The following is a 115343-nucleotide window of genomic DNA, read 5'->3' as shown; positions in this document are numbered from 1 at the left end:
CAATGGGTGCCAAGGTTAACGGGCGGATGGTGTCGCTTGAAACGGTGCTTAAAACCGGTGATGTCGTGCAGATTCTCACCTCAAAAGACCCTAACGCCGGGCCAAAACAAGGGTGGCTGGATTTTGTTAAGAGCAAGCGTGCTCAAAACAAGATCAGGCAGCACTTCACAAAAGAGCGTCGAGCGGACGCGGCCGAGCACGGCAAAGAGTGTATTGTGCGCGAAATCCGCAAACGCAATCTGCCAATACAGCGGATGATTCAGCTCGAAGCGCTGCAGCAGATAGCACTGCAGCTGCACTTTGCCGATATTGAGAAACTCTATGTCGCTATTGGTGAGGGGCAAATCTCGGCTAAATCTGTTGTTGAGAAAACAGAATCGCTGCTCGAGGGTGATAACGTCAGCGATGTTAGTACGGTTGATTTTTCTATCCCCCCGGCAAAACGGAATAATACTCCGGCTGCAGCCGACGGCACCGTGATCGTTGAGGGTGTTAGCGATGTGCTCGTTAAGCTTGCAAAGTGCTGTACCCCTGTTCCGAGCGATGAGATAGGCGGATACGTAACGCTCGGCTTTGGGGTTTCTGTGCACCGCACAGACTGCCCAAACTTTATTGTGCTGCAGCAAAACGCCGGACGCATAACTTCCGTCTCCTGGAGTAAAACCGTTTCTAACAGTGTGTTTACGGTAAATATCAAAATTGAAGCGCTCGACAGGTCGCGCCTGCTGTTTGATATTGCAAACACCCTTTCGGAGCATCATGTAAACATCCTCAACGCTTCGCTTAACACCTCTAACGAGCGCGTTGCAAAAATCCGCTTCACCTTTGAAATGGCCAATCTAACGCATCTAGAACAGGTGCTAAAAGCCGTGCGTAAGGTGAGCGGTGTTTACGACGTTTACAGGGTATAAAGCTCAGCCAGTATTGCTCAGCGCCAGTGCCTTATTGGAAGAGCCGTGGGTAAAAATCCCCAGCTCAGTTCCAAACCAGGTCAATATTACTCAACGCCCGCACCTTATTAGGATGGCGCTTGCTCGCGCACAGCACTCTAACATCCGCGCCGCTCAACCCAAGCTGCAGCGTCAGCATCCGGCAGGCGCGCCGCAGCTTGGGGGTAAACTCAACGGTTAGGGTGTTAAACAGTATGTCGTACAGCGTGCGCATCTGAGTTGTGACTCTAAACCCACCAAAGCTCACAATTTCAGGTGTGCTAAGCCTTGTATGCTTCAGTTCAAACAGGTGCTGCTCACCAAGAGGGGCTAGCTTTTCAGTTTTAATCCGACTCGCCCCGGGCATTGGATTAAGATATATTTTCTGGGGGCAAGTGTTTAACGCACCCCATACCCAGGCTGCCGACTGTGAACAAACAACAACACTGTGCGACAAGTATTTCCCGTAACTGAGCAGGCGTGCAGCGGGACTGATCGGCTCGCTGCTTAACACATACCCAAAACCGCACCTAACAAGTTCACCGCGCCGATGGTGCGCATCCAAAGCGGTCTGTTTGAGCATGTATATTTCCGGCGGGATACTTTTTGCGCCCTGCATTAATGGTTGCTGATTCATGCTACTATCATGCACCATACTGCGGATAATCCGCTACCGGATAAAAATATCTGTGGATAACTTCCTAAAGCTAAGGGACGGTGCAAAACACACCGCCCCTGCTTAATAGCCTACCCGTGATCAATTACCGAGTAATAGCCGCCAACCACTCGCGCTGAGTTTTAAGCTTCTCTTCAAGAGCCGCTTTTTTATTGGTCGGCGCGTTCACAAGCTCAGCTTCAAGCTGAGCTATTGACTCGCTCAGCTGTTTGCTCAGCCCCTCTGTGCGGGCAGCCGGCTCAGGATCTGTTGCCTGCCAGTAATCATCCTCAAGTTTTTTCACGTGAGCTTCGATTTTACGCATCCGCGCCTCAACCTCACGCACCTGATCCCGCGGCACACGACCAATTTCATCCCATTTCATCTGGTATTCGCTCAGAGCCTTACGCGCCTTCTTGTGGTTTGACTCACTGAGCAAGGTTTCCGCTTCCGCCAGCAACTCTTCTTTGCACACAAGATTCTGCTTGAACTCTTCGTCAGTAACAGCCATCTCTTCTTTTAAAGCGTTGTAAACAATGTCACCGGCCGCTTTGAACTTAGCCCACAGCTTGTCTTCGTATTTACGACCCGCGCTGCCTACTTTTTTCCACTCATCAAGCAGTACACGGTACTTTTTAACCCCGTCACCTCCGCTGCCAGCAAGCGCTGCAGCCTGTTTAACCAGGTTCTCTTTGGCTTCACGAGCGAGCTTAAACTTTGCTTCTGTTTTTGCAAAATACTCGCTCTTAGCTTTGTCAAAAACTTTTCTAGCGTCGCGGAAGCGCTTCCAAAGCTGATCAGCCTGCGACTTCGGCAGGTGTGCGCTAGTGCTCTGGTGCGTCTGCCACTTTTCAAACAGCCCCTGCATAATCTTAGAAGTGTCGTTCCACTGCAGCTTCTCGCCGTTATTAACGCGCTGTGCAATCTGCTCCGCTGCCACAACAATTGCCTCACGCTCCTGGAACGCAACCGCCCGCTCCTGCTCGCGTTTCTCACGCTGTTTCGTGGCAAACTCCTGAGCCTTTTCAGACAGCGCATGAACCCGCTTGCGCAGCGCTTCAAGATCACCAACAGCGTGCGGCGCAACAAGCTTCCCGGCTAGTTTCTCAACCGTTTTCGCCACCTGCGCATCCGCTGTTCCCTTCGCAATACGAGCTTCGAGCAGGGTCACCTCGCCCTGCAAATCCGCATAGCGACGCTCGTACAACGCAAGCGCTTCTTCGGGAGTGCCATCTGAAAACTGGCCAACTTCACGCTCTTCACCGTTGTCTTTCACATAAACTGTGCCGTCTGCGTCTACACGACCCCAACGACCCTGGTTAGTTTCAGTCAATTTCGCTCTTTCCATAAATGAGTTGCGCTAGTAACACTGCGTTCTTAACAGTTACAAGTAATTATAACAGCCTGACAGCAAAGCCACCGCTATTATTGTTTTAATGAACACAGCAGCGCTTAGCACACTCGCCACAGCTCCTCTCGCCGTGCGGATGCGCCCGCGATCGCTCGACGAGATTGTGGGCCAGCAGCACCTTCTGCGACCGGGAAGTCCGCTCCGCCAGCTGGAAGCGGATACATCCCGCGCAGTATCTGTTATTCTCTGGGGTCCGCCGGGCACCGGCAAAACCACAATCGCGCAGGCTCTCACGCAATCCAGCGGTCGTAAGTTTGTTGAGCTCTCGGCCGTTACTGCGGGCATCAAAGATGTCCGCGATGTAATGCAAACAGCGCTTACCGAGCGGGATATGTTCAGCGTGCAAACGGTGCTGTTTTTAGACGAAATTCACCGCTTCTCCAAGTCGCAGCAAGATGCCCTTTTGCCCGGAGTCGAAAACGGCTGGGTGACGCTAATTGCCGCAACAACAGAAAACCCCTCTTTTGCTGTTATTGGTCCGCTGCTCTCGCGATCGCTGCAGCTCACACTACAACCGCTCACCGACACTGATTTAGCAACCCTCATTAACCGCGCTGTGAGCTCACCTACCGGGCTCGCTGACAGCGTGCGACTGACGCCTGAGGCGCTCGCCGCAATTGTGCAGCTGTCAGCTGGTGACGCACGCCGCGCGCTAACCTCTCTTGAGGCGGTGAGCAACACCGTACTGGCCAGCGCCGATAGCACGCTAGCGGACGATAACCCTGCAACAACCACCGGCGACCCAGCAACGCGGACAAATAAATCCGCAACAATAACAGCAGAGCACGTCAGTTCCGTGGTTGACCGCGCGCTGCTGCGATACGACAAAAACGGCGACCAGCACTACGATGTGATAAGCGCTTTTATTAAGTCGATTCGCGGCTCCAATCCGGATGCCGCGCTGCACTATCTGGCCCGCATGATAGTTGCGGGCGAAGATCCGCGCTTTATCGCACGGCGCTTGATTGTGCACGCGGCAGAAGATATTGGTATGGCGGATCCGCAAGCCCTCCTAATTGCAAGCGCAGCAGCAGAGGCGGCGCAGCTAATCGGGCTGCCCGAAGCGCGGATCCCGCTCGCCGAAGCGACCATCTATCTTGCTCTCGCGCCCAAATCGAACGCGGTAATCAGCGCGATTGACACGGCAATAGCGGATGTTAAAAGCGGCAGGACCGGGCAGATACCCGCGCATTTGCGTGACGGGCACTATCCCGGCGCGCGCAAGCTCGGTCACGCTGTTGGGTACAGGTATCCGCACGCCAATAGGAGCGCGATTGTGAGGCAGCAGTATTTACCAGATACTCTGCGCGGCATACACTACTACGCGCCCACGCCGCACGGTAATGAGGCGGAGGTTATGGCGCGGTTGCGCAGGATTCGCGAAATTATCGGAGATTAACAACTTGCTGCTAATTTTTTAGCCGCTCTGTGGTAAAGTTTTTAATTGGTCTATTAGTAACTTGCGGTTGTTAATGAATACAAACTTTTAGTTTGCAGGGCAGAGAAGATTATTTTCTGCGCTGGTCGTTTTCTTACAGCTCATGCTGTAAGCAATGTCGCGTGCACACTGCATTAATGTTTTGTGCGGGCATTGCACAGGCCGAGAAAACATTTTGCGCTCCGCGCAAAGCAAAATGCAGAAGATGAATCGAAAGGAATTACGATATGTCAAAAATAACTCGTAGCCGCGCTAAAGTGCGCCAGTCCCGCGCGCTCGGTATTGCGCTAACCCCAAAAGCAGCTCGCTATCTCGAGAAGCGTCCTTACGCTCCGGGTCAGCACGGTCGCACAAAACGTAAAAGTGACAGCGACTATGCTGTACGCTTGCGCGAGAAGCAGCGTCTACGCGCGCAGTATGGCATTCGCGAGAAGCAGCTGCGCATTGTATTCAACGAGGCGCGTCGCCAGCAGGGTCTAACCGGTGAAAACCTGGTTGAGCTGCTCGAAATGCGCCTTGACGCGCTAGTTTTGCGGGCAGGCTTTGCACGCACTCAGGCGCAGGCTCGCCAGATCGTTGTGCACCGTCACATCCTAGTTGACGGCAAAATTGTGGATCGTCCATCGTACCGTGTAAAACCGGGTCAGCTTATCCATGTTAAAGAGCGTTCAGAAGCGCTGGAGCCTTTCCAGGTTGCAGCCGTTGGGGGACACGTTGATGTTTTGCCAGCCGTTCCTGCATACCTTGATGTAACCCTTGACAAGCTAGAAGCTAAACTGGTGCGTCGCCCAATGCGTATTGAGGTGCCAATCACCTGCGAAGAGCAGCTGGTTGTTGAGTACTACTCAGGTCGCTAAATAAAAACTTTAAGCGGGGCGGAAATTATTCTCCGCCCCGCTTTTTATATCCGCTTTTAAACCGCGTTACGCGCTACAAACTTGCGCAGCTCTTTAGAATCCGAATCCATCTCAACAGTGTGCTGCTCCGCCTGCATCATTTCAAGCATTTCAAAGCTGAGCTTAGCGGCAAAACCGAGCGCCTCGTATACTGTGGTTTCAAACTTTTGCGGCTTCGCTGTCTCCATAACGTACATAATCTCACCGCTCTCTTGTACCTCCTGCGCAACTTTTACGCCGTCAGCCGTGTGCGGATCAATTATCACCTTGTAGTCGTTAAATATCTGGCGTATTGTTGTGATTCTATTAGCGTGCCGTGAAACACCGCTCGCAAGCTGATACTCGCCGACAAACTTTGGCAGGTGCGCGCGCAAATCAAGCTCGCCCCTGCGATCAAGCTCCGCAAAAGCCGCAACCAGTTTGGCGGGATCACGGCCGAGCAACTCGTAAATAAACCGCTCAATATTAGATGCTTTAGAAATATCCATAGACGGGCTCGAGGTTATAAAGGTGTCCGCACTTTTGCGAGGTTTATAAACCCCGGTTGTAAACAGTTCGTGCAGCACATCATTTTCATTGGTGGCAATAACCAGCCGATAAACAGGCAGACCGAGACCTTTTGCGAGCATTCCAGAAAACAGATTGCCAAAATTCCCGCTGGGCACGGTGAAAGAAATTTTCGCGCGCTCTTTCTGCGCAGCAGACATCTTGTCAGTAATGCGCAGCCATGCCCAGAAATAGTAAACACACTGCGCGGCCAGACGCACAAAGTTGATAGAGTTCACAACGCCGAGAGAGTACTTCTGTTTGTACTCAAGATCACCGTTTAGCTCTTTAACAAGATTCTGACAGTCGTCAAAAGCCCCGTCAATAACCACATTGTGAATATTTTTAACGTCCAGTGTGTACATTTGCGCGCGCTGAAACGCGCTCATTCGACCCTTGGGGGAGAGCATCACAACGCTCGTGCGGGGCTTGTTTTTGAAAGCGTATTCGGCAGCGGATCCGGTATCGCCGCTCGTAGCCCCGATAATGTTCAGTTTTCCACCGCGCTGTTTGAGCACGTAAGGAATAGCTTCGCCTAGAAACTGCATCGCCATATCTTTAAAAGCGAGAGTTGGTCCCTCTGACAGACCAACTAACCCAAAATTAACTGTAAAAGGCTTAATCGGCACAGTTTCTGCCGCCGCAAACTGCTCCCCGTAGGCGTTTTTTGCGAGTTCTGTCAGATCCGCTTCTGAAATATCATCCCAAAAAATTCCGATCACCTTTGCCGCCAGCTGCGGATAGCTGAGTCCGCGCCAGCTCTCAATAGTTGGTATCGAGAGCTGCGGGAGCTGCTCAGGCACGGTTAATCCACCGTCCGGGGCAAGCCCTTCAATTAGAATGTCACTAAAGTTTGCCTGCCGCAGCCAACCGCGAGTGGATAAAAATTTCATATCTTATATATTGCCACAGCGAGATTGCAGCGGAGCGGATTTCAGCCGACACAGCTCACAGATAGTTCAACATTGTTTACGCAGGTGTGCCCTGTATCATTGCTTTTGTTCTGTACACTTTTAAGAAAGGAAAACAAAAATGCGCAAATTATTTACACTAGCTATAGGTTTCGGAATTGGTTACGTGGTATCACGTTTCACAAAGCGCAACGAGAGCAAAAACAACGCCGGCGAAAACGTAATTGACCGGGTTGTGCAGGCGTACAGCGAGATTCGCGACGCGGTTGTAAACGGCTATTCGGGGGAAGATAAAGACGAAAACGATTTTGGTGTCGATGAAAACACCAAAGCAGCGGATAAATCCGATACCGAGAAATAAGCAAAATCCTTACTCGTTAAGGAGTAAATAACATAAGTAACCGAAAGAAAAGCAGATTTAAGATGCAGACCGCAGAAATACACAAACGCTGGCTTGATTTTTACGACCGTAAAAAACATACCGTTGTGCCATCTGCGCCACTTGTTAGCGACGATCCAACGCTAATGTTTGTTGTTGCTGGAATGGTGCCGTTCGTGCCGTATCTTACGGGCGTTGTGCCGGCGCCGTTTCCGCGTGCAACGAGTGTGCAAAAGTGCATCCGCACAAACGATATTGAAGAGGTTGGGCGCACTCCGCGTCACGGTACTTTTTTTCAAATGTGTGGCAACTTTTCTTTCGGCGACTACTTTAAGCGCGAAGCCATCAGCTTTGCCTGGGAGTTTCTAACGACCACAGAGTCTGCTGGCGGGCTTGGCTTTAGCAGCACAGATCTGTGGGTTACCGTTTACAAAGAAGATAACGAGGCTTATAACCTCTGGATCGAAATTTCAGATCTTCCGGCGGAGCGAATCCAGCGGCTCGACAAAGATACCAACTTCTGGTCAACGGGTCAGCCCGGGCCGGCAGGACCGTCGTCAGAGATTTTCTTTGATCGTGGACCAGCTTACGGTGTTGACGGAGGGCCGGCAACCGACGATGATCGCTACGTCGAAATCTGGAATCTTGTTTTTATGCAGTATCAGATCACCGAGGTTAAGAGCAAAACTGAGTTCACAATTCTCAGCGAGCTGCCGCACAAAAACATTGACACCGGCTTAGGGCTCGAGCGCGTAGCCTTTATTAAGCAGGGCGTTGACAATATGTACGAGATCGACCAGGTGCGTCCTGTGCTAGATCGTGCGGCCGAGATTGCCGGGGTTACATACGGGCAAAACAGCGCCGCTGACGTGCGCTTGCGCGTAATAGCCGACCACGTACGTTCAGGTTTAATGCTCATTGCAGACGGCGTAACCCCGGGAAAAGACGGGCGCGGTTACATTTTGCGCCGACTTTTGCGGCGGATCGTGCTGTCAATGCGCCTGCTCGGAGTTACAAAACCTATTTTCCCAGAGCTCTTCCCGATTTCCCGTGACGCAATGAGCAGCGCATACCCCGAAGTGGCTGAAAAATTTGAGTTTATATCGCGCACAGCTTATGCGGAAGAACAAACATTTTTACGCACGCTCAGCTCAGGACTGCAGCTGCTCTCTAACGCTGTTACAACCGCAACAGACAAAAACAGCAGCTTAATTTCAGGTGACGCTGCATTTTTGTTGCACGACACCCACGGTTTCCCAATCGAGCTAACAAGCGAAATTGCCGCCGAAGCAGGGCTTGAAGTAGACCGACAGGTTTTTGAGACGCTGCTAACTGCACAGCGCGATCGCGCAAAAGCAGACGCCAAAGCTAAAAAGAACCAAAAGGCTGATATCTCTGTTTATCAGTCACTGCGCGCAATGGGTGAAACCGTTTTCCTCGGTTACGAGCAGCTGGAAACCAAAAGTAAAATCCTCGGTATCCTAGTTGACGGTCAGCCCGCTAATTCCGCTACTGCGGGCAGCAGCGCAGAGCTGGTTTTACAGGAAACAACCCTCTGGGCAGAAGCTGGTGGGCAGGCCGCAGATCGCGGCAAAATATACGGCGATTCATTCACCGCAGAGGTGCTCGACGTGCAAAAAACAGTGCCGGGTCTCATCGTGCACACGGTTAAAATCACCGACGGTACGGTCGCCGTTGCAGATAGCGCTTACAGCAGCGTCGACCCCGCGCACCGTTTCGCCGCAGAGCAGGCGCACTCGGCTACCCATATTGTGCACGCAGCACTGCGCGAAGTGCTGGGAGAGCAGGCTCACCAGAGCGGATCTTTCAACAAATCCGGATATATGCGCCTGGATTTCGCGCACAACGAAGCCCTCAGCCTGGACACCCGCACCGAAATTGAAGATATTTCAAACACCGCAATTAACAAGTCTTTTGAAGTAGTAACTCGCGTGCTGCCGCTTAATGAAGCAAAGGCTATGGGCGCAATGTCGCTGTTCAGTGAAAAATACGGCGATACCGTGCGCATGGTCGATATTGGCGGATCGTGGTCGCGCGAGCTGTGCGCGGGCACGCACGTTAAAAACTCGGCTCAGATAGGGCTCATTAATCTCCTTTCCGAAAGCTCTGTAGGGTCGGCAAACAGGCGAGTTGAGGCGCTTGTTGGTTTTGATGCATTTAAGCAGTTTGCAGCAGAACGCGCCCTGGTTACAGAGCTCTCCTCGAGCCTCAAAGCTCCTCGCGCAGCAGTGGTTAGCAGGGTTAGCGAGCTCGCAGCTCAGCTTAAAGCGGCGGAGAAAAAAATCGCCAAGCTCGAAGCTGAAAAACTCGGCGCAAAAGTGCGACAGCTGTTAAAAAGCTTGCAAACAGTCGGCGATGTGCGGTTTATTGCCGCTGATATTGGCATCGTGAGCAGCGCTGACGAGCTGCGCGGCATAGTGCAGCAGCTCCGGTTACAACTGGAAGGCAGCAACGCGGTGGTTGTGTGTTGTGCTGTGCTAGAAAGCAAACCGCTAGTTGCTGCGGCAACCACACAACTCGCGCGCGACAAAAAGTTTAACGCCGGGCAGCTCGTGCGACAGGCAGCGAATATTCTCGGCGGCGGCGGCGGCGGCAAGCCAGATATTGCGCAGGGCGGCGGGCAGGATCCGCAGGCCATTGCAGCAGCACTGCAGGGAGTGCGTGCGCAGCTTACAGAGCAGGCGGCAAACTAGCGTGATCGGTGCCAGACTCGGCATAGACGTTGGCAAGGCGCGGATCGGGGTGTCACGGTGCGATCCGCTACAAACTCTTGCTGTGCCGCTGGAAACGGTGCCCCGCACAAGCGGCGCAACCGGCATCGATGACGATATTGCGCGCATCGCAGAGCTTGCCGCGAAATACAGCGTCGTTGATATTGTTGTTGGGCTGCCGCTGAGCATGAGCGGGCAGCAAACTGCGTCCACGCGTGACGCTGAAGAGTTTGCACTCGCGCTCGCACAGCATCTACGAAGTAGTAATGCCAAGATCACGGTGCGTCTTGTTGATGAGCGGCTTTCAACCGTGAGCGCGAGTCGGCAGCTGCAGCAGGCGGGGCTACGCACCAAAAAAACAAGAGGAATTATAGACCAGGCGGCGGCGGTTGTTATTTTGCAACACGCCATCGATATGGATAGGTACGCAACCGCCGCAGTTGGTAGGCTTGTTGGCACTGATATTTAAAGGTTAAAGCATGGTAGAAGAGTATCCGGAAGATAATAACATGGCTTCGCAGCAGAGCTATCGCCCGCGCAGGGCAAGGCAAGAGCCAGCAGCGGAGCAATTTTCTGAGAGCTTAGCGGATCAAACCGCGCTGAAACGTGCCCCTCGCAGGGCTGCCAGCGACGCACCGGGTGCGGCAGATACTCAGCCAGAGCAACCTCTGAACAATGCGCAGCAACCGACAGCATCAGCTTACAATCCGCTACTCTTTCCGGAACCGGCAAAACTTCCTGCACGAAATGCGCAGCTTGCACAATCCCTGAGAGAATCTCAGGATGATTTACCACCGACGGAATATTCACAGCTTAATATGCGGCAAAACAGCACCGCGGAGCGACTGCCGCAGAGCAGTTTTTCTGAGCTGGGTTTGCCAGTTATCGCGCAGAATTCAACAGCGGAAAATAATTTACAACAGGGCAGCAGCACAATAAAAAATAAAAAAAGATTTAGAATTGTAGTTTCGACGATAATTGCGCTGTTGCTTATAGGCGCGCTCGCGTTCACGGGAAAAGCGATTATTGACGGCGTACGTGACAGGTTTGGAATCGGTGTTAGCTTAGATTATGAAGGCGCTGGCGAAGGCGAGGTGTTTGTTACTGTTAAAAGCGGCGACACCGGCAGCGATATTGCCGAGGCACTCGCCGAGGCGAACGTTGTAAAAACGGCGGAGGGATTTGTTAAATACCTGCTCAGAAATCACCCAGAGGCCGTTTTTGACGTTGGCTCGTATAAGCTTAAGCACAAGATGAGTCCAGAGGCCGCTTATACTGCTCTGCAGGATCCTAAAAATAAAGAAGATCTGGTTGTAACGCTTCCCGAGGGAATTAGCGCAGATCAGGCTTTTGAACGTTTTAGCGCTGTTACAGGCATCCCGCTCGAGGATTTTAAGCAGGCGGCAGCCAATTACCAGGCGTTGGGAGTGCCCACAGATTTTCCGAGTATAGAGGGCTTTATATTTCCGGCAACATACGAGCTGAACCCCGATGATACTGCAAGCGATATTCTGCGGAAAACTGTTGACAGAATGTGGCAGGCCTTGCAAGAACACGGTGTTACAGCGTCTGATGCGCACAAAATCTTAACGATGGCGGCGCTAGTGCAGCGCGAAGCGGGTGCGGATAAAAACGATTTCCCAAAAATTGCGCGGGTGTTCTATAACCGTCTCGAAAAAGATATGCACCTTGAGTCTGATGCGACCGTCGCCTACGGCACGGGACGCACGCATACGGTCTGGACGACCGCCGCAGAGCGAGCCGATGCGAGCAACAAATACAACACCTACGCAAACCCCGGCTTGCCAATTGGCCCTATTGGGCTGCCCGGTGACATCGCTATTAAAGCCGCGCTGAAACCCGCAAACGGCAACTGGCTATATTTTGTTCCGATAAACCTGGAAACCGGCGAAACCGCATTCGCTGAAACATTCACAGAGCACGAAAAAAACACGGACCTCCTCGCAGACTGGTGCAATGCGCATCGAGCGGCAGGCGGTACCCGCTGTGACTAGCTTAAAATGAAAGCGGCAGTAAAAAAGTTTGCGGTTTTGGGCAGCCCAGTTGCCCACTCTAAATCACCGCAAATACACACGCGGGCGTATTACGAGCTAGGTTTAAACGGGTGGCAGTATTTGCGGCGCGACACTAAAGAAGCCGATTTTATCGAGTTTATAACAGCTGCCGCACACGAGTACAGCGGGTTTTCCGTTACCATGCCGCTCAAAAAGCTAGCCGCCCAAATCGCAACAGAAAAGTGTGAGTTTGTGCGCGCAACCGGCGTTGCCAACACCCTTGTGAAGATCACCGGCGCAGACTGGCACAGACCACAGTGGAGCGCCTACAATACCGACATTCCAGGGCTGCAAAACGCGCTTGTGCGCAATAATTTCAGCTGCGTAAACGCGCTTATTCTAGGATCCGGGGCAACTGCGCTATCTGCGGCGCTGACCGCGCTGCTGCTGGGAGCGGATTCCCTCGAAATTCGTGCCAGACGACAGACTGCGCTGCAAGAGTTCACGCAGCAGCTACAAACGGCCGTAAAAATGCTCAGTATCACGCAAGATTTTAGGCTTAACACGGCGCTTATCACCGATCCGCCGCGGCTCACCGCACCCGATTTGATTATTAACACGCTTCCAGCGGATGCCGATGTCGAGCTGCCCGCGCAGTTTGCCAGAGCGCAATTTTATGACGTCACCTATTCCGCAAAAATGAGCCTGATCGCGCAGCGTCTAAACCCGGCGCAGCACGCAAACGGCGGCTCAATGCTGTTTGAGCAGGCGCTGCTACAGCTGCGTATTTTCATTAACGGCTCGCCTGCCGCGCCGCTGCCGATTGAAGACACGCTGCGCAACACTTTTCACGGTTTAAGCTCTTAGCGCCAGAAATTAGTAAGATAATAATTATGCTTCGTTGGATTACTGCAGGAGAGTCGCACGGCGCTGAGCTGGTTGCGGTGTTAGAAGGACTGCCGGCGGGAGTGCCGCTCAGCTTAGAAATGCTGCGCGCTGACCTGGCTCGGCGCAAACTCGGTTACGGGCGCGGCTCACGCATGAAGTTTGAGGTGGATGAGCTGAGCTTATCCGGCGGAGTTGTGCACGGGCTCTCAATCGGCAGCCCGGTTGCACTGCGGATCGGCAACACCGAGTGGTCAAAATGGCAAGAGGTTATGAACCCGGAACCAACGGAAATGACCGACAAGTCTCGGGGCAGATCAGCTCCTTTAACCCGCCCACGTCCGGGGCACGCCGACCTTGCGGGAATGCAGAAGTACGGTTTTAAGCAAGCGCGACCCGTGTTAGAGCGCGCCAGCGCTCGTGAAACGGCGGCGCGGGTGGCGCTCGGTGCCGTAGCAAAATCGTTTTTGTTAGAGCTGGGCATTGAGCTGGTGAGCCACACCGTGGCAATTGGCGAGGTAGCAGCTGAAATCGGCGCAATAACACCTCGGCTCACAGATCTTACAAAACTCGATAGCGACCCTGTGCGCTGTTTTGACCCGGAGCTGAGTGCCAAAATGGTTGCGGAGATTGACGACACTAAGAAATCCGGCGACACAGTAGGCGGTGTTGTTGAAGTTCTCGCGTACGGGCTGCCCAGCGGGCTGGGCAGCTACGTGCATTGGGATCGCCGGCTCGACTCTAAAATAGCCGGCGCGCTCATGGGAATCCAGGCGATTAAAGGCGTTGAAATCGGTGACGGTTTTACAACCGCCCGCCGCAGAGGTAGCGTCGCGCACGATCCGCTAACCGTTAACTCCGATTCCGACACGCCGATAGCGCGTGAAACCGGTCGTGCCGGTGGTATCGAGGGCGGTATGACAACAGGGCAGGTGCTGCGCGTGCGCGCCGCTATGAAGCCAATTGCAACCGTGCCCAGGGCCTTGCCAACTGTGAATGTCGCAACCGGCGAAGCTGCCACGGCGCACCACCAGCGCAGCGATGTTTGCGCTGTGCCGGCCGCCGGGGTGGTTGCCGAGGCGATGCTCGCCCTGATTTTAGCGGATGCGGTGCTCGAGAAGTTCGGCGGCGACAGTCTCGCAGAGACAAAGCGCAATATGGCGGCGTATTTGGAGGCGATTCCGCAGCAGCTTCGCACCGAAATTGAGCGTTAGCGATGAATAGCAAAGACTCTAAACCGGGCTTAATTTCTTGGATCGGCGGCAAAAGACCGGTGCCAGCGCCTCCCAAACAGGGATCTAATCTGTCGCAGCTGCCGCAAAAAGCGGTTGTTTTTATAGGCCCTATGGCAGCGGGCAAAACAACCATTGGCAAGACGGTTGCAAAAGAGCTTAAAATCCCTTTTATTGACACGGATGCGCGGATTGTTCACGCGCACGGGCAAATTTCGGACATTTTTGCCAACCAGGGCGAGGCAGAGTTTCGGCGGCTTGAGGCTAGCGTTGTTAAGCGAGAGCTTGCCGAGCCCGGCTGCAGAATTGTGGCGCTCGGCGGCGGCGCGATTCTAAGCTCGCAGACGCGCAAAATTCTAAAAAATCACCCGGTTATTTTGCTGATGACATCGGAACACGCCATCACGCGTGACGGTATTAACCTCAGTAAACGCCCGCTGCTAAAAAAAGATCCGGGGGCGTGGACCAAAATCCTACAGCAGCGCAGCCACCTCTATAAAGAGCTGGCCAGCGTAGAGTTTCGCACGGATATCAACTCGAGCCAGGCGGTTAAAACGGCCGTTATTGAGTGGTTAAAAGCGGGGCGGCCAGATTGGAGCAACAGAAATGAGAAACTATAGTGTCTAAGGTCACAAATATTCACGTTACCGGCGAGGCTGCATCACAAATAACAATCGGGCGCGGGCTGTTTAGCGCGGTTCCTGAAGCTCTCGGTGAGCTAGTAAAAAAAGTTCTGATTATTCACACAGGAAGCGGCGCAAAACAAGCTACTGCACTGCGCGAACAGCTGCAAGAAGCGGGCTACCAGGCACTTTTAGCAGAGGTGCCAGACGCGGAAAACGCAAAGCGTATTGAGGTTGCTGCTTTCTGCTGGCAAATTTTAGGGCAGACCGATTTCACCCGCAGTGACGCGATTATCGGTCTCGGCGGGGGAGCGGTCACCGATCTTGCAGGGTTTGTTGGCGGATGCTGGCTGCGCGGCGTTAAAGTTGTGCTGATTCCCACGAGCGTTTTGGGTATGGTTGACGCGGCAATCGGCGGCAAAACAGGAATTAACTCGGCAGAGGGCAAAAACCTAATCGGTGTGTTCGCGGCTCCGAGCCGAGTGCTGTGCGATTTTGAAACGCTGCAAACGCTGCCACGCAACGAGATTCTCGCCGGTTTTGCAGAGGTTGTAAAGTGCGGATTTATTGCCGAACCTGAGATTCTTGAGATTTTAGAGCGCGATGTGGCAGTCGCAAGCAACCCGAATTCTGCCGAGTTTCAGCGCCTTGTCGAACTCGCCGTGGATGTTAAGGCGCAGGTTGTGAGCGCAGATTTTCGCGACAGCTCGCAGCGCGAGATTCTAAACTACGGGCACACTCTGGGGCACGCAATCGAGCACTCTGAAAGATACCAGTGGCGACACGGAGTTGCCGTTGCTATCGGCATGGTTTACGCGGCAGAACTCGGGCGGCTCGCGGGTAATCTCTCGGAGCGGGTAGTGGATCGACACCGCTCAATTTTAGAATCGCTCGAGTTGCCGCTGAGCTATTCTGCCGCGCGCTGGGAGGGTCTGCTCTCGATTATGCAACGTGATAAAAAAACCCGCGCTGGAATGCTGCGCTTTGTTGTTCTTGACGATATTGCAAAACCGAGAATCTTAGCCGGAGCCGATCACACACTGCTGCGTTTTGCCTACGATGAAATTTCACGTTAGCGTCGCAGCTCAGCGCTGTTCGCGATAACCGGCGCTAAGATAGATAGCGTACACTTTTAGGATACTTAATTTTTAATTAAAAATATTTGTGAGGTTAGCTAGTGGCAACAACAAACGACATTAGAAACGGCACCGTGATTGTAGAAAACGGTCAGCTGTGGAGCGTGCTGGAGTTTCAGCACGTTAAACCCGGTAAGGGCGGCGCTTTTGTGCGCACAAAACAGAGGAACATCAGCACCGGTAAAGTCGTTGACAAAACCTACAACGCCGGCGCAAAAATTGAGACAACAAACGTTGATCGCCGCGACTACCAGTTCTTGTACCGCGACGGCAACGATTTTGTTTTTATGGACACAAGCGAGTACGAGCAGATCACAGTAGAGGGCAGCGTTGTTGGCGACGCGGCTAAATATCTGCTCGAAAATCAGGATGTTACAATTGCGATGCATGATGGCGCAGTGCTGTACGTTGATATGCCAGCAACTGTAACCCTTGAAATAGCCTACACCGAGCCCGGCTTGCAGGGCGATCGCTCAACCGGTGGCACAAAACCGGCAACGGTGGAAACAGGAGCTGAGATTCAGGTGCCGTTATTCCTTGAAACCGGCACGCGCATTAAAATCGACACGCGCACGGGCGAGTACACCGGCCGGGCCAACGGTTAATGAGCGCTCGTAGCAAAGCCCGTAAACGCGCTATGGATATGCTATATGCGGCGGATGTTTTAAGACAGCCGCTGGAGCAGATCCGCGAAACAGAGGTCGCGCGGGCAATTGCAGAGCCGGAGCGTAAAGCGTCCTGGCTGTACGCAAACGAGATCGTGCGCGGGATAATAGCTCACGCGGTAGAAATCGACGAGCGGATCGTTAGTGTTTCAGAAAGCTGGAGCATTGACCGTATGCCCAATGTTGATCGCTCCGTGCTCAGAATTGCCGTGTGGGAAATGTTTTACAACGACGAGGTGCCGACTGAAGTTGTTATCGACGAGGCAATTAACCTCGCCAAAGAATATTCCACAGCGGAATCAGGTTCTTTTGTGCATGGCATTTTAGGAAAGATCGCCGATCTAAAAGCGCTCTAGCCGTAAAAATTGTAACGGGGTTAGCACTCACTTATCCGAGCCCGCTGACCCCGTTTTAATGCCGCTTTAAGCCTTTTTGGAGCGCGTGTTTTGCAGCACGCGCCTGATGATCCACAACAGTACTAAAACGGCAGTTACAAACACGATAACGTACTTAAACCTGTCAATCCAGGCACTTACCAGCTCCCAGTTATCGCCAAGAAAATAGCCCGCAAAAATAAAGGCCGCATTCCAGATCAGCGAGCCTGCGGTTGTGAGCAGCGTGAACGCCAGCAGGTTCATCCGCTCCATTCCCGCGGGAATAGAAATCAGGCTTCTGAATATCGGCAGCATTCTGCCGAAGAAAACGGCTTTGTAGCCGTTTCGCTGAAACCAGGCGACGGTTTTAGTAATGTCAGAGCCTTTTACCAGCGGCAGCCTGTTCGCAATTTTCACGATGCGGTCGTGCCCGATTATAACCCCGATATAGTAGAGTAGCAGCGCTCCCAGAACAGACCCTGCAGTTGCCCACAGGGTTGCAGCTATCGGCCCGAAGTTGGCGCCCGGTCTGGCGGCGGTGAAGCCGGCAAGCGGCAGCAAAACTTCGCTCGGAATGGGCGGGAAGATGTTTTCAATCGCGATACCAAGACCAACCCCGGGGGCGCCGATAATGTTCATCAGCTCGACGATCCACAGCACAAAGCGATCAAGCCAGCTCTCGTTTTGCTGATTTGCAAGAGTAAAGAGCGTAACCGCGAGTGTCTGTGCCATCTTGTTCCTGTTCTGTGTAAAAAAATTGCTGAGAGCTAACTCTCAGCAATTTGCTTGTGCGCGAGGGGGGACTTGAACCCCCACGCCCTAAATGCGGGCACTAGCACCTCAAGCTAGCGCGTCTACCTATTCCGCCACCCGCGCAAATGTTAATTTCACAACTAACGAATACACCCTACCAGAATTAGCGGCTATCCACAAGCAGCGTCGCATTCTAAACGCTTTTATTTTAGTGCGCTAAAGTTACTTGCTAGGTTTTAATTCTCGCACAAAACCACAAAGAGAGCTGATCAATGAACATTTTAGAAGCGATTCTGCTGGGCGCTTTACAGGGGCTAACCGAGTTTCTGCCGGTGTCCTCTAGCGCGCACCTGCGTGTTGCAACAGAACTGCTCGGACTTGGCGATGTTGGATCCGCTTTTACCGCGATAATCCAGCTGGGCACGGAGGCGGCGGTGGTTGTTTTCTTCTGGCGTGATATTGTGCGGATCATTAAAAACTGGTTTGCCTCACTCAGCGGAAGTGTCCCGCGCCAGGATTCCGATGCGCTGCTCGGCTGGTGGATCATTCTCGGCTCGCTCCCAATCGTGATACTCGGGCTGCTGTTTGAAGACCTTATTGACACGTCTTTGCGCTCGCTCTGGTTTGTTGGCGCAAGCCTGATTGTTTTTGGCGTGCTGCTGGGAGTTGCCGACAGCATCGGCAGAAAATACCGCACTCTAAATCAACTGAGCGCAAAACACGGTCTGATCTACGGTCTAGCACAGGCGGCAGCCCTGATTCCGGGTGTTTCCCGCTCTGGCGGCACGATCACGGCCGGGCTGTTAATTGGCTACCAGCGTGAGGCTGCGGCACGTTACAGCTTTTTGCTGGCCATTCCTGCGGTGCTCGGCTCTGGCGGGTACAAACTGGTCAAAACTCTCAACGAACCCGCGCAGGTTGCGGCGCTGCCAACGCTTGTGGCAACCATTGTCGCTTTTACTGTTGCGATTGTGATAATAAAATGGTTTATGCGCTATATTTCTACAAAATCGTTCACCCCCTTTGTGATCTATCGGGTTGTTCTGGGCGTGGTAATTCTTGCGCTCGTAGCAACGGGAGTGCTCGATCCGCACGCCGGTGTTCCGGCTGTCACGCACTAACCGCCTCAAAAGCTAAGGAGCAAAATGTCACACCCCACAAAACCAGCGGCACTGCTCTGGGATATGGACGGCACTATTATCGACTCGCACAGTATTTGGAATACCGCGGCGGATGAAATTCTCGCGCGATACGACGCGCGCTTAACCGAGGCGAGCCGTCGACAACTGGTCGGCGCGACTCTGCTTGAGGGCGCCAAGATTTTTCAAGCGCACGGGGTTGCGCTCCCTACAGAGCAGATTATTGCCGATCAGACCGGGCGAGTAAGTGAGATTTGCGCGCGGGGCGAATTTCCGTGGCGGCCAGGTGCGCGAGAGTTACTCGCCCAGGCAGTTGCTGCGGGTATCCCAAACGTGCTTGTCACAATGGCTTTTCGTAACGTTGTATCAAACGTGCGAAAACTGCTCCCGCTAAATACGTTCACCGAGATTATCTGCGGCGACGACGTGACGCACGGCAAACCACACCCCGAAGCATACCTGGCAGGGGCGGCTAAAATCGGCGTTAGCATCACCAGCTGCGTTGCTTTTGAAGATTCACTACCGGGTATCCACTCTGCAACCGCTGCGGGCGCTGTTACAATAGGTGTCAAATACCTGGCTGATATCACAGCCGCAGGAGCGCACCTGGTCTTGCCGTCGCTGCAAGATTTCACACTCGAGCGCGTGATTACAACCTTCGCAGACACCCGGGCAAATAATTCACCCAGGAGACAAGGAAAACACACCCTATGAGCGCAGCACGCGGTCCTTTTGTTTTTGGCGACAGAGTGCAGCTAACCGGGTCGCGCAACAAGCGGTACACGATCACACTCACCCCGGATGGCGAGTTCCACACACACCGCGGGGTTATTCCACACCACGAAATTGTTGGGCGCAACGACGCTAGCGTACTAACAACCTCGGGCGGGGAAGAGTTTTTGGCGATCCGCCCTCTGCTCGCGGATTTCGTTATGGCAATGCCACGCGGAGCGGCAATTGTGTACCCTAAGGATGCCGCACAGATTGTATCACAGGCGGATATTGCGCCCGGGCTTAACATTGTCGAAGCCGGGGTTGGCTCGGGAGCACTCACCCTGCACCTGTTGCGCGCAGTTAGCTCCGCTGGCACGGTGCACTCAATCGAACGACGCGCGGAGTTTGCTGAAATTGCAAGCGCCAATGTGACCGCATTTTATGGCGGAGCAGCCCCCAACTGGCAGCTGAGCGTGGGCGATTTTCAAGATGTTCTGCCCGCAACTACAGCGCCCGGGTCAGTTGATCGCGTTGTGCTTGATATGCTAGCGCCCTGGGAGTGCGTCGCAGCGGCAGCAACCGCGCTTGTTGCCGGGGGCGTAATTATTAGCTATGTTGCAACCGTTACCCAGCTTTCGCGATTTGTTGAGACAGTGCGAAAAACTGGGCAGTTCACACATCCGCAAGCCTCTGAAACAATGGTGCGCACCTGGCACGTGGAAGGGCTGGCGGTGCGCCCGGATCACAGAATGGTTGGACATACGGGATTTTTGATAACAGCTCGTAAGCTATCGGCCGACACCGTTTTGCCTGAGTTGAAACGGCGCGCCTCAAAATCTGAGTACTCTTCTGAGGATCTGGAAATATGGACTCCTGGAATGGTTAGGGAACTACACAAGAGCGAGAAAGTTTTGCGCAAAAAGGTGCGCGATGCACAGAAATTCGCCGCAGCTAGAACCGCACCCGCCGGATCGTCCAACCACAACCAGTCTGTTTAATGGAGTAGAATATTTACAATCGCTGAAAGGAATCTAATGCGCCACAGGTTAATTGCTCCGCTGTGTGTTGCGGTCACCGTTGCCGCACTGGCGGGCTGTGCTCAGAGTTCAACCGCCGAGTCTGCAGCTGCAGAGTGCGAAAATCCGCTTAGCAGCGGCGCTGTAAGCGATGCCTATGCCGCGAAGGCATCTGTTCCCTTAGGAGACAGCATCAAACCGGCAACCGCGCTGCCCGTGACGGTTGCGCAACGCACCGTTACCACGGCGGATCAGACTGCCGACACTGCAACAATTGCGCGGTCAGTATCCGCGAGCGAAACTGCGCAAGGTAAAGCAGTTGTTGCAGCTCCCGCGATTGTAACGGCGGATATTAATATTTATGACTCGGTAACCGGCGCTCGCGTGTATTCAACATCGAGCAAGAACTCTGCCGCTGATTTTCTTGCGGTTCCTGAAAAGCGCGGCCTTAACGTGCTCAGCGATGCGGCGCTGTGCGCTCTGCCGGGGCAACGGGTGACGGTTGCTATGACACCAAAAGAGGCTGCCGGATTCTTACGCAGCGGGCTGAGCGAGGGCGCGGCGGCTATCGCCTATATTGATGTTAAAAACACCAGCAACTTCAAAGCATCGGGCAAAGAACAGCCCTTGCCTAACGGCTTTCCCGCGGTGACACGCACAGCCGCAGGTGATCCCGGTGTTGTGTTGCCGCCACAGCAGGCGCCTAGCGAGTTGCGCAGCGCGCTGCGCATTAAAGGCGAAGGGCGCAGTGTGCATGCGGGCAGTAACGTTGTTGCGCAGGTTTTATCAGTTAGCTGGGCGGGTAAAGTCACCGCTTCTACCTGGAATGACGGACCAATGATCATCCCGGCAGATGATCCAGCAGTCTCTTGGCGAAATGAGCTTAACGGCGTGCCTGTTGGGTCTCAGGTTGTAATCTTGATGCCCGCTAAGAGCGATGCCAGCCAAGCAACACCCGCGCAAGTTCTTGTTGTGGATGTTCTAGCATCGGAGTAAAGTATGCATGAAAACAGCAAAGCAGCTACGCTTAGACAGTTGAAACTAATGAATATTTTATCTGCAACAGAAATGAGTTTAAGGGAAGACAACAATTTTAAGCATATCCAAGAAATCAAAGAATATAAATCTAAAAACATCAATAGCTCTATCAAAAAATTTCAGCGTGATATAAAAGATCTGGAACAGTGCGGCGTTAAAATCAGTGTGCGGAACTTAATTACGAAAAAAGGTAGCAAAAACCTGTATTCAATAGATACCAAAAGCAGTTTCATCGCCAAAGATTTTCGTCTGGAGTCTGGCGAAAGAATTATTATCCGCGCCGCAATTGATTATCTTTCGCACGGAGCCAGTGATTCCTTAGCGTACACAACATTTCTAAAACTTGCTGGCATAATTAAAGATATTAATTTCTCTAAAATCATAGTGCGCGAGGGGTCTAAGCACTGGGTATGGCAGGTTGATAAAGTACTAGAAGCGATTATTTACAATAAAAATATATCGTTCGAATATAGAAAACCAGATAGTACGGTTAGCGCTCGCACTGTTTCACCACAGCAACTGTATTTTTTTGAAAGCAGGTGGCATCTATTCTGCTATGACTGCGACAAAAAAGAACCCCGCGTGTTTTTACTAAGTCGCTTTGTTGGCAAAATAAAGCTTGCTACAAGATCGAGTGATCATAAGCCTCTGTCTGCGAGCGCACTGCAAGCGCTCGTGGAAGAAATACAAAACAGAGCTTCTCAACAAGAAGTATTTTTTAATGCGCAACTCACCGCTGAAATAATAGATACCTATATCCACGAGGGCAGAAACCCTCCCGAGTTTACAAAATCACTAAAACCTAAAACATTTGACAACGGTGTTTTGCACTATAACACTGCCGACTACGCGGATTTTGCCAGAGAGCTGATCGCATTTAATTTTGCTTCCGCAGTTATTGGTCCTCCTGCAATACTTGAAGAGCTTGCGTCAATATATGGGCGCGCACTGCAATTAAACAATTCTACTGCTAACGAAAGTTTCAAGGTCGATAACGCTGGCGGCTCTAAAGAGTCTAACGGTCGCGAATTATCTGTGCCAAACACCACGGTTCTGGCATATTCCATGGCTCAGATTGGATGGTTTATTAAAAAAAAGTATGGAGAAAAAATAACATTTACAGAACTTGAAACAACCTTTGACTGCAATAGGGAAACATTTACCACTCTTGCAGAGTTGTTTACTAAGTCGCAAGATACTATAAGTTTTGCGGAGTCTCAAGACCAAAGTGGTTTAGAGTTTGACGGCACATTCGATATGCGACCACTGGCTTTTACTGATAGTGAGCTTCAAATGCTAATATCAGTAATTGAAATTGTAACGCACTTATTTGATGGAGAGATGGCTGCAGACGCTAAAAAGACAATCAAAAAATTGCGTGAACTTCAACGAGAAGAGGATAATCGCCCTAGTATTATCGCGCATCAAGAGATCGACTCACCCAGCATAAGCTCGGTCACCTCTAATAACGTAAATATTCTTTACAACGCGCTCACAGAAAATAAAAAGGTTACTTTTGACTACATCTACAGGGATGGTAGGGTCTCAAAAAATCGCGAAGTGTTTCCTCTTAACATAGAGTATCTAAACGGGCAGTGGCGATTATACGCATATTGTTACCAAAAGAAAATTGTGCATAATTTTATATGTGCGGCAATGTCTAATCTGAGTTCTAACAACGATACGGAGGTGCTAGAACAAATAATTTTATTCCAGAAAAAGGCACGAGAAGCTAGAAGAGCTACTAGAAACTCCACTAGCGATAAGGTTGATTTTCTAATTGATAGCGCGCATAAATTCCTAGTCAGTGACTATAAGCCAGAGTTTTCCTACCGTAAAGTGTCTACAAGAGATACGAAGTTTCTGGAACAGAACTTTGCGCATGGGCAATGCGATATCTGGAACGATACTAGCTTTAACCGCTTTTTAAGAGCGGGGTGCGGTCAGCTAGCAATCATAAAGCCAGAGAATAAACGCAGAGCCGCAGCCAAAGCCGCGCAAAATGCTTTAAACCATTTACAAACAAAGCTGTCCAGAGAACAGCAACATATAACCCAACAACCGTGAGCAGAAACAGAAAAAAAGCCAACCCCGAAGCGCGAATGCGTTTAGGGGAGCACTTAATAGAACTGCGCAAAAGGTTTATAGTTTGCCTAATCGCGGTTACTGTGGCGATTATCGGCGGATGGTTTCTGGCGGATTACGTGTGGGAGATTTTACGCGCACCGATTAACGAAATCTCACACGAGGATAACCGCATTGCGCATATCGCGTTCACCGACGTCACAGGTTCTTTCGGGCTAAAACTTAAAATCGCATTTGTTATCGCAATTTTTATTGCTAGCCCAATCTGGCTCTACCAAATATGGGCTTTTTTCATACCCGCGCTTAAAAAACGCGAAAAAATAGCTGCAGCGGTGTTTCTTGGCGCATCTGTGCCCCTCTTTCTGAGCGGCGCGGTTGTTGCGTGGTGGGCGCTGCCCAAAATTGTCCGGATTTTAACAAGCTTCTCCTCCAAGCAGGATGCCCTGCTTTTAACCGCGGGAGACTATCTAAACTTTGCAACAACTTTGACGATCTCCGTCGGCATCGGCTTTGTGCTCCCCGTTTTTATTGTGCTGCTCAATTTCGTCGGTGTGCTGTCGGCAAAGTCAGTTATTAGCAAGTGGCGCATTGCAGTGCTTATAATTTTAGTTTTTGCAGCTTCGGTAACACCTTCGGTTGAAGTTTTTAGTATGTTTTTAATTGCAACCCCGATGATTCTGCTGTACGCTGTTGCGGCTATACTAGCCTACTTCCACGACCGCCGCAAAGCTAGGCAGCAACGCAAAACCTTCGCCGAGTATGATGTTTAACAGTATGAACGATTCTGATGCGCTTGATTTTTTTGAATCCCAGCTAGAATATCCGCTTGATCCCTTCCAAAAAGCAGCCTGCGAAAGACTGCTCTGCGGCAACTCGGTTTTAGTTGCCGCACCAACCGGTTCGGGTAAAACCACGGTCGCCGAATTTGCGATTATGCTCGCTCGCCACGAAAAAAACCAGGATGTTATTTACACCGCGCCGATTAAAGCCCTTTCTAACCAGAAATACGCGGAGCTGTGCAAGCGCTACGGCGCCGATCAGGTAGCTCTTTTAACGGGCGATAACACGATCAATCAGGACGCCCCGATTAAGGTTATGACAACCGAGGTGCTACGCAATATTATCTATGCCGACGTGTCGCGCCTTCATAATCTCGGCTGTGTAATCCTCGACGAGGTGCACTATCTCGGCGATCAGTATCGCGGAGCTGTGTGGGAAGAAATAATTCTGCACATTCCACAGCACGTGCTACTGGTGGGGCTTTCTGCAACCGTTTCCAACGTTGAAGAGCTGGGGGACTGGATCCACACGGTGCACGGCAACACTGAGGTGATCATCTCAGAAAGACGTCCCACACCGCTGTTCCAGCACATTTTAACCCGGGAGCGCATCTATCCACTGCACAAAAACGGTAAACTCAATCCGGATCTAAAATATTTAAAACCGTTAAAGGGCAAGCGCGCAAGGGGTGCGGCGCCGCGCAAAAAATCGCGCGGTAAAATCGCGCACTACGATGTTGTTGAAATGCTCAATAGCAACGATCTTGTGCCAGCCATTGTTTTTATTTTCAGCAGAGCAGGCTGCGATCTGGCGGCGTCACAGTGTTTACGGGCGGGAATTGATTTGAACACGGCGGATGAAAAACGCCAGATTCTCACAATTGCCCAGCTGGCGGTGGCGACTCTCTCTAAAGATGAACACCGGATTTTAAGAATTAACTCCTGGCTGCGTGCGCTCGAGCACGGAATCGCTGCCCACCACGCTGGAATGCTGCCGCAGCTAAAAGCCGTTGTTGAACAGCTCTTTCTGCGCAGGCTTGTGAAAGTTGTTTTTGCAACGGAAACGCTCGCGCTCGGTATCAATATGCCGGCAAAAGCGGTTGTGCTTGAGCAACTGAAAAAGTTCAACGGTGTTGAACGGGTTTACCTTTCAAGCGGCGAATACACGCAGCTAACGGGGCGCGCAGGCAGGCGTGGGCTTGACACCGAGGGGCACGCGGTAATTTTGTGGGAAGATTCGCTCGATCTCGAGGTTGTTGAGTCTCTCGCAGGAGCACGCTCCTATCCTGTTAGGTCAAGCTTCAGACCGACATACAATATGACGGTGAATCTGCTGCGCGAGCGTGAAATATCGCAGGTGCGCAAAACTCTGGAGCGCTCGTTTGCGCAGTTTCAAGCGGATCGTGCGGTCGTCGCGGATGCCACAGAGCTGGCCGCGGCAGAGCGCTCCCTGGCAGCTTACCGCAAAGCGATCACCGACGGCGATGACACGGCGGCTGAAATCTGGCGCGAGCGGGAAAAACCGCTGCGTAAAAAAGTTAGAAGGCTTGCGCAGCGCGTGAAAAGCCAGACCAACAGCATTGCGCGCGAGTTTGAGCGAGTTGCGCAAGTTTTAACAGAGCTTAAATATCTTGTGCCCGCTGACGCAGAAAACACCGCGGGAGATTCTCAAAATCTACGGCCGAGCGTGTGGGGGCTGGCGCTAACCAGGCTCTATGGCGAAAAAGCCCTGCTTACAGTAACCGCGCTTAAGCATAAACTGTGGCACCGGCTCACCCCGCAGGAGTTTGCGGCTTTAATAGCAACCCTCACATATGAACCGCGGCGCAGTGAAACCGCTGCGGGGAGCTATCCGCTAAGCTCCGAGTGGCAGCGGGCAATGGATGAAACAATTAAGCTCTGGGCCGGTCTTGATGCTATTGAGAGGGCGTACAAACTGCCGCCCACGCTCGCTCCTTTCACATATTCTGCCTGGGTTATGGACGCCTGGGCGAACAAAAAATCGCTTACGCAAATCCTTACCGGGAGCGGGCTTAGCGCGGGTGATTTTCTGCGCTGGATCAAACAGACCGCCGATTTGCTGGGGCAAATCGCACAGGCCTGTGAAACCGTTATCAATAGCACTGACGCAGACACGGTAAACACCCTCAACCTGCTGACCGTCGCCAACCTTGCGCGCAGCGCCCGAGGCAAAATAATGTACGGAATTGTTGAGAGTTCAGTAGCCTAAATGGTAAAAAAACGGCTTTTTTTACTGCGGATAGCGGCCGCCTCGGGTGCGGGGCTGATGCTCGATGCCGCCATGCCAGACATTGGCATCTGGTATCTGGGCATTCCCGCGCTAACCATTTTTACCCTTAGCTTCTGGGGGTTAAAACCGGTCGCCGCTGCTTTAATCGGGAGCGTCTTTGGGGCGTCTTTCTGGCTGGCACACATTGAGTGGCTCACTTTCTACTTGGGAATTGTGCCGTGGCTAGCGCTTAGCTCGGTTATGATAGCGTGGACGGTGTTATTCGCCGCCGCTGCCACGTTCACAGTCAACTCGCTGCCCAGAATCTCACTGTTGCACAACCGGCACGCACTAATTTCGGCGCAGACGCTGAGCGTTACCGGGCTGTGGGTGGTGCGCGAAACGCTCGCTTCAAGCATTCCATACGGCGGATTCGCCTGGGCTCGCACAAGCGCGGTACTGCTCGAATCGCCCTTTGCAAAACTGGTTTCTTACCTTGGAATTACCGGGTGCACAGCGCTTGTAACGCTCGTTGCGGTGCTGCCGGTTGCGGCCTGGCACTGCCACCGAAAAGGCGCAGCAAAACGGCGCAGCAGCAGCGCGGCAGTACTTACGGCTTTAACAGCAACGGCCGTTGTGTGCGCAACTCTGCTGCTGCCTAAAATCACACTCCCGCACGTGGGCGAGCCAGTGCGCGCGGGGATTGTGCAGGGCAATGTTGCCGCTGGAATATTCGATAACCGCAAAAACGGCGACATCATAAAAGCCCACCTGCAAGAGGCAAACACTCTGCTTGACAACACTCAGCAGCAGCTTGATATGATTGTTTTTCCCGAAAACGCCGCAGAATATGCGCTCATTGACAACTACCGCAACAGAACGCGTATTACCGAGCTTGCAAAGCGCGCTAAAGCCCCCGTGCTTGCCGGAGCGGTGCTGCCCAACACTGCCGCCAACGGCACAGATTTTTACACCAATTCTGCGCTGCTAATAGCAGAGTCCGGGCAAGTTGTAGAGCGCTACGATAAAAAATACCCGGTGCCTTTTGCTGAGTATATGCCTCACCGTGACTTTTTTACTAAAATTGCGCCCGAGCTGGTGAAATTAATTAACCTCGAATACACTCCTGGGGTTACAGACTCGGTTATGCAAATTGGCAGTTCAACCGCTGGAATTGCGATCTGTTACGATATGATTTACGACAATCACCAACGGTTAATGCTCGCTTCCGGCGCAGAATACGTTATCACCCAGACAAACAATGCGGATTTCGGATCCGCGGATCAGGCTGCGCAACAGTTAGCGCTCGCCAGGCTACAATCTCTGAGTACCGGTCGCTACACGGTTGCCGTTTCCACACGCGGTCCGAGCGGTGTTATAGCGCCGGACACGGGAAAACTCACAGAGCTTATTTTCTGGCACGAGAGCGGCGGGGCAGTGGTCGAGTTGCAGCGCACAACCGGCATAACCCCGGCAGCACAGCTGGGTCACATAATTGCCGGATTCTGGATATGCTCCGGGCTGCTCGGGCTGTTTCTAGCAGGCTGCGCATCTTTTATGCACAGCAGAAAAAATAAATCCACAGCACCATAAATACCGCATTTTTTAGGGTTTTTCCACTAGAGTTATAGCAAAAGATATAGCACAAATTATCTACTAGGAGTTACCACTATGAATCCGCTAAAACCGGGGAGCTTGCGCGGCAAACGAGCACTAGTCACAGGATCATCGCGCGGTGTTGGCGCTGACACTGTAAAATACTTCGCCGCTGCGGGCGCGGATGTTGCAATCAACTACCGCAACAAGGCTGCTCGTGCGGAAAAACTGGCTGCGCAGTTGCGCGCAGAGCATGACTCTAGAGTATTGACAATCGGAGCGGATATAACTGACGATGACTCCGTTGCAGAGCTTGTAAAAATCCTACAAACAGAGTTTGGTGAGCTTGATATTCTTGTTCTTAACGCCTCTGGTGGCATGGAGAGCGGCATGGCAGAAGACTACGCAATGCAGCTCAACCGCGACTCTCAGGTGCGCCTGCTCGAGGCTTTGCAGCCCCTGTTTGCACCGGCAGCTCGCGTTATTTTTGTGACGAGCCACCAGGCTCACTTCATTCACACTAACCCGACAATGCCGGAGTACGAGCCGGTTGCGCTCTCAAAACGCGCTGGCGAAGACGAGCTGCGCAAAAGAATCCCTGCTCTTAAAGCGGTCGGCGTAGAATTCGTTGTTGTGTCAGGCGATATGATAGAGGGCACGGTAACAGCGCTACTACTCGAGCGCGCAAACCCGGGCGCCATAGCAGCGCGGCGCGAAAGCGCTGGCAAGCTCTACAATGTTGCCGAGTTCGCGGCGGAGGTTGCGGCTGCTGCGGTTGAGCCAGTGCCAGCAGATAACACGCGCCTTGTCGGAGACACCTCCGATTTTCAAAAATAGCTCGCGTAAATGCCTTTAAGCCTGTTATCGCAAGCTGCGGTCACTGCCGTAGCGGAGGCTTTAGCGGCGGATCTATCTGCGGCTAATTTCACCGAGCACGCACTTATTAACACGTTCGGTAAAACCGCGTATCAGCAGATTACGCAGGGGTTGCAAGTTCTGGCAAAGTTTGCGCTGGCAGATTCTAACGCGAGCGTGGCGCTTAAGACCATGATCCGCACTTTTCAACTGGGACAGTGTGTGTCAGCAGCAGCTTTGAACAACGCGCTGCCATCACTCGGCCTTGAGAGAGGCTGCGCAACGGGCATTGTTAGCGCCGCCTGGATTGTTGAGCGTGAGCGCCTTGAGCCGGTCGCGTACGCTGCAATGTGGGTGCGTGACGGAGGTGTTCTGCTTAACACCGAGCGGGCAGCGCAGCTAATACGCGCCTATCTTGCCGATTTTAAGAGCCGCAATGTTGTCAGTGTGTCACTGGGAACATTGCGACTACAAAAGAATCTAGCCACAGCAGGCAGTAATGTTGTGCGCGTTGAAGCGATATCCGCGCCGTATCTTCACAACAGCGGTCTGCTCGAGCAGCGCATTCACGAGCCGGGGCATGAATCCGCCAGCCAGCTGAACATGATAGTGCCGACACCTTATCAACGGCATTTACAGGCGAATACGCTAACGCTCGCGCCCCTTGGTGCCTGCGACGAAGAGCTCACAATCGGTCAGATAAGCGACGCGCTCGCACAAATATTTAACGCCGACGCTATAGCAACCCGGCAGCAAATCAGAGAAGCTGTTAGTGAATACGCCTGGCGCGGAGCACTGAGCCTTGCTAGTACCGACACAGACAAGCCCGGAGCCTTAAACCTCACTGGCACCGACACAGACAGATTAGGAAAATAGTATGCAGTGCCCCTTTTGCAGCAGCATAGAATCAAAGGTTATTGACAGCCGCGGCACAGAAGAAAGCCGCGCAATCCGACGTAGGCGGGAATGCCCCGATTGCAAAAAACGTTTTTCTACAACCGAAACCATTGTACTGAACGTTGTGAAACGCGGCGGATTCGTTGAACAGTTTAGCCGTGAGAAAGTTGTTTCAGGTGTGCGCAAAGCCTGCCAGGGACGACCCGTAGGTGACACAGAACTAGCAATACTCGCGCAGCGCGTTGAAGACTCTCTAAAAGCTCTCGGTAACGCGCAGATTGACGCGATCGACGTTGGCAAAGCCGTGCTGCCGTTCTTGAGTAAACTTGACAGGGTTGCATACCTGCGATTTGCGAGCGTGTACGAAAACTTCGACTCCCTGGAAGACTTTGAGGCTGCCATTTTGAAACTCAGAAACGACGATAACGAAGGTAATTAGCGTGTATAAACTACTTTTTAACACGGTTTTGCGCAGGCTCGATCCTGAGTTTGCGCACTTGCTTGCCAGCTCTGTTATTAAAGCTCTGCCACTGGCGGATGCTGCGCTGCGCCCGTTCCTGCGCCCACACAAGAATTTGCGTACCGTTGCGCTGGGGCGTGAGTTTACAACCCCGTTCGGACTCGCTGCGGGGTTTGACAAGAACGCAACGCAGATTACAGGACTCGGGCTGTTAGGTTTTGGGCACGTTGAAATTGGCACGCTCACAATGCACGCACAACCGGGTAACCCAAAACCGCGCCTGTTTCGGCTCGTTAAAGACAGCGCCCTGATCAATAGAATGGGCTTCAATAACAGCGGATCTGCTGCCGCCGTATCGCATATTACAAAAGCAAAAATACGCCCCAACCGCCCCGTAATCGGGGTTAATATCGGCAAAAGTAAAATAACCCCGTTAGCAGACGCAGCTGATGACTATGTTTTTTCCGCAACGCTTTTGACACCTTTTGCCGACTATCTAGTGGTTAACGTGAGCAGCCCCAACACTCCCGGATTACGTGAGCTGCAGCAACTTAACACGCTCGCTAAACTCGTACGGCGCGTGCAAAGCGCGGCTGGCACAACCCCAGTGCTCTTAAAAATAGCGCCCGATCTTAGCGACACGCACATTGAGCAGATTGTGACGCTGGCGCTGGATGCACAGCTGCGGGGCATTATTGTTACCAACACGACCGTTGCACGAGATAACCTAAGCACTGCAGATGCTAAAATTTCAGCGATAGGAGCGGGCGGCTTATCAGGTAAACCGCTCGCCACTAAGGCGCTGCAGGTTTTACGCCGGGTACGCGCGGCAGTTCCCACTGAGAGCGATTTCACTATTATCGCGGCCGGCGGAGTGAGCAGCGCGCAAGATGTTTTAGAGCGCCTTGCTGCGGGAGCACATCTCGTGCAGGGATACAGCGGATTTATCTACAACGGGCCGCTGTGGGCGCATAAAATAAATCGTGAACTGGTGAAACTAGGGTATCGCGGCAACGCAGCCTAGCTCGGCCACTGCCCGTGCTTGACCCGTGGCTTTGGGATCCGCATAACCCGCATCTGCGTCGCGCGAGAAAAAGCGTACCAGCGAAAACCGCGTTGCACCCGCGTTTTGCCGAATTTTTGGCACAGTCTGCGATACAAAAACAGGTTCATAATAATGCTGTCAACAATCACCAACAAAAACAGCAAGATCATTACCAGTGAGCCGTATTTTGCCTCTTTAATCGGTAAAAACGAGATAATCACGGTCACAAATAGGGTCGGCAGCAGCAGCTCTCCAATGCTGAATCTCGCGTCGATCCAGTCGCGGATAAATCTGCGCTGTTCGCCCTTGTCGCGCTCCGGCAGATACCGCTCGTCGCCGTTTGCCATTCCCTCGCGGATCCGCGCCCGCTGCTCTGCTAGTGCGGCACGCTGTGCTTCCTTGGCTTCTTTACTGACAGCGCCCACGATAGGACGCGCATTACGCGCCTGCGCTTGCTTCCTAGTAGGGGTCGGTTTGCCTTTTTTATCCGAGTGATTTTGCGAGTCTGTGGCGCTGGATTGCTGAGTCAAAAAAGCTCCTGGTTTGTGCTAACTAATTACTGTCTTAATTTTAGCGCACCGAGCGCAAACCTGCGGCGGTGTAGAATGGTTTTAACAAGATTTGTTTGGAGATGATTTTATGTCAGACACTTTGCAATCGGCAACACTCCCAGCGCATCAGGTAAAACTATCTGAGCGTGCGCGCGATAAGGTTGCTAGCCTCCTGCAGCAGGAGGGGCGCGAAGATTTAAGACTGCGGATCGCGGTGCAGCCGGGGGGCTGCTCGGGGTTAATCTACCAGCTGTATTTTGACGAGCGCCTGCTCGAAAATGATGCGGTTGTGGAGTTTGACGGGGTAGCAGTTGTCGTTGACCAGATGAGCGTGCCTTATCTTGACGGTGCCTCAATTGATTTTGAAGACACAATTGAAAAGCAGGGCTTCACTATTGACAACCCCAACGCGCAGGGGAGCTGCGCGTGTGGCGATAGTTTCAGCTAATGACTTTTTGCTGTAAAAAACGCCAGTCAGCGCGCCAGTTGCAAAACTCTAATCAAATTCACGGTAAACTATCAGTTAGTAATCAGGATTATCTACCTAATTCACATTTGGAAAGGTATATAGTGCGTTCTAGACGTAGTATGAAAATAGCCGCTGTTTCACTAACAGCCATAGCGGGACTAACTCTGGCAGGTTGCACCCCGGAGCAACAGCGCGGGTTTTTGCCGGAGGGGTCTGAGGGCGCAACTAATCACACTCCAGACATAACAGGTCTCTGGACAACCTCTTGGATCATCCTACTCATAGTTGGTTTGATCGCGTGGGGTCTTGTGGCGTGGGCCGCTGTTGCTTATCGCAGGCGGCGCGGCGAAACCGGCGCGCCGGTGCAACTACGCTACAATATGCCAATTGAGACGCTGTTCACAGTGCTTCCGGTTGTGCTCATCATTGGTTTTTTTGCGTTCACCGCAAAAACCATGAGCGATATTGAGCACCCAATTGCAAACCCTGAAAATAAAGTAGAGGTTATTGCGAAACGCTGGGCGTGGGATTTCAATTACACCAAGGAAAACGTACACTTTTCAGGCGTGCAGGTGCAGACTGACAGCAGCGGATCACCCGTCGCTAAGACTATGCCGGTGCTTTATCTGCCCGTTAACAAAACAACAGAGATAGCTCTTGAGTCTCGCGATGTTATTCACTCGTTCTGGGTTGTTGAATATCTGTACAAAAAAGATATGATTCCGGGCAAAACAAACTATATGTACCTAACACCGACAAAAACTGGCACCTTCACAGGAAAGTGTGCCGAGTTGTGCGGCGAGTACCACTCAAATATGCTTTTCGAGGTGCGTGTGGTTGAGCAGGTAGAATACGATGCTTATATCGCCGGTCTCAAATCCAACCCTGATAACCAAGGTTTGCTAACAACAGACTACAATCCTAACCAAAACTTGCCAGGAAACAGCGTTTCAGAAGACAAAGCCCACGATGAGAGCTCAGAGGGATAAGCAAAATGAGAAAAGGTAATGTAATAGTTTCGTGGCTAACCTCCACGGATCATAAAGTTATCGGATATATGTATCTGATTAGCTCGTTTGTTTACTTCCTAATTGGCGGTCTGATGGCTCTAATTATCCGCGCACAGCTTTTTGCTCCGGGACTTGAGGTTGTGGCAACTCGTGAACAGTTCAACCAGCTCTTCACAATGCACGGCACAATTATGCTGCTGATGTTTGCAACTCCGCTGTTTGCCGGCTTTGCAAACATTCTGCTCCCGCTGCAGATTGGTGCCCCCGACGTTGCTTTTCCGCGCCTCAACGCGTTTGCGTTCTGGCTCTACACTTTCGGCTCACTAATTGCAGTAGGCGGATTTTTAACCCCGCAGGGAGCCGCTTCTTTCGGCTGGTTCGCCTACGCACCGCTCTCTAGCGAGACCTTCTCGCCTGGTATCGGCGGCAACCTCTGGGTGCTGGGTCTTGGAATAGGCGGTTTCGGGACAATTATGGGTGGCGTAAACTTCATTACAACCGTCCTCACAATGCGCGCTCCTGGTATGACAATGTGGCGGATGTCTGTGTTCACCTGGAACACGGTTATCACCTCAATTTTGATTCTACTGATCTTCCCTGTGCTTGCAGCAGCTATGCTGGCACTGGCATCCGATCGTATTTTCGGCTCACACGTTTATGATGTAGCCACTGGCGGACCAATTCTTTGGCAGCACCTGTTCTGGTTCTTCGGACACCCCGAGGTTTACGTTATTGCGCTGCCCTTCTTTGGTATCGTATCCGAGGTTTTTCCGGTGTTTAGCCGGAAGCCTATCTTCGGCTATAAAACGCTTATTTACGCGACAATCTCGATTTCTGCGCTGTCAAGCACTGTGTGGGCGCACCATATGTTTGTAACGGGTTCTGTTCTGCTGCCTTTCTTCGCCCTGATGACAATGCTGATCGCGGTGCCAACCGGTGTTAAAATCTTTAACTGGATTGGCACTATGTGGCGCGGATCGATCACCTTTGAAACCCCGATGCTATGGGCTCTGGGCTTCATTGTAACCTTTATCTTCGGTGGTCTAACCGGTGTTATTCTGGCCTCTCCAACGCTCGACTTCCATCTTTCAGACTCTTACTTCGTGGTTGCTCACTTCCACTACGTTATCTTTGGAACGGTAGTGTTTGCGATGTTCTCTGGCTTCTATTTCTGGTGGCCAAAGTTCACAGGCAAACGCCTCAACGAGAGACTCGGTAAGATCCACTTCTGGATTCTTTTCGTGGGCTTCCACACAACCTTCTTAGTACAGCACTGGATCGGTGTTAAATCACTGCCACGTCGCTACTACTCGTACCTTCCAGAAGACGGAGTAACCTGGATGAACCAGCTGTCAACTGTTGGCGCGTTTATGCTCGCTGTTTCAATGCTACCGTTCCTGCTGAACGTTTATGTGACATGGCGCTCAGGAGTTAAGGTTGAGGTTGATGATCCGTGGGGTTATGGTCGTTCTCTTGAGTGGGCTACAAGCTGCCCACCACCTCGTCATAACTTTAACTCAATTCCTCGGATTCGCAGCGAGTCTCCAGCGTTTGACCTACATCACCCAGAAATAAGCGGTGTTGAGCAGCCTAAACCTGTTACAGCTTCTGCTGCATCTACCGCATCTCTAACTCACTAGGGGATAGATAACACATGAAAACCAATATTGTTCTTTACTCAATAATTGCGGTCTATTTTTTCATCATCTCGGGGGTTTACACTTTCTGGTGCATAATAACCTATGATGGAGAGGTTGAATGGGCTGGCACCCTTGCAATGCTCGGCGGCAGTGTGCTCAGTGCTTTATTCGTAACCTGGCTAGTACTAACTAAAAAGAATCAGGGAGGTGTGTTGCTTGAAGATCAAGAGCACTCTGACATTGATGACGCAGACCCGGAGATCGGTGAATTCAGCCCCTGGAGCTGGTGGCCGCTTGTGCTCGGTTTTGGAATTGCGATTGTGACTCTGGGGCTGTGCATCGGCAAGAACTTTTGGCTTTCATTTTACGGTTTACCCGTTGTTCTAGTTAGTGTTATGGGTCTTATCTACGAATACTACAGGGGTAACTTCGCTCGCTAAAACTGCTAAACTGGTTTTATGAAGATTTCAATTAGGCGAGGTCAGTCTGAAGATGCTAAAATTCTTTTCAGATTAGCTTCACAGTATGTTACAGGTCGCGAATCTATCACCCGCGACGAGTTTACTATCGCCCTAGACAACATCTTACGCTATCGCGAGCAGGAGGCTAATGTGCTCTTTGTTGCAGAGCTGTTAGGCGAGGTTGTGGGATATTCTCTGCTCACAGTGTCGAGACTTCTGCACGCACCGGGTCTGACCGCTCACCTGCAGGAAATAGTCGTTGACGAGAAGCATCGCAAACAGGGAATAGGCGAGCGCCTGATGGAGGCTAACGAACACTACTGTATGGGTCGTGGAGTACGGCAAATTTCCGCGATGACATCGCACATCGGGAACTTTTACAACGGCAGAGACTTTCAACCAATCGGGCAGCACTATCGCAAGATCTTAGAGATTGGCTAAATGGCGCTGCCACCCAGTCATTTTTTGTGCCCTCAAACAAGCTATCGCAAGATTTGCCGTAGATGAATCGTCCACCCAAGCAGTAAAACTGGTCATACAAATTAAGGGGCACTTTAGTTGAAAAGTGCCCCTTAAAAATGAAAGGAATACTTAAGGAAACTAGTAAAATTCTATCACAGAATTAGCCTTATGCATAATTGCAGTCAAGGTAAGGGGGAATCAGAGGTTCTGGTGCGGTAAATTTGCAGCTTCTGTTGAGAGCATCTCGCTTTGCTTTAAGCATTTCCTGCATAGAATGGTACGCTTCAATAAATGCCTAACAACAAAATTGAGAAACGATTTAACTAAAACACCCCTCAATCATCCATTGTAAATGGATAGTTTGCAATGAAAACAAATTATCCGCCATAGGTATAACTCATACATAAAACTGAATCAATATAGAATCAAGGAGCGTAATAATAAAGAGTGATGCCTTAACTAAAAAGCACCACTCTTTCGACAGTATATAAGGAAGAATTACCCGTGAAAAATAAATTCTGCAACTACTATTTGAGCACACAATCAATCTCAGGCACACTTACATTGATGGAGTTAACGCACACAGACTGTGCCTGCTATGAGTGGTAAAAAGTGCCCCCCCCCCGAGATGAATTTAAGGGGAGCACTTTTAGACTAGCTTTTCTAGTTGTCGTGGTGCTTAGACTTTTCAATCTCTGCCTGTGTCGGCGGCACAATCCGATCCTCAAAGAAAAAGCGGCTCACAGCGGCGCGTACTTTCTGACCAACAGATATTTTTCCGTTACTGTCAGGGCGCAGCATAAGCGGAGCATAATCATTGTAGCTCACAAGCTCCCAACGTTCGTACTCGTCAAGCGGCTCATGCACTTCAGTAAACTTACCGCCAGGCAAGCGCACAATACGCGCCGATTCGTAACCGTGCAGGGCGATGCTGCGATCTTTCTTCTGCAGCGCAATACACACCCGCTTGGTAACGATAAACGCAATAATCGGACCGAAAACCAACGAGAACTGCAACGCGTGAATCATAAACTCGAGTGACTGCTGGAAATGTGTTGCCATCAGGTCAGAGCTAGCACCAGCCCACATAACACCGTAGAAGGTAACACCGGCAGCGCCTATAGCGGTACGAGTAGGGGCGTTACGCGGCCTGTCAAGCAAGTGATGCTCACGCTTATCTCCTGTAACCCAGGCTTCGATAAATGGATAGGCAGCGACCAGAATCAAGAACACACCGATAACACCCAGCGGAATTAGCATATTCCAAGACCAGGTGTAACCAAACCATTCAGTCTCAAGCCCAGGCGGAATTAGGCGAAGCATACCGTCAGCAAAACCGATGTACCAGTCAGGCTGAGTACCAGCCGAAACCGGGGACGGATCGTAAGGTCCATAGTTCCAAATAGGGTTAATCGTGAAGTTAGCTGCGATCAGCACGATCACACCAAACACAATGAAGAAGAAGCCGCCGGCTTTAGCCGCGTACACAGGTAAGACCGGGAATCCCACAACATTCTGCTGTGTGCGACCTGGACCGGGGTACTGCGTGTGCTTGTGGATAACAACAAAAGTCAGATGCAGCGCAACAAACAGGATAACCATAGCGGGGAGCACCATAATGTGCAGCATATAAAGCCTACCGACAATATCAGTGCCCGGGAACTCACCACCAAAGAAAAAGTAGCTCAGCCAGGTGCCAACAACCGGAATAGATTTAATAATGCCATCAATAATGCGCAGACCGTTACCCGAGAGCACATCGTCAGGCAGGGAATAGCCTGTAAAACCCTCCGCCATCGCAAGCACGAACAGCACAAAGCCAACAACCCAGTTCAGTTCACGCGGCTTGCGGAAAGCGCCGGTGAAAAACACCCGCAGCATATGCAAACCGATCGAGGCAACAAACAGCAGCGCCGCCCAGTGGTGAATCTGGCGGATCAAAAGACCACCGCGAACAGAAAAACTAATATCCAGAGTTGAGGCCATGGCAGCACTCATCTCAACGCCCTTCATCGGCGCGAAAGGACCGTCCCAGTGGGTTTCAGTCATTGCCGCCTGGAAGAACAGTGTTAGGAAAGTGCCCGAAAGCAAAATTACAACAAAGCTGTAAAGAGCAACCTCGCCGAGTAAGAATGACCAGTGATCTGGAAATACTTTACGCCCAAATTCCTTAACCACAACACCTATTTTGGTGCGCTCATCAAGATAGTTCGCAGCTTTTGCAGTGAATCCACCGCTTGCTGTTTTGGTTTCAATCGTCATATTGTTACTCACTTCAGACGCTCCCAGTAGCTAGGTCCAACAGGTTCAAGGAAGTCACTTTGCGCGATCAGGTAACCCTCATCATCAACTGTAATAGGCAGCTGCGGTAGCGGACGCTTTGCCGGTCCGAAAACAACCTTGGCCTGATCGGAAACATCGAACTGTGACTGATGACAAGGGCACAGGAGGTGGTGCGTGTGCTGCTCGTAAAGCGCAACGGGACACCCCACATGTGTGCAAACCTTAGAGTACGCAACAATGCCGTCGTATGACCAGCTTTTGCGCTCTGCTGGCTCTTTCAGCTCTGCCTGATTCAAGCGCACAAGCAAAACAACAGCTTTCGCTTTTTCATCGAGCATATGCTCAGCTTCGTGTAGGTTCTCCGGAATAACGTGGAAAACAGAGCCGATAGTAACCTCGCTGGCTTTAATTGGCACACCGGACGGATCGCGCGCAAGGCGCACGCCCTTATCCCACATCGTATGACGCAGCAGCTCAATCGGGTCGTGCTCCTGCGGCGCAAGGCTGCGCAGCAGGGTAATGCCGGGCAGCGGGAAGGCAATAAGCGCGCCTATCAGGCTGTTGCGCACAAGCGTGCGGCGGGTAAAGCCTGACTCCTTATCAGCCAGAGCAAAAACCTCGGCTGCGCTTTCACGCACTGCATCATCGCTGGCAACGGGGTGGCGGTAGTCAATTACCTCGCCGTCGTACATCAAAGCCTTACCCCAGTGCACTGCGCCGATACCGATTCCAAACAACCCAAGAGCCATGCCCAGACCCACAAAGAGGGTGTGCAAGCGGATCGCACCCAGCTCACCAGACTCGATAGGCAACAGCATATACGCTAAAACCGCTCCTAGACTTCCGGCGATAGAAATGTAAAAGAGAGTATAAACAACCCGCTCAGCAGATTTCTCTTTTTTGCTGTCAAGGTCAGTAACACGCTTGCGGTGCTCTGGAAAACCAGGGTTCTGCACGGCATCGCTAGAAATCACCGCTGTGCCAACAGATGAGGTAGAAACAATACTATGATTCTGACCTGTGGCAACGACTCCGGAATGCTCCTCGTTCGTTTCCTGTGTCATTTTTCTCCTACTTAATGAAATATCTAGTACCGAAACTAGTTAGACTTTGCGGTCACCCATACGGTGAGAGCAACAATAGCGCCCAAACCAATAACCCAGATGAAAAGACCCTCAGCAACCGGTCCCAGTGATCCCAGCCCTAAACCGCCAACTTTTGGCTCGTTCTCGAGATATTTAAGATACGTAATAATATCCGCTTTATCTTGCGGTGTTAGGTTAGCATCAGAAAAAACTGGCATATTTTGCGGACCCGTGATCATGGCTTCGTAAATGTGGGAAGAATCAACTCCGGTGAGTTTCGGAGCGTATTTACCCTGAGTGAGTGCGCCACCGGCGGCGGCAACGTTGTGGCACATTGCACAGTTGATGCGGAACAGCTCACTGCCGCGGGCAGCGTCACCATCCGCACGCAAATACTGCGCTTTTGGAATCTCAGGCCCCGGAGCCAGTGAAGCAACATAAGCGGACATCTGTAAAATTTGTTCTTCAGTAAACTGCACCGGTTTAATCATGCCCTGCGGACCCTGGTAGGCGAGGGGCATACGACCCGTGCCAACCTGAAAATGCACAGATGCTGCGCCAACACCGATCAGGCTCGGACCGTCGGGGCTACCCTCGGCATTTAGACCGTGGCAGGTTGCGCAGTTAGCAGCAAACAGTTTCTGCCCTTCGGAAATAGCCGCGGGGGAGTTCATGTCAACCTCTGCGCTGGCGGAAGTCTGCGTAAATCCGGTGTATGCAAGACCCGTTGTAAACAGACCAAAGGCGATTAAAGCAACTGTTGCTAGCGGATGCCGTCGACCAGATTTGCGGAGCTTTTTAGTGTTCTTAATATGCAATTTGTATTCTCCTCCAGCCCTTATTTAAGAATGTAAACAATCCAGAAGAGCACAAGCCACACCGCATCAACGAAGTGCCAGTAGTATGACACAACAACGGCGCTGGTTGCCTCTTTGTGGGTGAAATTTTTAACGGCATAGATCCGCCCGATAACAAGCAAAAATGCGACCAGACCTACTGTCACGTGCAACCCGTGGAATCCTGTTGCGAGATAGAAAGAAGCGCCGTACGCGTTAGTATCTAACGCAACTCCGTGCGACACGAAGGTGGCGTACTCGTAAACCTGACCAGCAACGAAAACCGCGCCCATGAAGAATGTAAGGTAAAACCATTCCACCGTGCCCCAGCTTTTTAGCTTGAACAGCGAACCGGCGCGCTTTGGTTGCATCCGCTCTGCAGCAAACACACCCATCTGACAGGTTACAGAGGAGAGCACCAGAATAGTGGTGTTAATCGCGGAGAACGCAAGATTGTGCTTTTCAGCCTCGTGCGCCCACTGCTCAGGAGCCATCGCGCGCAGCGTGAAATAAATTGCAAAAAGCCCGGCAAAGAACATAACTTCGCTGCCCAGCCAAATAATTGTGCCGGTAGCGACAATGTTTGGTCGTTTTACCGCCGACACGGCTGCTGTGGTACTCATCCTAAAAGATTCACCTCTCACTATGGTCAGATACCTGCGCTCGAGTGTAACGGGCGCAATAATGCCTAACTCAACGTCTATGTTAATCTTACCTGATATTTAAGTGAGAATAGTGCGATTTGAGCCTTTTTTCACTTGTTATTCATCTGATGTTAAGGTAATATTACCTTCTAAAATGACAAAAACAGGCATCCACCTCAAATAAACAGCTAGAATTTCTTAACTATGAACCAAACAAACCAGACTTGGGCAGAGCTTATCAGCCAGCTCCTCGACAAAAAAGACCTCAGCGTGTCACAGGCTGAGTGGGCGATGGAACAGTGCATCACAAAAGCGGCAACACCGGCTCAAATGGCAGGGTTTCTAATAGCGCTTAACGCAAAGGGAGCAAGCTGCGACGAAATAACGGGCTGCAGCGCAGCTGCCGCCGCTCATGCGACTGCAATCGAGCTGCCGCGCGAGGCTGTTGATATTGTTGGCACGGGTGGCGACAGGCTGCACACGATTAACGTTTCTTCCGCGGCGGCAATGGTTATCGCCGGGGCAGGGGTGCCGGTTATTAAACACGGCAACAAGGCAGCAAGCAGTCTTTCTGGTGCCTCAGATGTGATGGCAGCGCTCGGCGCTGCGCACGATATTTCAGTGGTCAGCCAGCAGCAAATTTTCGCAAACACAGGCGTGGTTTTTTTACACGCTGCAAAAATGCATCCGGGCTTTGCCAATATTGCAGCGGTGCGCAAAGAACTGGGAGTTGCCACGATTTTCAACATTCTCGGTCCACTGTGCAATCCGGCGCGCCCACTGGCAACCGCTCTCGGAGTTACGAGCACCCGCAATGCTGAGTTAATGGCACAGGTTCTTGCCAGGCGTGAGGGGGCTGCGCTGATCGCTCACGGCAGCGATGGTATGGACGAACTCACAACAACCGGCAAATCAGAGCTGTGGCAGGTTGTTGCGGGGAGAACTCGCAAATATGACTTTGATCCGAAGCGGCTAGGAGTGCAGCGCGCAACTCTCGCGCAGTTGCGCGGCGGCGCACCCGAGCAAAACGCGCAGACAATAAAGGACGTTTTAGCGGGCGCAGAGCTTGGTGCGGCGCGGGATATTATCGTGCTGAACGCGGCCGCCGGTCTTGTCGCATACGAGCTCGCGCTAGACGCAGCTCTGCGGGATGCCGATATTTACGATCGCTTTGCCGCAGCGCTTCAAAAAGCAAACGAGTCAATTACCAGCGGATCGGCGCTGCGCACGCTCACAAACTGGGTTCAGGCAACACAAGCTGCGGCTGCGGGCGCGTAACCAGGGCGACGGGTCGCTAACTCGGCGAAATCCTCGCGGGGAGCTGTTTAAAACGGCAACACCCAAGTTATGAGTCAATCTCGCATAAACTGACATAATATATATTATCAATCTTTTAATAGCAGCGGCTAGCCTCGCGCCAAAGCCAAACCAGCCCGGCAGCTTATTACCGCAACGGCTGCAGCATACAACACCGCGGAAACTAAAACTTTGCTGTCGTCAGCGCCAAACCAGGCAATTGCAGCGCAGATAGTTCCGGCCGCAATTAACACCAAGGTCAGCATACTAAGCAGCCAGCTGACTAAACTTTCGCCAGGTCCGCCTGTTTTTTTATTGGGCGGCAGTAAAACAAAGAAAACCCCGTAGCTTGCCAAGGCGAGCATCGATCCGCCAATTACATCGCTTGGACGGTGCCAGCCCGCGCTTAACAGCTGCATTGCAACGTAGCACAGCAGCGCCGCCATGCAAACTGACATAATTGCGCGCACGTGTTTTGGAACAACCATTATCACGCCCAGCGCCAGAACCGTAAACGCCGTCATGTGCCCGCTTGGAAAAGTGTTGTGCGCGTCAAACTCCCAGAGCGACGGGCGCTCCAGCACCACCAGCTTCAGCAGCTGCGACACCACCACCGCAACAAAAGAAGCGCTCCCTATTACTACGGCGCGCCCGAATCCCCAGAGCGCGGCTGCGAGCAGCACCAGAATTGCAACGGTTACGAAAACAAACGCTGGCGAGAGCAGCGACAACGGCGGTCCGGGATGATAGTTTAACGTGCTCGCCGCCAGAGCCTTTGCCTCCGCAAACTGCCCGGTTGTGCTCTGCACTCCAAAAACAAAGGCGAGCACACCCAGAGCGCAGGCAAAAACCGTGATGAAAAAGCTTTTCCAGCGTGCTCTGTGGGTTCGGTCGGACAAAGTTATCCCCATTTCCAGTAATAAATTGTTAGATGAAGAGTATGTGCCTAGGCTCGCAAATGCTGCTGAAAATGACGCACAATAATTTCTGCCGCTTCAGCGGGAGCTTCATAGTGTATCAGATGACCCGCCCCGCCAACCAGATAAAAACTACCGCGTCGCAATTTCTTTGCGAGTTCTAACTGCTTGTGCACGGGGGTTATATCGTCAAGATCACCGGCAATAACAGCGGTTTCCTGTGTCATTAAACCGCTAAAATCTGTTACAGTACGGCTAACGCTCGCAGCAAAGGCTTCACTCAGTGACCTGCGGCTCGTGTATCCGCTGAAATACATACTGTGCTGTTCGTGAATCCAGCTGCGCAGCTGCCGATTGCGCGTTTTGGTCATAATTTCGCTCATAAACCTGACAATCAGCCCGTTTGCGAGCAGTGCATTGGCGAGATTTTTGGGTAATATCCGCCCCGCCCGGTAGTATGCAAGAACCAACTTCGTGAGCACAACTTTCGAACCACTAAGAGCGTTTGCACTGATCGGGTTGATAAGTGCGGTAGCCAGCGGATCATACCCGTGAAAAATCGCCTGGGCAGTCACGAGAGTGCCGAACGAGTGCGCAACTAGCAAGCTGCCCCTGGGAGCTACTGTTTGCGCGAACTCTTTCAGCCAGAAGCCATACGCCGATAAGCTGTGCCCACCCGCGAACTCACCGCTGGCTCCGAAACCTGGCAGATCTGGCACCATCAGTGTCACCTCGCCGTATGCATCACTGTTGAGCAACTCGAGCAGCGACTGCGCCAGCGGCTCTAATCCGTGATGGTCGCCGCGAAAACCATGCACCAGAATTATTTTTTTGGCACTCTCATGTGTGCTGCCGTACTGCCAAACGCGCGTTGTGACGTTTGCGAATTCAGTCTCGATGGTAATTGGAGGCTTCACGCCTGTGAGTCTATTCTGCAGAGCTTAAAAAGTGCCCGATTAGTGAAAATAAAAAATTAGTGTCCTAACCCCTAAGTAGAATTGTACATATGCACATGAATGCGAATGAGAATGTAACCGGACAGGTCACCACTGCTCCGTGGGTTAATAAACTAGTGGTTTTTGATACTGAAACAACGGGGGTTGATGTTACCAGTGACAGGATCGTGATGGCCACAATAGCACTGCTCGACAACGGTCAGGTAACAACCCGCTACGACTGGATTATTAACCCTGGTGTGCCCATTCCTCCCGGCGCAACCGCGGTGCATAAAATAACGGATGAAATCGCTCAGGCTCAGGGTATGCCGCCGAAAGATGGCATTGCCGAAATAACAGAGACTATCGCTCGTGCTCTCCAGAGCGGATACGCCCTTGTTGCGTTTAACGCGTCATACGACTGCAGTATTTTAAAAGCGGAGGCGCAGCGTCACGGTGTTACAAACTTCCCGGAATTAAAACCCGTTATTGACCCCTGGATTATAGATCGCTTCTGCGACCGCTACCGCAGGGGTAAACGCACTCTCTCTGCCGTTTGTGCGATGCACGGCGTGACGCTCACAAACGCACATGACTCCGGCTCTGACGCGCTAGCAGCAGGTGCGCTTGTGCGCGCGCTAGCGCACATACCCGACGTGCTAGATCACGATGTTTTTATAATGCACAACAAGCAAATTGCCTGGGAGGAAGAGCTAACTCTTAGCCTCAAGGAATACCTGAGGAAGAATAACCTGGAGTTTGAGCACATAACACCCGGCTGGCCAACCCGTCTTCAGGTAAGCTAAGGAAGGCTAAGACCGCCCGGAGCTTCTGCGCGAGAAAGACACCCCTGGGCTGCCCCGGAACACTCAGGCACATATCCGGTTTCAATCAGAGCGCTTGCCGCGTTAAAAGAGAACAGCAAGTATTTCGCATTTAGCTAGCGAGACCTGATAAAACTTAGCCCCGGGATTAGCTGTGCTATATTCTGTAGCCACTTTGTGCTTCGCTTAATAACGCGTAACTTTTAGCCTAGACCGGCAGCTTCTTGATATTTAGAGTGCTTGAAGCGTGTAGTGCATTCGCCGCCTAATTCGTGTTGCTAAGCATTAGGGCACTAAGAAAACCCTTAGTGCCCGTAAATAATTTATTTTCCGAACCCTGCAAAACGCTGGTTGAACTTCTCAACACGACCTGCTGAGTCAAGAATGCGCTGCTTACCCGTGTAGAAAGGGTGCGAAGCGCTCGAAATTTCAACATCTATAACGGGGTATGTTTGACCGTTAAGCTCAATTGTTTTGTCACTGGTAAGCGTTGAACGAGTTAGGAAAGTCTCGCCTGATGCAAGATCACGGAAAACAATTGGCGCGTACTCAGGGTGTATTTCAGTCTTCATAGTTGATCCTTATAAATAAAAAGTATCCCTCCAAGGCAGTGTGCCCTGAAAAGTCTTTATGTCAAAGACATACGACTAATGATTCTATCAGAAAAACGAAACCCAGCCACACAGCTAAGCCGCGTTGCGCACGGTTTTAACCTCGGATTCTAGAACTTAGCCCGCGCAGAATAACGCCCGAAACTCTGCGTTAGCTCAAGCTCAATGCCAAACACCCGTGACAGGTTTTCACCGGTTAAAACCTCACCCAGCTCGCCACTTGCCGCAACCTGCCCCTGCGCGTCAAGCAGCAGCATATGCGTAAAACCCGCCGGAATCTCTTCAACATGGTGAGTTACCATCACAATCGCCGGCGCATCTGCAGCCGTTGCAAACATTCCAAGAGCCTGCAGAATAAACTCACGCCCGCCGAGATCAACGCTCGCCGCCGGCTCGTCCAAAAGCAGCAATTCCGGATCCGCCATCACCGCGCGCGCAAGCAAAACACGCTTTCGCTCCCCGTCACTGAGCGACCCAAAACGGCGCTCGGTAAGGTGCGCCAGCTGCCACCCGGTGAGCACGTTCATCGCGTGCTGCACATCTTCAGCGTCGTACTGTTCGCGCCATCTGCCAGCGATTGAGTAGGCGGCGGTGAGCACAACATCAATAACTTTTTCAGACTCGGGAATTTGTTTTTCCTGCGCTCTTGTAACAACCCCGATACTCGACCGAAGCTCGAAAATATCCACCGCGCCCAGCCTGTTCCCCAGAATATCAACGGTTCCGCTCGACGGATGTTCTGCCGTGCTAACAAGCTTAATGAGCGTTGTTTTGCCAGCTCCGTTAGGACCCAGAATAACCCATTTTTGACCGGCTTCAACCCCCCAGCTGAGCTCATGCAGAATACTGTTGCCGCCGCGCACAAAACTAACATTCTGAAAATCAATTACCTTTGTCATAGTTTTTACTTTAACCTAAAACCGCCTATAAAACGTTAAAACTCACCTAAATTGTCGATTAGGCTTAAACTATTAGATATGACAAAAATATCTCCGCTGGTGGTACTCGACTGCGATTCAACCGCGATTACGCAAGAAGTAATTGACCTCATCGCCGCCAGAGTAGGCAAAGCAACAGAGGTTAGCGCAATTACCGAGGCTGCAATGCGCGGCGAGTACGACTTCACAGAGAGCCTAACAGCGCGAATTGCGATGCTTGCCGGGTTAAGCACGAAGAGTCTGCGGGATGTTGCCCGGCAGATCACATTCTCTGCCGGGTTTGAAAAGCTGATCGGGCTCACTCACGCGACGGACGGCAAAGTATGCGTTGTTTCTGGAGGATTTATGGAGATACTAGACATAATTCTGCCGCCGAAAATGGTGGATCGCTGGCACGCTAACAGGCTTGTTGTGAAAGATGAGCAGCTGACCGGGCAGATTCTGGGAAATCCCGTGACCGCCCAGACAAAAGCTGAAATGCTTGCTCGCTGGGCCGCTGAGTTTAGTATTCCTATGCACCACACGATTGCCGTCGGCGATGGCGCGAACGATCTTGAAATGATGAAGGTTGCCGGGCTGTCAGTTGCGTTTAACGCAAAACCGGTTGTGCAGCGCGCAGCAGACTACTCTCTCAGCGATTCGCTCGACCCTGTGACCGAGTTGTTTAGCCGCCTCAAGAGCTAGCCTTTAACCAAATCCAGCAGCGCAGCTGCCCGGTCCGCGACCAAAAAACGACCACGAGTCCTGCTGTATCAGCTTAAGCTCGCGGTCGCTAGAATCTGCGGCTTGCAAAATAGCGACCATTAAGACCCGCGATTAGTGCCCCATTCCTAATCCGCCATCAACCGGAATAACAGCGCCCGAGATGTAAGCCGCATCCGGCCCTGCTAAAAACGCTATTGCGCCCGCAATCTCGCTCGCCTGCCCGGCACGCGCGACCGGAATTGCTTTCACGTAGTCCTGCTGCTGCGCCTCTGGCAGAACTGCCGTCATATCCGTTTCAATAAACCCTGGCGCAACCACGTTAGCGGTGATTCCGCGCTGCCCCAGCTCGCGTGTTAGCGAGCGCGCAAAACCAACAAGCGCCGCCTTAGAAGCTGAGTAGTTGATCTGCCCGGGAGATCCGTAAAGACCAACAACGCTCGAGATCATAATAACCCGCCCAAAACGCTGTTTCACAAAGCCTTTAAGCGCGCGCTTTACAACCCGGAAAACTCCCGTTAGGTTTGTGTCAATAACCTCGGTGAAATCCTGCTCGCTCATGCGCAAGAGCAGCATATCTTTTGTAATCCCAGCGTTTGCAACCAACACCTCAATCGACCCGAGTTGCGCCTCAACCTCACTAAAAGCGGTGTCGATGCTGGCAGCATCTGTCACATCCGCTTTCACAGTGAGCGTACCAGCTGGTCCTTCGCCAGATCGCGCGGTGACCGCAACTCGATGACCGTCGGCAACCATCCGCTCAGCGATTGCACGTCCAATACCACGGTTGCCTCCTGTGATTAGAACGGTGCGGGGAACAAAAGTCATTATCTACCTCATTTTCTGTGTTTAAAAACTGTTATTAATTTTACCGTCAGCATAACCGCGTAGACTGGAAAAAGGAAGAAACTAATATGACTAATCAAACTTACGAAGTTACGGGCGCGGGCGTGGATCCGGTTGCAAATCGCAACCAACGCACTCGCGTTTACGTAATTTCTATGAGTATCCGTGTGGCGTGCGTGCTGTGTCTGCTGTTCACCCCCGGCTGGTGGGCGATTCTGCCAATTCTAGGGGCTGCCCTGCTGCCGTTCTTCGCGGTTATGGTCGCCAATAATATCGCCCCCGTTGTTGATAAAAAGCAGCACAGCACGGTTACTCCGCTGTCACTGCCAGACTCGCTGCAGAAGAGCGCGAGCCCTGAGGTTATTATCATAGCAGCCCCGAAATACAAGCCCGCAAAACAGTCAGATGCAGAGTAACATGCTAGATCTTGCCGATCTTTTTGGCGGATTCTCACAAGCTGCGCAAGAAAGCTCAGCTGTAATCTGCTCGCGCGCCGGTTGCACAGCTCCCGCGCAGTGGGCGCTGCTGTGGGTCAATCCCAAAATACACACCGGCAACAGGCGCAAAATCTGGCTGTGCTGCGAAGCGCACCTGGCTTATCTCAGTGATTTTTTAACGGCCAGACAGTTTCTAAAACAAACTTTGCCAATCGCAGAACTACCGCCCCGGGGGCGCGCGTGACTGCCCCGCAGAATCAAGCATCAGGGCGCGGCTGGAGCTTTTTGTATGCCAGGCGCTGGCTCGGCTACTACGCAATGCTGCTCGTTTTTGCGCTAGTCTGTGTTGCGCTCTCAAACTGGCAGTTTGCGCGCAAAGCGCAGGCTCAGGCTGAAATCGACCGGATCGTTACCAACTACGACGCGCCTGCGACTCCTTTTCAGAGCCTCGTCACAAATCTAACAGAATTCCACGAAGACACTCAAAAATGGCGCCCTGTGACGGCAACGGGAAAATACACCGCAGAGTTCGTGCTGGTGCGCAATCGCCCCGGTCTCAGCGGCACCGGCTCGCACATTTTACAGGCTTTCAAAACCGCTGAGGGCATAACGCTCTTTGTTGATCGCGGCTGGAGCGCAACGGTTATAACGGATAGCGCAACCCCCGACCCAAACTCCCTCGAGCTTGCCACCTCACAGCAAGAGATTACACTAACTGCCCGGCTGCGACAGGCAGAGCCTGTTATCTCGGGACGCACCCCAACAGCGCACAGCATCGGTAGCATTAACCCAGCAGAAGCGGCGAGCATTACGAACGAAGCTAGCGACTCTGTGTACACAGCCGGATACCTCGCACTTATTTCAGAAACCCCCGCCCAGGCGCACGGAATCTTAGCCCCGCGGCCAGCACTCGACCCAGGACCGCACCTCTCCTATGCCCTGCAGTGGCTTGTGTTCATCATTATTGCGGGAACTGGAATTACGCTCGCGGCTAAAAAAGAATTCCAAAACTTCAACCCGAACTCACAAAAAGTACGACGGCAACAGGCAAAGAAGGCGCTGCGCGAGTCTCGTAAACCGCAGAGCGATGAAGCCGCAGAAGACGCCTGGCTTAACGCGCGTAGCTGATCCGCTGCGAAAAGTCGCGTAGCAGCGCGCTATGCCAGCTCGATAAGCTCCAGATAGTCCCTGCTCCAGATGTCTTCTGTGGCGTCTGGCATAATCAAAACGCGTTCCGGATTTAGCGCAGCAACAGCTCCCAGATCGTGACTCACAAGCACAACAGCGCCCATGAACGTGGCCAGAGCGTCGAGAATTTCGGCGCGGCTGGCAGGATCCAGGTTATTAGTTGGCTCATCGAGCAGCAGCACATTCGCGCTTGAAACAACCAGGATCGCCAGCGCGAGCCGCGTTTTCTCACCGCCAGAGAGCACGCCCGCCGGCTTGTATACATCTTCTCCGCTGAACAGAAACGAGCCGAGCACTCGCCGAGCCTCGGTCTCTGTGAGATGCTCAGAAGCGGCCGTCATATTCTCTAGCACGCTGCGATTAACGTCAAGAGTTTCATGCTCCTGCGCGTAGTAGCCAACCTTCAGACCACTGCCAGCTATAACCTCACCCGTATCGGGCTTATCAACACCGGCAAGAATACGCAGCAGCGTTGTTTTACCTGCACCGTTGAAACCAAGAATAACAACTTTTGAGCCCCTGTCAATGGCGAGATTAACTCCCGTAAAAATCTCCAGAGAGCCATAAGATTTGCTAATGGTTCGCGCCTGCAGCGGAGTTTTACCGCATTTTTGCGGATCGGGAAACCTCAGCTTAGCAACCGCATCAAGCTGCCGCACATCCTCTAACTGCGCAACCATTTTTTCAGCGCGGCGCGCCATCTGGTGAGCCGCCGCTGCCTTCGATGCTTTAGCACCAAAGCGTGCCGCTTGCTCGAGCAGTGTTTGCGCTTTCTTTTCAATGTTGCTGCGCTCTTTGCGGCGGCGTTCTTCATCCGCAACGCGCTGTTTTAGATAGTGATGCCAGCGCATATTGTAAATGTCGATTACCTGTCGGTTAGCGTCGAGGTAAAAAACACGGTTCACAGTTTCACCAACCAGTTCAACATCGTGGCTGATAATAATCACACCACCGCGATAGTTGCTAATAAAGGTGCGCAGCCACACGATTGAATCGGCGTCTAAGTGGTTGGTTGGCTCGTCAAGAATTAACGTGTCAGCGTCACTGAACAGGATTCGCGCCAGCTCGATACGCCTGCGCTGACCGCCAGAAAGCTCACCCAGCGGCTGTTCGAGCACTCTGTCGGGCAAGCCCAGGTTGTGAGATATTGCAGCAGCTTCGCTCTCTGCCGCGTATCCGCCCAGGGCGTGCAGACGGTCACTCAAATTACCAAAGCGTTTCATCGCCTTTGCAGCAACCGCTGGATTAGGGTCGGACATTTTCTCGCTGGCGGCGGCGAGCTGCGCCTGCAGCGTGCCAAGCCCGCGCGCGTCTAGGATGCGGTGACGCGCTATTTGCGACGGATCGGCGGTGCGCGGATCCTGCGGCAAAAACCCTATTTTACCGCGCACGCTGAGGTTACCCTCCGCCGGCTGTTTATCGCCCGTTAAGACTTTAGTGAGGGTTGTTTTACCGGCCCCGTTACGACCGACAAGACCTATTTTATCCCCCGGGTTTACGGTAAAACTAACATCACTCATTAGCCGTCGCGCACCAACATCAACGGCAAGGTTTGTAACTGAAATCATAGCTAGATGCTAAAACCTAAGGCCCGCATCATATCTCGCCCGTCATCTGTGATCCGCTGCGGAGTCCACGGCGGCATCCACACCCAATTAATTCTGAAAGCGGTAACAAGCCCGTCCAGAGCCTCTGCGATATCACTCTCGATCACGTCGGTGAGCGGACACCCAGCGCTTGTCAAGGTCATACTGATAACTAGCGCCTCGTTAACGTGGTCATATGCAAGGTCGTAGATTAGCCCCAGGTCGTAGATGTTAACACCGAGCTCTGGGTCGGAAACGTTTTTTAGAGCCTCAATCGCCTGTTCCTTAAACTCTGGATCAAGCGGGCTAATCGATGGAGCGCTCATGGTTGCCTTTCGTATTAAATGCGACAGTGTGGAGTCTGTGTTTTACCAGACTCCACACCCAGTTAAGCAGTTAAGGTTACACTTGGAATCTGTCGTAACCCTCTGCTTCGAGCCGATCAGCAAGCTCTGATCCGCCCTGTTCTGCAATTCTGCCGGCAACAAAAACGTGCACAAAATCCGGCTTGATGTACTGCAAAATGCGCGTGTAGTGGGTGATCAAAAGCACGCCGAGACCGCTGTTTTTATGAGCGCGATTAACGCCCTCGCTAACAACGCGCAGCGCGTCAACGTCAAGCCCGGAGTCGGTTTCATCGAGCAGCGCGAACTTTGGCTGCAACAGCTCCAGCTGCAAAATTTCGGCACGCTTTTTTTCGCCACCGGAAAAGCCTTCGTTCACGTTACGCTCCAGAAACTCTGGACTCATGCGCAGATCAGACATCGCGGTTTTAACCTTCCCAAGCCATTCGCGGATCGCTGGCGCATCTCCGTCAATAGCGGTTTTTGCGGTGCGCAAGAAGTTTGACATTGTGACGCCGGGAATTTCCACAGGGTACTGCATTGCCAAGAACAGACCAGCTTTTGCGCGCTCGTCAACTTCCATTTCGAGCACGTCTTCGCCGTCAAGCGTGATGCTGCCCGCTGTTACCTCGTAGCTGGGATGCCCTGCAATGGTTGAAGCGAGTGTTGATTTGCCAGAACCGTTAGGGCCCATAATTGCGTGAATCTCACCGGAGTTAATCGTCAAATCAACGCCTTTAAGAATCTCTTTGGTGCCACCATCCGTCTCAATTTCAACGTGCAGGTTTTTAATTTCTAGTGTGGACATTATTATTCTCCTTAAAAATCGGAGTTGGATCGATAAAAATCTGTTCATCAACAATTTTAATTGCGTAAACAGGCACCGGCTCATAGGCCGGCAAAGTTAAAGGGTGACCGATTTTGAGCGAAAACTTCGCGCCGTGCGCCCAGCACTCGAGAGTATCGTCTTCAACAAAACCCTCGCTCAGCGACACATCGCCGTGTGTGCAGGTGTCGCCTATTGCGTATAGCTCACCGACAGAATCGCGCACAACCGCGATTGCCTGCCCGGCAACTTCAACTTTCATAGGTGTGTTAACCTGCACCTTGGCGGCATCACAAACACGCTCAAAACCCAATTTAACGCCCCATTCCTGCGACAATCGCAGCATCGGAGCGTTCCAGTTCAACATCGAGGCGCGACTGTATATCGGCAGCGATTTCTTCGTGTTCAATCTGCTGCACAATTTCGTTCAAGAAGCCACGTACAACCAAGCGCCGCGCGGTTAGCTCATCAATACCACGCGCCATCAGGTAGAACAGGTGCTCCTCGTCAAACCTGCCGGTTGCGGATGCGTGACCGGCCCCCGCGATATCGCCGCACTCGATCTCAAGGTTTGGAACCGAATCAGCAATTGGCCCGTTACCGAGCACAAGGTTACGATTTTCCTCGTAGCTGTCAGTGCCAACCGCATTAGGACCGATAAGCACGTCACCGATCCACACGGTGTGAGACCCGTTACCCTGCAGCGCTCCCTTGTAGTTCACGCGAGAACGGCAGTTCGGTGCGATGTGATGCACCCACACCTGATGCTCCAGGTGCTGCCCGGGATCCGCGAAATACAGCCCGTACATCTCAACGTCGCCGCCCTGGTGCGCAAGCTGCACAGAGGGGTTAACGCGCACAACGCTGCCGCTCATGTTAACAACAATATGCTTCAAAAACGCGTCTTTTCCAACCTCCGCGTGATGCTGGGAAAGGTGGATCGCGCTGTCGCTAAACTCGCCAAGGCTAACAAAAGTGACGCGCGCGCCCTCGCCAACGCGGATTTCAATCGTGTCGGCAAGCTTTGCATCCCCGCTGTAAATAAGGGTTACAAGACCGCGTGCATAAGGCTTAACATCAACAAAAATATGCCCGCCGCTCGCCTCTGTGCCGTAGTCACTGAGCCTAATTACCATGTCTTTTTCAGACTCTCCGCTAACCTCGATTAGCAGCGCCTTTTCAAAAACGTTAAACGCCTGGGCTGCCGCTCTATCCTCTGGTTTATACACAGAACCGATCCGCTTGTCATCGCGCGCGATAAAAGATGTTTTAATTCCCGCGACGCAGGTCGTGCTGACGCTCGGTTTTGCAGGTTGCAGCGGACCGTTGAGCAACTCCTGCAGTTTTGCTACGGGAGTGTAAACCCACTGTGCTTCACGACCTGTGACCTCCGGAAAATCAGCGAGCTTGGTTGATGCAACCCGCTCAGATCGTGTTTGAATAGGAACAAACTTTTCCTGGTGCGTTATGCCCATACTAGCCCACTGACCCTTCCATGCTCATGTCAATCAGTTTATTTAGCTCGAGTGCATACTCCATAGGCAGCTCGCGCGCGATCGGTTCAATAAAGCCGCGTACAATCATGCTCATCGCCTCGGTCTCATCAAGCCCACGACTCATCAAATAGAACAGCTGCGCCTCACTAACCTTGGTTACCGTGGCTTCGTGCCCTAGCTGCACATCGTCAACACGAATATCAATTGCCGGATACGTGTCAGAACGCGAAATGCGATCCACGAGCAACGCGTCACAGATAACAGAATTCGCAGAGTGGTGCGCGTTTTCAGCGATTTTCACCTCACCGCGATACCCCGCACGACCGCCACCGCGCGCAATTGATTTAGAAACTATAGACGACTGCGTGTGCGGTGCCATATGGATCATTTTTGCGCCAGCATCCTGGTGCTGCCCGGGACCAGCAAACGCCACCGAAAGAGTTTCGCCCTTTGCGTAAGCCCCGGTTAGATAAATCGCCGGGTACTTCATGGTAACCTTAGAGCCGATGTTGCCATCAACCCACTCCATGGTTGCGCCCTCTTCAGCAATCGCACGCTTGGTAACCAGGTTGTAAACGTTGGTTGACCAGTTTTGAATCGTTGTGTAGCGCACGCGAGCGTTCTTCTTCACGATAATCTCAACAACGGCAGAGTGCAGCGAGTCAGTCTTGTAAATAGGCGCTGTGCAGCCCTCAATATAGTGCACATAGCTGCCCTCGTCGGCAATAATCAGAGTGCGTTCAAACTGCCCCATATTCTCCGTGTTAATACGGAAATACGCCTGCAGCGGAATCTCAACATGCACGCCCTTGGGAACGTACACAAACGACCCACCAGACCACACAGCCGTGTTAAGAGCCGCAAACTTATTATCGCCCGACGGAATTACAGTGCCGAAATACTCCTGAAAAACCTCGGGATGCTCCTGCAGCGCGGTATCAGTGTCAAGAAAGATAACGCCCTGCTTTTCAAGATCTTCGCGGATCTGATGGTATACAACCTCAGATTCGTACTGCGCTGCAACACCGGCGACCAAGCGCTGCCGCTCGGCCTCAGGAATACCCAGACGCTCGTAGGTTGTTTTAATATCTTCTGGTAAATCTTCCCAGCTCTGCGCCTGGCGTTCTGTTGAGCGCACAAAATATTTAATCTTATCGAAGTCTATTTCAGAAAGATCCGCTCCCCACTGCGGCATCGGCTTGCGCTCAAACAGCTGCAGCGCTTTTAGCCTGCGCTGCAGCATCCACTTCGGCTCTTTTTTAAGCTCGGAAATATTGCGCACAACCTCTTCGCTCAAACCTCTTTTGGCGCTTTCGCCCGCCAAGTCCGAGTCGTGCCAACCAAATTCATAGTTACCAAGATCTTGCAGCTCGGGGCGATCAATGAGAATATCAGTCATTGCACCTTCCTTCCTTACTAATTACACCGCTTTATTGCCCAGATTCTCTGAGTTTTATAGGGGCAGTGAAGTAAAATTAATTTGTAACATCATTTATCTTAAAAGATAAATAACCAGTAAAAAGATACTAACACGCTGCAGCTCAAAAACCTGATAGCGCTGTTTTTACAGCCTAAGCTACGCTAAAGGAGTTTAATGTCCTCGCACTCAAATATTTCAAGCGGATCACGAGATAGCATCGTTCCTGTGTGGCACACACGAGCGCTAAAGGGGTTCAGCTGGGCATCTCTGCTGGCAAATATTGCAATTATCGGCACCGGCGGCACAGTGCGCCTAACCGGCTCCGGGCTGGGATGCCCCACCTGGCCAACGTGTACGCCAGACTCGCTCGTGCCAACTCAGGAGCTTGACTGGCACAGCATTATCGAGTTTGGCAACCGGCTAATGACAGGCGTACTAGGCATTATTGCGCTGGCTGTTTTGGTGCTGGTGCTGCCGATCCGCAAACAGCGAAAAGACCTGTTTCAGCTCGCGGTAATAGTTATTTTGGGTATTATTGCGCAGGCGATTGTTGGCGGCATAACAGTGCATACAGGGCTAAACCCTACAATTGTGGGATTTCACTATTTCGCCTCGATTCTGCTCGTTGGTGTGACCGCCGCGACGGTATACCTGCTCCCCCGCTGCAGGGTCACAAAAACTGCCACTGTGCCGCCCTATTTTGCGTTACTAACCGGCGTGCTGAACGTCTTTTTGATGCTCACAATTATTGCGGGTGTTGTAACCACATCAGCAGGTCCACACTCGGGTGATCAGAACGTCATTCGCTCCGGAGTGGACGCAGGAGCTCTCGCACACCTGCACTCACTGCCCGGGTATATGCTGTTGGCTGCGGCGCTGCTCACAACCACGATCGCGATGATGCGAAAGTTTGCGGCCGCGCGCTGGTTGCTTGCCTTAACAGCAACGATTTTGGCACAGATTGTTATTGGAGTGTATCAGGCGCGCACCGGGTTACCACCGCTGTTTGTGGGAACGCACATGGTGCTGGCCGCAGTAACCGTGGCGCTCGCCGTACCCGCGTATCTGAGTAACACTCGCCAGGCACGGTAACAGCCACTAGGCTGAACAGAGCGCGTTAACGCGCGACATACAGCGCAGATACTTTTTGCGGTATCCGCCGTCGAGCATACCGCCGCCGAAAATCATGTTTAGCGGCACTCCGCTGGCGCGCACGGGAATCTGCGCGTCATAGACCCGGTCAATAAACGCCACAAACCGCAGCGCCGCAGACTGATCCGTTAGCTCCGCACAGTCACTAAGCACGATCAAATCAAGCCCCGCAATAAGTTCAGCGTAGCTGACCTGGTGCACTCTGGCAAGGTGCGCCAAAAGCTCCTGGAAATCATCATGTGACACGCTCTCACCCCGCGTCTGTGCCGTTACAACAACATCTGCCAGCTCAGCGGCTGTGCAAACACTGGCAACACCCTCAATATCGCGCTGCCTATAGTCTTTACCTTCTATCCGAATCGTTGTGAACTTGTCACTCATCGCCTGAATTTCGCGCATAAAATCTGCCGCCGCAAAACGCCCCTCACCCAGCGCGTTAGGCGGAGTGTTGCTGGTTGCAATAAACTTTGAACCCGTTGCGGTGAGGTCTTTAATCAGCCGCGTCATCAGCATTGTGTCACCCGGATCATCAAGTTCAAACTCGTCAATGCAAATCAATTTTGCGCCGCGCAATATGTCACTTGCGCCGTTGTATCCGAGCGCTCCAACAAGCGCGGTGTACTGAATAAAAGTGCCGAAATATTTTTTTCCAGGCTGCGCGTGCCACGCCGCCGCAAGCAAGTGCGTTTTACCAACGCCGAATCCACCGTCAAGATAAACGCCCTGTTTATCCGCGGGGAGCGTTGCAACAGCACTTTCTGTCGCAGCTTGTGCGGGCTGCTTTTTTTTGCGCAAGAACCCAAAAAATATGCTTGTCTCCTGCCCCGCAGGAGCTGCTGCCCCACTCACAAAGCCACGCAACAAACCTCGCGCCTGTTCCTGCGAGGGATATTCCGTATCAGGAATGTACGACGCAAAACTGGCTGAGTTAAACTGCGGCGGGGGCACTAGATTGTTGGCGATCTGCTGCCCACTAACTCTGGGCGTGCGAGAAACTATTTTAAGCTTTTTTAAGTTCATAGCAAACATAATTTTAGCCACACTATTTTCGGCGCGCCTTAAATCCCACAGATAAAACTCATTTTAAACTTAAACCGTGCCCAATAACACAGGTTTTATTCCCGAAGCTTTCGCGCTCGCGGTTGCCCAGTTGCGGCAGACAACGCTCCGGCACGAACTAGATTTTTGCGAAATAATCGCACCACAGCAGCTTGCGCCGCACAGTTACGCCGCAGGAGCTGCTATTAACAACAGCGGCAGCGGGATTCGCGGCGCAGGCGCGGTGCTTGACAATAACGTGGGCTGCGGGCGGTTTGCGCTGCTCTACGATCCAGCCCAGCGCGATATCTGGCAGGGTGATTTTAAAGTTGTCTGTTACGCGCAGAGCAATATTGAAGTTGAGCTTGGCACTGATCCGCTAATTGCAGACGTTGCGTGGCAGTGGCTTGCTACGGCGCTTGCTAGCGAGCACGCAGGGCACACCGAAATTGCTGGCACCGCCACAGTTACGACTTCTACCGGCTATGGCAGGCTAGCCAGCTCTGGCAGCGGATCGCAGCTGCAGATACGCGCCTCGTGGACACCTGAACCGCAGCATATGGGCGCTCACCTCAGCGCTTGGGGACAGCTGATCTGCCTGCTGGCGGGGCTTGATCACGAAGCGGGCGTGGCGTCGCTGGCAGCATACAATAAGCAAAAAATTTAGATACAGTATGCGAAATCACGAAAAATTCACCCCGCAGAACGAGCTCGATATTAGCTGGCTTCTAGTTGATACTCAGGAAGCACTTGCCCGGGCGGTTGCGCAGCTCACCGCAGCTAGCGGTCCGGTCGCCATCGACACAGAACGTGCTAGCGGCTACCGACACAATCAAAAAGCCTATTTGGTGCAAGTAAAACGAAAAAACAGCGCAATATTTTTGATAGACCCGATAGCTGTTAACGATCTTACACAGCTAGCTGCTGTAATTAACAAGTGCGAGTGGATTCTACACGCCGGCTCTAACGATCTGCCGCAGCTGACGGAACTGGGGCTGCACCCCACGCGCCTGTGGGATACGCAGCTGGCAGCTCAAATACTGGGCGATAAGGCGATAGGTCTTGGTGCAATAGTTGAAAATTTGTTACGCATTAAGCTCAACAAGACCCACTCTGCTGAAAACTGGGCGACGCGCCCAATCCCTGTGAAATGGCAGCAGTATGCTGCGTTAGACGTGGCGCTGCTGCACCAGATTAAAGCCCAGCAGGTCAAACTCGCTAAAGAAGCTAAGAAAAGCAATGTTATCTCGCAGGAAATGCGGGCGCTGCTGCAGCGGCAGCAACAGCCCGTTAAAGCTAAGGCGTGGCACTGCAAGCTCTCTGGAATTAACAAAATTTCATCAGATATCAGGGCTTTGAAAGTTGCGCGGGCGCTGTATCAAGAAAGACTTGCTATTGCAGAGAGAACCGACATTCCAACCCACCAGCTACTGCCCGATAGCGTGATTATTGCGATTGCTGAAGCGCATCCGCGCAATCAAGCTGCGCTTAATAGAATGCCCGGTTTTCGCCGCAGATACGCACAAATCTATCACGACAGTTTTTGGCGCGCCATTGTTAGAGCGCGCCGCAGCGAGATGGACGAAAAGCTCAAAGATATTATGAAACACGGCGAAAAACTAACTACCGCACAGAAACAGCAGCAAGCCGCAGCTTTTAAAACCCTTGATGCTATTGCGCAGTCCCAAAATGTGCCCCGCAGTGTGCTACTTAATTCCGAAACTCTAAAGCAAATCTTGATCGCGCACGGAGACTGCAAAACACGCGATGAGTTCAAAAAAGCCATCTCACGCGCAGGAGCTCGAAAATGGCAGGGCGAACTGATTTGTGACCCACTATGGAATGCGCTGCAGAAAACACCTAAAGCAAAATCATAAGCTGGTAAATATGCGGTAAAAACACAGCCACGGCTGGCAAAATATCTAGTGTATTTGGCACTCGTTACACGTTATAGGAGGCAGTGTGACTAAAAAGCAAGTATCGTTTATTGATGGCGTGCGTACCCCGTTTGGGCGCGCAGGTCATAAAGGATCTTACTGGCAAACTCGCGCGGATGATCTAGCGGTGAAAGCACTACAGGGCTTGCTCGCACGCAATCCGGAGCTGCCGCTCGCGGAAATTGATGATGTGGGGATAGCAGCAACCACACAGGAGCAAGACCAGGGGCTTACACTGGGACGCACCGTGGGAATGCTCGCAGGGCTGCCTGAAACCGTGCCTGGGTTCGCGCTCGACAGAATGTGCGCCGGTGCAATGACAACAACATCGCTGCTGGCGAGCGTAATTGCTGCGGGGCACGCGGATCTTACAATCGCCGGCGGAGTTGAGCACATGGGCAAACACCCGATGCGATTTGCCAGCCATGCGAATCCGCGATTTTTCGCAGAAAACAAACTTTCAGAAGCAGCGCTCAATATGGGCAACACCGCAGAAAAATTGCACGATCGTTTTCCGCATCTAACCAAGGAGCGGGCGGATCAGTACGCGCTAAACTCACAACTTAAAGCGGAGGCTGCGTATCAGAACGGTTATATTCAGGCTGATCTGGTTCCTGTTGCCGTCACCGATGAGGGTGGCTGGCGGCTCGTGAGCGAAGACGAAGGACGCCGCCCAAGCACAACGCTTGAGGGGCTGAGCGGACTGAAAACCCCGTTCCGCGTTAACGGCAAGGTTACAGCAGGCAACTCGTCACCGCTCACCGACGGCGCAACCGTTGCTCTGCTAGCTAGCTCAGAAAAGGCGGCAGAGCTCGGGTTCGCCTCTAAAATGAATCTGGTTACCTATGCTTTTGCGGGAGTGGATCCTGAGGTTATGGGTCTTGGTCCTGTTCCCGCAGCTGAAAAAGCGCTGCGCCGAGCCGGGCTTGATATTTCAGACATCGGTCTGTTTGAACTGAACGAGGCCTTTGCTGTGCAGGTGCTCTCATTCACCGATCATTTCGACATCGCCGATGACGATCCGCGTGTTAACCCGTGGGGTGGCGCGATTGCACTTGGGCATCCGCTCGCCGCTTCCGGTGTGCGACTACTAATCCAGCTTGCCAAGCAGTTTGAACAGCGCCCTGATGTGCGCTACGGCATGGCGGCAATGTGCGTCGGGCTTGGTCAGGGCGGCGCTATGATCTGGGAAAACCCGCACTACAACGGCAAGAAAGGCTAACTACGGTGGCAACTTCCTACGACGCAATTGATTTCTCTCCTATTATTGGCTCCGCAAGCAATGAGGTTGTAACCCGGGCACTCGTTAATGACGTGACCTTGCCGTCTGGCAAGGTTATCGCGCTAATCACCCTCGACAATCACGACAAGCGCCCAAACACGCTGGGGCCGCTCTCGCTAGACGCTCTTAACAGTGTTTTAGACGAGCTGGCACGGCGCGCTGACGACGGCGCAATAGATGGCATTGCAGTAACCGGCAAAACCGGCTGCTTTGCTGCGGGAGCTGATCTTGAGCTGTTTGCCAGCACGAAAGACACCGACAAGATAATGCTGATGTCACAGTTTGGGCATTTTGTGCTCGGCAAACTGGGTGGTATAAACGTGCCGAGTTTTGCTTTTGTTAACGGGCTGGCGCTCGGGGGCGGGCTCGAGGTTGCGCTTAACTGCGACTATCGCACGGTGAGCAGCGCCGCTAAACTGATCGCGCTGCCCGAGGTGTATCTCGGCTTAATTCCAGGCTGGGGCGGCTCAACACTGCTGCCGCAGCTAATCGGTATTGAGAAGGCCGTTGAGGTTGTTGTTAGTAATCCGCTTAAAAACAACCGGATGCTAAATCCGAAGCAGGCCCACCAACTGGGTATTTTTGACGAGATTATAGACAGCTCCGTCTTTTTAGAACGCTCTTTGCAGTGGGCGGATCGCATTCTCACGGGCGAAGTAGAGCTCCTGCGTGAAGCTAAAAACAACGATAAAGCAGCCTGGCAGAACACCGTTGCGCAGGCTCGCGAGACGCTCCAAAACCGTGTAGCAAATGCTGCTCTGGCGCCGTATCGTGCACTCGAGCTGCTGTGTGCTGCCGTTGATAATGACCGCGCCGCAGGTTTTGCACGCGAGGATGAAGCGCTCACTGAGCTAATTGCTGATGACCGATTTAAAAGCTCATTTTACGCCTTTAATTTGTTGCGCAAGCGGGGCAAAAACCCTGCCGGAGCGCCCTCTAGTGAACTGGCAAAACCAATTGACAGCGTTGGGGTTATTGGCGCGGGTCTTATGGCCAGCCAGTTCGCGCTCTTGTTTGCAAGCAAGCTGCGCGTGCCGGTGCTGATAACCGATCTCGATCAGGCCAGGGTTGATCACGGTATAGCCTATATTCGCGGCGAAATAGACTCGCTGGTTAGCAAAAATAGGCTCTCCCGAGACGACGCCAACCACATTAAATCGCTTTTACGCGGCACAACCGACGCGCGCGAGTACGCCAGCTGCGACTGGGTTATTGAAGCTGTTTTTGAAGAGCTGTCTGTGAAGCAGGAGGTGTTTACAAAGTTTGAGCAAATAGTTTCGGACACTGCCGTGTTCGCAACCAACACCTCATCACTCTCGGTTGCTGAAATTGGCACCGCGCTTAAAAACCCTGAGCGCCTGCTCGGTTTCCACTTCTTCAATCCGGTTGCTGTAATGCCACTGATTGAGGTTGTAAAAACTGATTCCACGAACGAACAGACTCTGGCAACCGCGCTGCATACTGCTAAACTGCTCAGCAAAACCGCTGTTATTACAGCGGATCGCCCGGGATTCGTGGTAAACAGGCTGCTCGCAAAAATCTTCAGCGAGGCAACCCGCGCGCTCGACAGCGGAACCGATATAGGGGTTACTGAGCGAGCGCTCGATCCGCTCGGGCTGCCCATGGGGCCGTTCCGGCTGATTGACCTGATCGGGTGGAAAGTTGCCGCGCACATTCAGGATATTATGGCCGACGCCTTCCCTGACAGGTTTTACCGCTCAGAAACGCTGCACAATTTAGCCGAGGTTAAAGATCCGCTGGTTAAAAACGAGGTCGGCAAAGTTGTTGCTTTCCGCGACTCTAATGCCGCTCATGTTGATACGACCGCAACTAGCACGCCGCTAACTGAGGCGGAGCTTTTGCACCGGGTGCGCGAGGAGCTCGCGTCTGAAATAAACATAATGCTTGAGGAAGGTGTTGTGCATGATGTCGCCGATATCGACCTGTGCCTGCTGCTAGGAGCTGGCTTCCCGCTGCACGCGGGCGGTATCACCAAACACCTTGACCGCACAGGAGCTTCTGAAAGTGTATCAGGTAAGCGCTTTCATAGCTAAAGTTCATGGCTAAAGCATCGTAACAAACTGGCGGGGTGAAAGTTTTTACCCCGCCAGTTTTATACGCTAATCCTTTACTGCTGCAGCTGCAGTGCGCGTTCAATAGCCTGCTGTAGCAGTTTATCCGCTTCGCCATAGGCCGTCCAGTCACCCTTCTGCAGGGCTTCTTGACGTGACTTCAAGGCGGTGCGCATCTGCTCTAGCGCGACGTTTAGATCGCCACTGCCCGCCGGCTGTTTACCAGTTGCAAGAGCATCTGTCTTTGGAACGGTGGCTGACTTATCCGTGCTGTTTGCCGCGGTTGTGTCGCCCGCTTGTGCTCCCGAATTACCCTGGAAAATCTTGTCCAGAGCCTCGTCGAGCGTGTTTTCAAAAGCGATTTTATCGCCAAACGATGTAAGAATCTTCTGCAGCAGCGGGAATCCCCTTCCGGATGATCCTTTAACATAAACCGGTTGCACGTACAGTAGCCCGCCACCAACGGGAAGCGTCAGCAGGTTGCCGCGGACAACGTTCGTTTCGCCCTGCTCGAGAATGTTGAGCACTCGCGACACTTCAGGGTCGGTGTTAAAGGCGTTCTGCATCTGACCGGGACCGTTAATCGCGCTTCCCTTTGGCAGTACGAGCATTCTTAGTTTGCCGTAGTTATTGTTAATAACACCGTTTTCGCCCGTGCTGGCATTGGAATCAGCTGCCAAATAACCCGTCAAAATATCTCGCGTGTTAGCTCCCGTTTGATTTGGGATATACGTTGAGTATATTGAGAACGTTGGTTCTTTATCGTGACCTGCCGAAAGCGTTAGGTAGTACGGTGGCTGCGCCGGAGTCCGCACAGAATCAGCGGCCGAGTTGATGCCATCGGCTGCAACCTCGCTAACGGTTCGCGCGCGGCTTACCGGGTTGTCCGGAGTGCGCCACGCGTCCTCCTTAGAGTAGAAAGCGCCCGGATCCGTGACGTGATAGTCACCCAGAATCTCCCGCTGCACCTTAAACATATCGTTTGGATACCTGACGTGACTGAGCAGATCAGCGCTCATCTCGCTGGCAGAGGTTAGAGTGTCAGGGTAGATTTTCTGCCACGCTTTTAGCACCGGATCAGTTTCATCCCACCGGTAGAGGGTAACTTTACCGTTGTAGGCATCAACCGTTGCTTTTACCGAGTTTCTAATATAGTTAATGTATTTAGCGCCGGTGCGGTTGTTATTATCAGCGTCCAATAACAGCGAGCCCATGTCGCTAACCTTTGAGTATGGATAGTTACGGCTCGTTGTGTAACCGTCGATAATCCACACCACTCGCCCGTCAACGACCGAGGCGTATGGCTGCCTGTCGAGCGTAAGATATGGAGCCGCTGCGGCAACGCGCTGCACGGGATCGCGATCGTAAAGGATCTGCGAGCCGGGCACAACCGCGTCAGACAACAACAGCTCCATATCCTGGAACTTTAACGCGTAGAGCAGCTTCTCAAAAAAACCGTGCAAAACGGGTCCACCGTCACCCTTAAAAGTTGTGAGATTTTGACGCTCACCTGCAACATCCGTGACTTCCGTATCCGCCTGTTCTCCCTCAAGAACCTGCTTGTCGTTTATTTCACCATCAGTAATAGCGGCTGCTGCCGGACTTTCAACATCCGCCGGATAATCAACCTCAATCGGTTTCTCACGCTCGCCGCCAACAATCGAATACTTAGGCGAGTTCCGACCAAAATATATGCGGGGCTCAAAATCACCCAGCTTGCCCGCGGTTGGAATGCCATTCTCAAGAAACACCGGCTCACCACCGGGCGAGCGCTGGTTGCCGTAAGCAGCAACCAGCCCGTAGCCGTGAGTGTAAACAAGAGACTGGTTGTACCAGCCTTTTTGGCTGCTCACGTCGATTTCGCGGGGTGCTGAAACGGTGTCTTCGATACGCCCGTCAAGGTTGTAGCGATCAATGCTCAAAGACTCTTGGAACTTGTAATACTGTTTGCTCTGCTCGAGCTGCGCGAAAGTTGGCGCGATAACAGCCGGATCAATAATTCTAATGTTGGCTGTTGCCACCGCGTCGTTGCGCAGTGCGCCAGCTTCTGCGGTTGTCACCGCATCGTAGCGTTGCATCTCAACGTTGGCAACACCGTAAGCGTCGCGAGTGGCGTTAATGTTGTGTTTAATATACTCAGCCTCTATGCTTTTTTCATCGGGACCAACTTTGAACTGCTGCACGCTCCAAGGATAACCAACGGACAGCACCAGCGAAGACACCAAAAACGCGGCAACGCCGATTATTGGCAACCGCCACCTACCAATAAACACGGTGCCAAAAAACATCACCGAAATCAGTATCGCAATAACCGCGAGAATTTGTAAACCGGGAATAGCTGCCTTCACGTCAGAATAACCAGCTCCCGTGAAAAGACCCGAGCTGTCTGTTAGCTTGTTGTACTGCGCAAGCCAGTATGAGCACCCAAAACTCAGCACGTACAATCCGGCGAAAATAGCGGTCTGCACCCTAGTTGCTTTTGATATCCGCAGCTCTTTACCAACTACGCTGATACCTCCATAAACGTATGCAAAAACAACCGTGAGCAGCAGGCAGAGCAGAATTACGGTTTGCGCAAAACCCACAACGCCATTAAAGAAGGGCAGCTGGAACATAAAAAACTGCAGATCCATATTGTAAATTGGATCGGTTTTGCCCGTTGGCTCACTGTTAATAAACAGCATCGCTTTCTGCCAGAATCCAGCGGTTGCGTTGCCAAAAAAAAACGCAAGAATAGCAGGCACAAACCACTGCAACGGCTTGCTTAAAGTCGTTAAAGAATCGCGGGAAACATTAGCACTGGCATAAACCGGGCGGTTTTTGCGCACAATAAAAATTGTGAGCCAGGCTACCGCGAACATCAGCACAAACCCCAGCCCAAACAGCGCCGCAACACCTATTCTTTCCGTTGCGAAAACGCGCAGATAGTCAAGCTGTTGAAACCACAGCACATCGGTATAAATGCCGGCCCCGGCGAAGAACGCGGCGATTAAAAGACCCATAACAATGAGCGTTATTAACAACGGTGACAATTTAGGGCGGCTTGCAGGCCGCGATTTTAGTGAGGTCAAAGGCCCCTCCTAAGGTAGTGCTTTATTAACTATAGAACTGCTTAAACACTATAGCTTAGCAACCTGAAAAAACCGCGCAAGCAAATTTGTGCGGGCGCGAACTATTTCGCAGTTTTGCACCTGGCTGTTCCCACAAGTTTTTTACCGTCCCGGAAATCACGCACAGCCTGCACAGCCTCCCCGAGATTTTCTACAGGCTGCAAAAACACTCCCGCTGGCACTCTTTCTGGAATATCCTCACAGTTTTCAACAGGCATTAGCATCAGCTCGCTCCCCGCTTGATGCGCCGCGTGTATTTTCTGCTTCAGCCCGCCAATTGGCCCTACTTCAGAAGCCCCGTTAATAGTTCCTGTGCCGCTAATTTTCCTGCCGCCGGTAAGATCCTCGTCAAGAGATTTTTCAATAATTGACAGGGCAAACATCATACCAGCGCTCGGACCGCCGATGTTTTCAATGCTGTAATCAACCCGCGGCAAATTTTCGTATTCTGTCTGCAGCTGTATTCCGTAAAAGTAACCGTGTTCGGTTTTTTTAGGCTGCAGCGTCACCGTGCGGGTCTGCCCGTCACTAGCTCGCACTTGCAACTGCGCCACAGCTCCCTGCCCCGCCGTGGTTGCGGCAACAAGCTGCTCGGCGGATCGCAGCTCAGCCCCGTTTATAGCAACTATCTGGTCACCCTCGCGCAGCTGATCCGCCGCCGGAAAATCGGGAATTAACTGCTGCACAATAATTTTTGCGCGCACATCACGCCCTAGCTCGCGAGATGCCGCTGCCGTTGCGTTTAGCTGCGCCTGGCGCATCTCAGCAGCGTGTTTTATGCGAGCGTCTTTGTCGTTCTCGTTACTGCCATAAATCACAGAAATGGGGATAATATCTTCTGCCTCGCTAAACAGCGGGATCAGCAGCGAGCCCCAGCTGCGCGGGCGCTCTTTTGTGCCCGACACACTCACCGTGAGGAAACGTAGCTCACCAGTGTTTTCTGCGGCGGATGCGAGTTCCTTATCGACCCGGATAATTGGCTTTATGCCCTCTTTAACCTGCACCTCGCCGAGGGTGTCAATGGCTCCGCCGGGACGCTCAACAATATAAGGAGATGGCACAACAAAAGCGGTCGCGATAATTAGCCCGACTGCGACGCTAAACCACACAGTGCGCTTTGCACCGCGTCGCTTGGGCGTACGGGCGAACTGGCACTCAGTAGCGGGCGTGCTCTGCCGGTTTTCTGCTGGTTCAAACGATCTCACAGTTAGGTAATTTATCAGCGATTAAATACATAAAACCTGTATTTTAGATATCACAGGATACAAATCGGAGGTTTAACTTGAGCGACAGCGAAGATAACGAGAATGAGTTCACACCCGAAGAGTTTTTCGCGCAGCTGCAAAAAGCGCTAGAACAAGGTGGCGTCAATTTAAGCGACATAAACAAACTGGCAGGGAAGATTGACAGCGAGCAGCTACGGGAAATGCTTGCGATGATGAACGAATCTTTCACTGTGTTCGGCGGTGCGACGGCAAATGCCGCTCCTGCTGATGCTGCAACGGCGCGCAACACAGCCTACAAGGTGGCCGGCATCAACGACAACCAGTTGTATGACACACCAGAGGTGCAAAAAACTACCGGACAAATTCGTGACGGAATAACCATGTTAAACTCGTGGCTCGACGAAACCGTTGCGTTTAGCGCAACCCATAAACCGCCGCAGGTAACCAGCAGGAAAGAGTGGATCGATGCCACGCTGGAAGGCTGGATGGAGTACGCAGAACCGGTAAACAACGCCTCCGCGAAAACCGCCGGCAAGCTGGTTTCAGAGCAGCTCGGAGATGACGTCAAAATGAGCGCACAAAACATAGCCAGCTTCTTCAAAAACGCGAGCAAAACAGTGTTTAGAACACAATTCGGCACGGCGGTTGGCAGCGTCGCCAAAGACGCGCTCAGCGGCGGGGATATTAGAGTCCCGCTGAGCAAAGATGAAGCCTTCAGCGGCGGTTGTTTTATCGCAGAAAATATGCACCAATTTGCTGCTAACTACGAAGACTCGCAACTTGAAGTGCTGTACTACCTAATAGTGCGGGAGCTAGCGTACGCGCGACTTTTCACCCAGGCAAAGTGGTTGCGACAGCAGATAATCGGGTATATTAAAGAATCTGCTGACGCCTTTTACGCGGATACCTCATATTTTGAAGAACTCGCAGAAAAATTAGCGGATCAAGCTGACGGTCACGAAAGTATCTTAAACGCCGATTTGTTGAAACCACCAGTAACAGAGGCGCAGCAGCGTGTGCACAAAAAGATCGAGCACCTACTCGCGCTGGTTGAGGGATGGGTCAGCGCTGTTACCGCCAACGCGACAAAGCATCTTACAAACGCTAGCGCAATTAAAGAGCTTATGCAGCGCCGCAATGCCGCCAATAGCGGACCTGCGGAACAGGCTTTTAAGATCCTCATCGGGCTAGAACTGCAGCCCGCACAGCTCACAAAGTCAATCGAGGTGTGGCATAAACTAACCTCTGAAATAGGGGTTAAAAAGCGCGATGCTCTCTGGCAGCACCCCGATTTACTGCCCACAAGAGACGAGATTGCAGCCTTTGATCTCCTGCTAAACAGGATTAACGACACGCCATCTGACAACCCCGCAACCCAGTCTGCTCAGCAGCTAGACGAAGATCTGCAGAAGCTCCTGAACGGTGGCTATGATGGCGCAGCAACCGAGCCGCAGCCGGGGTTTGATCCGCCGCCAGAAAAGTAACGAGCGAGCGCCTGTGGATAAAAACGCGCCGTTGAAAAAATGTCTGGCATATTATCTGCTATGGATAATAAAACAACAGACTGCATTATTAGGCTCAACCCGCGCTATGCGGTGGCATGGCAGAACGAAGACGAACTCAGGTTTGGCTTCAGCGCGCCCGTTTTAGTGCTCAAAAACCTTTCGCCCGGCGCGAACACCGTAATTAACGCACTCGCTATCGGCGCCAGCCCTGCCAGGCTCGACATAATCGCCAAGCGGATGAATATTTACGGCGCAGAGTTTGACGAACTGATACGCGTGCTCACACCCGTGCTGGAGCTCCTGCCCGGCGCAGGTGAGCCTACTGCGGCGCCTCAAAAAACAGCCGAGTTCACCGTCACACCGCCGCTGATTAATGATAAAGACGCAAAAATAACCGCGGCGGCGATTGCCTCTGCGCTAATTGTCCAGGGTGCTCGCCTCAGCTCGCAGTCGTATGATGCCGTTGTTACAGTAAACAGATTTCTGATAAATCACTCCGACAGCGGGTACTTCACGCGCCTTGCAATACCACAGATCCCTGTTGTTTTCAGTGATTCTGAGGTGCGAATTGGTCCCCTTATTAGCGCGCACGGCTATCCCTGCCCGGCTTGCGTAGAAAAACAGCGGATCGCTTCAGACCACAACCTGCCAGTTCTTGCCGCGCAACTTATGGCGCAGCAGGCACCAACAGAAACTCGCGCAAACATCGCCCAGATCGCTCCCCTGCTAGCGCAGATTTTATCGCTAATAGCTCAGGAGGCAATATTTGAGCTACCCTTTGAATACATTTTTAGAGTCTCAGACGGAATTATTGTGCCCTTTAAGAACAGAGTTGATAGTGATCCGCAATGCCCGTGTCGATACGGTAATATTAGCTGATAGACGGGGATTGCTGCTATTCTGACACCAGCACCGGAATTTGCGCCTCCGTAATAAACCTAGAAACACTCGCGTCTTTGTCACCTCCAGAGTCTGCGCTGAAGGAGATGCGCAGCTGTGTGCGAGCGCGAGTGAATGCGACGTACGCCAGGCGACGCTCTTCGTCAATACGGTGCGCGTGTTTAAGGCTCTGCCTCGCGGGCAGAATGCCCTCTGCGCAACCTGTCAGGTATACGCACTCCCACTCAAGGCCTTTTGCCGAGTGGATCGTACTCAGAGTCACCGCCTCAATTTCAGGCTCGTATTCGCGCGCCGCCATATCATGCAGTTTTGCAACGATTGTAGCAAGCGAGTCGCCCTCACTCATCATTTTTGAGATAATCGTGTTGCAAGCGTTGAGGTACATCCACTCTTCAAACTCTCTAACCGATTGCGGCTTGGTTGGCGACCATCCGTGACGGCGCAGTACGTCAGTTACTATTTGAAACTGTGGTAATACCGAGGATTTTTCAACATTGTTTAAGCTTGCTAGGTGCAAGAGCACCCGTTTAACTTCTTGGCGTTCGAAAAACTTTAGCTTATCTCGTTCTTTCACCGGAATACCCGCTGCGCGCAAAACATCGGCAATCTTTTCAAGCTGCCATCCCTTGCGCGCAAGAATTGCGATCTGCGAGGCTGTGCGCTCGCCCCGCAGCTGCGTGCGGATTATATTTGCGATCGTAGCGTACTCGATTGCAACGTTCCCAAATTGCACACAGGATACCTCTTCAGCGTTCTTTTTATGCCTGCTGCGCAAAACTAGGCTTCCCTTCTGTTTGCTCATCAGGGCGTTTGCCGCGCTAATAATTTGCTGGCTTGAACGGTAGCTGTGCGTCAGCTCGAAAACTTTCGCATCACGGTAGCGGCGTTTGAAGTTTAGTAAATAGTCTCGTTTCGCCCCGGCGAAACTAAAAATAGTCTGGCTCACATCACCAACAACACACAGATTGCGGTTTTTGCCGAGTAGCGCGTCAAGATACGCCTGCTGCAGCGCGGAAATATCCTGGTACTCATCAACCGTTATCAACCGATGCCCGGCGTGAATCTTGCTCGCAATATACTCTTCGCTTTTAATCAGGGCTGTAATCAGCGCGATGCTGTCTTCGCTGTCAATTTGCTTGTCGATCAGCTTGAGCCGCTCATACTCTCTCATAACCGTTACAACCTGGTGCGGTGTTAGCCCGCCCGGGTTGCGTTTATTTCCGATTAGTTTTTCATAAGTTTCGTAGTGCAGCATATTTGTTTTTCGCAGTTTTATTTCTGAGTCAAGATCCGCCAGCGCTGCAGAGCTCAGAAAGACATTAACGCGCTCCAGCGCCCGCGCTGTAATCTCGCGCGTGTTGCGCACCAGGGAAGGATTTTGCCCACCAATAACGCTCTGCCAGTAGTGCTGCAACTGCCCGAGCGCTAGTGAGTGAAAAGTTCTGACCTCCACGCCTTTTATGCCGAGAACAGCAAGCCGGGTCTTCATCTCGGCGGCAGCTTTGCGCGTGTATGTGAGTGCTAGAATCTGCTCGGAAGCAAACTCGCCAGATGCAACGGCGTAGGCTATACGATATATTATTGTGCGAGTTTTACCGCTTCCCGCACCCGCAAAAACCGCGACCGGACCGCGCAAGCACATCGCAACCTGACGCTGGGTGTCGTCTAACTCGAGCAGTATTTTTTCAGCTTTTGAGTGCATAAGATAACCTGCTTTCTTAAATTGCGCGTGGCGGTTTGTGATACTCCCCACAGTTGCATACGCTTGATATATGGTCAGCTCCAGTTTAACCCTAGCAGCACTAGCCGTTGATGCGGTTCCTAATATTAAGGTGTGTGGAATTCGCAGTCACAGCTATAACGACGCGAATCATTTTACCTCCGCTGTGGCAAAAAGTAATCTCGGACAGGTTATTATCCGAATCCCACAGAATGATAGTGCGGTGGCGGATCAAAACGGCGAAAACACGGCTCTGCTCGCGCTAACCTCCGGTGTTAGAAGCACGCTTAGCTTTACGATACCACACCTTTTGGGTGTAACCAAGTGGCAGGATTATCCCGCTGTTGTAACCACTTTTATTGCGGGCGAACGGTTTTTTATATCCGAGCTGGAAGCTGACTCCAGTATCATTGCTGAAATTGCAGGCGCATTGCGTAGGATACACCAAATCCCTTTAGACACTGTGCAAAACAGCGGTTTGCCAGTGCGCTCCGCTCTTGAGTCTCGCGCGACTACCGCTCGTCTGGTTGAGCGCGCTTCGAACACCAGGGTGCTGCCGGTGGCGGTGAAAAACCGCTGGGATCAGGTGCTGCAAAACAATCAGCTCTGGGATTTCGCTCCCGTAACAGTGCACGGATCTGCTGCTGACAGCAGTTTTATTGTACAGTCAGATAAAATTATTGGAGTGGTGGGTTTTGGTAAGCTCGCGGTGGATGACCCCGCAATCGACTTTGCTTGGCTGGCGGGTGCTTCAAGCGGAGTTCTTGAACGGGCTCTGCAAGCGGCCTATCCCGCAGAATCGGAATTACAAGAACGAGTTATCAAACGAGCCCGTTTTTATCACGAATTGGAACTGGCAAAGTGGCTTTTGCACGGTTTTGCCACTCACGATCAAGAGATTATTGCAGACGCTGAGAATCTACTCGACAACCTTGTAACGCAAACTGCACCTACTGCAGCGGTAAGCTCTGTTACGACAAACAGGGCTCATAATCCTGAAACCGTAAACGAGATTCTGTCTGATGCAGACAAAATAATTTACCAACATCAGAATTTTAACACCACGGAAACTCTCTCGAGTTTAGATGAGGGGCGAGTGTTTACTGCTGACGACGATTTTAGCGATAAAACGCCAACACCTTAAACACAACCTCGGCTATGCAGTAATTTGTAACCGGACTATCTTATTTTACTCTGCCGCAGCCTGCTTCCTGCGGTCGTAATATATAGCTTCAAGCTCTGCAAAGCTTAATATTTCTGCTGCCGGAAGGTCTTTGAGTTTATAGACCCTGTTTTCTGCAACGTAAAACAGGGTGGCGTTAATCCGCTCAAGAGCAACATCGTACTGCTGCGAGTACACGTGGCGATATATTTGCAGCTGCAGGAACTCGGAGGCTATATTGTTGCCAGTGTTTTCTGGCAAAGCACCTGTTTTCCAGTCGACAATTTCAATTGTGCTCTCTTGCTCAGTATCGTCTTCCCATTCGTAGATCGCATCAATTCTTGATCTAACAGATGAGTCAGCAAACGGATTCTCAAGTGCCAGTTCCAGATGCAATGGCTGCTTATTGCCCCAGATTGATTCCGCAAAGTTTTGTTTCATCTTTTCAAGATGCTCAGTGCCGTAATTAAGCTCACTACGGTGAGGCACTTCTCGCGTCTCAAGCCCTGAGATCTGAAGGCTCTTTCCTATCTCGGTTGTATACTGCCGCTCAACCCATTCATGGAATCTGTTACCGATATCAGCCCTGCGAGACGGCGCTTCCGGAACAGGTCGCAGATTATTGCGCCAGTACTCTTTAGGGTTCTCCTGCAGCTTATAAAACGACGACGCATTAACGTGAGGCTTGACATCAAGCACGCCTGCGCTGCGGGCTTTGTGTTCGCGTAGCAACTCTTCGTCTAACAAGCTGAGCTTCGCTAGAGGCTCACTCGAACCCTTGCGAGCTTTGTTTAACAGTTCAGCCACTGCATCACCGGCTTTTTTAATTTTGTTTTCCCGAGATCCCAGCGGGTTTAATGGCCACACCACTTTACCGGAGTCATGCAAAGGATTTTTATCTAATTTAGTCTCTTTATTTTGAATATTGCCGATAACTGTTTCAATCTCGGTTAGATAAGCAAGGCTAGCCTTCTTATCTCGCATGTTTGCTGTGGCACTGCCCGGTTTCCAAAAACTACCGGATAAAAATAGTGATTTTTTAGCCCTTGTAATCATTACGTATAACTGCCTACGTCTTTCTAGCACTTTTTCTGCTTTCACCGAGGCAATATAATCCGCATACTTGCCTGTCGAACCATTTGAATTGATGAAATCTGCGATACGCTTCATACCCTTAAACTCGGGCACTGCCACACTATCTGAATCTGAGTCTTTGCGAAGCTGCGGTAGCAGCTTCGCTTTTTTTAATTCACCGATGCTTGTTTCCCGAGGAACAAAATATAGCATTTCCGGCATGAACACGAAGTCCCATTCAAGTCCCTTTGCTTTATGCCCTGTAAGCAGCTGCACAGCTTCTCGACTAACTTCAATATTTTTGTCGGGGTCATCATTTTCACGCTGAGCAATCTCAATCCACTGTAGCACTTCTACTAAATCGGCAGCCGGATTCGCCCTCAAATAATCCTCAACAAATCTCACAAAATCGTTAATATTACTTAGTGGGTCAATTTTAACCTCCCCCGTAGATAAATCCCGGAACTTCGGGTGTGCCAGGAGCTCAACATCAAGCCGTAAATGCGCAACGCAGGCCATGATTAAGTCTGGAATAGATCCCGTAGTGTAACGCCGCAGCTCCCTGAAATCTTGCGCCGCTCGTTGTAAACGTAAAATCCCTTCTTCGCTAAAGTCTTGCAGCAATTCGGAATCGGAATCTAAAGAAGCTAGTCTGTCAAGTGCCAGCACATTGGTGACAATACGCTCATAGTGTTCCTTTGAAGTGTCTACAACACTCTCCGGTATGCGTTTGCTATCTGCTTTTTGCAGCTCTCTGGCGAAATTAGTTAGCTCTGCTAAATCACCTAAACCTATGCGATAGCGCGGACCCTCTAGTATTCTAATAAGCGCACTGCTAGCATCTGAGTCGCTGAGGATTCTAAGCATCGACAGCAAGTCCATGATTTCAGGAGTAGCCAGCATCCCGCCGCTACCAACTACCACTGCTGGCACTCCGATTTTTTGTAACTCCTTTTGATAGTTAGGCAGCGGATCATTATTCCTGCACAAAATTGCAATGGTAGGAGGTTCTTTGCCTTCAGCAGCAGCCAGGTCACGCAACTTTTTGATTTTTTTAGCAGTGTTTTGAACATCTTCAACAGAAGTTTCGTAAATTTCACATTCAACACTGCCCGCTTCAGCATTTGGCGCAGCCTTAAGCTTTTTCACGTCCATTTTCATTTCAGAATTAACATTGACAAGTTTCCTAAGAGGGGCTGCAATTAGATTAGCAACCTCTAAAACCTTCTCAGAGTTACGCCAGCTGGTGGAAATACTAAACTGCTTGCCGAGCAGCTGCTTATCACCGCGATAGTGCTCCAGAAATTTGGACATACTATCGGCGGATGCTCCGCGCCAGCTGTAAATAGACTGGTGTGGATCCCCCACACCCATAACAGTGAGCCCGCTGAATATTTTCGACAAGAGCTCCGTCTGCCCGGCTGAGGTGTCTTGCACTTCATCAAGTAAAACAACCCGATAACGATTCCTAATAGTGTTTAAGGCGTGTTCGCTCTTATCGAAGATCTTTTTTGCAGTTGCCATCTGATCCGAGAACCGGAACATATTGTTTTTGCGTTTGAAAGCCCGGTATTCAGCAACGAGCGGAAGTAGGTTTTTAGTATAGGTAATGTCAGCAACCACTTCATCCCGCTTGCCTTGCGCTGTCCTGGTATTGGCACCTGTTGTTAGACCTTCAAGTAACTTAACAAGCTTCGTAATCTCCGCAGAAACTATCTCCTCATCGCTATCGTTATTCGTCATTGTTTCTTCAAGCTTGACGATATTTTTAATAATCTCATCGGTGTTTGAATCACCCAGATTTATTAGTAAAGAGTGGTCAATTTTTTTCAGCATTTTATAGGCGAGCATTTGCGCTTGCGACTCTGAAATAATATTCATATTCGAGCGCAGCCCTACGTTTCCTCCGAACTCTGATATAAGAGACCCTGCAAAAGCATCATAGGTGAAAACATCGGGCAGGTTAAAGCCTTCGGCAAACTTTAGTTTCGCTAGCTCATCAACTCGTGCCTTTTGCTCACCGTTAAGACCGCTTGCACGATCACTCGCGTTAGTTATAAACAACGCGAGTCTGGTTTGTAACCTCTCGCTAAGTTCTTTTTTTGCTTTGTTTGCAAAGGTCAGTCCTAAAATTTCTGTGGGTTTAACATACCCGTTAACAACAAGCCAGAGCACACGCTGTGACAGTGTTTCGGTTTTACCGGAACCCGCTCCAGCCATCACAAGATACTGCGCGCCAAGCTCTGCTGTGATGATTTTTTTCTGTTCTTGTGAGGGTTTTTTAACAGACTGCTCGTCAACCGCTAATAATTCGGCAATTTGTTCAGGAGTGAAAATTTCTTTACTCATTGTTTTCCTCAGTTTTGATCGTACTGCTCATTCTGCCAGCTCACAGCAGGTATTAGTAATTTTTGACATTCTCGTATTCCATAAGAGCTATACAGTTCGCAGTGTGAAACTGTTTTAGCTTTGACCTCTCTGGACGTTAACGCTTTCGCCGCTTCTTGCACAAAAGCGTGAAATTCATCACGCAGATGCTTCTCGCCGTTCTTTTCAGCTGTTTCGGCAGCTCCCTCACCCGCAGCCTTAGATTTCTTAGACTCTCTAGAGAGCTCTGCGAGTTTCCCTTTCGATATGTATAAGAACTTAGCGCTCACTTGTTTATCATCCGTTGAGATACCTTCAATTGCGCCATCCGCTGCAGCTATTATCATACTGGTAAGAAAATAACTGTCCTTGGCTGAGATCTTCGACTTAGAGCTGACATCCACAAGCTCCAGATTCTTAGAACTCCCGGCACTGTCTGAATCACCCAAAACAAGGTCTACGCTGCCATAAACGGTTACCCCATCAACACTCAAATTGTATTCAGCGTTACTCGCCAGTATTTTACCTTTGAATTTTTCCACAGACTTGCTTAAAACTTGATCGTTAAATTTTTCTTTAACTCCCCTGTGTTTAAGTTCACCAATAGCGGGAATATCGTTGCGGAGTATTTCAAACATCCGCTCGATAAACTGATTACGCAGCGACATAAGCGTATCTTCATCCTCTTTCGTGCCCACTAAATCGTGCAAAATAATATTCTCGTGCAGCCTGGCATTATCAGTCGTTTTGCCGTTTAAAATATAAAACACGGTTTCCAGCGGGCATCTTTCAATGTTGTCAAGCCTACTTCCTGGTATTCTAAGGTTTTCTTTCGGCAAAACACCCCGTGCAGTGCTCGGCTGCAGATAGCCGTACCACTCCGCAGGGTTTGCGCCTGGCACACCCTGCAGCGCAAATCTAGCTAGTTGCCCTGCAACCTCGTTATTATCAGGGTCAAGCTCAAGCTGATAACGCAAACTAGCCACTCGATCACGCAGTGTTAAACCATTCTTTATAGTAGTTTGTTGTGATACTTCGTCAGCGTTTTCTTCTCCGCCAAAAATATTCCAGAACTGACTCGGCGCTTCGCTCTCAGAGCTCATCGCAAACAGGTGCAATTCACTGCTTGCGCGTGAGCACGAGATTAGGAATAGGCGTAGTTCGTCGTGCGTAACCTGTGTTCTGTAATCTTGTTCTGCAGCATCAGCTGTTTCATCGTCAAGTGCCGAGGTAAGCTCTGATATGGCAAACATCGAGCCCTGTTTTTTAAGGTTTGGCCACTGCCCCGACTGCAACTGCGTAACGCACACGAGTTTAGCTTCGAGCCCTGCAACGCTGTTAGCTGTGGTGACGATAACAGCCTGCTGCGCGGATGCATTTATAAACTTAGTTTGCGGAGTGTCACTGCGCAAAATCTGAGCACAGAGATCTAGCGGTGATAGCGCCGTGCTCTCGGTTTCGTTCATCTTGAAAACATGGAAAAGCTGGCATACAGCATCCAGCATCTCATTCCCGTATTTTGCAGCTATAGCATCCGAACCGAGCGCCATATTGCGTAGCTCTTCCACTATGCCAGCCCCGCTCCAAATCTGCCACAGCATTTCTCTCACCGTGTGGGTTGGAATTTGTTTGCGTGTCTGCGTAATTATCGTGCGCAGTTGCAGCAAAGCCTGATATGCGCGATTATCAAATGCCATCTTAGAGGTGACATTCGCAATATCATTAGAAGCAATAAAATTCTCAAACACCTTCTCAGAATTTTTGTATTTAAGCTTTACATATCCACTAGCTGGAGCATCTACCTCTGCGGCATCAGCTTCGACAGCGTTATAAACAGCCAGCATATGCGCCTGCAAATTTCGCAGCTTGGGCATACTCACCCCAAACAAGGGGCCTGATAATAGCCTAATAATTTGCTCTGCGCTAAACTGCGACTCAGAAAGCACAGTTTCTAAAATGGTCACAAGATCACGCACGATAGCAGAGTTTTTAAGAATCACACCCCCGCCAAGCGTAGTCGTTGACACCTCGCGGTTTTTCAGCTCGCGAGCAAGCCTCTCAACTTCGCTTCTGGTGCGACAAATAACCATCATGTCAGACCATTCAAGCGGCGTTTTCCTGAGCAGACGAGCCGCCCGTAACTCATAAGCAATAGCGCTTATGCGCTCAGAATCTGAAGCTGCTAAGTGCAGTTTAAAAACTGACTCTCTATCAACAGCAGCAAGGGCTTTGCGGTGATCAATAATTCTTCTAGCGCCAATGCGCTGGCTGATTTTCTCACACACCCGACGCAACTCACTACCCTGCCTGTGCACAGTTGGCAGATACACCCGATCGATCTTCGGCATAACAGAAGTTAGTGACACAGGATTTAGCCTGTCAGCCTCAATAATAAGCTGCGAGTTACCGCCCTTATAAACCGTAGACGCTGTGTCAGGATCGGCAAAAAGCCACACTGTAACCCCCTTATGCGCGAGCGCAACGAGAAGGTTTTCTCCTGTGCGCAGTAGATCCGCCGCGTCGTCAACAAGAACTAGCTTTGGCAGCTTGAAACGCGACATCGGATGCTCGCTTATAAGCTGCGCCGCACGATTCGCGATGCTATCTGCTGTGTACGTGCCGCTGCCTGCCAATCTCTCTCTGCAACACTGCACAACCGCTGTTGCGGCTCGCCACAGCGGAGCGTAAAAGTTAGCACTGTCGAGCAGGTCACCGGGCAATTCGCCTAAAATATTGCGTTCATCAAGAACCCGCCACACATCCCGTATTTCAGTGCAGAAATTTGGGTTTTCCTGCAGCTCTGCAAGCTCTGCTAACTGTAAATCTGCAACCGCTTTTTTAATCAGCTCATCTTGAGCAGCTGCAGGTATTAGACTCGGAACAGGATCACCGTTTATCGCGGCCTCCTGCTTCAAAATATCAAGCGCAAAAGACCCCACTGTTGCTACAGCGACCGCAGCTGAGGCGATGATCCTCACAGAACCTGCTCGCTGCTCCAGTATTTTTTTCTGCTCCGAGCTGTTTGCTAGAATCAACGCACCATCATTAAACTGTGCTGCCGCCTTCAGTGCCAGCTCAGTTTTACCACTACCGGGAGCACCGTAAACAACCGCGTGCTGCCCAGTGTTGAGCTCCAACTCTTCGAACCAAAAACTCTTATTTTTCACACTTGTAATCATACATACCCCCTAGGACACTAATTTTTTTTTAAGCCCGGATTTTAAGCTGAATACAGCACTTAACTGCACCATTTATTATGGAATATGAAATTATCGCTTTAAGAAGAGGAGAATACCTTGCAAATCAGCATCGGAATCACCAACAGCCCCAAAGAACTCACCTTTGAGAGTGATGCAGATTACAGCTCAATTTCAGAGCAGCTTGCGGAAGCGTGCAAAAATAACTCCGAAACCGTAACCTTTACAGACACTAAAAATAACACCTATATTGTGACGCGCTCGTCGGTTGCTTATATTCAGCTGGGCGCTGTTGAATCACGTAAAATTGGTTTTGTTGGCTAGCTTCTAGCCCGGTCAATCACAAGCTCCGCACGGGTCAATAACAAAACCCAATAATCAAGCACCAATCCCAAGCGGATCATGCGCAAACCCCAGCAGACCAAACACCAGCCATCAGCAAGTCAAACGCAACCCGAGCAACCGGTCAAGCACAAACCCCCAACAGCTAAAATGCGCCCAGGCTAACAGGCAAGCACGACCCCGGCTAGCATCCTCTAGGCAGTAAGCCCCAACGAGTCCATTCTGCGCATATGCTCAGAGGTTAGATCAGTAAAAACCGGCTCCATCAGATTCGCGTTGAACTCCCGGTGCTCGCTCAGGCTCAGTATTCCCTGCGCCAGCAAAAGGGTGTCACCGACCAGCCTACGTCCCCACAAAGCCAGTTTGTCAGCGAGCGTGGGGTCGTTTGCGATCTCGTACGAGAGCAGCTCCTGTAGCGCCGCCCTGCCCGAATCTTCCTCGAGCACAACTATCGCTTCCTTGCGATACGAGTCTTTCACACCCTTTGCAAGCTGTCTAAAAAACCCCTCAAAAATACCTCCTACAAGCCACACAGCCAGCACGTGCTGATGCCAATCATTAACGGCAAGCCGAGATTGAAACCTTCCTACGACATCGGCATAGGGCTGCATCACAAGGTGCGGCTCCAATTCGCGCCTGCGAATCTCGCGACTGAACCGGTCGTGTTTCTGCAGCGCAACAGCCGCAATATCCGCTAGCGCCTCCTTCGCCTGCAAACTCGGCGCGCTCACAACCCCCTGCGTTGCGGCCTCAAAAATAGTCAGCTGTGCTAGCGCGTTAAGTCCCAAAAACGCTGTAATTGAGGGCGCAAAGTCAGAAAGTTCAACACGAATTAAAGTTTCTGAGTTTTTAGCGTGCAATTTTTGCTTAGATGCCGTAGGCTTTTTTAAGTGATGTAACCATTTAAACACATCGCCAGTTTACATTGTTCAGCTCTACAGCGTGCAATATTACACAATAATTTTGCAGTTACGACACTGCACCAATACTGCTTCAGCAGAAAACTATCATATGAGGACACAGTGACAACTTTTACAGAACTCGGAATCGACACCGATATCGCGCGGGCACTAGCTGAGAGCGGCATCACATCCGCTTTTCCGATTCAAGAGCAGACCATCCCGCTCGCGATCCGCAGGCAGGACATAATCGGGCAGGCCAAAACGGGCACCGGCAAAACATACGGTTTCGGGCTGCCACTAGTGCAAATGATCGAACTGGGCGCAAAACCAACCCTCAAGGCGCTAATTGTTGTGCCAACGCGCGAGCTCGCGGTGCAGGTGTATCAAGACCTGGTTTTGGCAGCGCAGCATCGCAAACTTAAAATCGCGGCGATCTACGGCGGCAAAGCGTACGAGTCGCAAACTGCCGAGCTGGCCGCGGGAACACACCTGGTTGTTGGCACGCCTGGCAGGCTGCTCGACCTGATTGGCAAGAAGATTCTGCGCCTGGCCGATGTTGCACACATGGTGCTCGACGAGGCCGATAAAATGCTGGATCTCGGGTTTCTGCCCGATATTGAGAAACTATTTGCGGCAGTGCCAGCGGATCGCCACACCATGCTTTTCTCAGCCACGATGCCCGATGCGATCGTCACGCTAGCTAAACGTTTTATGCGTAATCCGGTGCATATTCGCGCTACTGACCCTGACGAGGGGCGCACCCAGGCGAATATTAGGCACATCATCTATCGCGCACACCAGCTCGACAAAACCGAGCTGATCGGCAGGATCCTCAGGGCAAATAACGTCGCAAAAACCGTTATTTTCACGCGCACCAAGCGGCAAGCAGCTAACCTGCAGCTCGAGCTTAACCATCGGGGTTTTGCGACCGCCGCCGTACACGGCGATCTCGGGCAGGATCAGCGCGAAAAAGAGATGGCGAAGTTCAAAAACGGCACTCGTAAAGTGCTACTCGCAACCGATATTGCCGCGCGCGGCATCGATGTTAATGATGTAACCCACGTTATCAATTTCAACACCCCAGACGACGCTGAAACGTACCTGCACCGCGTCGGACGCACAGGTCGCGCAGGCAACACGGGCATCGCAGTGACCCTCGTTGACTGGGACGAAATGCATAAGTGGGCGCTGATTAACAGCGCTCTCGGGCTTGAAATTCCAGAACCTCCAGAGACCTACTCGTCATCACCGCACCTGTTCAGCGACCTTGATATTCCCAAGGGCACAAAAGGGCGGATCACCACCGCAGCAAAACCCAACAGCTCACGGCACAACACTCACGGAACAAACAGCAATAGCCACACGGCGGATAACAACACCTCCGCGGCGCGTACAACCGGTACAGCCGAGGGCGCACCACGCCGCAGGCGGCGCACTCACAGCCGCGTTAACTCCGAAGAATAACACGACTGCACCCGGCGCTCGAAGCGGCTATGCCCGGATGCTAAAAACAATTGCCCCGCCACGAAAATAACTACGCCTTCAACACTGCAGCAAACAAGCGGGTTTGCTAACGTAATAACCGTTAGTAACCCGCTTTTGTGGCGCTGTTTTACCTGCTCTGCGACAGTTTAGAGCGCCTAATTAAATAAGTAAAACCCAACTAGCTCGGCAGCAGCATCTGCTCGCGCAGTTTTGCAACGGTGTCACCGCCTGTGGTGTACGATCCAACCCTGTTTGGTTTGCCGCTGCCGTGAAAATCGCTTGCGCCCGTGATGCGCAGATCAAGCCCGGTCGCAGCCTCGCAAACGCGAGCGAGTTTTTGCGGATCATTCTCCGGGTGGCGTAGTTCTATTCCCGCAAGCCCTGCTTCGCGCAGACTGCGCAGCTGTTCCCTGCTGACTATCGTCTTATTTCTAAAAGCTGCCGGATGCGCCAGCACAACGCATCCGCCCGCCTTGCGTAACAGCTGCACCGCTGTGCTCGTGCGCAGCTCCTGCAGCGGCACATAGTATTTAGAAGAGGGATGTAGCAGTGTGTTAAAAGCGACTGTGCGATCCGCCACGATTCCAGAGCTAATCAGCGCGTCGGCAATGTGCGGGCGGCTTATTGTCTCAGCGCTGGCACTCACGCCCTGCACACTCTCCCACGAAATCTGGTAATCGCAGCTCAGCTTCGCAACTATCTCTTGCACCCGCCGCACTCGCATCAGCCGGATTTGCTGCAGCGCGGTCAGCAGTTTTTCATCGCGCGGGTTAAAGCCATAACCCAAAATGTGCGAACTGACCCCGTTTTCGCGAGTTGACAGCTCGATTCCAGGGATGAAATCCAGCCCGTAAGATGCGGCTGCGGCGCGCCCTTCTTCCCAACCGCGCACAGAATCGTGATCTGTGAGCGCGAATCCAGCAAGCCCGGCTGCAGCAACCAGCTCGGCAATTTCAGCAACGGATGTTGTGCCGTCAGAGAAGTGAGAGTGTGTGTGCAGATCGTACTGCGGATGCTCGTGCATTTTGCTCTCTTAAAATTCTAAGTATGTCTTAAACGTGTAACTAACCTGATTTAAGCATACGTTAAAAACCATGTGAAATAATACCATATATGAGCGACAAAAATACTAACCGGAATGTTTCTGTTTGTGCCAGTCACGAAGTTAAGATTGACAATTTTTCACGTACAACGCTCTCAGTAGACAGCAAGTTTCTTGAATACATGAGCAACAACTGGGACGCAGTGCCGAGCGAGCCTGCAACCGTACACGAAGTTGCCCCGTATGCTGCTGCGCGGCGCGCCAAGGTGAGCCGCAAGTTTGCCGCAAAGCGCCTTGTGATCGCCGCGGGCATTATGAAACAGCGCGCTAACGATACTTTTTATATGTTCCGCCCGCACACCTCTTTTACGCACCTTACCGGCTGGGGCGCGAACGCGGCACCGGGGGCAGTTTTAGTTTTCGACCCTGTTGCAAGCTGTGCGATTAGTGAGGACACAGCCACCACCGCTGATGACGTAGCGGGCGCAGCCGCACAGTGCGATAGTATGCAGCACACTGTTACGCTCTACTTTGCCGAGTCCGCAACTCGCTACAGCAAAGAGTTCTTTGACAACTCCGAAGTTGGAGAGTTTTGGATAGGCGCAAAACCATCACTAAAACAGGTGAGCACCGCACTGGGGCTTAACTGCAAACCAATTACCGAGTTTCAAAGCACAGCTGACGATGTAACCCTTGATAACGCCGCGCTCGCAGAGTTTCTAGACGAGCTCCGCCTGGTTAAAGACGACTACGAGATAGCGCAAATGCAGCTCGCAGTTAACGCCACTGGCAGGGGCTTTGACGAGGTTATTAACAATCTCGACAGCGCAGTTACCGCCGAGCGCGGCGAGCGGGTTGTTGAGGTTATGTTCCACAAGCACGCGCGCACCGCGGGCAACTGGGAGGGTTATGACACAATAGCCGCAGCTGGCGCTCACGCCTGCACTCTGCACTGGATAACAAACGACGGCCCCGTAAAAGAGGGCGAGCTGCTGCTGCTCGACGCCGGTGTTGAGGTTGAGAGCCTGTACACCGCCGATATTACGCGCACAGTCCCAATTTCTGGTCGTTTTAACGAGATTCAGAAAAAAGTTTATGAAACCGTTTTGGAAGCGGCGGATGCAGCTCACAAAGTCGCCCGCCCCGGTATTAAGTTCCACGAAGTGCATGACGCGGCCATGGCTGTTATCGCAGAAAAGGTCAAGCAGTGGGGATTCCTGCCTGATAATCCAGACCCCGAGCTGCCATATCACAGGCGCTATATGGTGCATGGCACCTGCCACCATCTGGGTATTGATGTGCACGACTGCGCACAGGCTCGGCGTGAGATGTACTATAACGCAATTCTTGAACCAGGCATGGTTTTCACAATCGAACCAGGTCTTTACTTTCACCCCGGAGATCTCACAGTTCCCGAAGAGTTCTGGGGCATTGGAGTGCGCATCGAGGATGATATTGTGGTCACAGAAGATGGCTCTCGCAACCTCTCGGCACACATCCCGCGCACTGTTGCCGAGGTTGAAGCCTGGGTGCAGTCGGGGCGTAAATAGTTATTAAAGTATGGGTTCTGAGTTAAACCTCCGAACCCATACTAATCTAAAGCGCGGTTAACAGCAGCGGCTAGCTGTGCTCTCTTATCGCGTGCTCCTGCAAGATGCTACGCGCCCTGGTAACATCTGCTGCGGGTGCTACAATTTCGTATCGCTCAGCCAAAATCCGTGTTACAGAAGTGTATCTTTTACGAGCTCCCGCAAAGGTTTGCGTAAGAATCGCCAGCAGTACGCCCGCGCCGATACCAATAATCATAATTCCACCAAACGCGCCGCCAACGTTCTCGATTTTCACAATCCCCAGCAGCAACGCCACGAGAGTAAACCCAATTCCCAGATAAACACCGCTGAAAACACCGCCGAGAGCAACTTTTGCGTAGGTTACCCTGCCGATCACCTTTTCCACACTGTGCACTCCCCTGCCAATAATGCTCAGCCCGTTTGCGGCAAAACCATCCGCCACCAAAATATCGATTGCGTGCTGCGCCGCGCCCTCCGAATCGTACGTTGAAACAACACCCGCGCCGGGGTTTTCAAAAAACTCAGGAGGCATCATTTTTGCGCCGTTCGTTCTTCTAAAAGCCATGTTTCTATTCAACCACTGTTAGCTATGAATTAGCCTATTTATCCGCTAAAAATTGAGCTGAGCACACAGAAGTTTGCACTATTATATAGTGCGTGTCAGATAATCGTGTATTTGTAAGCAGGCTAGCCGGTCGCCCGGTTTTTGACCCGTACGGCGATCGTATCGGCAAAATGCGTGACGTGGTCGTGCTCGAACGGTGGGATGAGCTGCCACGAGTTACCGGCATGGTGGTAGAGATCCCGGGGCGCAAGCGCGTGTTTATTCCGATAGCAGATATTATCTCCGTCACCGGAGGGCAGGTTATCTCCAATGAACGCATTAATATCCGCCGTTTTAAACAGCGTGGGGGTGAATATCGCGTGCTCGCAGAAATTATTGGGCGCTCCCGTAAAACCGTTACCGACGGCGAGCTAATGCTTATTGAAGACGCCGCTATTGAGCAAACTCGCCAGTCGGAATGGGTTATTGCGGATGTTTTTGTGAAGCAGGCAAAAAAACCACAGACCGCTTTTGGGCGCGCCAAAACCAAGACAATCGGCTGGCAGGAGTTGCAGCACAACAGCGACGCCGCGGGCAGCACATCCGCTGAGCAGCTCATCAAAACAATGGTTGATTTGAAGCCCTCCGATCTTGCCGAAAACCTTCTAGAGCTGCCCGACACTCGCCGCCGCGAGGTTGTTGCGGCGCTGTCTGATAGCATGGTTGCGGATGCGCTTGAAGAGATGAACGAAGAAGATCAGGTGCAAATACTCGCCTGGCTTGACTCGGATCGGGCTGCTGATGTGCTCGATCACATGGAGCCAGACGATGCCGCCGACCTCATCTACGCGCTGCCCGAAAGGCACGGTCAAGAACTGCTCAATCTAATGGAGCCAGCAGAAGCCGAAGATGTGCGCCGCCTTCTCGCATACGAGCAGGATACCGCCGGCGGTCTAATGAACCCCAGCCCAATTGTGCTCTCCTCTGAGGCGTCGGTTGCTGCAGCGCTCGCAATGATCCGCAATCAAGAGATTCCACCGGCAATGGCGGCCGCCGCCTATGTCACACTTCCCCCTTACGAAACACCCACCGGCGAATATCAGGGAATTGTGCATTTTCAGCGGATGCTACGCTTCCCGCCACACGAGAGACTTTCTGCGCTGCTGGAGGAAATTGAGCCGGTACACGTTGCCGCCAGCGCGGCAGAGGTTGCTCGACGGCTCGCAACCTACGACCTTGTTGCGGTGCCAATTGTTGACGATAACAACAGTCTCGTCGGGGTTGTTACAATTGACGATGTTTTAGATCACCTGTTGCCAGATGACTGGCGTCATGCTGACGACACACCAGAAAATGGAGGCTCGTGATAGTGGCTAACAACAGCAACGCTGGCAACGCATCTCGTAAATCCGCCAAAAATCTTGACGGCTCGCAAAAAATCAGCCGCAGCGAGAAGTTTGGGCAGTGGTCAGAGGCGATCGCGCGCGGTATGGGAACACCTTCTTTTCTAGTTATCCTGACCCTGTTTTGTGCACTCTGGATAATTTGGAACACGCTCGCACCCGAAAACATGCGTTTTGACAGCGCCGCAATCGGGTTCACAGCCCTCACCCTGATTCTCTCGCTGCAGGCCTCATACGCCGCCCCGATGATTCTGCTCGCTCAAAACCGGCAGGATGATCGCGAGCGGGTACACATCGAGCAAGATCGCCAACGCGCCGAGCGTAATCTCGCCGACACAGAGTTTCTGGCACGTGAGGTTGTGGCGTTGCGGCTCGCGCTCAAAGAGCTGCCCGACCGCGAATGGTTACGCGGTGAAATAAAAACTATGCTCGAAGAACTACAGGAAGAGATGTCCACAACAACAGCACAGCAGTGCAGCAATGCAGGAGCGCAAACTACCACCGCAGCTGACTCACAGAGCGCCCCGATTAAAAACACCGAGGTTAGCTCGATAACGCAAAACCCATTCACTGGTAGATTCAACATTAACGAAAAAATATAGCTGCGGATTTTGTGACCATGCTTAAGGAGCTTGTCTGGCAGTCACTTAGCGCTGTGCACGATCCGGAAATCAGGAAACCGATTACGGATCTTGAAATGATCGAGCTGCGCAGCGTCAGCAGCGCCGGCGAGGTGAGCGCGCAGCTGAAACTGACCGTACATGGCTGCCCTGCGGCTAAAAGCATTGAGCGCGCCGTGCGGGAGGCAATCACAAAAACTGCCGGGGTTACCTCCCTGGAGCTGAGCGTCACGGTTATGACTCCTGACGAGCGCAACCGGCTAATTCAGCAGATCCGTCCCCAACGCGGTATGCAGTTCGCGCCGGGTACACTCACGCGCATAATCGCGGTGAGCAGCGGCAAGGGCGGGGTTGGTAAATCGTCAATAACCGCATCGCTGGCGCTCGAGCTTAGCGCCAGCGGATACCGTGTCGGGCTGATCGACGCGGATATTTTTGGGTTTTCTATTCCGCTTCTCATGGGACTTGTTGACAGCGATGGTCGCACGGTTTCACCTACCCGGGTTGGCAACATGATTATGCCCCCGCTGGCAAACGGCGTGAGCACTATCTCAATTGGTATGTTTCTAGGCGATAAAGCCGCGCAGGAAACTGCAGTGTCATGGCGCGGCCCGATGCTGCACCGCACCCTGGAACAGTTTTTGCGAGATGTTTATTTCGGCGATCTTGACTATCTGCTCGTTGATTTGCCGCCGGGAACCGGCGATATTGCGCTCAGTTTTGGGCAGCTGCTGCCCCACGCAGAGGTGCTGGTTGTAACTACCCCGCAAACGTCTGCTGCGAGTGTTGCGGTGCGCTCCGGTCTGCTGGCTCATCAGAACGGACAAACCGTGATCGGCGTTGTTGAAAACCTGAGCAGTATGCGCCTGCCCGATAACAGCCTAATTCACCCCTTTGGCACGGGCGGAGGCGAGCTTGTTGCGCAGAATCTAAACAGCGCCTTTGCAAAAACATCGCCAGAGTTTGCACCCGTAGGGCTGCTTACTCAAATACCGTTTAGCGAAGCTTACCGGCGGGCGCTCGATAACAAAGGCTTAGCAACGTTTAATTCTCAAGCGGATCCCGCTGCCGTGGCAATCAAGCAGCTCGCCTCAAAAATAGTTGCGCGAGGTCGCAATCTCAGCAATAAACAACTCCCCCTGCAACCACGCTAGGTTGCCTTAGCCACAGTCGCACTGGTCGGTAGCATCCAACTCAACCAGCCTCCCGGTACTGGTCGCATCCGCACCGCTGGTTATCCGCCGCTGCAACAGCCTGCTAGGTTGCCTCCGAGTCAAACGGCACAGTTCGCTCGTTGGTGAGCACCTGTTCGCGCTGTTTTGCAGCATCCGCTATCAGCATACCGCTGACCGCAGCGCGTCGCGGATCCGCCACCTGCTCGTCATACCCGGCATCGCGCAGCTTCTTATTAACAGCCTGGCTCTGCTCGTCATGAATTATTGCGTCGCGGATGATTTTCCGCGGATCATACTGCCGCGGATCGTACTGCTTCCAGTCTACCGAGCCGAACTCTTCTCCCATTTCTTCGCGCATACGCTCTTTAGCGCTCATCGTTAGCCTGCGCAGGTTTTTCACGAGCTGCGCGAGCTGCTGCGCATATTCCGGGAGTTTCTCAGGGCCCAGAATGATAACCGCGATTACCACGATAATCATAATCTTTTCGATCGTTAAGCCCATAATATTATTTTACTAATAGTAAGATGTTTTATGCGCTGTTAGCAGTACGCTTTACAATATACTGACGGGGAGAATTGTGAATAAACTATCAAGTAACTGGCAATACACTGAGCATTTTCATGCTGAGCCCGAGCCCATTACGCGGGCACGCAAGCTATCGCTGGAGTTTGGTATAGCACCGGTGAGTCGCGCAACCGCCGCCGTGATCGCAAGCACTGCGGTTATGACCAACGCGAAAAAAATCTGCGAGCTCGGCACCGGGTGCGGTGTCTCTGGGCTTTCGCTGCTGCGCCACCTGCCACAGGCAACACTCACCTCGGTTGATATTGAGTCGGAATTTCAGAACCAGGCGAAACCGCTTTTTCAGGCTGCGGGAATTGCCGCGTCGCGCTATCGCTTCATAACTCAGGACGCATCTCAGATGCTGCCGCGCTTTGAGAACAACTCGTACGACCTGCTCCTGATTGATGCGAACCCCAGCAATCTGCTGGGATACATTGAGCACGGGCTGCTGGTTGTGCGCCAGGGCGGATCAATTCTCGTCCCCAACGCGCTGTGGCACGGTCAGGTTGCCGATCCAGCGGCGCGGGACTCTATCACCACGAACTTCAGAGACCTGCTCGCCGCGGTTGTGGAATCAACCGCAGTCGCAACAAGCCTCACACCAACCGGTAACGGTCTGCTAACCATCACGAAACTGGCCGAGTAAAGTTGCCCGAATAACGGATTGTGGACACTACCTACCGCCCCGACCCTGCTTAAGTTTAAGAGCCTTGCGCATTGCGTGATCAGCTAACAGACGAACTGGCAGAGGTTATTGCTCGACTCAAAAGGTTAAGCTTTCTATCACGCACGCAGCTGCTAGAGTGATAAAAAACCGCCCCGGGATAACAGTTTTAATCGCCTTGGCTCACTTTGATCAAGCTGCACACACCTGCGCTAAAGGTTAACCGCCGTTTAGTAGCTTCCAGCATGATACGCGCTTTTATTTGGGTTTAATAACCTCGTTTAGCACGCGACTGAGAGCTTCGGCCTCGTCTTGTCTCATAGATACCGCAAGCCTGCCGCCGCCCTCAAGAGGAACTTTCACAATTATTAAACGCCCCTCAATAACAGCCTCCATCGGACCGTCACCGGTGCGAGGTTTCATTGCCGCCATGATCCTATCCTCCTCTGTTTAGCTAACCAAATACAGCAATTTTACACCCGTAACCGGGAGAATAGCTGAAACCATCAGCACAAAGCCTATGCTACTAAGCACAAACGACCGTAATTACGACGCATCACCTGCGCAGACAGCCGCGCCTGCACGCATAGGCAGCTAAAAGCGCCTGCGCAAACGAGTTTGCGGTTAGCCGCGCACAACTCATGCAAACAAGACCCTAGCGCTCAATGTGGCGCTCCGTTTTACCCACGTACAGCTGCTGTGGGCGACCAATTTTTGAGTTGCTATCCTGCTGCACCTCTTGCCAGTGCGCGATCCACCCGGGAAGCCTACCGATAGCAAACAAAACTGTAAACATACGCGGATTGAAGCCCATCGCCTTATAAATAACACCCGTGTAAAAATCAACGTTCGGGTACAGTTTGCGCGAGATGAAATAATCGTCCTCAAGCGCAATCTGCTCGAGTTCTTTCGCAATATCAAGCAACGGATCATTAATTCCGAGCGCCGCAAGCACCTCATCGGCGCTCTGCTTAACGATTTTAGCGCGAGGGTCATAGTTCTTGTAGACACGATGCCCGAAGCCCATCAGCCGCACCCCGGCTTCTTTATTCTTCACGCGCTCCACAAAGTCACGCACCGATCCGCCGGAGTCAATTATCCCCTGCAGCATCTTTAAAACTGCCTCGTTAGCGCCGCCGTGCAGTGACCCAGAAAGCGCGTTAATGCCGGCAGAAATAGAAGAGAACATATTTGCCCCGGTGGAGCCCACCAGGCGCACGGTTGACGTTGAGGCGTTCTGCTCGTGATCGGCGTGCAGGATCAAAAGCCTGTCAAGAGCCTTTACGAGCACGGGGTTGATTTCGTACGGCTCAGCAAGGTTGCCAAAGTTAAGCCGCAGGAAGTTCTCAACAAAATTCAGCGAGTTATCCGGATACAGGAAAGCCTGTCCAATAGATTTTTTATGGGCATAGGCTGCGATAACTGGAAGTTTAGCCAGCAGCCGCACCGTGTTCACCTCAACTAGGCGCGGTGAAACCGCGTGCAGTGAATCCTCGTAGAATGTTGAAAGCGCCTGAATACCGCCGGCCAAAACCGCCATTGGGTGTGCTGTATGCGGCAGGCCTTCAAAGTAGTATTTCATATCCTCGTGCAAGAGGGTGTGTTTACGCACGCGGGTATCAAACTCTTTAAACTCTTCGCTGCTCGGGAATTCGCCGTTGATAAGCAGCTGGGCAACCTCAAGGAAGGTTGAATGCTCTGCCAGTTCTTCGATCGGATACCCGCGATAACGCAGAATACCCTTATCTCCGTCAATAAACGTGATCGCTGATTTCGTTGATGAGGTGTTAACAAAACCGTAGTCGAGAGCGGTAAGCCCGGTCTGCTGCGTCAGCGTGCGAATATCAATGGCGGATCGCCCCTCGCTCGCCTCCAGCACCGGCAATTCTGCGCTCACGCCGTTTACATGAATTTTAGCTGTTGCTGAGTTCGTCATAGTTTTTGTATTCCTCCCTGCACAAAAAACCGCTAATAGAATATATAAACATATGGACGCTACTAGCCTACTCGAAAAAACTGTTAAATCTAAAACTTGCGGCTAATAGCTGCTATCCGCTACTGCTGTTTTGGCAGCACCGCAACTAGCGGATGATCAAAATCATAGGCATCGACTTTGGCAGCGCCTCCGGGAGAGCCAATTTCGTCAAAGAACTCGACGTTTACGTTGTAATACTGTTCCCACTCATCGGGCAGGTCGTCTTCGTAATAAATAGCTTCAACCGGGCACACAGGCTCGCACGCGCCGCAGTCAACGCACTCGTCTGGGTGAATGTACAGCATCCGCTCGCCCTCGTAAATGCAATCCACCGGACACTCATCAACGCAGGCGCGATCTTTAACATCTACACACGGCAAAGCAATCACGTATGTCATGTTTTCTCCTTACAGTCGGGGGTTTTAACTGCCAAAACGGGGCGGATATAAGCGCGGTTCTAAACACTGAAACAATTACGATTGTACACCGCAAAGCTAAAACTGCAGCAGCTTTTCCACACCTCCAACAAAATACGCACAGCAGAAGCCAATAACCAGCGCAGGCGCGGCAGGAACACCGCCAAGCTTGACCCATTGCGCCCGCACTACAAGGATTAGCGCGAGCGCAACAGCGGTCACTGCGGCAAAAACCAAAACAGCCTCCACCCCGCCAACTAACACCGCAACAAATACGAGCAGCGGTAACAGCTTGGTGTCGCCAAAACCAATCTTATTTCTGCTTATAAAGCTCGCGCAGAGCCCCAAAAACGCCACCGCTACAGCTAGCACAGCCGCCACGGTAACCGACTCCACAAGCACCATCACAGTCTGGCGCTGCCCGCCAGGTGCCGCCGCGTTTGTGCCAGCTACAACACCCACAATAACAACCCCCAGCGCCACCACGGCGCTGGTGAGCAAATACAGTTGCGCGGTGTCACGGTTCGCAATCCGCATTTCCTCTATGTCTGTTATCATAATTCGCCAGAGCACAGGAGCTACCAGCAACGGGTACACACAAAACAGCGTAGCGAGCACCGCTTGCAGTGGCATCAGCGTTCACCGCCCTCACAAGTTGACAGGGTTACAGCGTAGCGCCCGTGACCTCGTGTGCACGCGCAACACCTTCCATTTTGGCAGCGGATGCTTCTTTGGCCTCGAGGGTGCGATCCGCCGCCCTAAATCTGAGACTAAAGGTGAGCGCTTTTTTACCCGTCTGCGCAACAGCGCCCCGGTAGTCTGCAACGAGTCTAATATTTTCGAGCAGCTCCCCCGCGCCCTCCGCAACAGCCTCCTCAACAACAGAGCTTGGTGTGTGCTCAGCAACCTGCAGGGTCAAGTCTTGAGTTGCTGCGGGATACGTGCTCAGCTGCGCTGTTGTCACCGCACGTGGCGCAAGCTTGATTAGCAGGCTCAGATCAAGCTCAAACACGCTCACCCGGTGCGGCAGGTGTGACGCTGCAACCAACTCGGGCAGCAACTCGCCCGCAAAACCGATGTGCTCTCCTGAAACGCTGAGCACGGCGGTACGCCCGGGGTGAAACGCGGGGTGTGTGCCCTGCGTCACAGTTAGCTGCGCGCCAACTGCGGAAACAGCAGCACGGGCGGCATCGAGCGCGTCGCGCCAGTCGTATTCACGTTCCTGCTGCCAAACTCCCTGAGTTTCAGCACTCCCCGTAAATAGACCCGCTGCGTGCACCGGCTGCGCTGGAATAGCCTCTTTTATGGCGTTAAGAACAGCCTCATCAGGGCGCGCTGCAAGCGGCGGAGTTGGCGGCAGCACAACCTCGCCCGCCGGCAAAAACACACTGCCAAACTCAGCCAATGCCAGGTTGGTGAGTCCTCGTGAATTGTTACGCTGCGCGGCAAGAACCAAGCCCGGTAGCAGCGATTTGCGCAAAAACGGAGTTTGCCCGTCAAGCGGATTCCCCAGCTTCACAGCAACGCCCGGTTTGGTCACAGAAATTGCAGCCGTTAACGGTGTTTCATCAAACACGGCAAGCTGTTTTGCGCTCACAAACGGGTAACACTGCACCTCTGTTAAACCAAAGGCCGTTACTGTGCGAGCCACGGTGCGGCGCAGCTTTTGCGCCCTGGTTAAACCTCGCCCGGGAGGAGCCACCGGCAAAATTGCCGGAATATGCTCGTACCCGGTGATCCGCACCACCTCCTCGGCAAGATCTGCCGGGCGGCTCAGATCACTGCGCCAGCTAGGAGGTGTCACAACAAGCCCGACCGCACTCTCTCGCGTATCACACCCGATAAGCCGCAGCGACTCAATAATCTGCTCCTCGGAGTATGAAATACCAATTAGGTTTGCAATATACCCTGGCTGCAGCAGAATCTCCCGCAGCTTAAATTCCGCAACATCTTTGGAGCCGGTCTCTGTGAGCGTTGCGCCCGCGTGCGTCACAAGCAGCTCAGCCATACGCTGCGCTGCCGCCTCAGCAACAAACGGATCAACACCACGCTCAAAACGCTTTGCAGCCTCGCTCGGCAGCTTGTGCCGCCGCGCGGTGCGGGCAACTGATACAGGATCAAAATTAGCCGCCTCAATTAGCACCTCTGTTGTTGCCGCAGTGACTTTGGTACGCTCACCGCCCATCACTCCGGCAAGCCCAATAACACCGGAATTATCGGCGATTACAAGATCCTCCGGGTGGAGTTTACGCGTCACCCCGTCAAGGGTCAGTAGCTCTTCGCCAGCAACAGCCCTGCGCACCGTAATCTTCCCGTCAATTTTGGCGGCATCGTAGGTGTGCAGCGGATTACCAAGTTCGAGCATCACATAGTTGGCCAAATCGCTCACTATGCCGGTGCTGCGCTGCCCGGCAAGCACAAGCCTTGACAAAATCAGCTGCGGAGTTGGGGTATCAGCTCTCACCTTAGTGAGCAGCCTTGTGATAAACCCGCTCACAGCGCGCCGCCCGCGAATTGGAGCTTGATCCGCTAATTCCACCTCGAGACCTTGCGCCTGCACGACCCTGGCACGCTCTGTGAGGGCAATTGCCGGATCAGTGTACTGCGCACCGGTTGCGTGCGAATACTCGCGAGCAACACCTCGCACACTAAAAGCGTAACCGCGGTCGGGAGTCACGTTAATTTCAACAGCGCTATCACGCAGCCCCAGCAGTTCTAGCGCGTCCGTGCCGATCTCTGCCTTAAGACCGAGCTGCTGCAGCACAATAATTCCGCTGCCAACATCGCCCAGCCCAAGCTCACTCGCCGCCGCCAGCATACCGTCAGACACGTGACCGTATGTTTTACGCGCCGCAATCACAAATCCGCCCGGCAGAACCGCGCCGGGCAAAGCCACAACGACCCTATCGCCAACGTCAAAATTGTGCGCGCCGCACACAATCCCACGCTCGTGGGCACCGCCATCTGCAGCGAGCGCACCGGGCTGCGCAACCCGCACCCGGCACCAGTTAATAGTTTTACCGTTCGAATGCTCTTCTGGCTCGCGCGAAAGCACCTCGCCAACAACAACCGGGCCGCTTATCTCAAAGCTGTGCGTTGCTTCTTCTTCAAACCCGACTTGTACGAGAGCGGCATGCACGCTCTTAAGATCCGCTGCCACAAGCGGTGTCTGCTCATTCAACCAGCTCAGTGGGATACGCATTATACAAGCCCTCCAAACTGTGCGTTAAACCGCACATCGCCCTCAACCATGTCACGCATATCGTTAATGCCGTTTCTAAACTGCAGAGTACGTTCAATTCCCATACCAAAGGCAAAACCCTGATATTCCTCGGGATCAATCCCCGCAGCGAGCAGTACATTCGGATCAACCATGCCACAGCCGCCCCATTCTATCCAGCGAGCGCCGCCGCGCGCATTAGGAAACCACACGTCCATCTCAGCACTCGGCTCTGTGAACGGAAAAAAATTGGGGCGCAGCCTGATTTTTGCATCGTCTCCAAACATCCGCCGCGCAAAATGCTCAAGCGTGCCTTTTAGATGCGCCATCGTTAAACCTTTATCAACCGCAATTCCCTCGATCTGGTGAAATACGGGCGTGTGCGTTGCGTCAAGCTCGTCAGTGCGATAAACCCTGCCCGGAGCGACTATGTAAAGCGGCAGCTCACGGCTCAAAAGCGCACGGCTCTGCACGGGTGAAGTGTGCGTGCGCAGGAGCAGCTGCGGTGCATCCGCAATATAGAAAGTATCTGCTTCGGCGCGCGCCGGATGATCCTGATCAAAGCCGAGCGCGTCAAAATTGTACCACTCGTGCTCAAGCTCTGGCCCTTCTGCAACCTCCCAGCCCATCGCAACGAAACTATCCACAATGTCTTCCTGCAGCTGCGCCAACGGATGCCTGCCGCCTATTTGGCGGCGGATCGGTGCCGCAGTCACATCAACGGCTTCTGCAGCAAGCTGCGCTGCGGCTGCTTCCTGCGCAAGCTCACCCTCGCGCGCCGCATAAACCTTTTCTACCTGCGCACGCGCCTGCCCCATAAGTTTGCCTGTGGCGGCTTTTTCAGCCTTGGGTACCTCGCGCATCAGAGAGTTGAGCTTGGCAATTACGCTCTTCTCACCCAGATGCTCTGCTTTCGCGAGTTTTAGGGTTGCTAAACTGGCGGCATCGCTAAAAGCAGCAACTGCCGCAGCAACCGCTGTTTGCACGGCAGACTCTGTAATTGGGTTTTCGTTTTGCACAGTAAATAATTTTAGCCGAGGAATAGGAACGATATGCTCAACACCGCAAAGATTGTGGATAACTTTTAAAAGTTTAAGCACGGCAATCACAAAATAGGCGACTATAATTGGGCGCGTGCAAAGAGCTTTTGCGCTTCACTGCAGTCATTGCAAGCAACAACGCGTTTATCACGGTTCTACATCGTTACCCCGATTCTGAATCGTTTTATTCTCTAAATTAACCTAAAGGAAATCATGCAGTTAATTAAAAAATCCGCCGCCGTTATAGTTGCCATCGCAGCAATAACAGTGCTTTTGCTCGCCTCTAATATAACCTCCGCGCACTCTCACGATAAGCTAGTTGTAACAGACCCGGTTGCAAACAGCGTTGCCGCAGCAGCCCCCGAAAAAATATCGCTCACTTTCAATAACGATGTTATTAACACCAACGAGGGCACCGTAGTTGAGATTAAAAACGCCACGGGTGAGATTGTTTCAAACGGTGTTCCAAAAATTAACCGCAACACTGTAACGCAGGATTTCGCTGCTAAGATCAAAGGCGCAGCAGACGGCATTTACGTTGTGAACTGGCGTGTTGTTTCCTCCGACGGGCATCCGATCGAGGGGTCATTTAAATTTGGCGTTGGCAGCGTTAGCAGCAGCGACGTGATTGCGCACGAATCAGCAGAGCAGACGGCAGCCGTGCCACCACAAGGTATGCCATGGATAAAGTTTAGTCTGCCGCTAGCTATGGCTCTTTGCGCAACCATTATCGGCGGCGCGCTGGTGTTTCTGCTGCTGCGCCGAAAAGCAGGTAGTTACCCAGCTGAGGGGAAACAATCCCCTAGCTACCGCTCCGACGACCGAACGCGCTGATGTACAGGCACACCGATGCCGCGGTTGCGATGTTCAGCGACTCTGCCGCGCCGTATATCGGGAGCTTGCGTGATGTCTCGCATTTTTCTCTGGCGGATCTGTCAAGCCCCTGCGCTTCATTACCAAATACCCAGCACACCGGGTTTTTGAACAGCTGATCCGTCGGATTCAAATCAGCCCCCGCAAGGTCGGTTGCAACCGTTATTAGCCCCGCCTGCGTGGCGGAGTGAAGCACAGTGTCAATGTCGCCAACTGCAGCAACTGGCAGGTGGAAAATAGATCCTGTTGTGGCGCGCAACACCTTCGGATGCCACGGATCAACTCCGGCCCCTGTGAAAATCACGCCGTCCGCCCCGCTTGCATCAGCAACCCGCAGCACGGTGCCAGCATTGCCAGGGTCTTGCACCCCGTGCAGCACCGCCACGAGCGACGCTGCCGGGGTGAAAATTTTTGCCAGCGTGGCGTTTTGAATCTCTGCAATCGCAACAACGCCCTGCGGAGTCACTGTGTCGCTAAGCTCGGCTATAACCTGCTCGGTAACCGTTTCAACACGCACGCGGCGTTTATCAGCCAGCCTGCCGAGCAGCGGACGAGCCGCTCGCGCGGCAAGGGTTATGTAGATAACCAGCGGCACGCCCACGCTGGCACTCAACAGTTCGGTTACGGCGTGCGGACCCTCTACTAAGAATTTATTCTGCTGTAGCCGCTCTTTTTTGCGCAGTAGCTGGCGCGCTTTTCTGATCTGCTCGGCTTTGGGATTGTCGATCACGCTTAACCTCTCTCTCTGTTTTAGTCAATCTTAAATCTAGCGCAGGCAATACTACCGTTTAAACCTCGCTCGAGAGAGACGGGCGACAAAACTGCTGGAATATACTCGTGCTAGCACAGCAGAGTGACTCACAGCCAAAGCCGTAAGCCACTCTTTAAGATTACTCACAGTCAAAACTGTAAGCAGCTCTTAAGCCTAATAGTTAAGCGTCTGTTTTAGGAGCAGAGGTGTCTGCCGGGAGCGCTTCTTTAGCCAGTTTTACCAACTGTGCAAAGGTGTTTGGCTCGTTGGTTGCAAGCTCTGCAAGCATCCGACGATCAACCTCAATGCCCGCCAGACTTAGACCCTGAATAAACCGGTTGTATGTCAAACCGTTTGCACGTGCGCCTGCGTTAATACGCTGAATCCAGAGGCGACGGAAATTACCCTTGTTTTTACGGCGGTCGTTATACGCATAAACGTATGAGTGCAGCAGCTGCTCTTTAGCCTTACGGTAAAGACGCGACCGCTGACCGCGATATCCCTGTGCGCGCTCGAGAACTGTGCGACGCTTCTTGTGAGCATTAACAGCTCTTTTTACTCTTGCCATTGCTGATTTTCCTTACTTAATAATTCTTGTGGTTTACCCGGGAAAGCGGACTATGACAGCCCTAGCATCTTTTTAGCCTGCTTCACATCGCCCTTTGCGAGCACCTGATCCGCATTTAGACGGCGCTTGCGCTTTGACGCTTTAACCTCGAGGTTGTGCCGCATACCAGCTTGCTGTTTCATAATTTTGCCACTGCCTGTAACACGAAAGCGTTTTTTAGCTCCCGAGTGCGTTTTCTGCTTCATTCGATTCTCCTTGATATACGATCACTGCTAACAGCGATGACTATTTTCTTGCCGCCTTAGGCAGACGCGTTTTTATCTGCGCGTGCTTTCTGGCGGCTAACTTTCTCTTCGGCGCGCTTCGCATTTTGCTTTGCGCGAGCCTCCGACTTATTCTTCAGCGGTGCAATCACCATCACCATATTGCGCCCGTCGATACGCGGCGCGGATTCAACCACGCCGTGCTCTGCAATGTCTGCGGCAAACTGCTTCAACAGTTTAACTCCCAGCTCAGGGCGCGACTGCTCACGACCTCTAAACTGAATCATTGCTTTAACCTTATCGCCGGACTCTAAGAACCCTACCGCACGCTTAGCTTTTGTTTCATAATCGTGCGTGTCTATTTTAAGCCTAAACCGCACCTCTTTCAGCACGGTATTAGCCTGATTACGACGAGCTTCTTTAGCTTTCTGCGCAGCCTCATACTTAAACTTACCGTAGTCCATAATTTTGGCCACGGGCGGTTTAGAGTTTGGGGCAACCTCAACGAGATCAAGATCAGCTTCTCGGGCAAGTCGCAACGCTACACTAACCGCTACAACGCCAACCTGCTCACCTCCTGGACCTACCAGGCGCACCTCTGGGACGCGGATTCGTTCGTTTGTGCGTGGTTCGCTAATAGCTTGCTCCTTAAACAATAAGTGTGACAGCGACGGCTCACCATAACGGTGTGCACACCAAAGAAACGAAATATAGAGCAACACAGCGCCCCGCACCCTGTAGCTATCACGGTTAAACCGCGACGGGATGCCAACTACCTGAATATGCTCAGTGCATAAAAGGTGGGAGATTATCCGCTTCAATTCTCAGCTTGCTGAGAGCTGCAACAAGCATACCACAGCTGCTGGGCGCAAACAAGCAAGCCGCCCGGCACACCTCGCATAAAGCGCGGCAGGTATCACAAACTGTATGCTATCTGCTGACGGGCAGGCAGCGCGAATCCGGACGCCCACGCGCACTCCAGTAACACCACAGACCAGCCGCTGCACGGTCTAATCCGCCCCGCAGAGCTCCGGTTTTTCCGTAAGTACGCCGTCGCGGATCTCATACACTCGCGTGCAGAACTGCAGCAGCCTTTGATCGTGGGTCACCATAATTGTTGTGCGCTGGTACTCTCTGGTGATATCACGCAGCAGCTTAGCGGTTTCAAGCGCTCGCTCGGTATCAAGCGCAGCGGTTGGTTCATCCGCTAAAATAACCTCGGGATCGTGCATCAGCGCATTAGCTATTGCAACCCGCTGCCGCTCACCGCCCGAAAGCTCCGCAGGATACTTCTTAGTCAACGATTGCACCCCGAGCCTCTCCAGCAGCCGCTGCCGCTTCTCGATATCTGGCTTTGTGCCCGCAACCTTCGAGTGCAACAGCAGCTGCTCTTCGACCTTCAAAAACGGCACGAGCGATGACGACTGTAGAATAAATCCGAGATTTTCAAAGCGGATCTGAGAGCGTTTTTTAGCGCTGAGGTTGTCCACCCGCTCACCGGCGAGCATAACCTCGCCGGTGCTCGCGCGCTGCAGCCCGCCGACAATTGTGAGGAACGTTGATTTGCCGGAGCCTGACGGTCCGATAATCGCAACGAAATCACCCCTGCCTGCCGTAAAATTGGTTGTTTTTAGAGCCTGCATAGTGGTTGTGCCCTGCTTAAAAGTTTTGGTTACATTTTTTAAGCTAATCATTAGCTAATCGCCTCAATCGGATCAATTTTACTTATCATTCGCGCTGGTACGAGCGCGCCAACAACAGAAAACACAATGAACGCCAGACTTATTAGCGGGTATAGCAGCGGATCCATTTTAAACGGGATCACACCGCCGACCGCCAAACTCGTCAGCCAGGTTGCGATAAAGCCAAGCGCAATACCCACAACTGTGAGAACTAGCGTTTGCAGCACGCTCGAACGCACTATGTATGAGGTGGCGATACCCTGCGCCTTCATAACCCCAAAAATCTGTCGTTTTTGCACCGTTAAAACGTAAACGAAGATGCCCAACACCAGGGTTAGAATGCCGATTAAAGCACCAATCATCATGTTAAACGTTAGCTGCTGCGGCGCAAACCCCGGCAGGTTTTGAATAAACTTAGCCGGCTCAATTATTTCAAGATCATTATCGCCGGCAGTTTTTTGCAGGCTATCACCCGGGGTTTTAAATAGAACAACCGCGTTTGCAAGAACTTTTTGCTCTTCCGGAATGTGCGGGTTACGCACGGCGCGCAAATGCTGCGCAAACTCCGCCGCGGACACAAACAGCGTTGGGGCGGCCTGGAACTTCGCGTTCACAAAGCCTGAGATCCGCCAGGTGACGTTCTTAGAATCGGGCGCCTGTGGCACCGGCAAAACAACCGGGTCACCGATCTTCATGCCCGCCTGCTTAAACTTAACATCAGCGACCAGTTCGTTCGATTTTATTGGCAGGTCTCCTTCTGCAAGGCGTGGCGCAAGCGGCGAATTAAAGTCAATGCCGAAAGTGTAGGCGCTAATGCGTTTCACGGTGTTATCCTTACCGGGAGCGTCAACAACAACCGGGCTTACCTCAAGCGCCTCGTTGCCTGGCTCTTGAGTTTTAATATCTTTTAGCGCGGCTGCGGTAATTCCCGATGCTGCAATGTTGTAGTTAGCGGATTCTGACAGCACTATGCTGTCAGCTTTCCAGTCTTCAACAGCCTCCGAGTAGGAACCGGCTAAGCCCGTTGAGAGCCCTGTTAGAAAATATACGACATAACTAACCAGAAAAACCACCGCTGTGATTAATATAAAGCGTGAAGCATTATGGCGCATTTCGCGAAGCGCGAGAAACAAATTATCCTCCCTTAAAGAAGTTTATTGGATTAGAATTATTCAGTTTGTGCCACCCTCAAACTTTAGCACAGCATATCAACAGCTCTTTGAGAAGGCGTTCATAAGTCTGTGCTGCTTACCTCCGGATACTAGTTACCCGGAACTGTAAGGGTTTGCCTGTTGCAACGTGGGTTTCTACGCTTTCCCCAAGAGATTTGGCAACAAACCTGCGGCAAACAAAAAGCACTGCCCTTGCTCGTATTACAAGGGCAGTGCTAACTGTGACCCCAACGGGATTCGAACCCGTGTTGCCGCCGTGAGAGGGCGGAGTACTAGGCCGCTATACGATGAGGCCGTTGTGCGTTTTGAGTACAACGTAAACATTATACACATATTTGCAGTCGCTGACAAAACCGATGCGAGCGCTACTGTTTACGCTCGCACACGCACAGCTCTGATCAATCAAAAGGAGCGAGCGCCTGCTCAATGCGCTCGCCACAACCTGACCAGGTAATCTTGTTACACTGCTCACAAGCAACAGGGAAACACATCGGAGAGCCATGCTTAAGCTATATACCGCTCGTACCAGCAAGCAGCACAGCGGCGTCTAAGCCGCTCTGGTGATTTTTACACCCGCCAGCACATCCGCTATCTCATCTCGCGTGCTATCTGGCACAGGGGCGTGTTTAGCGCCCACGCGAGCCGACATAGGGGCAAAAGATGGCGGAAGTAACTATTTTTGCCATCTCGCTCCCGCAAATCACGCCGCGAAACCTGCAGCGTAACCACCACAACAGTAAAATTGTAGGGCGTGCGGGACTTGAACCCGCGACCAAAGGATTATGAGTCCTCTGCTCTAACCAGCTGAGCTAACGCCCCTAAGTCTTACGACCGTAATACATCTTAGCGTAAAACTGTACAGCTCTAAGCATAAAACCATAAAGAACCGTTATTTTTCGGCGGCTTTTTCTGCCGCTTCCGCAACCTTCTCCACAGCCTCTTCAAGCTTCTGCTGGCTCTCGGGGTGATATTTTGCGAGCTTGAAAACGCCGTTAACAGCGGCTGCGCCAGCAACAATAAACACCACAAGAACCCAAAGTGCGGCGTGCTTTGCCTCCTGCAAAACAACAATTCCAATTGTCACCGCAACCAACGGATCCACAACTGTGAGACCGGCAACAACCAGATCTGGCGGACCACAGGAGTGCGCGTTCTGCACATACCCCATAGCCAGCAGGAAGCCGATTATGACCATAACTATCGTAATAATGCTCAGGAAACTAAAATCGCCCTGGGTGATCCTAACGATCAGAGTTTTGGAGAATGTCACAACAAAGCCGTAGTTAACACCCGCTGCAATAATATAAATCAGCTGGCTCGGATTGTCGCGTTTCAAGCGAATCGTAACCGCAAACCCGCCGGCAACAACAATAAACAGCGCCAGCACTATAATCAGTTGGGTCTGGTTAATCTCGGTTTCTGCAGCGTTAGAAGCAGCCACCAGCACGAACGCAACAATACCCAAGAAGCACAGCCCAACGGCTGCAAAAACGCGCTTATCAAGCTTAATTTTTAAGCGGTTAGCGCTCAAAAATACGATAATAACAAGCGACATTATACCCAGCGGCTGCACCACAATAAGCGGCGCGAAAGTTAGTGCGGTAAGCTGCAAAATAACAGCCGCGCCTAGCGACAGCGTGCCAAACAGCCACGATGGGCGGCGCAGCAGTTGCGATATTTGCCCCATTGAAAGACCTGTGGCGACCTCTGATGAAGTTACGCGCTCCATTTTATTAACGCCGCGCGACTGATACTGCAGCCCGAACGCCATTAGAATAGCTCCTGCAAGCGCCAGTGCAACGCCTGTCAGTAACTTATCCGTTGGAATCCCCGCGGGGACAATATCAATCAGCTTTAAAATTTGAATGTGATACACAACTACTAATAATAAAATATTAGTCTAGAAATTAGCCGTGCATAATCTCGTACAGTGCAATCGCCGCACGCGCAACCTCGTCATTAACGATCTGCTCGTCAAATTCACCGGCTGCCGCAAGCTCTGTTTTCGCAGTCTCTAAGCGCCGTTTTTGCTCCTCCGAGTTCTCAGTGCCCCGCTCGAGCAGGCGGCGCTCCAGTTCCTCCCAGCTGGGCGGCAGCAAAAACACCGTTTTAACGCCCGGTTCTGATTTTTTAACCTCGCGCGCGCCCTGTAGGTCAATTTCAAGCAGCACCAGCTTACCCTCTGCAACCGCATCCGCAATCGGCTTGCGCGGGGTGCCATAACAGTGCTTACCGTGCACAACAGCCCACTCGAGCATTTCACCGGTCGCAATTAGCTCGTCAAATTCCGCCTCGGAAACAAAATAGTAGTCGCGTCCGTGCACCTCGCCAGGGCGCGGATCTCGCGTTGTTGCAGAAACAGAGAGCACAACATCTGTGAAGTTCTGCAGCAGATGCCGCACAACAGTTCCCTTGCCAACCGCGGTCGGACCCGCCAAAACAGTTAACACCGGCGCGTTCTGCTGTCCGTATCCGCGCTCCAAAAACGCCATTAGCCGCTCCCTCTGAATCCTGCCTAAACCGCCGAGTTTTTTAGTCTCAGAGATTTTAAGCTCTGTCATAATCTTTTTTGCACGCACTCTACCCACCGAATACATCGCCCGCAAAAACTCCTGCACCCGCAGCGTGGCGCAAATATCGGTGCGCTGCTGACTGCGCAAAACAACCGTTTGCGGTTTAATTTCAGCAGTGCGCAACGCCTCTTTAATCACTGCCCGCTCGCGCCTAGCTTTTATTGCCGCCTGCGAGGCAGCACGTCGATCCACATTTGCCGGTGGCAGCGGATTCATCCTCTAAAAACCTTTCTGATCTCTGTTGCGCGCGCGGTTATGCGAGCGGATAGCTCCTCCGCACCACCCTGCAACAGTGACCTCGACTCGTTGGGAATAACCCCGGCGCTCAGCGCGCCGTAAATATTTTTAACGTTTTCAAGAGCGGCTCCCTGCGCGCCAAAACCCGGCGCGAGCACGGGCATTACCGGCACCTGCGTGTCGTTTGCAGAGGGTGCAATTTCGTATTCTGCAAGCTGCAGAGTTGCTCCAAGCACAACCCCAAATTGCCCGCAGCTGCCGCTAATTGCAGCTGCGTGTGCCCTGTTTAGCTCATTAACTTCGCGCACAACACTTGCCGCAACAGTTTCCTGAGTGCCAGTTTTTGCCAGCTGAAAACTAGCGGCCCCAGGGTTAGAGGTTGCCGCGAGCAGAAACATTCCCTTGCCATACTGTCGCGCCAGCTCGAATCCCGGCTGCAGCGAGCCAACACCCTGATAGGGGTGCACGGTTATCGCGTCAACCTCGAGCGGCGCACCTGGCGTGAGCCACGCCTGCGCGTACGCGGCAAAACTCGATCCAATATCACCGCGCTTAATATCAGCAATAACGGGCAGTGCAATCTCCCTGGCAGCGCTTAAAATTTGCTCGAGCGCGGCGTATCCAGCAGATCCAAAACGCTCAAAAAAAGCAATCTGCGGTTTTATTGCGAGCGCCTGCGAAGCAGCCGCTTCAACAACGCGCAGCCCAAACTCGCGCACACCGGCAGCACTGTTAGGATACCCCCAAGCAGCAAGCAGATAGGGGTGCGGATCAACCCCCACGCACAACCGCTTACCTGCAGTAAAGCAGGCATCTAGAGTTGTTGCGAAACTCATTTTTCAAACCTCCTCAGAGTGTACTCTTGCAGCGATGTGACCTCAAAATCGTGCTCCTGCGCACTCAGCGCAATAACCGCCGCGGCAAGCTCTGTAACGGTTGTGAAAATAGGGATATCGGCCGTTACCGCAGCCGCCCGAATTTCGTACCCGTCGGCGCGCTCTGTTTGACCGCTTGGCGTGTTCACAACCATTTGCACCTCACCGCTTGCGATCAGATCGATAATTGAACCTTCCGCATCTCCCGTATCAGAGCGGCGACGCACAACCTCAGACGCGATCCCGTGCCGCGCCAGTACCACCTGTGTGCCGCTGGTTGCCATAATTTTACAGCCCAGCTCAGTAAGGCGTTTTGCCGGTAGCACAACCGCGCGCTTGTCGCGATCCGCCACCGAAATAAAGACTGTTGCGCCAGCCTTGAAGCTGTTGCCGGCGGCAATCTGGCTTTTTGCGAACGCGCTTGCAAAGTCACGATCTATGCCCATAACCTCGCCTGTTGAGCGCATTTCAGGGCCCAGCAGAGCGTCAACAGACTTGCCTTCGGCGGTGCGGAAACGCTTAAACGGCAACACTGCGGCTTTAACCGCGACCGGCGCGTCAATGGGCGCACGTCCGCCGTCGCGCTCGGGCAGAATCCCGCTCGCAATCAGCTCGGTGATGCTCTGCCCCGCCATGATTCGCGCCGCCGCTTTGGCCAGTGGCACGCCCAGCGCCTTAGAAACAAAGGGAACGGTGCGCGATGCGCGCGGGTTCGCCTCCAAAACGAACAACTGCCCGCGAGCAAAGGCGAACTGTACGTTTAGCAGCCCGCGCACGCCAACTCCGAATGCGATTTTTTCGGTTGCCCGCCGCACCTCTTGAATCTGCGCGTATCCGAGCGAAACCGGCGGCAGGGTGCAGCTGGAGTCACCCGAGTGCACACCAGCCTCCTCGATGTGCTCCATAACCCCGCCAAGATAAAGCTGAGTACCGTCATAAAGCCCGTCAACATCAATTTCAACAGCTTCGTCAAGGAAGCTGTCAACAAGCAGCGGATTGCTCGCGTTCACAAGCTCCTGGTCAGCGATCCGCGTGAAATAATCGCGCAGCCTGGTTTCTGAGTAGATAATTTCCATGCCGCGGCCACCCAGCACAAAAGATGGGCGTACAAGCACCGGGTAGCCGATTTTTGTGGCGATCTGCGCCGCACCAGAAACTGTTATCGCCGTGCCGTGAGCGGGGGCGAGCAGATCCGCCCCCGCCAAAATCTCGCTGAAAGCACCGCGCTCTTCTGCCAGATCGATTGCCGCCGGATCGGTTCCCAAAATAGGCACTCCCGCAGCCTTTAGCCCCGCGGCAAGACCCAGCGCGGTTTGCCCGCCCAGCTGCACAATAACTCCCAGCACCTGCCCCGACTGCTGCTCGGCATGCACAACCTCTAGCACATCTTCAAGCGTGAGCGGCTCAAAATAGAGCCTGTCAGAGGTATCATAGTCGGTTGAAACCGTCTCCGGATTGCAGTTAATCATAACGGTTTCATAACCGGCGACAGAGAGCTCGTATGAGGCGTGCACACAAGAGTAGTCAAATTCAATTCCCTGCCCGATGCGGTTAGGCCCGGAACCAACAATAATAACTTTTTGACGTTCGCTCTTTTGCACCTCTGTTTCCAAATCGTAAGAGCTGTAATAGTACGGTGTTAGCGCCGGAAACTCGCACGCGCAGGTGTCCACCGTTTTATACACGGGGCGCAACCCCAGCCCGTGCCGTAAACCGCGCACCTCTGCCTCTGAAATTTTGCGCAGGCTAGCTATTTGCGCGTCGCTGAACCCGTGATCTTTAGCCTCGCGCAGCAGCTCGTAAGTGAGCGCGTCACCCTCCTGCACCCTTGCCGCAACCTCATTAATAAGCTGAATCTGATCGAGAAACCACGGATCGATTTTGCAAGCGTCGTAAACATCCTCGATACTCGCACCCAGGCGCAGTGCCTGCTGTACCTGTACTATGCGCTGCTCTGTTGGACGTTTAATTAACTCAAGCAGCTCTGCAACCGTGTTTTTAGCTAGCTCCCAGTGGAAAGAACTGTCGCGCTTTTCAAGGGATCGCAGCGATTTTTGCAGCGCGCTCGTAAAATTACGCGCAATTGCCATCGCCTCGCCAACCGATTTCATCGTGGTTGTGAGGGTGTCATCGGCGGATGGGAACTTCTCAAACGCAAACCGCGGCGCTTTAACAACAACATAGTCGATGCTCGGCTCAAAACTCGCGGGCGTTTTTTCTGTAATATCGTTGGGGATCTCGTCTAAACGATAGCCAATAGCGAGCTTTGCAGCGATTTTTGCAATCGGAAAACCCGTGGCTTTAGACGCCAGCGCCGACGATCGTGACACGCGCGGATTCATTTCGATCACAATAACCCTACCCGTGTCGGGCTCAACCGCGAACTGAATATTGCAGCCTCCGGTATCAACACCAACCCGCCGAATCACGTCAATGCCAATGTTGCGCAACCGCTGAAACTCCCTGTCTGTAAGTGTTAGTGCGGGCGCAACAGTGAGTGAGTCACCAGTGTGCACGCCAACAGCGTCAATGTTTTCAATCGAACACACAACAACGGTGTTATCGGCGGTGTCACGCATCAGCTCAAGCTCGTACTCTTTCCACCCGAGAATAGACTCCTCCAGCAGCACTTCACCTGTTGGACTATAGCGGATTCCGTCTCCCGCGATCCGCTCCAGCTCCGCTGCTGTGTGCGCAAATCCTGAGCCGAGCCCGCCCATCGTAAACGACGGCCTAACAACAACGGGATATCCCAGCTCTGCCGCGACGGTCTTTGCGTCAGCGAGGCTGTTAACCACTCTGGAGCGCGCCACATCGCCACCGGCTGCGAGCACAAGATCTTTGAAGAGCTGGCGATCTTCACCACGCTGGATCGCCTCAATATTAGCTCCGATTAACTCAACACCGTATTTTTCAAGGATTCCCCGCTCGTGCAACTCAATCGCGGCGTTAAGAGCCGTCTGCCCTCCCAGAGTCGGCAGGATTGCGTCGGGTTTTTCTTTTGCGATAATCGACTCGATAACCTCGCAGGTGATCGGCTCAACATAGGTTGCGTCGGCAAAATCAGGATCGGTCATAATTGTTGCCGGGTTCGAGTTAATCAGAATAACCCGTACGCCCTCGCTGCGCAGCACACGACACGCACCAGAACCTGAATAGTCAAACTCGCAGGCCTGCCCGATTACAATCGGACCCGATCCGATTACAAGAACTGAATTAATATCTTCACGTTTTGGCATTTTACCCCGCCCTATTTAGTGTCTTCTACGGCTGCGTCTGCACAGCTGCGCAACATACTGTTGTGATTTTTAACAAGCTCAACGAAATCGTTGAACAGATAGCAGGCATCGTGCGGACCTGCCGCCGCCTCCGGATGATACTGCACGCTGAATGCCGGAATATCAAGGCACTCAAGCCCCTCAACAACCCCGTCATTAAGGCTAACGTGGCTCACCTGCACCCGCCCTAAACCGTGCGGCGACTCATGCACAACACCGGCTTGCAGATCCACCGCAAAACCGTGGTTTTGAGAGGTGATTACAACCTTTGCGGTGCGCGTGTCCAAAACTGGCTGGTTAATTCCCCTGTGCCCAAAAGCGAGCTTATAGGTGTTAAAACCGAGCGCGCGCGCCAACAGCTGGTTGCCGAAACAGATTCCAAAATACGGAATATTGCGCCGCAGCAGCTCTCGCAGCAAAACTACCTGCTGCTCACTCGCGGCCGGATCACCCGGGCCGTTAGAGTAGAAGAACGCGTCCGGGTTAAGCGCTGTTATTTCGTCTAGCGTTGTGCTAGCTGGCAGCACAACAACTCTGAAACCGTGCTCTGCCAGATAGCTAATTGTGGCGCTTTTAACTCCCAGATCAAGCACCGCAATTGTGCCAACAAAGGGCACATCGCTTGCCGCTGGCACCTCGTACGGCTCGGGCGTTGAAACCTCGGCCGTTAGTGAGCGCCCCGCCATATCTGGCTGTTCTGTCACAATTTCAAACTGCTGCGCGGGAGATAGCGCGTACGCATCGCCCGAGAAAATCCCTGATTTCATAGCTCCAAGAGATCTGATATGCCTTGTTATAGCGCGCGTATCAACCCCGCATATCCCCACAACGCCGTTTGCAATCAGTTCTTCGTCAAGCGATTTTTCTGCGCGGAAGTTAGAAACCCGGCGCGCCTTATCGCGCACAACAAAACCGCTAACCCAGATGCGGCGCGATTCTTTATCCGCCTCGTTAACACCGGTATTGCCTATGTGCGGGGCCGTCATCAGCACTATTTGCCCCGCATAAGAGGGGTCTGTGAGAGTTTCCTGATACCCCGTCATGCTGGTTGCAAACACCAGCTCGCCCAGGCTCTGCCCGAGCTTGCCATAGGCTTTGCCCTCGTATCTGGTGCCGTCAGCAAGCACCAAAACCGCTTTTTCACTAGCCGCAGTTATATTTTCTGGCACAAAACTTTTTAGCACCGCACCGCTCCTTTATTTTCGATAATTGTTTTAACCAGAGCAATAAACTCTGTCTGCTCCGTGTCGCTCGCAAACCTAAAGACCGTTTCCAGCTCGCGCTCCGCAACCTGCCAGCTGATAATAACCAGCCCGCCCGCCTCAACAGCTTTTGCAATGCTGTTGCGCCCCAAACTCACGCCCGTAATCCGCTGCAAAACACACTCGGACTCGCCGGTAACCGCAACTCGCACCGCGTTCTCATGCACCGTCACAGCAGCATAGCCGCGGTATTTTAAGCCGGGCAGGCTGACGCGCTGATACTTGCTCACGGCGCTGTTGGTAACCACGTACAGCACCCGCTCAAAATGCCGCAGCGCAGCTCCCGCAGGTTCGATCTGTGTTGGCAGCAACTCGCCCGCGCTCGCGCGCTTACGCCAGCCACGCCACATTCCAAAGAATGACAGCCCAATAATTGCCAGGCAAACCAGCGCATTTATTGCATAGCTCACAGCTGCACTACCCCCGTACTAGTGCGGGTTATAACCCCGTGACGGATCGTTGTGTACACGCTCGCTACAAGCTCAAGCCCCAAAAACGGCGAGTTTTTGTTTTTGCCGCACAGCATATTCGGCTCAAAAACGGTTTTTGTGGCCGGATCAATCAGTACGATATCGGCGATTTCACCCGGTGCGATTGATTTTGGGTGCGCAGCGTATCCACCAATTTCAGCCGGCTTTTGACTCAGCAGCTGCTCCAGCTTCGCCCAGCTAATATGCCCCTGCACTATTAGGCTGGTCACCGCAACCGACAACGCCGACTCTAGCCCGACCATGCCAAAAGCGGCGGATTGAAACTCACACTCTTTTGCTTCTGGTGAGTGCGGCGCGTGATCGGTTGCGATAATATCGATAACACCCTCGGCAACCGCGCGTCTGAGAGTTTCTACGTCAGATTCCTGCCGCAGCGGCGGGTTCACCTTATAGCGCGCATCGTATCCGCGCACCGCCTCTTCGGTTAGCAACAAATGGTGCGGGGTGACCTCGGCCGTGATCCGCACCCCGCGCGCTTTCGCCGCGCGTAACACCCGCACCGCCGCTGCCGTCGATAGGTGGCAAACGTGCAGGCGCGCGCCCGTGTGCTCGGCAAGCATTGCATCGCGGGCGATAATTGAAGCTTCCGCAACCGCCGGCCAGCCGCCCAGACCGAGCTCACTCGCGAGTGTGCTCTCGTGCATTTGCGCGTCAGTAGTCAGTTCGGGATCTTGTGCGTGCTGCGCAATAACCCCGTCAAAAGTTTTTACGTACTCGAGCGCGCGCCGCATAAGCTGCGAGTTATGAACACACTTACCGTCGTCGCTAAAAACACGCACCGCAGCGCGCGAGTTTGCCATCTGCCCGATGGCGCTCAGTTTTTCGCCCGCCAGCTGCTGTGTCACCGCGCCGATCGGCCGCACAGTAACGTATCCTGCCTGCTCGCCAAGGGCTGCAACCTGCTCAACAACCGCCGCGGTGTCTGCAACAGGATCGGTGTTTGCCATCGCAAAAACAGTTGTAAATCCGCCAGCTGCCGCCGCGCGTGAGCCGGTGTAAATGGTTTCTGACTGCACAAAACCTGGCTCTCTTAGATGCGTGTGCAAATCAACAAACCCGGTTGCGGCAATCAGTCCGTGCCCCTCAATAATTTCGGCGCTTTTGCTCACCTCTGTTATGCACGGCGCAACAGAGCTTATTTTGTCACCAATAATTAAAATATCCACGGTGTCTACCGCGGGTTGCAACCGCCCCGGCGTAGTTAGTTCTTTTGCGAGCTGCACACCCCTAATAAGAATCTGTTTTTGATAGCTCATACCGCTTAACTCACTTCCTGAAGACCCGTTTTAAGCAGCATAGCCAGCGCCGCCATCCGCACAAAAACACCGTTCTCAACCTGCTCAAGCACGCTCGTTTGCGCCGCATCCACCGCGGCAGAACAAATCTCAACCCCCCTGTTAACAGGGCCCGGGTGCATTATAAGAGTGCTCTCTGGCAGGGCGGCAAAACGCTCTGCGGTAAGCCCCCAGGAGGCCACATACTCCGGTATTGACGGGAAAAATCCCGCACGCATCCGTTCGTGCTGCACCCGCAGCAGCATCACAACATCGGGCTTTTCTGCCAGCGCCTCATCCAGCGAATGTGAAACTCGCGCAGGCATCTGCGCAACCCCAAACGGCAGCAGGGTTGCTGGCGCCACAAAAGTAACGCTCGCGCCGAGAGTACTGAGCAGCCACATATTGGAACGGGCAACTCGCGAGTGCAAAATATCGCCCACAATCACAACTCGCACGCCGTCAAGATCCTGCCCCGGTGAGGCAGCTAAGCGCAATCGCTGGCGGATCGTGTAAGCGTCAAGCAATGCCTGTGTGGGATGCTCGTGCGTGCCGTCTCCCGCGTTCAAAACCGCGCAATTAACCCAGCCGCTGTGCGCGAGCTTGTGAGCTGCTCCCGATGCCCAGTGGCGGATAACCATCGCATCCGCACCCATCGCCTGCAGGGTTTGGGCGGTGTCTTTCAGGGATTCTCCCTTGCTCACAGAGGAGCCCCTAGCGCTGAAGCTTAGAACTTCTGCGCCCAGGTTTTTAGCCGCCGTTTCAAAGGATATTTTAGTGCGGGTAGAATCTTCAAAAAACAGGTTGATTATTTTTTTGCCGCCCAAAAGGTCTGTTTTGGCACTGCCCGTGTGCTGCTTCTGACGGGCAAAACCCGCCGCGCTATCGAGCAGCGCGATCGCGTCTGCCCGGCTTAAATCCTGCGTGTGTAGTAGGTGTTGCACTATGCGACCTGCTCTTTCAGCGCGGTCTTAGCGGGCGCAACGCTCATGATGCCCGCGGCATCCTCAGCGCACGCGGCACTCTCAGAATCAGCAAGGCTCGTGACGACCGCAGCTGCCTCACTACTCGCAGTAGTTGCAACACTCGCAACGTCTGCAAAACAGTTCACTTTCAGCTCGGTTGCGGCGCTAATATCACCGATCAAAACTTCATCAACCCCGTCAGTTTCGGCGAGCCGCACTAAAATCCGCTCACTTTTCGCGCTCGGCAGATTTTTGCCGATAAAATCAGCACGGATTGGCACTTCGCGATGCCCGCGGTCAATTAACGCGGCCAGTTTAATAACGCTCGGCCTGCCATACTCCCTGAGCGCATCAAGCGCGGCCCGCACGGTGCGCCCCGAATACAGCACATCATCAACAAGCACCACGGTTTTATTGTTGAGCTGTTTAGATTGCGCCTGCGCGCCACTGTTTTCAAGCGGATCATGCCGCTCATATGCCAAATCGTCGCGGTATTTAGTGATATTAAGCTCAATAACCGAAACGCTCGTGTTTTCTAGTTTGCCGATAATCGCGGCTATCCGCTCTGCGAGGGGCACTCCCCTGGTTTGAACGCCGACTATTACAAGGTCTGACGCGCCCTTGTTAAACTCTAAAATTTCATGGGATATGCGCGTTAAAGCACGCCTCATATCCGTTGCCTCAAGCACTATCCGCAAAACAGTGCCTCCTTTCTTCGCCTCACGGGACGACACATTAAAAGAAGTGCGTAATTATAGTTTAGCGCATACTCGATGATCCTATGCTGCGCGTGCCGTAGCCTCACAGCCAACGTGCTCAGGCTAAGAAAGCAGTTTGCGCAGCGCTGCTTGCACTCTTGCAATATCAGCCTTAACCGTTGCGGATTGCCGGATCACAGAGTTGCATTTGCGTCACAACAGCAGTCGGCAGCCCGTACAGGTTAATGAATCCCATTGCATCGGAGTGGTTTTATCCTCATCAAAAACAGCTATCTGCGCGCCAAAATGCGGCGCGCACCACGCAGCGAAATACCCTTACGCAACAGGTTTAAGGCGATAATTCCAACCCCAAAACCAAGCAGGGTTGCAAACATTAGCAGACCACGCACATACACAAACAGGGCGCTAAAAATAACGTTCAAATGATCTAAAAAGCCCCAAACACCGGTGTTACTAACGGTGCCACCAGTGCCTTGCGGGAAGAATAAAATTTGGGTCACTCACCCGCTCTATTAGCCAGCCCGTTGGTAAGTTCGCAAGCGCAATTCCCAGCAGCGCAAGACCGCGCGCAAAATCAGGCACCACAAGCCTGACCGAAGAATTAACGGATGCACCTGCCAGAACACCGTGTTTCACTGCATTACTCACCTTAAAAGTCTAGCCACGCACAGCTGAGCCGGTCAAATTGCCGGTAGTATTTTTGGATGTGCATAAACAACAAAAAGTCAGCTTTGCAAAATTCATCTAATTCCGATAGTTCCGAGCTGCCCTGGTCGCGCATGATAGTAATCGGCGACTCTTTTGCCGAGGGGCTCGGAGATCCTGAGCCGAAAGCCTGCGGTCAGCTGCGGGGCTGGGCGGATCGAGTTGCCGAGGTTTTTGCCGGTTTAGATCCTAATTTCGCCTACGCAAATCTGGCGGTGCGCGGCAAGGTGATCCGCCAGATAGCCGCAGAGCAGGTTGCTCCCGCGCTCAAACTAAAACCCGATCTTGTGTTTATCTCAGCCGGTGGTAATGATGTGCTCAGACCACGCTCGAATCCCGATCAGATCTCGCAACGCCTGGAAAAAATAGTAGCAGAGTTTAGTGCCGTGGGCGCAACCGTTGTGCTGTTTAGCGCATTTGACGTTAAAGACGCGAAGGTTTTCCGCACAGTGCGCGAAAAAGCCGCTGTTTTTTCGCAAAATATTTACAGTATCGCAAACAAACATGATGCGCTGGTTGTGCACTGCTGGGGAATTATCGCCGCACACGACGAGCGATACTGGGATGCCGACAGGCTGCATCTCAACGCGCTCGGGCATCACACGGTTGCCTTACAGGTGCTCAACACGCTCAATGTACCGCACAATCTAAAACAGCAGCATCCCGCCCCGCTGCCCGAGCGCAGCTGGCGACAGGCACGTCACGAAGACGTTATTTGGGCGCGCGAACACTTTATGCCGTGGGTGATTCGACGGGTTAAAAGGGTTTCTTCCGGTGATAACCTCAGCCCCAAACGCCCCGAGGCGCTACCGCTGACGGTTAATGGCGCGGATGCGGATTCGAGCGCAGCCACGGGTGCAGCTGTAAACACGCACCCCGCCCCGGGCACAGCGGCGGGCTCAGCCGTAAATCTAGGCGAGGGCGCAAGCGCAAAACCAGAACGTCCAGAACGTGAGCGCACTGACAGACGCACACACAACACGCACCCAAACAAAGCAGCCACCACCCAAACAAAGGCGCAACCGGCAAAACACTAAAAACCCTTAAAAACAAAGGGGTCTCTGCTTAGTTTGTGAAAAGCAAAATCACAGGCGGCAGCTTTTAGTGCGTCTGTGGCGAGCGGATCCGCTGCCATTCCCAGCGACAACAGCAACATTTGCAGCACCTCAGCCGTACCGACTCCCTGCTCCCGCAGCTGCGCCAGTGTCACCGCGCCGTCTCTTTTTGCGAGCCTCACCCCCCGAGCATTAACCACCAACGGCACATGGGCGTAGCTTGGCGCCGGCGCATTTAGCAGCCGCGCAAGCAGTATTTGGCGAGGCGTGCTGCTGGCCAGATCGTCACCGCGCACAACCTGATCCACGCCAGCGGCCGCGTCATCAACAACAGTCGCCAGATTATAGGCGTACACACCATCGCCACGGCGCAGCACAAAATCATCAATCGGCGCGCAAACCCTGCCCTTAATCAGATCGGTGAAGCACAGCTGCCGCTCAGAGGCCGCAACTTTTAGGCGCAGCGCTGGCAGCCTGGGCGCAATTTTAGCCTTGGCGCGCTGCAAAGCTGCCGTGCTGAGAGTGCGACAAATTCCCGGATACGCTCCCGGAGGCGCGTGCGGCGCGGTTGGCGCGGTCAAAATGTCTTTGCGCGAGCACACACACTCGTAAACGCGATCCTGCTCACACAGCGTTTGCAACGCCACATAATA

At 52.5% G+C, this 115343-nt stretch carries 107 protein-coding genes, 3 tRNA genes and 1 pseudogene (2 of these 111 only partly in view); 53 read left to right on the top strand and 58 right to left on the bottom strand.

What is annotated here, in order from left to right:
- A protein-coding gene (locus tag KJY78_RS01600) for a RelA/SpoT family protein (protein ID WP_214336751.1) crosses the window boundary here: on the top strand, positions 1-911 show its final stretch. It extends 1318 nt beyond the left edge of the window; only the last 911 of its 2229 coding nucleotides appear in the window; the start codon falls outside the window, past its left edge; its stop codon occupies positions 909-911.
- Between the two features lie 64 nt (positions 912-975).
- On the opposite strand, the gene KJY78_RS01595 is transcribed toward KJY78_RS01600, so the two are convergent.
- The gene (locus KJY78_RS01595; protein ID WP_214336750.1) at positions 976-1566 is read right to left on the bottom strand and encodes a hypothetical protein; all 591 of its coding nucleotides are present in this window, start codon (positions 1564-1566) and stop codon (positions 976-978) included.
- Positions 1567-1690: 124 nt separating this feature from the next.
- Entirely contained in the window at positions 1691-2917 is a 1227-nt protein-coding gene (locus tag KJY78_RS01590) for a DUF349 domain-containing protein (RefSeq protein WP_214336749.1), read from the bottom strand.
- A 103-nt stretch (positions 2918-3020) separates the two neighbouring features.
- Here KJY78_RS01590 and KJY78_RS01585 point away from each other — a divergent pair, with 103 nt between their 5' ends.
- Together KJY78_RS01585 and rpsD are read left to right on the top strand one after the other, a co-directional pair.
- Positions 3021-4394 (top strand): replication-associated recombination protein A, encoded by a 1374-nt coding sequence (locus KJY78_RS01585; protein ID WP_214336748.1) that lies wholly within the window; start codon positions 3021-3023, stop codon positions 4392-4394.
- A 266-nt stretch (positions 4395-4660) separates the two neighbouring features.
- Entirely contained in the window at positions 4661-5290 is a 630-nt protein-coding gene (rpsD, locus tag KJY78_RS01580; RefSeq protein ID WP_214336746.1) for a 30S ribosomal protein S4, read from the top strand.
- A 56-nt stretch (positions 5291-5346) separates the two neighbouring features.
- Here rpsD and thrC read toward each other — a convergent pair whose 3' ends face one another.
- A complete protein-coding gene (thrC, locus tag KJY78_RS01575) occupies positions 5347-6768 on the bottom strand; it encodes a threonine synthase (RefSeq protein WP_214336744.1) in 1422 nt (473 codons plus the stop codon).
- 139 nt (positions 6769-6907) lie between these two features.
- Here thrC and KJY78_RS01570 point away from each other — a divergent pair, with 139 nt between their 5' ends.
- The 10 genes from KJY78_RS01570 to nusB all read left to right on the top strand — a co-directional run bounded on the left by KJY78_RS01570 (position 6908) and on the right by nusB (position 16809).
- Positions 6908-7147 (top strand): Z-ring associated ZapG family protein, encoded by a 240-nt coding sequence (locus tag KJY78_RS01570; RefSeq protein ID WP_214336742.1) that lies wholly within the window; start codon positions 6908-6910, stop codon positions 7145-7147.
- A 62-nt stretch (positions 7148-7209) separates the two neighbouring features.
- Positions 7210-9879, top strand: coding sequence for an alanine--tRNA ligase (gene alaS / locus KJY78_RS01565; protein ID WP_214336740.1), 2670 nt, complete (start codon positions 7210-7212; stop codon positions 9877-9879).
- 1 nt (position 9880) lies between these two features.
- On the top strand, positions 9881-10366 hold the full coding sequence (gene ruvX, locus KJY78_RS01560; RefSeq protein ID WP_214336738.1) for a Holliday junction resolvase RuvX: 486 nt from the start codon (positions 9881-9883) through the stop codon (positions 10364-10366).
- 10 nt (positions 10367-10376) lie between these two features.
- Positions 10377-11912, top strand: a complete 1536-nt coding sequence (mltG, locus tag KJY78_RS01555) for an endolytic transglycosylase MltG (RefSeq protein ID WP_214336736.1) — start codon at positions 10377-10379, stop codon at positions 11910-11912.
- A gap of 6 nt (positions 11913-11918) precedes the next feature.
- The gene (locus KJY78_RS01550; protein ID WP_214336735.1) at positions 11919-12779 is read left to right on the top strand and encodes a shikimate dehydrogenase family protein; all 861 of its coding nucleotides are present in this window, start codon (positions 11919-11921) and stop codon (positions 12777-12779) included.
- Between the two features lie 26 nt (positions 12780-12805).
- The gene (aroC, locus tag KJY78_RS01545) at positions 12806-14011 is read left to right on the top strand and encodes a chorismate synthase (protein ID WP_214336734.1); all 1206 of its coding nucleotides are present in this window, start codon (positions 12806-12808) and stop codon (positions 14009-14011) included.
- A 2-nt stretch (positions 14012-14013) separates the two neighbouring features.
- Positions 14014-14649, top strand: coding sequence for a shikimate kinase (locus KJY78_RS01540; RefSeq protein WP_214336733.1), 636 nt, complete (start codon positions 14014-14016; stop codon positions 14647-14649).
- Positions 14646-15728, top strand: a complete 1083-nt coding sequence (gene aroB / locus KJY78_RS01535) for a 3-dehydroquinate synthase (protein ID WP_431732317.1) — start codon at positions 14646-14648, stop codon at positions 15726-15728. Before KJY78_RS01540 ends, aroB begins: the two co-directional genes overlap by 4 nt.
- Positions 15729-15829: 101 nt before the next feature.
- Positions 15830-16393, top strand: coding sequence for an elongation factor P (efp, locus tag KJY78_RS01530; protein ID WP_214336731.1), 564 nt, complete (start codon positions 15830-15832; stop codon positions 16391-16393).
- Positions 16393-16809 carry a transcription antitermination factor NusB gene (gene nusB / locus KJY78_RS01525; RefSeq protein WP_214336730.1) on the top strand — a complete coding sequence of 139 codons (417 nt, stop codon included), beginning with the start codon at positions 16393-16395 and terminating at the stop codon, positions 16807-16809. The genes efp and nusB overlap by 1 nt, the downstream gene beginning before the upstream one ends.
- Positions 16810-16875: 66 nt before the next feature.
- On the opposite strand, the gene KJY78_RS01520 is transcribed toward nusB, so the two are convergent.
- Positions 16876-17559 (bottom strand): DedA family protein, encoded by a 684-nt coding sequence (locus KJY78_RS01520; RefSeq protein WP_250544017.1) that lies wholly within the window; start codon positions 17557-17559, stop codon positions 16876-16878.
- A gap of 57 nt (positions 17560-17616) precedes the next feature.
- Positions 17617-17703 (bottom strand) — tRNA-Leu (locus KJY78_RS01515).
- Positions 17704-17852: 149 nt separating this feature from the next.
- Between KJY78_RS01515 and KJY78_RS01510 the strand changes: the two genes are divergently transcribed.
- From KJY78_RS01510 to KJY78_RS01455, 12 genes are all read left to right on the top strand, one after another.
- Entirely contained in the window at positions 17853-18701 is an 849-nt protein-coding gene (locus tag KJY78_RS01510; protein WP_214336728.1) for an undecaprenyl-diphosphate phosphatase, read from the top strand.
- Positions 18702-18725: 24 nt separating this feature from the next.
- Positions 18726-19433: an HAD family hydrolase gene (locus KJY78_RS01505; protein WP_214336725.1), complete on the top strand. Its 708-nt coding sequence runs from the start codon at positions 18726-18728 to the stop codon at positions 19431-19433.
- Entirely contained in the window at positions 19430-20431 is a 1002-nt protein-coding gene (locus KJY78_RS01500; RefSeq protein ID WP_214336724.1) for a tRNA (adenine-N1)-methyltransferase, read from the top strand. Before KJY78_RS01505 ends, KJY78_RS01500 begins: the two co-directional genes overlap by 4 nt.
- A 36-nt stretch (positions 20432-20467) precedes the next feature.
- Complete coding sequence (locus tag KJY78_RS01495) at positions 20468-21445, top strand: FKBP-type peptidyl-prolyl cis-trans isomerase (protein WP_214336722.1); 978 nt, start codon at positions 20468-20470, stop codon at positions 21443-21445.
- 3 nt (positions 21446-21448) lie between these two features.
- Positions 21449-23554 carry a helix-turn-helix transcriptional regulator gene (locus tag KJY78_RS01490; RefSeq protein WP_214336720.1) on the top strand — a complete coding sequence of 702 codons (2106 nt, stop codon included), beginning with the start codon at positions 21449-21451 and terminating at the stop codon, positions 23552-23554.
- Positions 23551-24342: a twin-arginine translocase subunit TatC gene (tatC, locus tag KJY78_RS01485; protein WP_348771151.1), complete on the top strand. Its 792-nt coding sequence runs from the start codon at positions 23551-23553 to the stop codon at positions 24340-24342. Before KJY78_RS01490 ends, tatC begins: the two co-directional genes overlap by 4 nt.
- Positions 24343-24346: 4 nt before the next feature.
- Entirely contained in the window at positions 24347-26581 is a 2235-nt protein-coding gene (locus tag KJY78_RS01480) for a DEAD/DEAH box helicase (protein WP_250544016.1), read from the top strand.
- The gene (gene lnt, locus KJY78_RS01475; RefSeq protein ID WP_214336718.1) at positions 26582-28174 is read left to right on the top strand and encodes an apolipoprotein N-acyltransferase; all 1593 of its coding nucleotides are present in this window, start codon (positions 26582-26584) and stop codon (positions 28172-28174) included.
- Between the two features lie 78 nt (positions 28175-28252).
- Positions 28253-29014 (top strand): SDR family oxidoreductase, encoded by a 762-nt coding sequence (locus tag KJY78_RS01470; protein WP_214336717.1) that lies wholly within the window; start codon positions 28253-28255, stop codon positions 29012-29014.
- A 9-nt stretch (positions 29015-29023) separates the two neighbouring features.
- Complete coding sequence (locus KJY78_RS01465; protein ID WP_214336716.1) at positions 29024-29908, top strand: DUF7059 domain-containing protein; 885 nt, start codon at positions 29024-29026, stop codon at positions 29906-29908.
- A gap of 1 nt (position 29909) precedes the next feature.
- Positions 29910-30368, top strand: a complete 459-nt coding sequence (nrdR, locus tag KJY78_RS01460; RefSeq protein WP_214336715.1) for a transcriptional regulator NrdR — start codon at positions 29910-29912, stop codon at positions 30366-30368.
- 1 nt (position 30369) lies between these two features.
- Positions 30370-31413: a quinone-dependent dihydroorotate dehydrogenase gene (locus tag KJY78_RS01455; RefSeq protein ID WP_214336714.1), complete on the top strand. Its 1044-nt coding sequence runs from the start codon at positions 30370-30372 to the stop codon at positions 31411-31413.
- Here the strand turns inward: KJY78_RS01455 and KJY78_RS01450 are convergent.
- Positions 31410-31964 (bottom strand): DUF3043 domain-containing protein, encoded by a 555-nt coding sequence (locus tag KJY78_RS01450; RefSeq protein ID WP_214336713.1) that lies wholly within the window; start codon positions 31962-31964, stop codon positions 31410-31412. The genes KJY78_RS01455 and KJY78_RS01450 overlap by 4 nt on opposite strands.
- A 109-nt stretch (positions 31965-32073) precedes the next feature.
- On the opposite strand from KJY78_RS01450, the gene erpA reads away from it, so the two are divergent.
- The 5 genes from erpA to KJY78_RS01425 all read left to right on the top strand — a co-directional run bounded on the left by erpA (position 32074) and on the right by KJY78_RS01425 (position 36006).
- Positions 32074-32433, top strand: a complete 360-nt coding sequence (gene erpA / locus KJY78_RS01445) for an iron-sulfur cluster insertion protein ErpA (RefSeq protein ID WP_214336712.1) — start codon at positions 32074-32076, stop codon at positions 32431-32433.
- A gap of 122 nt (positions 32434-32555) precedes the next feature.
- On the top strand, positions 32556-33443 hold the full coding sequence (ctaC, locus tag KJY78_RS01440) for an aa3-type cytochrome oxidase subunit II (RefSeq protein ID WP_431732313.1): 888 nt from the start codon (positions 32556-32558) through the stop codon (positions 33441-33443).
- A 5-nt stretch (positions 33444-33448) separates the two neighbouring features.
- On the top strand, positions 33449-35104 hold the full coding sequence (gene ctaD, locus KJY78_RS01435; RefSeq protein ID WP_214336710.1) for an aa3-type cytochrome oxidase subunit I: 1656 nt from the start codon (positions 33449-33451) through the stop codon (positions 35102-35104).
- 14 nt (positions 35105-35118) lie between these two features.
- Complete coding sequence (gene ctaF, locus KJY78_RS01430; RefSeq protein ID WP_214336708.1) at positions 35119-35544, top strand: aa3-type cytochrome oxidase subunit IV; 426 nt, start codon at positions 35119-35121, stop codon at positions 35542-35544.
- Positions 35545-35562: 18 nt separating this feature from the next.
- Positions 35563-36006, top strand: a complete 444-nt coding sequence (locus KJY78_RS01425) for a GNAT family N-acetyltransferase (RefSeq protein ID WP_214336706.1) — start codon at positions 35563-35565, stop codon at positions 36004-36006.
- A gap of 684 nt (positions 36007-36690) precedes the next feature.
- Here the strand turns inward: KJY78_RS01425 and qcrB are convergent.
- Genes qcrB through ctaE form a run of 4 tightly spaced genes read right to left on the bottom strand, consistent with a single transcriptional unit; the run spans position 36691 to position 40854 of the window.
- Positions 36691-38289 carry a cytochrome bc1 complex cytochrome b subunit gene (gene qcrB, locus KJY78_RS01420; protein ID WP_214336915.1) on the bottom strand — a complete coding sequence of 533 codons (1599 nt, stop codon included), beginning with the start codon at positions 38287-38289 and terminating at the stop codon, positions 36691-36693.
- An 8-nt stretch (positions 38290-38297) separates the two neighbouring features.
- Complete coding sequence (qcrA, locus tag KJY78_RS01415) at positions 38298-39374, bottom strand: cytochrome bc1 complex Rieske iron-sulfur subunit (protein ID WP_214336705.1); 1077 nt, start codon at positions 39372-39374, stop codon at positions 38298-38300.
- Between the two features lie 35 nt (positions 39375-39409).
- Entirely contained in the window at positions 39410-40213 is an 804-nt protein-coding gene (gene qcrC, locus KJY78_RS01410) for a cytochrome bc1 complex diheme cytochrome c subunit (RefSeq protein WP_250544015.1), read from the bottom strand.
- A gap of 20 nt (positions 40214-40233) precedes the next feature.
- Positions 40234-40854, bottom strand: coding sequence for an aa3-type cytochrome oxidase subunit III (ctaE, locus tag KJY78_RS01405; RefSeq protein WP_214336703.1), 621 nt, complete (start codon positions 40852-40854; stop codon positions 40234-40236).
- Positions 40855-41079: 225 nt separating this feature from the next.
- On the opposite strand from ctaE, the gene trpD reads away from it, so the two are divergent.
- Positions 41080-42153, top strand: a complete 1074-nt coding sequence (gene trpD, locus KJY78_RS01400) for an anthranilate phosphoribosyltransferase (RefSeq protein WP_214336701.1) — start codon at positions 41080-41082, stop codon at positions 42151-42153.
- 128 nt (positions 42154-42281) lie between these two features.
- Here trpD and KJY78_RS01395 read toward each other — a convergent pair whose 3' ends face one another.
- Complete coding sequence (locus tag KJY78_RS01395) at positions 42282-43070, bottom strand: phosphatase PAP2 family protein (protein ID WP_214336699.1); 789 nt, start codon at positions 43068-43070, stop codon at positions 42282-42284.
- A gap of 47 nt (positions 43071-43117) precedes the next feature.
- On the bottom strand, positions 43118-44005 hold the full coding sequence (locus tag KJY78_RS01390; protein ID WP_214336697.1) for an alpha/beta fold hydrolase: 888 nt from the start codon (positions 44003-44005) through the stop codon (positions 43118-43120).
- A gap of 89 nt (positions 44006-44094) precedes the next feature.
- Here KJY78_RS01390 and KJY78_RS01385 point away from each other — a divergent pair, with 89 nt between their 5' ends.
- Entirely contained in the window at positions 44095-44829 is a 735-nt protein-coding gene (locus tag KJY78_RS01385) for an exonuclease domain-containing protein (RefSeq protein ID WP_214336695.1), read from the top strand.
- 341 nt (positions 44830-45170) lie between these two features.
- On the opposite strand, the gene KJY78_RS01380 is transcribed toward KJY78_RS01385, so the two are convergent.
- The gene (locus tag KJY78_RS01380) at positions 45171-45419 is read right to left on the bottom strand and encodes a type B 50S ribosomal protein L31 (RefSeq protein ID WP_214336693.1); all 249 of its coding nucleotides are present in this window, start codon (positions 45417-45419) and stop codon (positions 45171-45173) included.
- Positions 45420-45568: 149 nt separating this feature from the next.
- Positions 45569-46357: an ABC transporter ATP-binding protein gene (locus tag KJY78_RS01375; RefSeq protein ID WP_214336692.1), complete on the bottom strand. Its 789-nt coding sequence runs from the start codon at positions 46355-46357 to the stop codon at positions 45569-45571.
- 78 nt (positions 46358-46435) lie between these two features.
- Here KJY78_RS01375 and serB point away from each other — a divergent pair, with 78 nt between their 5' ends.
- A complete protein-coding gene (gene serB, locus KJY78_RS01370) occupies positions 46436-47080 on the top strand; it encodes a phosphoserine phosphatase SerB (RefSeq protein WP_214336691.1) in 645 nt (214 codons plus the stop codon).
- Positions 47081-47212: 132 nt separating this feature from the next.
- Here the strand turns inward: serB and fabG are convergent, their stop codons facing one another.
- Positions 47213-47926: a 3-oxoacyl-ACP reductase FabG gene (fabG, locus tag KJY78_RS01365; RefSeq protein ID WP_214336690.1), complete on the bottom strand. Its 714-nt coding sequence runs from the start codon at positions 47924-47926 to the stop codon at positions 47213-47215.
- A gap of 86 nt (positions 47927-48012) precedes the next feature.
- Between fabG and KJY78_RS01360 the strand changes: the two genes are divergently transcribed.
- The 3 genes from KJY78_RS01360 to KJY78_RS01350 are packed head-to-tail and all read left to right on the top strand — an operon-like array spanning position 48013 to position 49509.
- Entirely contained in the window at positions 48013-48360 is a 348-nt protein-coding gene (locus tag KJY78_RS01360; protein WP_214336689.1) for a DUF3099 domain-containing protein, read from the top strand.
- Entirely contained in the window at positions 48350-48625 is a 276-nt protein-coding gene (locus KJY78_RS01355) for a hypothetical protein (RefSeq protein WP_250544013.1), read from the top strand. Before KJY78_RS01360 ends, KJY78_RS01355 begins: the two co-directional genes overlap by 11 nt.
- Entirely contained in the window at positions 48622-49509 is an 888-nt protein-coding gene (locus tag KJY78_RS01350) for an SURF1 family cytochrome oxidase biogenesis protein (protein WP_214336688.1), read from the top strand. The genes KJY78_RS01355 and KJY78_RS01350 overlap by 4 nt, the downstream gene beginning before the upstream one ends.
- 29 nt (positions 49510-49538) lie before the next feature.
- Here the strand turns inward: KJY78_RS01350 and KJY78_RS01345 are convergent, their stop codons facing one another.
- The 6 genes from KJY78_RS01345 to sufB form a co-directional block, all read right to left on the bottom strand.
- Positions 49539-51137 carry an ABC-F family ATP-binding cassette domain-containing protein gene (locus tag KJY78_RS01345; RefSeq protein WP_214336687.1) on the bottom strand — a complete coding sequence of 533 codons (1599 nt, stop codon included), beginning with the start codon at positions 51135-51137 and terminating at the stop codon, positions 49539-49541.
- A gap of 2 nt (positions 51138-51139) precedes the next feature.
- Complete coding sequence (locus KJY78_RS01340; RefSeq protein WP_214336685.1) at positions 51140-51481, bottom strand: metal-sulfur cluster assembly factor; 342 nt, start codon at positions 51479-51481, stop codon at positions 51140-51142.
- Positions 51482-51557: 76 nt separating this feature from the next.
- Positions 51558-52307 carry a Fe-S cluster assembly ATPase SufC gene (sufC, locus tag KJY78_RS01335; protein ID WP_214336683.1) on the bottom strand — a complete coding sequence of 250 codons (750 nt, stop codon included), beginning with the start codon at positions 52305-52307 and terminating at the stop codon, positions 51558-51560.
- On the bottom strand, positions 52288-52692 hold the full coding sequence (locus KJY78_RS01330) for a non-heme iron oxygenase ferredoxin subunit (protein ID WP_369804407.1): 405 nt from the start codon (positions 52690-52692) through the stop codon (positions 52288-52290). Before KJY78_RS01330 ends, sufC begins: the two co-directional genes overlap by 20 nt.
- The gene (gene sufD / locus KJY78_RS01325; protein ID WP_214336681.1) at positions 52640-53800 is read right to left on the bottom strand and encodes a Fe-S cluster assembly protein SufD; all 1161 of its coding nucleotides are present in this window, start codon (positions 53798-53800) and stop codon (positions 52640-52642) included. Before sufD ends, KJY78_RS01330 begins: the two co-directional genes overlap by 53 nt.
- Before the next feature lies 1 nt (position 53801).
- Positions 53802-55220: a Fe-S cluster assembly protein SufB gene (sufB, locus tag KJY78_RS01320; RefSeq protein ID WP_214336679.1), complete on the bottom strand. Its 1419-nt coding sequence runs from the start codon at positions 55218-55220 to the stop codon at positions 53802-53804.
- A gap of 195 nt (positions 55221-55415) precedes the next feature.
- On the opposite strand from sufB, the gene KJY78_RS01315 reads away from it, so the two are divergent.
- The gene (locus tag KJY78_RS01315) at positions 55416-56333 is read left to right on the top strand and encodes a COX15/CtaA family protein (RefSeq protein ID WP_214336678.1); all 918 of its coding nucleotides are present in this window, start codon (positions 55416-55418) and stop codon (positions 56331-56333) included.
- A gap of 6 nt (positions 56334-56339) precedes the next feature.
- Here the strand turns inward: KJY78_RS01315 and zapE are convergent, their stop codons facing one another.
- Positions 56340-57422 carry a cell division protein ZapE gene (gene zapE, locus KJY78_RS01310; RefSeq protein WP_431732316.1) on the bottom strand — a complete coding sequence of 361 codons (1083 nt, stop codon included), beginning with the start codon at positions 57420-57422 and terminating at the stop codon, positions 56340-56342.
- A gap of 67 nt (positions 57423-57489) precedes the next feature.
- On the opposite strand from zapE, the gene KJY78_RS01305 reads away from it, so the two are divergent.
- The 4 genes from KJY78_RS01305 (at position 57490) to KJY78_RS01290 (ending at position 62704) form a co-directional block, all read left to right on the top strand.
- Complete coding sequence (locus KJY78_RS01305) at positions 57490-58098, top strand: DUF3000 family protein (RefSeq protein ID WP_214336676.1); 609 nt, start codon at positions 57490-57492, stop codon at positions 58096-58098.
- 7 nt (positions 58099-58105) lie between these two features.
- Positions 58106-59308, top strand: coding sequence for an HRDC domain-containing protein (locus tag KJY78_RS01300; RefSeq protein ID WP_214336675.1), 1203 nt, complete (start codon positions 58106-58108; stop codon positions 59306-59308).
- 85 nt (positions 59309-59393) lie between these two features.
- On the top strand, positions 59394-60590 hold the full coding sequence (locus KJY78_RS01295) for a thiolase family protein (protein WP_214336674.1): 1197 nt from the start codon (positions 59394-59396) through the stop codon (positions 60588-60590).
- A 5-nt stretch (positions 60591-60595) separates the two neighbouring features.
- Positions 60596-62704 (top strand): 3-hydroxyacyl-CoA dehydrogenase NAD-binding domain-containing protein, encoded by a 2109-nt coding sequence (locus tag KJY78_RS01290; protein WP_214336673.1) that lies wholly within the window; start codon positions 60596-60598, stop codon positions 62702-62704.
- A 74-nt stretch (positions 62705-62778) separates the two neighbouring features.
- Here KJY78_RS01290 and KJY78_RS01285 read toward each other — a convergent pair whose 3' ends face one another.
- A complete protein-coding gene (locus KJY78_RS01285) occupies positions 62779-65754 on the bottom strand; it encodes a UPF0182 family membrane protein (RefSeq protein WP_284675961.1) in 2976 nt (991 codons plus the stop codon).
- 140 nt (positions 65755-65894) lie between these two features.
- Positions 65895-67037 carry a YlbL family protein gene (locus KJY78_RS06770; protein WP_214336671.1) on the bottom strand — a complete coding sequence of 381 codons (1143 nt, stop codon included), beginning with the start codon at positions 67035-67037 and terminating at the stop codon, positions 65895-65897.
- 77 nt (positions 67038-67114) lie between these two features.
- Between KJY78_RS06770 and KJY78_RS01275 the strand changes: the two genes are divergently transcribed.
- Together KJY78_RS01275 and KJY78_RS01270 are read left to right on the top strand one after the other, a co-directional pair.
- Positions 67115-68542 carry a zinc-dependent metalloprotease gene (locus KJY78_RS01275; protein ID WP_214336670.1) on the top strand — a complete coding sequence of 476 codons (1428 nt, stop codon included), beginning with the start codon at positions 67115-67117 and terminating at the stop codon, positions 68540-68542.
- Positions 68543-68581: 39 nt separating this feature from the next.
- Positions 68582-69442 carry a hypothetical protein gene (locus KJY78_RS01270; protein ID WP_214336668.1) on the top strand — a complete coding sequence of 287 codons (861 nt, stop codon included), beginning with the start codon at positions 68582-68584 and terminating at the stop codon, positions 69440-69442.
- A 16-nt stretch (positions 69443-69458) separates the two neighbouring features.
- Here the strand turns inward: KJY78_RS01270 and KJY78_RS01265 are convergent, their stop codons facing one another.
- Positions 69459-71165, bottom strand: coding sequence for an ATP-dependent helicase (locus KJY78_RS01265; RefSeq protein ID WP_214336666.1), 1707 nt, complete (start codon positions 71163-71165; stop codon positions 69459-69461).
- Between the two features lie 70 nt (positions 71166-71235).
- Between KJY78_RS01265 and KJY78_RS01260 the strand changes: the two are divergent.
- Positions 71236-71955 (top strand): annotated as a pseudogene (locus KJY78_RS01260) (phosphotransferase); the annotation flags it as partial.
- Positions 71956-72264: 309 nt separating this feature from the next.
- On the opposite strand, the gene KJY78_RS06855 reads toward KJY78_RS01260, so the two are convergent.
- From KJY78_RS06855 to KJY78_RS01250, 3 genes are read right to left on the bottom strand one after another with little or no spacing between them, the layout of a single operon-like run.
- Positions 72265-72333: a zinc finger domain-containing protein gene (locus KJY78_RS06855; RefSeq protein WP_369804427.1), complete on the bottom strand. Its 69-nt coding sequence runs from the start codon at positions 72331-72333 to the stop codon at positions 72265-72267.
- A 39-nt stretch (positions 72334-72372) separates the two neighbouring features.
- Entirely contained in the window at positions 72373-75768 is a 3396-nt protein-coding gene (locus KJY78_RS01255) for an ATP-dependent DNA helicase (protein WP_214336662.1), read from the bottom strand.
- Between the two features lie 8 nt (positions 75769-75776).
- A complete protein-coding gene (locus KJY78_RS01250) occupies positions 75777-78965 on the bottom strand; it encodes a 3'-5' exonuclease (RefSeq protein ID WP_214336660.1) in 3189 nt (1062 codons plus the stop codon).
- A 117-nt stretch (positions 78966-79082) separates the two neighbouring features.
- Between KJY78_RS01250 and KJY78_RS01245 the strand changes: the two genes are divergently transcribed.
- Positions 79083-79307, top strand: coding sequence for a DUF3107 domain-containing protein (locus tag KJY78_RS01245; protein ID WP_214336658.1), 225 nt, complete (start codon positions 79083-79085; stop codon positions 79305-79307).
- 212 nt (positions 79308-79519) lie between these two features.
- Here the strand turns inward: KJY78_RS01245 and KJY78_RS01240 are convergent, their stop codons facing one another.
- Positions 79520-80236, bottom strand: a complete 717-nt coding sequence (locus tag KJY78_RS01240; RefSeq protein ID WP_214336657.1) for a ferritin-like fold-containing protein — start codon at positions 80234-80236, stop codon at positions 79520-79522.
- 111 nt (positions 80237-80347) lie between these two features.
- Here KJY78_RS01240 and KJY78_RS01235 point away from each other — a divergent pair, with 111 nt between their 5' ends.
- Positions 80348-81691 (top strand): DEAD/DEAH box helicase, encoded by a 1344-nt coding sequence (locus tag KJY78_RS01235; protein ID WP_214336656.1) that lies wholly within the window; start codon positions 80348-80350, stop codon positions 81689-81691.
- A gap of 199 nt (positions 81692-81890) precedes the next feature.
- On the opposite strand, the gene KJY78_RS01230 is transcribed toward KJY78_RS01235, so the two are convergent.
- The gene (locus KJY78_RS01230) at positions 81891-82736 is read right to left on the bottom strand and encodes a PHP domain-containing protein (protein WP_214336655.1); all 846 of its coding nucleotides are present in this window, start codon (positions 82734-82736) and stop codon (positions 81891-81893) included.
- A gap of 89 nt (positions 82737-82825) precedes the next feature.
- On the opposite strand from KJY78_RS01230, the gene KJY78_RS01225 reads away from it, so the two are divergent.
- Positions 82826-84304 (top strand): aminopeptidase P family protein, encoded by a 1479-nt coding sequence (locus KJY78_RS01225; protein WP_214336654.1) that lies wholly within the window; start codon positions 82826-82828, stop codon positions 84302-84304.
- Between the two features lie 70 nt (positions 84305-84374).
- Here KJY78_RS01225 and KJY78_RS01220 read toward each other — a convergent pair whose 3' ends face one another.
- Positions 84375-84890 carry a general stress protein gene (locus tag KJY78_RS01220; RefSeq protein WP_214336653.1) on the bottom strand — a complete coding sequence of 172 codons (516 nt, stop codon included), beginning with the start codon at positions 84888-84890 and terminating at the stop codon, positions 84375-84377.
- Between the two features lie 92 nt (positions 84891-84982).
- On the opposite strand from KJY78_RS01220, the gene KJY78_RS06765 reads away from it, so the two are divergent.
- The 3 genes from KJY78_RS06765 to KJY78_RS01205 all read left to right on the top strand — a co-directional run bounded on the left by KJY78_RS06765 (position 84983) and on the right by KJY78_RS01205 (position 88046).
- Entirely contained in the window at positions 84983-86236 is a 1254-nt protein-coding gene (locus KJY78_RS06765; RefSeq protein ID WP_214336652.1) for a magnesium transporter MgtE N-terminal domain-containing protein, read from the top strand.
- 71 nt (positions 86237-86307) lie between these two features.
- Positions 86308-86874: a DUF1003 domain-containing protein gene (locus tag KJY78_RS01210; protein WP_348771164.1), complete on the top strand. Its 567-nt coding sequence runs from the start codon at positions 86308-86310 to the stop codon at positions 86872-86874.
- Between the two features lie 17 nt (positions 86875-86891).
- Positions 86892-88046: an Mrp/NBP35 family ATP-binding protein gene (locus tag KJY78_RS01205; RefSeq protein WP_214336908.1), complete on the top strand. Its 1155-nt coding sequence runs from the start codon at positions 86892-86894 to the stop codon at positions 88044-88046.
- Between the two features lie 103 nt (positions 88047-88149).
- Here the strand turns inward: KJY78_RS01205 and KJY78_RS01200 are convergent, their stop codons facing one another.
- Positions 88150-88569 carry a twin-arginine translocase TatA/TatE family subunit gene (locus tag KJY78_RS01200; protein WP_214336650.1) on the bottom strand — a complete coding sequence of 140 codons (420 nt, stop codon included), beginning with the start codon at positions 88567-88569 and terminating at the stop codon, positions 88150-88152.
- Between the two features lie 76 nt (positions 88570-88645).
- Between KJY78_RS01200 and KJY78_RS01195 the strand changes: the two genes are divergently transcribed.
- Positions 88646-89278, top strand: coding sequence for an O-methyltransferase (locus KJY78_RS01195; RefSeq protein WP_214336648.1), 633 nt, complete (start codon positions 88646-88648; stop codon positions 89276-89278).
- A 276-nt stretch (positions 89279-89554) separates the two neighbouring features.
- Here KJY78_RS01195 and KJY78_RS01190 read toward each other — a convergent pair whose 3' ends face one another.
- From KJY78_RS01190 to pheS, 6 genes are all read right to left on the bottom strand, one after another.
- Entirely contained in the window at positions 89555-89728 is a 174-nt protein-coding gene (locus KJY78_RS01190; RefSeq protein ID WP_214336646.1) for a DUF3117 domain-containing protein, read from the bottom strand.
- A gap of 223 nt (positions 89729-89951) precedes the next feature.
- Positions 89952-91232: a citrate synthase gene (locus tag KJY78_RS01185; RefSeq protein WP_214336644.1), complete on the bottom strand. Its 1281-nt coding sequence runs from the start codon at positions 91230-91232 to the stop codon at positions 89952-89954.
- Between the two features lie 119 nt (positions 91233-91351).
- Positions 91352-91669: a ferredoxin gene (fdxA, locus tag KJY78_RS01180; RefSeq protein WP_214336643.1), complete on the bottom strand. Its 318-nt coding sequence runs from the start codon at positions 91667-91669 to the stop codon at positions 91352-91354.
- A gap of 96 nt (positions 91670-91765) precedes the next feature.
- Positions 91766-92320 carry a hypothetical protein gene (locus KJY78_RS01175; RefSeq protein ID WP_214336640.1) on the bottom strand — a complete coding sequence of 185 codons (555 nt, stop codon included), beginning with the start codon at positions 92318-92320 and terminating at the stop codon, positions 91766-91768.
- Positions 92321-92351: 31 nt separating this feature from the next.
- Positions 92352-94889 carry a phenylalanine--tRNA ligase subunit beta gene (pheT, locus tag KJY78_RS01170; protein WP_214336639.1) on the bottom strand — a complete coding sequence of 846 codons (2538 nt, stop codon included), beginning with the start codon at positions 94887-94889 and terminating at the stop codon, positions 92352-92354.
- Positions 94889-95926, bottom strand: coding sequence for a phenylalanine--tRNA ligase subunit alpha (pheS, locus tag KJY78_RS01165; RefSeq protein ID WP_214336637.1), 1038 nt, complete (start codon positions 95924-95926; stop codon positions 94889-94891). Before pheS ends, pheT begins: the two co-directional genes overlap by 1 nt.
- 234 nt (positions 95927-96160) lie before the next feature.
- On the opposite strand from pheS, the gene KJY78_RS01160 reads away from it, so the two are divergent.
- On the top strand, positions 96161-96781 hold the full coding sequence (locus KJY78_RS01160; protein ID WP_214336636.1) for a copper resistance CopC family protein: 621 nt from the start codon (positions 96161-96163) through the stop codon (positions 96779-96781).
- On the opposite strand, the gene KJY78_RS01155 is transcribed toward KJY78_RS01160, so the two are convergent.
- The 19 genes from KJY78_RS01155 to KJY78_RS01070 all read right to left on the bottom strand — a co-directional run bounded on the left by KJY78_RS01155 (position 96750) and on the right by KJY78_RS01070 (position 113430).
- Positions 96750-97550, bottom strand: coding sequence for a TrmH family RNA methyltransferase (locus KJY78_RS01155; protein WP_214336634.1), 801 nt, complete (start codon positions 97548-97550; stop codon positions 96750-96752). The genes KJY78_RS01160 and KJY78_RS01155 overlap by 32 nt on opposite strands.
- Before the next feature lie 202 nt (positions 97551-97752).
- Positions 97753-98139, bottom strand: a complete 387-nt coding sequence (gene rplT, locus KJY78_RS01150; protein WP_214336632.1) for a 50S ribosomal protein L20 — start codon at positions 98137-98139, stop codon at positions 97753-97755.
- 50 nt (positions 98140-98189) lie between these two features.
- The gene (rpmI, locus tag KJY78_RS01145) at positions 98190-98384 is read right to left on the bottom strand and encodes a 50S ribosomal protein L35 (RefSeq protein WP_214336630.1); all 195 of its coding nucleotides are present in this window, start codon (positions 98382-98384) and stop codon (positions 98190-98192) included.
- A gap of 56 nt (positions 98385-98440) precedes the next feature.
- The gene (infC, locus tag KJY78_RS01140) at positions 98441-99058 is read right to left on the bottom strand and encodes a translation initiation factor IF-3 (protein ID WP_250544012.1); all 618 of its coding nucleotides are present in this window, start codon (positions 99056-99058) and stop codon (positions 98441-98443) included.
- Between the two features lie 354 nt (positions 99059-99412).
- Positions 99413-100096 (bottom strand): ABC transporter ATP-binding protein, encoded by a 684-nt coding sequence (locus KJY78_RS01135; RefSeq protein ID WP_214336629.1) that lies wholly within the window; start codon positions 100094-100096, stop codon positions 99413-99415.
- On the bottom strand, positions 100096-101157 hold the full coding sequence (locus KJY78_RS01130) for an ABC transporter permease (RefSeq protein ID WP_214336628.1): 1062 nt from the start codon (positions 101155-101157) through the stop codon (positions 100096-100098). The genes KJY78_RS01135 and KJY78_RS01130 overlap by 1 nt, the downstream gene beginning before the upstream one ends.
- A 321-nt stretch (positions 101158-101478) precedes the next feature.
- Positions 101479-101551, bottom strand: a tRNA-Glu gene (locus KJY78_RS01125).
- A 103-nt stretch (positions 101552-101654) separates the two neighbouring features.
- Positions 101655-101747, bottom strand: a complete 93-nt coding sequence (locus tag KJY78_RS06900; RefSeq protein ID WP_489666427.1) for a hypothetical protein — start codon at positions 101745-101747, stop codon at positions 101655-101657.
- Positions 101748-102001: 254 nt separating this feature from the next.
- Positions 102002-102075, bottom strand: a tRNA-Ile gene (locus KJY78_RS01120).
- A 70-nt stretch (positions 102076-102145) separates the two neighbouring features.
- On the bottom strand, positions 102146-103132 hold the full coding sequence (locus KJY78_RS01115) for a DMT family transporter (RefSeq protein ID WP_214336627.1): 987 nt from the start codon (positions 103130-103132) through the stop codon (positions 102146-102148).
- A gap of 31 nt (positions 103133-103163) precedes the next feature.
- Positions 103164-104045 carry a guanylate kinase gene (gmk, locus tag KJY78_RS01110; protein ID WP_214336626.1) on the bottom strand — a complete coding sequence of 294 codons (882 nt, stop codon included), beginning with the start codon at positions 104043-104045 and terminating at the stop codon, positions 103164-103166.
- A complete protein-coding gene (gene pyrF / locus KJY78_RS01105; RefSeq protein WP_214336625.1) occupies positions 104042-104902 on the bottom strand; it encodes an orotidine-5'-phosphate decarboxylase in 861 nt (286 codons plus the stop codon). The genes gmk and pyrF overlap by 4 nt, the downstream gene beginning before the upstream one ends.
- Positions 104899-108180, bottom strand: a complete 3282-nt coding sequence (gene carB, locus KJY78_RS01100) for a carbamoyl-phosphate synthase large subunit (RefSeq protein WP_214336624.1) — start codon at positions 108178-108180, stop codon at positions 104899-104901. Before carB ends, pyrF begins: the two co-directional genes overlap by 4 nt.
- Positions 108181-108191: 11 nt before the next feature.
- The gene (gene carA, locus KJY78_RS01095) at positions 108192-109403 is read right to left on the bottom strand and encodes a glutamine-hydrolyzing carbamoyl-phosphate synthase small subunit (protein ID WP_348771150.1); all 1212 of its coding nucleotides are present in this window, start codon (positions 109401-109403) and stop codon (positions 108192-108194) included.
- Positions 109397-109891, bottom strand: coding sequence for a PH-like domain-containing protein (locus KJY78_RS01090; RefSeq protein ID WP_214336622.1), 495 nt, complete (start codon positions 109889-109891; stop codon positions 109397-109399). The genes carA and KJY78_RS01090 overlap by 7 nt, the downstream gene beginning before the upstream one ends.
- Positions 109888-111228, bottom strand: coding sequence for a dihydroorotase (locus KJY78_RS01085; protein WP_214336620.1), 1341 nt, complete (start codon positions 111226-111228; stop codon positions 109888-109890). Before KJY78_RS01085 ends, KJY78_RS01090 begins: the two co-directional genes overlap by 4 nt.
- Before the next feature lie 5 nt (positions 111229-111233).
- Entirely contained in the window at positions 111234-112190 is a 957-nt protein-coding gene (locus KJY78_RS01080) for an aspartate carbamoyltransferase catalytic subunit (protein ID WP_214336618.1), read from the bottom strand.
- Positions 112190-112900, bottom strand: coding sequence for a bifunctional pyr operon transcriptional regulator/uracil phosphoribosyltransferase PyrR (gene pyrR / locus KJY78_RS06500; protein WP_348771163.1), 711 nt, complete (start codon positions 112898-112900; stop codon positions 112190-112192). Before pyrR ends, KJY78_RS01080 begins: the two co-directional genes overlap by 1 nt.
- Positions 112901-113199: 299 nt before the next feature.
- On the bottom strand, positions 113200-113430 hold the full coding sequence (locus KJY78_RS01070; protein ID WP_214336614.1) for a hypothetical protein: 231 nt from the start codon (positions 113428-113430) through the stop codon (positions 113200-113202).
- A gap of 231 nt (positions 113431-113661) precedes the next feature.
- Between KJY78_RS01070 and KJY78_RS01065 the strand changes: the two genes are divergently transcribed.
- On the top strand, positions 113662-114672 hold the full coding sequence (locus KJY78_RS01065) for an SGNH/GDSL hydrolase family protein (protein ID WP_348771149.1): 1011 nt from the start codon (positions 113662-113664) through the stop codon (positions 114670-114672).
- Here KJY78_RS01065 and gluQRS read toward each other — a convergent pair.
- Positions 114669-115343, bottom strand: partial view of a tRNA glutamyl-Q(34) synthetase GluQRS gene (gluQRS, locus tag KJY78_RS01060; protein ID WP_214336610.1) — the 3' portion only. 285 nt of this gene lie beyond the right edge of the window; only the last 675 of its 960 coding nucleotides appear in the window; its start codon lies beyond the right edge, outside the window; it ends in the stop codon at positions 114669-114671. The two genes, KJY78_RS01065 and gluQRS, sit on opposite strands and share 4 nt — an antisense overlap.

The sequence above is a fragment of the Canibacter zhuwentaonis genome, assembly GCF_018531145.1.
In the GTDB taxonomy this organism is placed as follows: domain Bacteria; phylum Actinomycetota; class Actinomycetes; order Actinomycetales; family Microbacteriaceae; genus Canibacter; species Canibacter zhuwentaonis.
This window is presented reverse-complemented; position numbering and strand designations above follow the sequence as displayed.

Excerpts from the sequence above, each read along its gene's own strand:
- KJY78_RS01465 (WP_214336716.1), top strand. The coding sequence starts at position 29,024 with ATGCCTTTAAGCCTGTTATCGCAAGCTGCGGTCACTGCCGTAGCGGAG.
- KJY78_RS01200 (WP_214336650.1), bottom strand. The coding sequence starts at position 88,569 with ATGGGCTTAACGATCGAAAAGATTATGATTATCGTGGTAATCGCGGTT.
- KJY78_RS01340 (WP_214336685.1), bottom strand. The coding sequence starts at position 51,481 with ATGAGCGCTCCATCGATTAGCCCGCTTGATCCAGAGTTTAAGGAACAG.
- KJY78_RS01135 (WP_214336629.1), bottom strand. The coding sequence starts at position 100,096 with ATGATTAGCTTAAAAAATGTAACCAAAACTTTTAAGCAGGGCACAACC.
- KJY78_RS01550 (WP_214336735.1), top strand. The coding sequence starts at position 11,919 with ATGAAAGCGGCAGTAAAAAAGTTTGCGGTTTTGGGCAGCCCAGTTGCC.
- KJY78_RS01510 (WP_214336728.1), top strand. The coding sequence starts at position 17,853 with ATGAACATTTTAGAAGCGATTCTGCTGGGCGCTTTACAGGGGCTAACC.
- thrC (WP_214336744.1), bottom strand. The coding sequence starts at position 6,768 with ATGAAATTTTTATCCACTCGCGGTTGGCTGCGGCAGGCAAACTTTAGT.
- KJY78_RS01355 (WP_250544013.1), top strand. The coding sequence starts at position 48,350 with ATGCAGAGTAACATGCTAGATCTTGCCGATCTTTTTGGCGGATTCTCA.
- KJY78_RS01495 (WP_214336722.1), top strand. The coding sequence starts at position 20,468 with ATGCGCCACAGGTTAATTGCTCCGCTGTGTGTTGCGGTCACCGTTGCC.
- KJY78_RS01190 (WP_214336646.1), bottom strand. The coding sequence starts at position 89,728 with ATGGCGGCAATGAAACCTCGCACCGGTGACGGTCCGATGGAGGCTGTT.
- KJY78_RS01345 (WP_214336687.1), bottom strand. The coding sequence starts at position 51,137 with ATGATTTCAGTTACAAACCTTGCCGTTGATGTTGGTGCGCGACGGCTA.
- KJY78_RS01425 (WP_214336706.1), top strand. The coding sequence starts at position 35,563 with ATGAAGATTTCAATTAGGCGAGGTCAGTCTGAAGATGCTAAAATTCTT.
- KJY78_RS01595 (WP_214336750.1), bottom strand. The coding sequence starts at position 1,566 with ATGAATCAGCAACCATTAATGCAGGGCGCAAAAAGTATCCCGCCGGAA.
- rpsD (WP_214336746.1), top strand. The coding sequence starts at position 4,661 with ATGTCAAAAATAACTCGTAGCCGCGCTAAAGTGCGCCAGTCCCGCGCG.
- KJY78_RS01385 (WP_214336695.1), top strand. The coding sequence starts at position 44,095 with ATGCACATGAATGCGAATGAGAATGTAACCGGACAGGTCACCACTGCT.
- rpmI (WP_214336630.1), bottom strand. The coding sequence starts at position 98,384 with ATGAAGCAGAAAACGCACTCGGGAGCTAAAAAACGCTTTCGTGTTACA.
- KJY78_RS01585 (WP_214336748.1), top strand. The coding sequence starts at position 3,021 with ATGAACACAGCAGCGCTTAGCACACTCGCCACAGCTCCTCTCGCCGTG.
- mltG (WP_214336736.1), top strand. The coding sequence starts at position 10,377 with ATGGTAGAAGAGTATCCGGAAGATAATAACATGGCTTCGCAGCAGAGC.
- qcrA (WP_214336705.1), bottom strand. The coding sequence starts at position 39,374 with ATGACACAGGAAACGAACGAGGAGCATTCCGGAGTCGTTGCCACAGGT.
- sufC (WP_214336683.1), bottom strand. The coding sequence starts at position 52,307 with ATGTCCACACTAGAAATTAAAAACCTGCACGTTGAAATTGAGACGGAT.
- nrdR (WP_214336715.1), top strand. The coding sequence starts at position 29,910 with ATGCAGTGCCCCTTTTGCAGCAGCATAGAATCAAAGGTTATTGACAGC.
- KJY78_RS01270 (WP_214336668.1), top strand. The coding sequence starts at position 68,582 with ATGTCTGGCATATTATCTGCTATGGATAATAAAACAACAGACTGCATT.
- ctaF (WP_214336708.1), top strand. The coding sequence starts at position 35,119 with ATGAAAACCAATATTGTTCTTTACTCAATAATTGCGGTCTATTTTTTC.
- ctaD (WP_214336710.1), top strand. The coding sequence starts at position 33,449 with ATGAGAAAAGGTAATGTAATAGTTTCGTGGCTAACCTCCACGGATCAT.
- KJY78_RS01375 (WP_214336692.1), bottom strand. The coding sequence starts at position 46,357 with ATGACAAAGGTAATTGATTTTCAGAATGTTAGTTTTGTGCGCGGCGGC.
- KJY78_RS01225 (WP_214336654.1), top strand. The coding sequence starts at position 82,826 with ATGAGCGACAAAAATACTAACCGGAATGTTTCTGTTTGTGCCAGTCAC.
- aroC (WP_214336734.1), top strand. The coding sequence starts at position 12,806 with ATGCTTCGTTGGATTACTGCAGGAGAGTCGCACGGCGCTGAGCTGGTT.
- KJY78_RS01085 (WP_214336620.1), bottom strand. The coding sequence starts at position 111,228 with ATGAGCTATCAAAAACAGATTCTTATTAGGGGTGTGCAGCTCGCAAAA.
- carB (WP_214336624.1), bottom strand. The coding sequence starts at position 108,180 with ATGCCAAAACGTGAAGATATTAATTCAGTTCTTGTAATCGGATCGGGT.
- KJY78_RS01205 (WP_214336908.1), top strand. The coding sequence starts at position 86,892 with ATGCTTAAGGAGCTTGTCTGGCAGTCACTTAGCGCTGTGCACGATCCG.
- KJY78_RS01220 (WP_214336653.1), bottom strand. The coding sequence starts at position 84,890 with ATGGCTTTTAGAAGAACGAACGGCGCAAAAATGATGCCTCCTGAGTTT.
- KJY78_RS01500 (WP_214336724.1), top strand. The coding sequence starts at position 19,430 with ATGAGCGCAGCACGCGGTCCTTTTGTTTTTGGCGACAGAGTGCAGCTA.
- KJY78_RS01360 (WP_214336689.1), top strand. The coding sequence starts at position 48,013 with ATGACTAATCAAACTTACGAAGTTACGGGCGCGGGCGTGGATCCGGTT.
- KJY78_RS01520 (WP_250544017.1), bottom strand. The coding sequence starts at position 17,559 with ATGGCACAGACACTCGCGGTTACGCTCTTTACTCTTGCAAATCAGCAA.
- KJY78_RS01505 (WP_214336725.1), top strand. The coding sequence starts at position 18,726 with ATGTCACACCCCACAAAACCAGCGGCACTGCTCTGGGATATGGACGGC.
- KJY78_RS01175 (WP_214336640.1), bottom strand. The coding sequence starts at position 92,320 with ATGCCACTGCAAGCGGTGCTCGCTACGCTGTTTTGTGTGTACCCGTTG.
- pheT (WP_214336639.1), bottom strand. The coding sequence starts at position 94,889 with ATGCGTATCCCACTGAGCTGGTTGAATGAGCAGACACCGCTTGTGGCA.
- pyrF (WP_214336625.1), bottom strand. The coding sequence starts at position 104,902 with ATGAGTTTCGCAACAACTCTAGATGCCTGCTTTACTGCAGGTAAGCGG.
- KJY78_RS01230 (WP_214336655.1), bottom strand. The coding sequence starts at position 82,736 with ATGCACGAGCATCCGCAGTACGATCTGCACACACACTCTCACTTCTCT.
- KJY78_RS01380 (WP_214336693.1), bottom strand. The coding sequence starts at position 45,419 with ATGAAGACTGAAATACACCCTGAGTACGCGCCAATTGTTTTCCGTGAT.
- serB (WP_214336691.1), top strand. The coding sequence starts at position 46,436 with ATGACAAAAATATCTCCGCTGGTGGTACTCGACTGCGATTCAACCGCG.
- KJY78_RS01265 (WP_214336666.1), bottom strand. The coding sequence starts at position 71,165 with ATGCACTCAAAAGCTGAAAAAATACTGCTCGAGTTAGACGACACCCAG.
- sufB (WP_214336679.1), bottom strand. The coding sequence starts at position 55,220 with ATGACTGATATTCTCATTGATCGCCCCGAGCTGCAAGATCTTGGTAAC.
- fdxA (WP_214336643.1), bottom strand. The coding sequence starts at position 91,669 with ATGACATACGTGATTGCTTTGCCGTGTGTAGATGTTAAAGATCGCGCC.
- fabG (WP_214336690.1), bottom strand. The coding sequence starts at position 47,926 with ATGACTTTTGTTCCCCGCACCGTTCTAATCACAGGAGGCAACCGTGGT.
- qcrB (WP_214336915.1), bottom strand. The coding sequence starts at position 38,289 with ATGACGATTGAAACCAAAACAGCAAGCGGTGGATTCACTGCAAAAGCT.
- rplT (WP_214336632.1), bottom strand. The coding sequence starts at position 98,139 with ATGGCAAGAGTAAAAAGAGCTGTTAATGCTCACAAGAAGCGTCGCACA.
- lnt (WP_214336718.1), top strand. The coding sequence starts at position 26,582 with ATGGTAAAAAAACGGCTTTTTTTACTGCGGATAGCGGCCGCCTCGGGT.
- ctaE (WP_214336703.1), bottom strand. The coding sequence starts at position 40,854 with ATGAGTACCACAGCAGCCGTGTCGGCGGTAAAACGACCAAACATTGTC.
- KJY78_RS01185 (WP_214336644.1), bottom strand. The coding sequence starts at position 91,232 with ATGACGAACTCAGCAACAGCTAAAATTCATGTAAACGGCGTGAGCGCA.
- KJY78_RS01315 (WP_214336678.1), top strand. The coding sequence starts at position 55,416 with ATGTCCTCGCACTCAAATATTTCAAGCGGATCACGAGATAGCATCGTT.
- alaS (WP_214336740.1), top strand. The coding sequence starts at position 7,210 with ATGCAGACCGCAGAAATACACAAACGCTGGCTTGATTTTTACGACCGT.
- gmk (WP_214336626.1), bottom strand. The coding sequence starts at position 104,045 with ATGAATCCGCTGCCACCGGCAAATGTGGATCGACGTGCTGCCTCGCAG.
- KJY78_RS01570 (WP_214336742.1), top strand. The coding sequence starts at position 6,908 with ATGCGCAAATTATTTACACTAGCTATAGGTTTCGGAATTGGTTACGTG.
- erpA (WP_214336712.1), top strand. The coding sequence starts at position 32,074 with ATGTCAGACACTTTGCAATCGGCAACACTCCCAGCGCATCAGGTAAAA.
- KJY78_RS06900 (WP_489666427.1), bottom strand. The coding sequence starts at position 101,747 with ATGTGTTTCCCTGTTGCTTGTGAGCAGTGTAACAAGATTACCTGGTCA.
- KJY78_RS01480 (WP_250544016.1), top strand. The coding sequence starts at position 24,347 with ATGAACGATTCTGATGCGCTTGATTTTTTTGAATCCCAGCTAGAATAT.
- KJY78_RS01470 (WP_214336717.1), top strand. The coding sequence starts at position 28,253 with ATGAATCCGCTAAAACCGGGGAGCTTGCGCGGCAAACGAGCACTAGTC.
- KJY78_RS01490 (WP_214336720.1), top strand. The coding sequence starts at position 21,449 with ATGCATGAAAACAGCAAAGCAGCTACGCTTAGACAGTTGAAACTAATG.
- KJY78_RS01330 (WP_369804407.1), bottom strand. The coding sequence starts at position 52,692 with ATGTTGAACTGGAACGCTCCGATGCTGCGATTGTCGCAGGAATGGGGC.
- KJY78_RS01540 (WP_214336733.1), top strand. The coding sequence starts at position 14,014 with ATGAATAGCAAAGACTCTAAACCGGGCTTAATTTCTTGGATCGGCGGC.
- KJY78_RS01255 (WP_214336662.1), bottom strand. The coding sequence starts at position 75,768 with ATGAGTAAAGAAATTTTCACTCCTGAACAAATTGCCGAATTATTAGCG.
- KJY78_RS01160 (WP_214336636.1), top strand. The coding sequence starts at position 96,161 with ATGCAGTTAATTAAAAAATCCGCCGCCGTTATAGTTGCCATCGCAGCA.
- KJY78_RS01300 (WP_214336675.1), top strand. The coding sequence starts at position 58,106 with ATGCGAAATCACGAAAAATTCACCCCGCAGAACGAGCTCGATATTAGC.
- trpD (WP_214336701.1), top strand. The coding sequence starts at position 41,080 with ATGAACCAAACAAACCAGACTTGGGCAGAGCTTATCAGCCAGCTCCTC.
- nusB (WP_214336730.1), top strand. The coding sequence starts at position 16,393 with ATGAGCGCTCGTAGCAAAGCCCGTAAACGCGCTATGGATATGCTATAT.
- zapE (WP_431732316.1), bottom strand. The coding sequence starts at position 57,422 with ATGTTTGCTATGAACTTAAAAAAGCTTAAAATAGTTTCTCGCACGCCC.
- KJY78_RS01250 (WP_214336660.1), bottom strand. The coding sequence starts at position 78,965 with ATGATTACAAGTGTGAAAAATAAGAGTTTTTGGTTCGAAGAGTTGGAG.
- sufD (WP_214336681.1), bottom strand. The coding sequence starts at position 53,800 with ATGGGCATAACGCACCAGGAAAAGTTTGTTCCTATTCAAACACGATCT.